This is a genomic window from Motilimonas sp. 1_MG-2023 (genome assembly GCF_030547455.1).
Lineage (GTDB): Bacteria > Pseudomonadota > Gammaproteobacteria > Enterobacterales > CBDFNC01 > Motilimonas.
The window spans coordinates 1-88322 of record NZ_JAUOPX010000017.1 but is presented as its reverse complement, the minus strand read 5'-3'; the positions used below and the strand labels follow the sequence as shown (position 1 = coordinate 88322).

68 protein-coding genes, 1 pseudogene and 1 other annotated feature are annotated in these 88322 nt (G+C 43.5%); of the genes and pseudogenes, 36 read left to right on the top strand and 33 right to left on the bottom strand.

Annotated elements, in window-relative coordinates:
• Positions 1–542 precede the first annotated feature (542 nt).
• On the bottom strand, positions 543–1466 hold the full coding sequence (locus Q4519_RS11210; protein ID WP_303512254.1) for a carbohydrate-binding protein: 924 nt from the start codon (positions 1464–1466) through the stop codon (positions 543–545).
• Between the two features lie 310 nt (positions 1467–1776).
• On the opposite strand from Q4519_RS11210, the gene Q4519_RS11205 reads away from it, so the two are divergent.
• From Q4519_RS11205 to Q4519_RS11155, 11 genes are all read left to right on the top strand, one after another.
• Positions 1777–2907, top strand: a complete 1131-nt coding sequence (locus tag Q4519_RS11205) for a PQQ-dependent sugar dehydrogenase (RefSeq protein WP_303512251.1) — start codon at positions 1777–1779, stop codon at positions 2905–2907.
• Between the two features lie 331 nt (positions 2908–3238).
• A complete protein-coding gene (locus tag Q4519_RS11200; RefSeq protein ID WP_303512248.1) occupies positions 3239–4477 on the top strand; it encodes an AraC family transcriptional regulator in 1239 nt (412 codons plus the stop codon).
• Positions 4478–4570: 93 nt separating this feature from the next.
• Positions 4571–5944 carry an isochorismatase family cysteine hydrolase gene (locus tag Q4519_RS11195; protein WP_303512245.1) on the top strand — a complete coding sequence of 458 codons (1374 nt, stop codon included), beginning with the start codon at positions 4571–4573 and terminating at the stop codon, positions 5942–5944.
• Between the two features lie 214 nt (positions 5945–6158).
• Positions 6159–7136, top strand: coding sequence for an alpha/beta hydrolase (locus Q4519_RS11190; protein WP_303512243.1), 978 nt, complete (start codon positions 6159–6161; stop codon positions 7134–7136).
• Positions 7133–7888 carry a chitosanase gene (locus tag Q4519_RS11185; protein ID WP_303512241.1) on the top strand — a complete coding sequence of 252 codons (756 nt, stop codon included), beginning with the start codon at positions 7133–7135 and terminating at the stop codon, positions 7886–7888. Before Q4519_RS11190 ends, Q4519_RS11185 begins: the two co-directional genes overlap by 4 nt.
• Before the next feature lie 296 nt (positions 7889–8184).
• The gene (locus tag Q4519_RS11180; protein ID WP_303512239.1) at positions 8185–9309 is read left to right on the top strand and encodes a nuclease-related domain-containing protein; all 1125 of its coding nucleotides are present in this window, start codon (positions 8185–8187) and stop codon (positions 9307–9309) included.
• A gap of 192 nt (positions 9310–9501) precedes the next feature.
• Positions 9502–12564 (top strand): type I restriction endonuclease subunit R, encoded by a 3063-nt coding sequence (locus Q4519_RS11175; RefSeq protein ID WP_303512237.1) that lies wholly within the window; start codon positions 9502–9504, stop codon positions 12562–12564.
• Positions 12557–13657, top strand: a complete 1101-nt coding sequence (locus Q4519_RS11170; RefSeq protein WP_303512236.1) for a YhcG family protein — start codon at positions 12557–12559, stop codon at positions 13655–13657. The genes Q4519_RS11175 and Q4519_RS11170 overlap by 8 nt, the downstream gene beginning before the upstream one ends.
• The gene (locus Q4519_RS11165) at positions 13650–14936 is read left to right on the top strand and encodes a restriction endonuclease subunit S (protein WP_303512235.1); all 1287 of its coding nucleotides are present in this window, start codon (positions 13650–13652) and stop codon (positions 14934–14936) included. Before Q4519_RS11170 ends, Q4519_RS11165 begins: the two co-directional genes overlap by 8 nt.
• The gene (locus tag Q4519_RS11160) at positions 14933–16132 is read left to right on the top strand and encodes an AAA family ATPase (protein ID WP_303512233.1); all 1200 of its coding nucleotides are present in this window, start codon (positions 14933–14935) and stop codon (positions 16130–16132) included. The genes Q4519_RS11165 and Q4519_RS11160 overlap by 4 nt, the downstream gene beginning before the upstream one ends.
• A 1-nt stretch (position 16133) precedes the next feature.
• Complete coding sequence (locus Q4519_RS11155) at positions 16134–17768, top strand: type I restriction-modification system subunit M (protein WP_303512231.1); 1635 nt, start codon at positions 16134–16136, stop codon at positions 17766–17768.
• A gap of 79 nt (positions 17769–17847) precedes the next feature.
• Here the strand turns inward: Q4519_RS11155 and Q4519_RS11150 are convergent, their stop codons facing one another.
• The 5 genes from Q4519_RS11150 to Q4519_RS11130 form a co-directional block, all read right to left on the bottom strand.
• Entirely contained in the window at positions 17848–19578 is a 1731-nt protein-coding gene (locus tag Q4519_RS11150) for a class I SAM-dependent methyltransferase (RefSeq protein ID WP_303512229.1), read from the bottom strand.
• 145 nt (positions 19579–19723) lie between these two features.
• A complete protein-coding gene (locus Q4519_RS11145) occupies positions 19724–20398 on the bottom strand; it encodes a hypothetical protein (protein WP_303512227.1) in 675 nt (224 codons plus the stop codon).
• 365 nt (positions 20399–20763) lie between these two features.
• A complete protein-coding gene (rtcA, locus tag Q4519_RS11140; protein ID WP_303512224.1) occupies positions 20764–21804 on the bottom strand; it encodes an RNA 3'-terminal phosphate cyclase in 1041 nt (346 codons plus the stop codon).
• A 21-nt stretch (positions 21805–21825) separates the two neighbouring features.
• Positions 21826–23049 (bottom strand): RtcB family protein, encoded by a 1224-nt coding sequence (locus tag Q4519_RS11135; protein WP_303512221.1) that lies wholly within the window; start codon positions 23047–23049, stop codon positions 21826–21828.
• A 58-nt stretch (positions 23050–23107) separates the two neighbouring features.
• Positions 23108–24271 (bottom strand): slipin family protein, encoded by a 1164-nt coding sequence (locus Q4519_RS11130; protein ID WP_303512219.1) that lies wholly within the window; start codon positions 24269–24271, stop codon positions 23108–23110.
• 545 nt (positions 24272–24816) lie between these two features.
• Here Q4519_RS11130 and rtcR point away from each other — a divergent pair.
• The 3 genes from rtcR (at position 24817) to Q4519_RS11115 (ending at position 30167) form a co-directional block, all read left to right on the top strand.
• The gene (gene rtcR / locus Q4519_RS11125; RefSeq protein WP_303512217.1) at positions 24817–26427 is read left to right on the top strand and encodes an RNA repair transcriptional activator RtcR; all 1611 of its coding nucleotides are present in this window, start codon (positions 24817–24819) and stop codon (positions 26425–26427) included.
• A gap of 152 nt (positions 26428–26579) precedes the next feature.
• Positions 26580–27278 carry a pirin family protein gene (locus tag Q4519_RS11120; protein ID WP_303512215.1) on the top strand — a complete coding sequence of 233 codons (699 nt, stop codon included), beginning with the start codon at positions 26580–26582 and terminating at the stop codon, positions 27276–27278.
• Between the two features lie 198 nt (positions 27279–27476).
• A complete protein-coding gene (locus Q4519_RS11115) occupies positions 27477–30167 on the top strand; it encodes a UvrD-helicase domain-containing protein (RefSeq protein WP_303512213.1) in 2691 nt (896 codons plus the stop codon).
• Positions 30168–30192: 25 nt separating this feature from the next.
• Here the strand turns inward: Q4519_RS11115 and Q4519_RS11110 are convergent, their stop codons facing one another.
• The 9 genes from Q4519_RS11110 to proQ all read right to left on the bottom strand — a co-directional run bounded on the left by Q4519_RS11110 (position 30193) and on the right by proQ (position 45976).
• A complete protein-coding gene (locus Q4519_RS11110) occupies positions 30193–31386 on the bottom strand; it encodes an HD-GYP domain-containing protein (protein WP_303512210.1) in 1194 nt (397 codons plus the stop codon).
• A 130-nt stretch (positions 31387–31516) separates the two neighbouring features.
• Positions 31517–32056, bottom strand: coding sequence for a cell division protein ZapC domain-containing protein (locus Q4519_RS11105; RefSeq protein WP_232799636.1), 540 nt, complete (start codon positions 32054–32056; stop codon positions 31517–31519).
• Between the two features lie 88 nt (positions 32057–32144).
• A complete protein-coding gene (gene pyrD / locus Q4519_RS11100) occupies positions 32145–33155 on the bottom strand; it encodes a quinone-dependent dihydroorotate dehydrogenase (protein ID WP_232799637.1) in 1011 nt (336 codons plus the stop codon).
• 162 nt (positions 33156–33317) lie between these two features.
• A complete protein-coding gene (locus Q4519_RS11095; RefSeq protein WP_303512202.1) occupies positions 33318–38174 on the bottom strand; it encodes an NAD-glutamate dehydrogenase in 4857 nt (1618 codons plus the stop codon).
• Between the two features lie 127 nt (positions 38175–38301).
• Positions 38302–38523: a DUF2835 domain-containing protein gene (locus Q4519_RS11090; protein ID WP_303512200.1), complete on the bottom strand. Its 222-nt coding sequence runs from the start codon at positions 38521–38523 to the stop codon at positions 38302–38304.
• Between the two features lie 53 nt (positions 38524–38576).
• Positions 38577–41189 carry an aminopeptidase N gene (pepN, locus tag Q4519_RS11085; protein WP_303512196.1) on the bottom strand — a complete coding sequence of 871 codons (2613 nt, stop codon included), beginning with the start codon at positions 41187–41189 and terminating at the stop codon, positions 38577–38579.
• A gap of 136 nt (positions 41190–41325) precedes the next feature.
• Complete coding sequence (locus Q4519_RS11080; RefSeq protein WP_303512194.1) at positions 41326–42729, bottom strand: sodium-dependent transporter; 1404 nt, start codon at positions 42727–42729, stop codon at positions 41326–41328.
• 604 nt (positions 42730–43333) lie between these two features.
• Positions 43334–45334 carry a carboxy terminal-processing peptidase gene (gene prc, locus Q4519_RS11075; protein WP_303512191.1) on the bottom strand — a complete coding sequence of 667 codons (2001 nt, stop codon included), beginning with the start codon at positions 45332–45334 and terminating at the stop codon, positions 43334–43336.
• 15 nt (positions 45335–45349) lie between these two features.
• Positions 45350–45976, bottom strand: a complete 627-nt coding sequence (proQ, locus tag Q4519_RS11070; RefSeq protein WP_303512189.1) for an RNA chaperone ProQ — start codon at positions 45974–45976, stop codon at positions 45350–45352.
• Between the two features lie 397 nt (positions 45977–46373).
• Between proQ and Q4519_RS11065 the strand changes: the two genes are divergently transcribed.
• Entirely contained in the window at positions 46374–48164 is a 1791-nt protein-coding gene (locus Q4519_RS11065; RefSeq protein WP_303512187.1) for an ABC transporter ATP-binding protein, read from the top strand.
• A gap of 10 nt (positions 48165–48174) precedes the next feature.
• Positions 48175–49179 carry an AraC family transcriptional regulator gene (locus tag Q4519_RS11060; protein ID WP_303512185.1) on the top strand — a complete coding sequence of 335 codons (1005 nt, stop codon included), beginning with the start codon at positions 48175–48177 and terminating at the stop codon, positions 49177–49179.
• On the opposite strand, the gene Q4519_RS11055 is transcribed toward Q4519_RS11060, so the two are convergent.
• The 4 genes from Q4519_RS11055 to Q4519_RS11040 form a co-directional block, all read right to left on the bottom strand.
• Positions 49176–50198 carry an alpha/beta fold hydrolase gene (locus Q4519_RS11055; protein WP_303512183.1) on the bottom strand — a complete coding sequence of 341 codons (1023 nt, stop codon included), beginning with the start codon at positions 50196–50198 and terminating at the stop codon, positions 49176–49178. The genes Q4519_RS11060 and Q4519_RS11055 overlap by 4 nt on opposite strands.
• Before the next feature lie 265 nt (positions 50199–50463).
• Positions 50464–52170, bottom strand: coding sequence for a sodium:solute symporter family protein (locus Q4519_RS11050; RefSeq protein ID WP_232799649.1), 1707 nt, complete (start codon positions 52168–52170; stop codon positions 50464–50466).
• A 10-nt stretch (positions 52171–52180) separates the two neighbouring features.
• Positions 52181–52444 (bottom strand): DUF4212 domain-containing protein, encoded by a 264-nt coding sequence (locus Q4519_RS11045; protein WP_232799650.1) that lies wholly within the window; start codon positions 52442–52444, stop codon positions 52181–52183.
• A gap of 265 nt (positions 52445–52709) precedes the next feature.
• Positions 52710–53579: a hypothetical protein gene (locus Q4519_RS11040; RefSeq protein WP_303512178.1), complete on the bottom strand. Its 870-nt coding sequence runs from the start codon at positions 53577–53579 to the stop codon at positions 52710–52712.
• Positions 53580–53961: 382 nt separating this feature from the next.
• On the opposite strand from Q4519_RS11040, the gene Q4519_RS11035 reads away from it, so the two are divergent.
• The 4 genes from Q4519_RS11035 (at position 53962) to Q4519_RS11020 (ending at position 59838) form a co-directional block, all read left to right on the top strand.
• Positions 53962–54777 carry an ion transporter gene (locus Q4519_RS11035; RefSeq protein WP_232799652.1) on the top strand — a complete coding sequence of 272 codons (816 nt, stop codon included), beginning with the start codon at positions 53962–53964 and terminating at the stop codon, positions 54775–54777.
• 314 nt (positions 54778–55091) lie between these two features.
• On the top strand, positions 55092–57014 hold the full coding sequence (locus tag Q4519_RS11030) for a PrkA family serine protein kinase (RefSeq protein WP_232799653.1): 1923 nt from the start codon (positions 55092–55094) through the stop codon (positions 57012–57014).
• A 25-nt stretch (positions 57015–57039) separates the two neighbouring features.
• The gene (locus Q4519_RS11025; RefSeq protein ID WP_232799654.1) at positions 57040–58308 is read left to right on the top strand and encodes a YeaH/YhbH family protein; all 1269 of its coding nucleotides are present in this window, start codon (positions 57040–57042) and stop codon (positions 58306–58308) included.
• A 9-nt stretch (positions 58309–58317) separates the two neighbouring features.
• Positions 58318–59838, top strand: a complete 1521-nt coding sequence (locus Q4519_RS11020) for a SpoVR family protein (protein ID WP_303512173.1) — start codon at positions 58318–58320, stop codon at positions 59836–59838.
• Positions 59839–59876: 38 nt separating this feature from the next.
• Here Q4519_RS11020 and fadR read toward each other — a convergent pair whose 3' ends face one another.
• Positions 59877–60587: a fatty acid metabolism transcriptional regulator FadR gene (gene fadR / locus Q4519_RS11015; RefSeq protein ID WP_303512171.1), complete on the bottom strand. Its 711-nt coding sequence runs from the start codon at positions 60585–60587 to the stop codon at positions 59877–59879.
• Between the two features lie 313 nt (positions 60588–60900).
• On the opposite strand from fadR, the gene nhaB reads away from it, so the two are divergent.
• Together nhaB and dsbB are read left to right on the top strand one after the other, a co-directional pair.
• Positions 60901–62484, top strand: a complete 1584-nt coding sequence (gene nhaB / locus Q4519_RS11010; RefSeq protein WP_303512169.1) for a Na(+)/H(+) antiporter NhaB — start codon at positions 60901–60903, stop codon at positions 62482–62484.
• A 110-nt stretch (positions 62485–62594) separates the two neighbouring features.
• On the top strand, positions 62595–63113 hold the full coding sequence (gene dsbB / locus Q4519_RS11005; RefSeq protein WP_232799658.1) for a disulfide bond formation protein DsbB: 519 nt from the start codon (positions 62595–62597) through the stop codon (positions 63111–63113).
• Between the two features lie 246 nt (positions 63114–63359).
• Here dsbB and Q4519_RS11000 read toward each other — a convergent pair whose 3' ends face one another.
• Genes Q4519_RS11000 through Q4519_RS10990 form a run of 3 tightly spaced genes read right to left on the bottom strand, consistent with a single transcriptional unit; the run spans position 63360 to position 65150 of the window.
• The gene (locus Q4519_RS11000; RefSeq protein ID WP_232799659.1) at positions 63360–63827 is read right to left on the bottom strand and encodes a YcgN family cysteine cluster protein; all 468 of its coding nucleotides are present in this window, start codon (positions 63825–63827) and stop codon (positions 63360–63362) included.
• A 60-nt stretch (positions 63828–63887) separates the two neighbouring features.
• Positions 63888–64853: a lytic transglycosylase domain-containing protein gene (locus Q4519_RS10995; protein WP_303512165.1), complete on the bottom strand. Its 966-nt coding sequence runs from the start codon at positions 64851–64853 to the stop codon at positions 63888–63890.
• Positions 64854–64871: 18 nt separating this feature from the next.
• On the bottom strand, positions 64872–65150 hold the full coding sequence (locus Q4519_RS10990; protein WP_232799761.1) for a YcgL domain-containing protein: 279 nt from the start codon (positions 65148–65150) through the stop codon (positions 64872–64874).
• A 111-nt stretch (positions 65151–65261) separates the two neighbouring features.
• On the opposite strand from Q4519_RS10990, the gene minC reads away from it, so the two are divergent.
• The 3 genes from minC to minE are packed head-to-tail and all read left to right on the top strand — an operon-like array spanning position 65262 to position 67078.
• A complete protein-coding gene (gene minC / locus Q4519_RS10985; RefSeq protein ID WP_303512163.1) occupies positions 65262–65987 on the top strand; it encodes a septum site-determining protein MinC in 726 nt (241 codons plus the stop codon).
• Between the two features lie 19 nt (positions 65988–66006).
• Positions 66007–66816, top strand: coding sequence for a septum site-determining protein MinD (gene minD, locus Q4519_RS10980; RefSeq protein WP_232799662.1), 810 nt, complete (start codon positions 66007–66009; stop codon positions 66814–66816).
• Position 66817: 1 nt separating this feature from the next.
• Entirely contained in the window at positions 66818–67078 is a 261-nt protein-coding gene (gene minE, locus Q4519_RS10975; protein ID WP_232799663.1) for a cell division topological specificity factor MinE, read from the top strand.
• A gap of 89 nt (positions 67079–67167) precedes the next feature.
• Here the strand turns inward: minE and rnd are convergent, their stop codons facing one another.
• From rnd to Q4519_RS10940, 7 genes are all read right to left on the bottom strand, one after another.
• Positions 67168–68277, bottom strand: a complete 1110-nt coding sequence (gene rnd, locus Q4519_RS10970) for a ribonuclease D (RefSeq protein ID WP_232799664.1) — start codon at positions 68275–68277, stop codon at positions 67168–67170.
• A gap of 11 nt (positions 68278–68288) precedes the next feature.
• A complete protein-coding gene (fadD, locus tag Q4519_RS10965) occupies positions 68289–69974 on the bottom strand; it encodes a long-chain-fatty-acid--CoA ligase FadD (protein WP_232799665.1) in 1686 nt (561 codons plus the stop codon).
• A gap of 100 nt (positions 69975–70074) precedes the next feature.
• Positions 70075–70959, bottom strand: a complete 885-nt coding sequence (locus Q4519_RS10960) for an alpha/beta fold hydrolase (protein WP_303512161.1) — start codon at positions 70957–70959, stop codon at positions 70075–70077.
• Positions 70959–71234, bottom strand: a complete 276-nt coding sequence (locus tag Q4519_RS10955) for a hypothetical protein (RefSeq protein WP_303512159.1) — start codon at positions 71232–71234, stop codon at positions 70959–70961. Before Q4519_RS10955 ends, Q4519_RS10960 begins: the two co-directional genes overlap by 1 nt.
• Before the next feature lie 91 nt (positions 71235–71325).
• Positions 71326–72039, bottom strand: a complete 714-nt coding sequence (gene tsaB / locus Q4519_RS10950) for a tRNA (adenosine(37)-N6)-threonylcarbamoyltransferase complex dimerization subunit type 1 TsaB (RefSeq protein WP_303512157.1) — start codon at positions 72037–72039, stop codon at positions 71326–71328.
• 2 nt (positions 72040–72041) lie between these two features.
• Positions 72042–73952: an ATP-dependent DNA helicase gene (locus Q4519_RS10945; RefSeq protein ID WP_303512155.1), complete on the bottom strand. Its 1911-nt coding sequence runs from the start codon at positions 73950–73952 to the stop codon at positions 72042–72044.
• Between the two features lie 331 nt (positions 73953–74283).
• Positions 74284–74505, bottom strand: a complete 222-nt coding sequence (locus Q4519_RS10940; protein ID WP_303512153.1) for a hypothetical protein — start codon at positions 74503–74505, stop codon at positions 74284–74286.
• 182 nt (positions 74506–74687) lie between these two features.
• Positions 74688–74817, top strand: a sequence feature (His leader region).
• Positions 74818–74846: 29 nt separating this feature from the next.
• Between Q4519_RS10940 and hisG the strand changes: the two genes are divergently transcribed.
• The 11 genes from hisG (at position 74847) to Q4519_RS10885 (ending at position 85522) form a co-directional block, all read left to right on the top strand.
• Positions 74847–75746: an ATP phosphoribosyltransferase gene (gene hisG, locus Q4519_RS10935; protein ID WP_232799671.1), complete on the top strand. Its 900-nt coding sequence runs from the start codon at positions 74847–74849 to the stop codon at positions 75744–75746.
• Between the two features lie 2 nt (positions 75747–75748).
• Positions 75749–77056, top strand: coding sequence for a histidinol dehydrogenase (gene hisD, locus Q4519_RS10930; RefSeq protein ID WP_232799672.1), 1308 nt, complete (start codon positions 75749–75751; stop codon positions 77054–77056).
• A complete protein-coding gene (gene hisC, locus Q4519_RS10925) occupies positions 77056–78111 on the top strand; it encodes a histidinol-phosphate transaminase (RefSeq protein ID WP_303512150.1) in 1056 nt (351 codons plus the stop codon). Before hisD ends, hisC begins: the two co-directional genes overlap by 1 nt.
• 60 nt (positions 78112–78171) lie before the next feature.
• Positions 78172–79245, top strand: coding sequence for a bifunctional histidinol-phosphatase/imidazoleglycerol-phosphate dehydratase HisB (gene hisB, locus Q4519_RS10920; protein ID WP_303512148.1), 1074 nt, complete (start codon positions 78172–78174; stop codon positions 79243–79245).
• On the top strand, positions 79245–79841 hold the full coding sequence (gene hisH, locus Q4519_RS10915) for an imidazole glycerol phosphate synthase subunit HisH (RefSeq protein WP_232799675.1): 597 nt from the start codon (positions 79245–79247) through the stop codon (positions 79839–79841). Before hisB ends, hisH begins: the two co-directional genes overlap by 1 nt.
• A complete protein-coding gene (gene hisA / locus Q4519_RS10910) occupies positions 79842–80591 on the top strand; it encodes a 1-(5-phosphoribosyl)-5-[(5-phosphoribosylamino)methylideneamino]imidazole-4-carboxamide isomerase (RefSeq protein WP_232799676.1) in 750 nt (249 codons plus the stop codon).
• A 313-nt stretch (positions 80592–80904) separates the two neighbouring features.
• The gene (locus Q4519_RS10905) at positions 80905–81684 is read left to right on the top strand and encodes a CPBP family intramembrane glutamic endopeptidase (protein ID WP_303512145.1); all 780 of its coding nucleotides are present in this window, start codon (positions 80905–80907) and stop codon (positions 81682–81684) included.
• Between the two features lie 171 nt (positions 81685–81855).
• Entirely contained in the window at positions 81856–82632 is a 777-nt protein-coding gene (locus Q4519_RS10900; RefSeq protein WP_303512144.1) for a lysozyme inhibitor LprI family protein, read from the top strand.
• Between the two features lie 485 nt (positions 82633–83117).
• Positions 83118–83891, top strand: coding sequence for an imidazole glycerol phosphate synthase subunit HisF (hisF, locus tag Q4519_RS10895; RefSeq protein ID WP_232799679.1), 774 nt, complete (start codon positions 83118–83120; stop codon positions 83889–83891).
• Positions 83888–84520, top strand: a complete 633-nt coding sequence (gene hisIE, locus Q4519_RS10890; protein ID WP_303512142.1) for a bifunctional phosphoribosyl-AMP cyclohydrolase/phosphoribosyl-ATP diphosphatase HisIE — start codon at positions 83888–83890, stop codon at positions 84518–84520. The genes hisF and hisIE overlap by 4 nt, the downstream gene beginning before the upstream one ends.
• 720 nt (positions 84521–85240) lie before the next feature.
• A complete protein-coding gene (locus Q4519_RS10885; RefSeq protein WP_303512140.1) occupies positions 85241–85522 on the top strand; it encodes a hypothetical protein in 282 nt (93 codons plus the stop codon).
• Between the two features lie 164 nt (positions 85523–85686).
• Here Q4519_RS10885 and Q4519_RS10880 read toward each other — a convergent pair.
• The 3 genes and pseudogenes from Q4519_RS10880 to Q4519_RS10870 form a co-directional block, all read right to left on the bottom strand.
• A pseudogene (locus tag Q4519_RS10880) lies at positions 85687–85848 on the bottom strand (DUF6444 domain-containing protein); the annotation flags it as partial.
• A 151-nt stretch (positions 85849–85999) separates the two neighbouring features.
• The gene (locus Q4519_RS10875; RefSeq protein WP_232804219.1) at positions 86000–86419 is read right to left on the bottom strand and encodes a hypothetical protein; all 420 of its coding nucleotides are present in this window, start codon (positions 86417–86419) and stop codon (positions 86000–86002) included.
• Positions 86420–87187: 768 nt separating this feature from the next.
• Complete coding sequence (locus Q4519_RS10870; RefSeq protein ID WP_303512139.1) at positions 87188–88180, bottom strand: transposase; 993 nt, start codon at positions 88178–88180, stop codon at positions 87188–87190.
• Between the last annotated feature and the right edge of the window lie 142 nt (positions 88181–88322).

Genomic DNA, 88322 nt, shown 5'->3' with positions numbered 1-88322 from the left:
AATACCTGTAGGACCTGAGCTTGCTCAGGGAATCGCTATCCTTCGCCGAGCAAGCTCGTCTCCTACCGAACATTACATCCGAAATACCTGTAGGACCTGAGCTTGCTCAGGGAATCGCTATCCTTCGCCGAGCAAGCTCGTCTCCTACCGAACATTACACCCGAAATACCTGTAGGACCTGAGCTTGCTCAGGGAGTCACTACCTTTCGCCGAGCAAGCTCGTCTCCTACCGAACATTACATCCGAAATACCTGTAGGACCTGAGCTTGCTCAGGGAATCACTACCTTTCGCCAAGCAAGCTCGTCTCCTACCGAACATTACATCCGAAATACCTGTAGAACCTGAGCTTGCTCAGGGAATCGCTATCCTTCGCCGAGCAAGCTCGTCTCCTACCGAACATTACATCCGAAATACCTGTAGGACCTGAGCTTGCTCAGGGAATCACTACCTTTCGCCGAGCAAGCTCGCCTCCTACCGAACATTACACCCGAAATACCTGTAGGACCTGAGCTTGCTCAGGGAACCTTCCATCGGAAACTGTTTACAGGTTAACAATAACCTGACGACAAATATCCTGATCATTACAAACCAGCACAATTTCTGGCATAGGTGTTGGCTCTAAAGTGGGTGGCATCATAGAAAGAGATTCAAACTCATCAATTGCTTCAACCTGTTCAAAATTTGGTATTGGTATTGGTGTTGGGATGGGAGTCGGCGTTGGCATCACACTGCCATAAGTTTTAGACCAAGACTTAGTGGCAATGGAATAGTAGCTTACTTGTTTCTCCTCACCATTTAGCAGCGCATTACAAGCCGCTTGGCCTTTACAGGTTTGACCATCGATCACAGCCGTGATCAGCTCAATCTTACCCGCACCATTTGGTGAAAAACGGACTGTGTCAAAAATCACTTCATCGGTCATTTCGGTCGCTAAACTAATGCTGCGAAGATAATTGCGGGTGTAGTAGTAGCTGCCATCCGGATTCATTTGTGGCGGCGCACCGCAATCGTAGCTTTCTTGAATAAAGTTAGCAGCCAGCAATTTCTTACTGGTTTGCGTTTCTAGCCATGGCCCGCCGTCACTCGGCACTTGCCCTTGGGTCCAATATTGCGCTTGATAAAGCTTACCATTATGTAACACCGTATCGCCTTGGTTATAAACCGCACTACTTCGCCACTGTGCATTCTCACGAGTTAATAACTCCCAACTCGCCCACGTTGGCCCTGGCGCTTCATTTTGCGTCCACCAGCGCGCTTGGTATAACCCATCGGTGTGTAAAACAATGTCGCCTTTTTGATATACCTCATCGGCTTGCCACGCCGGCGCAGATACATCGACTAATGGTTGGTCTACCACTAACCCTGGTAACGTTGGCGCAGGGCTCACCATTATTGGGCCACAAGTGGCTTGCGCATAACCTGCGCAAAGTAGCGCGACCATGCCGACACATAAACGTGTTTTCATTCTATCTTCCTTAATAGCTAAACGGCTAACCCCATGTCAGCCTACTTAGCAGTATAGGTAAAGAAATTATCAATGAAACAGCAAGTGCAAGAACTGCGAAAAGGGCCAAAAAAATAGCGTCTACCAGTACTGGTAAAACGCTATTTTTGATTGCTAAGCCTAAGCTCATTTGCATATTTATTACGCGGCATTCGCGGTATAAATACATCTCCTACCTGTTGTTTTATGCGGCAATATCTGTCCGGCATAAATTGCACTATTTTAACCAAATGATATGGTTACCATTAACTAACATAAAACAGGTGGATTTATGACTTTCTCCCGCGCACTCCCCTTAGCGAAATCATTGCCAGCTAGCAAAACCCTGCGCCTAATATATTTCTTAACAAGCGCCATCATACTTACTACTCTAACCACCAATAACGCACACGCTTGGCAGGCGAAAAAAGTGGCAGATGGCCTTACTCTGCCTTGGGGAGTCACCTACATAAACGAAAGCACCCTACTCATCACCGAGCGCGGCGGGGCAATTAAACAACTCAACCTCAAAACCGGCCAACATCAAACCTTATTTCAAGTGCCTAACGTGTCAGTAAAAGGCCAAGGTGGCTTACTCGATATTGCTAACTCGCCTTTTGCTGAAAATACCTTGTACTTTACCTACAGCAAAGACATCAACGGCCAAGGAGCCACTGCCCTCGCATCCGCTATATATGAAAACGGCAAACTCAACCACTGGCAAGACATACTAGTAACCCAATCACGCAGCGACACCGGACGTCACTTTGGCAGCCGAATTACCTTTGACAACAACAGCGTGTATTTTTCAATAGGCGATCGCGGCGTGCGTGACAACGGCCAAAACACCCAAACCCACGCTGGCAGCATTTTACGCTTAACACCCTCCGGCCAAGTGCCGTCAGACAACCCGTTTCTCAATAACAAGGTACGAAACGAAATTTGGAGCTACGGCCATCGCAATCCACAAGGGCTATTTTTTGATAGCCAAACCAACCAGCTCTGGTCGATTGAACACGGCCCTCGCGGCGGTGACGAAATTAACCTGATCAAAAAAGGTGCTAACTACGGCTGGCCCATCACCTCACACGGCAAAGAATACTGGGGCCCCATCAGCGTGGGAGAAGCCAAAGAGAAACAAGGCATAGAATCACCCGTTAAAGTGTATGTGCCCTCCATCGCCCCCGGCAGCTTAGTGCTATATCGCGGTGACAAATTTACTGAGCTTAATGGCAAACTACTCGCTGGCGCGCTCAAACTCATGCACATTAACGTGGTCACACTTAACCAAGCCGGTGAGGCAGTAGATGAACAACGCCTCTTGGAAGATTTAAACGAGCGTATTAGAGACATCGAAACCAGCCCTGCAGGCGACATCTATTTTGTTACCGACAGCGGTAATTTGTATCAGCTAACGCGTTAACAGCCAAGCGGGTCAGCTTTAAACATACCATGTAGGCGCAGAGCTTGCTCTGCGAATATCACGCATTCCCTGAGCAAGCTCAGGTCCTACAAAAAAAACGAATCAACAAGTTCAACATACAAGTAGCGGCGTTTAAGCCACTAAGCAGCGCGCGTAACAATCTAATGTTACTTGTGCTCATTTAAGTTGAACTTCTAACCAACCCTGTTTAATGCCAGCGTGCATTACAAGCCAATCACATCACTGAGATCACACCCTTGCCCAATTCTCATTGCAGCAAACAGCTAAGGCACAAATAATCAGCTTCCTCTGAATGTAACCTGGTTAGTTTATGGATGAATCAATCAGTGCAGGGGCGGTGGTATGCACACTCATTCTTATGGGGGCAATACAATCCGCTTTTTCTGCGTTTTCTATCTTTCGTCAACAGCAATATTACTTAGCGGCATGGCTTGGGTTTTTTAGCCTAGAAATCGCCAGCAAAGGCCTGCTCTACCTTGACGTTTTGCCCAGTTGGACACAATGGTTTGGCTATTGGTTTTCGTTCGATATTACCTATGGGCCACTATTATTGCTTTGGATCTTGAAGCTAACCTCCAACAAGCCGCTATCAAAATGGCATTTATTGCACTTTTTACCCGCTGCTGGCTACCTAGCGCTAACCTTGCCCGAAGCGCTGTCGATGCCAAGTGCAACGCGCATGGAACGAGTAAACAACTACCTCTCTGCTGGCGAATGGGTCAGTTATAACCCAGAAACCACTCAGTGGTTAAGTGGTTTATTGTGGCACCCTTATGCTTATGTTCTGCTCGCACTGGCCTACTTAATTGGGCGACGAAACCAAGTGCAACCAATAACTTATCGCTGGCTTATGTCCATGCTATTGGTTCATTTAGCTATGTGGTGCGCCGTTATATTTGGTTTGGAGTGGCTTCCTTTATCGCTGCCGCTGGTTTTTCTGGCTAGCTACTTACCAGCTGTGCTGTGGGTAAATTTTCTGGCTTGGTTAAGTCTTTCATATCTTCAACTAAAACCAACTGTAGAACAAAAACAGCCACTGCAACCAAACACATTTAACGAGTTAGAAAGGCAAACGGCGATAACCACCCCGCCACCATGCACCACATTAACTAAACCCACCGAGCAGCCCGTTGCAACGAAAGAGAAGTATCAACACACACGGCTAGATCAAGACCAACAGATATTAATTGCCACACAACTGGATAACTTAATGTCACAAGGCGCTTTTAAAAGGTCGCGCTTATCACTGGCCGAAGTGGCAGACGAAATAGGCATTGCGCCCCACTATGTTAGCCAAGTAGTAAACGACCATTACCAGAATCACTTTTCAGATTTTGTAAACAAATATCGAATTAAGGCTATCAAAGCGCAGTTGTTGGATGCCCAATTACAACAGCAAACCATTTTAGAAATTGCCCTTGCCAATGGATTTAGCAGCAAAGCAACCTTTAATGCGGTATTTAAAAAAGAAACCGGAGTCACTCCCTCTTCTTACCGTAAGCAAAAAAACCATAATAAATGTGATGTGGAGCAAATTTGTTTTAAGTAAAAGGTACAGTTTTATAAGACTGAACGCCTTAGTTGTTGTTTTTATTCATCATATTTTTGCGAAATGGATTTACTTATCGTTCAAGGAGAAAATATGAAAAACCAAACCTATACATTGATCTGCAGTGCATTACTGTCTGGAAGTGTGATTACCTCAGCCCACAGTGCTAGCACAGATCAGGTTAGCAACGCGCAAACAATCACAGACAAGCACAGCAACAGCCAGCAATTACACTACGTGAAAACAGACGTATTTGCTGACTTCAAGCGTCATAATACCGCTTTATTGGTGATTGACGCCCAACAAGGTTACATACCCAATTCGCCTGATTATTGGGTAAATATTTACTACCCCGATATGCCAAAACCCCCTGAAAACAATTACTATCAAACCGATCAGCAAATTGACAATATTGTTGCGCTCACCAAAGCCGCAGCCAGTAAAAGTTTAACCACGCAAATAACCTATGAAGGTTTCCCCGATGACCATTCCCCTTTTATTACCAAGGTAGAGCAAGAATTACCCGTAAATACCAAACGCTACTATAAAGCTTACTTTAACTCGACCACAGAGCAAGACGTTATAGCGGGCATGCAAAAGCTAAGGGAGCAAGGTATTCATCAAATCATTGTAGCTGGCGCCGAAACCGATGTGTGCGTGATGCAAACAGTACTGGGGCTACGCAAAATGGGCTTTGACGTATACCTGGCCAGTGACGCAGTGTTTTCTTCCGAGCTTTATACTCGGCCAACCTTTAAACGCTTACAGCAAGCCGGGGTAAAATTAGCCAAAACAGACCAACTTATCGCCGCCATCAATGGTGACGACAAGTTAACCTTAAGCCCACGCTACAATGTCAAGCCGCGCTACAACTTGTTTCAAGCTGATCGCCAGCAAATGGCAACGCTGCACTTTAACCAAGACGAAGTAAGCATCAGTAAAGCAGAGCATGACAATAAATCGGCTGTCGACTACCGCATGCGCCAATGGAGCGAATACACCAGCTATGTGATGGCGCCAGCCATGGGTGTAGCAACGTTTCATATATCTGGTAACAACAAACCGTATAGCGTAAACCTAGCCCAACCCGATAATTTGCAAAACGTGCAAAATATCAAACAAGCCATCACCGGCATGCAGGCAGAAGGAAAAACACAAGCCATCATTTCAGGCGTAGTGTCTAAAAGTGAATTAATTGGCGCAACCACTAAGTTAATTGAGGCGGGGATCGTACCCGTCATCATGGAAGATAACCTAATGGGTAAACAAGTAGACCCCATTAACTACCTCGATAAGGTATATAGCTTAGGCGCAATACCTGCCACCTATAAATCGTTGGGTTATGAAATTACCGAGGCCATCTACTTTCTTGACTTGTCGCCAGCTGAAACTGAGGCCCACTACTACTTGTATGGCAATATCGACCAACTACTGCCAGAGCTACTACCTAGAGTGCGCCAATTTTAACCCTATGACGGCCTTGCCAATGGCAAGGCCGTTATTCTGCTACATTCAACCTCGCCGCCCTGTGGGAGCAGCTATGCTGCGATAGCTCACTAAAAAATGCGATTTATCCCCTATTTTTCTCGGTTAAAAGTATCGCAGCGCACACTAATGACAAAAAAGTTATTAAAGTACATTTAATTGACTAGGTTTAATGATTTTAACCTTAGGCTTAACCATGCTTTTTATCACCAATATACACCCCGCTAGCCGTTCAAAAAGCGCGCGCTTACCACAACCCTTTAACTTTGATCCCCACTGTAATGCCCCCAGCTGTGAGGTATTCTATTGCCAACGTAACAGCCAAAATCAATATCAAGAATTGGGCTCTCTTGCTTTTATGGCGCAATTAAAACATAGCCCCTATCAGCAATTACTGTTTTACGTTCACGGCTTTAGCAATCAACCCGAGCCAGACGTGTTTCCCCGCGCTGCTCAGCTACAAGCTTATTTTGACAGTCAGCAAGCCAACTTAGTGCAAGTGATCCCCATCATCTGGCCTTGTGATAACGATCTAGGCATAGTGAAAGACTATTGGGACGACCAAAAATCCGCCGATACCAGTGGCACCTCGTTTGCGCGCGCACTGCAAAAACTACTGGGCTGGCAACAACAAAATGCACAAGTGGACGCCCCTTGCCTCAAACGCATCAATGTTTTAGCTCACTCAATGGGCAATCGCGTGCTGCGTGAGACCTTATTCAAATGGCAACATGATTACTTACCCAGCGGCGTTCCCTTGTTATTTCGTCATGTGTTTTTAATGGCCGCCGATCTCAACAATCAAACCTTAGAGCCCAATCAACCCGGGCGACTGATCAGCCAAGCTGCGCGCAATGTTAGTGTGTATTATGCCAGTGATGATCTCGCCCTGCGCGCCAGCAAAGTGTCTAACTTAGTCAATGGTATCGCCTCACGCCGCCTTGGCCACAGCGGCCCAGAGCATCTTGAAGCCGTTGCCAATAATGTTTACAGCATAGATTGTGACGACATCAACACACTTTATGACTTTCCCAAGGGCCACAGCTATTTTATCGACCAAAATAACGCCAGCCCCGGTGCCGTGTTCAACCATTTGTATAACACCATAGTAACAGGGCGAGTCGATGCCAATACCCAGCATCATCACCAAATCAGTGAGGTCGCAATAGCATGAGCCTACATTACAATCCCAGTAAGGCCATCACGTTGCGCCAAGCTAAGCCGACCAATAGCCCACTTAACGCAGTGTCGCTAACGTCAGCCAATAAGCAGCGCATTTGCCAAATCGTTAATGTGTTTGAAACCGGCCAAAAACAGGGCGAATATCATGCCTTAGCCGTACACGCTGACGGCAAACAAGGCAGCCAACAAATCAGCTATGGCCGCAGTCAAGTCACCGAACAAGGCCATCTGATCACCCTACTCAAACTCTATTGTGATCAGCAAGGGCGCTGGGGCAAGCAACTACAACCCTACTTACAGCAAATACAACGCCAACCACTGCATCAAGATACACACTTTAAACAGTATTTAATTAAAGCTGGAAAGCACGACCCCATAATGCGCCAATGCCAAGATCAATTGTTTGATCGCTACTACTGGCAACCTGCCTACCACTGGGCCAAACGTGAAGGCTTCAAGCTAGCGTTAAGCCAACTGGTGATTTATGACTCATACATTCACTCAGGCCATATCTTGGCTTTTTTGCGCAAACGCTTTGCTGCCACCACACCAACGCAGCAAGGTAACGAGCGGGAATGGATCAGCCAATACACCCAAACCCGACATGCTTGGCTAAGTGGGCATAGCAACCCGTTACTGCGCACCAGCAGCTATCGCACACTCTGCCTGCAACAGTTGATCACACAAAACAACTGGCACCTAGACCAACTGCCCATCACCGCCCATGGTGTCACCATCAACTAGCCCCCACTATGCGATGGCGCCAGCCATGGCCGTAGCAACTGCTCCATTTTTAATCCCATGACGGCCTTGCCAATGGCAGGGCCGCTACTTCCCGCTACATTCAACCCTTCCTCTCTGTTGGAGATGAGCTTGCTCAGCGAACATCACAAACTCCTGAGCAGCAGGCAACCGTAAAATGTGCCAAGCAAACTCCCCACAAGTCATCTAACTCACAACTAAGCACAAAACCAATTTTAAAAACCATTGCAAAACCTTAATATCGATACATCAACTTTATATCATCTGTGAGGTGCGCCTTGATTTGTAAAGACAAAGACAACCAAACCACTAATAGCATCAAATTAAAAGCGGGCATTAAACAAGAGCAAGACGTCGCCTTTTTCCTAAAACGCGCCTTCGGCGACAGCCCTAACATCATGGTTTTTAACGATCTCAAGCTACATCATCAAGGTGAAAACGCGCAAATTGATCACCTAGTGCTATATCCCTATGGCTTTGTACTGATCGAATCAAAAAGCATCACAGGCCATGTAAAAGTAAACCAACACAGCGAATGGCAGCGCAGCTACAAAGGCAACTGGTCGGGCATGCGCTCGCCCATTAAACAAGTCGAGCTACAACAACACCTGCTACGGCAACTCCTGCACCATCACAAACAAAACATCTTGCCTAAAATGCTATTTGGTAAAGTGCAACAAAGCTTTGGTGGCCGTTGCTGGGACAACATCTGTGCTATCTCAAGCAATGCCATTATCGATCGAGGCGACATGCCTGCAAAACTTGAAAAACAGGTGGTTAAATCTGAATTTGTCGTCGACAAGCTCAAGCAAATAATGGACCTGCCAAGCGGTATTTTTAAAGCGCTCAAACCCACTACCCGCCCAGAGTTCAGCGGCGAAGACATGCAAGCTATCAAAGCGTTTTTGTTAAGCCAACATCAGGGGGATACACAAAAAGGCAGTGAACAGACTCCCATTGAAACAACAGAATTGGCTATGGCTACACCAACGGAAGCCATTATTTCAGAGCAAAACGAACCCGCGGCCAATGAACAAATAGCCCCACCTAAACCAACTATAAGCAACAGAAATAAAAATGTGGCAAAAGCCGTTACCTTTCCAGCGAAAGCAGAGCCTAAACCGCGACCAGCAGTAACCAGTAATGAAATAGCCACCAAGCATGTAAAATGCAAAAAATGCGGAGCCACTGCGCAACTCACCGCCGCCTATGGCAAGTATGGCTACTACGTGATTTGTGGCGTGTGTGAAACCAACACAGCAATGAAAATGCCCTGCCCCGCGTGTAATAGCAAAAATACCAAAGTGGCGAAAAAACGCGATGATTACTCAGTGAATTGTGGTAACTGTGAAATGACTACGTTAATTTACTCACAAACTACGGCAATTACACCAACAGTCTGAATCCTAATCTATCCTGCTCCACAAGGATAATTACCCTTGTGGTTAAATCACCAACTAAGTCAAAACACTACGAGCCTAGGCTAAAAATACGATACAATACTGCCCAATATGACGAGCAGGTAGTTAGCCTCGCAAATCAAAAAACGGCGGAATTTACCCGCTACAGACAATTAACGATCTTGGTAGCCATTAATGACCAAAGAAGCACAAATTGAACAAGCGTTAATCGCCAAGCTTGAAGACCTCAAATATACCTACAGAAAAGACATTCGCGGTATATCCGCTCTTGAGCAAAATTTTCGTGAAAAATTCGAAGCCCTCAATCGTGTTAATTTAACCGATAAAGAATTCAAGCGCTTACTGCAAGAAATCATCACCAATGATGTGTTTAGTGCCGCTAAAACCTTGCGAGAGCGCGGTTATTTCCAACGTGAAGATGGCACGCCTCTGCATTACACCTTAGTGAACATAAAAGACTGGTGTAAAAACGAATTTGAAGTCATTAACCAGCTACGTATTAACCACGATGACAGCCACCATCGCTACGACGTGATCTTGTTGATCAACGGCGTGCCTGTGGTTCAAATAGAGCTAAAAAGCCACCAAATTGTTACCCGCCGTGCTATGGAGCAAATCGTTAACTATAAAAACGATGCAGGTAACGGCTATGGCAATACCTTAATGTGCTTTATGCAGCTATTTATTGTCAGCAATGAAAATCAAACCTATTATTTTGCCAACAACCGCAACGAACACTTTAGCTTTAATGCCGATGAGCGCTTTTTGCCGATTTATCAATTAGCCAACGATAACAACAGAAAAATTGCCCATCTACACGACTTTTCTGACTATTTTTTAGCTAAATGCACGCTAGGGGAAATGATCAGCCGCTACATGGTATTAGTGCAATCAGAGCAAAAACTGCTGATGATGCGCCCCTATCAAATTTATGCTGTGCAAGCGATTGTCGACTGCATACATGAAAACCGTGGCAATGGTTATATTTGGCACACCACAGGCTCAGGCAAAACCTTAACCTCATTTAAAGCCTCTACACTGCTTAAAGACAACCCTGATGTAGATAAATGCCTGTTTGTGGTTGACCGTAAAGACTTAGACCGCCAAACTCGTGAAGAATTTAACAAATTTCAAGACGGCTGCGTAGAAGAAAACACCAATACTGAAACCCTAGTACGACGCATGTTGTCAGAAGATTATGCCGACAAAGTCATCGTTACCACTATCCAAAAGCTTGGCCTCGCGCTGGATGAAAACAGCAAACGCAATCAAATCAAAATCAAAGATGGCCAACAAACTTTTAAAGAACGCCTAGAACCACTGCGCGATAAGCGTGTGGTGTTTATTTTTGACGAATGTCATCGCTCACAATTTGGCGAAAATCACAAAGCCATTAAAAACTTTTTTCCAAATTCACAGTTATTTGGTTTTACAGGCACGCCCATTTTTGACGACAACTCAAATTACACTCAAATCGACGGCACGGTAGGCTCATTTAAAACCACCAAAGATATTTTCGAAAACGAACTACACGCGTACACCATCACTAACGCCATTGATGATAAAAACGTACTGAGTTTTCACATTGATTTTTTTGGCAAAAATAACAAGAGCCCAAACGGCGATAGCAAAGTCGATGCCGTAAACCCACCGCCAGAAGCCGTGGTAAAAGAAATTTTAGCCAAGCACAACGCAGCAACCAACAACCGGTTGTTCAATGCGGTCCTCGCTACCGCCAAAATCAATGATGCCATTGAATACGTTGAGCTATTCAAAGTTCAACAAGCACAAAAACAAGCCGAAGACGAAAATTTCATTCCACTTAATATTGCCTGTGTATTTTCGCCACCTGCACAGCCACCTAAAAATAGCGATGAGACTCAAGCCTACAACGCAGAGAAAAATGCCAAAGACATCAAACAACTGCAAGAAGATTTACCGCAAGAGCAGCTCGACAACCAACAAAAGCCTGAACAAAAAAAGGCCGCGCTGATTGCCATTATCAACAGCTACAACCAGCAATTTGGCACCAACCACAGCATTAATGAATTTGATCTTTACTATCAAGATGTACAGCAGCGTATTAAAGACCAAAAATACAACAATGCCGACTACCCCCATAAAAATAAAATCGACATTGTCATTGTGGTCGATATGCTACTCACGGGGTTTGACTCCAAATACCTCAACACCCTGTATGTTGACAAAAATCTTAAATATCACGGTTTAATTCAAGCATTTTCGCGTACCAACCGCGTACTTAACGACAGTAAACCTTGGGGCAATATTCTTGATTTTCGCGGCCAAGAAAAACAAGTAAACCAAGCCATAGAGCTATTCTCTGGTGCTGCAAAAGATCGCGCTAAAGAAATATGGCTAGTCGAGCCTGCGCCAGTCGTGGTTGAAAAATACCAACAAGCCATCACTAAACTGCACACCTTTATGCAAAGCAAAGGGCTTGATTGCACGCCATCAGAAGCAGCAAACCTCAATGGTGACACCGCCAAAGCCGAATTTATTAACCACTTTAAAGAAGTGCAAAAGCTCAAAACCCAAATAGATCAATACACCGAGCTCGACCAAGCACAACAGCAAAGCATTGAAGCAGCCATGCCAATCGACAACCTCAGAAGCTTTAAAGGGGTTTATCTCGAAACGGCCAAAGGCTTAAAACGCAAGCAAGACAAAAATAACGGCGAACTCGACGAAACCATAGAGCAGCTCGAATTTGAATTTGTTTTGTTTGCCTCAGCCTTAATTGATTACGACTACATCATGGGCTTAATTGCGCAATCGACCCAAGCAACAGGGCAAGGTACTAGCAAACACAAAATGACTCGCCAAGAGTTGATTGATTTGATCAGCGCACAAGCCAACTTAATGGACGACCGCGACGACATTATTGCCTACATCGAAAACCTACCTACAGGTGTCGCGTTAAATGTAGAGCAAATTAAAATTGGCTTTCAAAAATTTAAGGCCGCTAAAGCCGCTAACGAATTAAATCAACTGGCCATAAACCACGACCTCACGCCCCAAAGCTTAAAAGACTTTGTTGATGGCATAATGCAGCACATGATTTTTGACGGTGAACAACTCAGCGACCTACTCGCCCCACTTGATTTGGGCTGGAAAGCCCGCACCCAAAAAGAGCTAGCGCTGATGGAAGACTTAATTCCCTATCTACACAAACTCGCCCAAGGGCGTGAAATATCAGGGCTTGCAGCATATGAATAAGCCAACTAACCAGCCTACAAATAAGCAAAATAAACAACCGCTAGAGCCAGTTGACACGCAAACTTTTGCTCATGTTCTGGCGCATATTCAACAAACCCGCCAGCAGGTATTTGCCCAAGTAAATACCGCGTTAATTGAGTTGTATTGGTCTGTAGGGCAAACCATTAGCGAAAAAGTCGCATCGCAAAGTTGGGGCAAAGGCGTGGTTAAGCAACTCGCCGCCTACATTGCCAAGCAAGACCCAGACATAAAAGGCTTTAGCGATAAAAACCTCTGGCGCATGAAGCAGTTTTACGAAACCTATCAACACGATACAACACTCGCACCACGGGTGAGAGCATTACCGTGGACCCACAACACCATTATATTCTCCCGCTGTAAAAGCAGCGCTGAGCGCGAATATTATTTAACCCTAGTACAAAGCGAAAAGCTCAGTAGCCGCGAGCTAGAGCGCCACATCAACGCCGCCCATTTTGAGCGCACCCTAAGCGAGCAACCAAAACTCTCAGCAGTGCTGAGACAATCACACCCCAGCGCCAATACTATCTTTAAAGACAGCTACACTTTAGAGTTTTTAGGCCTGCCCAGCAGCCACAGCGAAAGCGACCTGCAACGCGCCATTATAAAAAACCTAAAAACCTTTATTTTAGAGCTTGGTAAAGACTTTATTTTTATTGGCGAACAATACCGCTTGCAAGTAGGCAACCAAGATTTTTATATAGACTTACTGTTTTTTCACCGTGGCCTTGCCGCACTGGTCGCCTTTGAGCTAAAAATAGGTAAATTTAGCCCGCAGCATTTAGGCCAGCTCGACTTTTACCTCGAAGCCCTCGACCGCGATGTCAAAAAGCCCCACGAAAACCCCAGCATTGGCGTATTACTGTGCCGCGACAAAGACGACGAAGTGGTCGAATATGCGCTATCGCGTAACTTATCGCCCACACTGGTTGCACAATACCAATGCCAACTGCCCGACAAACAGCTGCTGCAAGCCAAACTGCATCAGCTATTACAAGACCTGCCAGCGCAAAACGACTTAGATATTGAGCACATGGCTGAGCCAGCGCCAAGGCAAGGAGAAGACAATGAATAAGCCAACGGAAAAAGGCCTAGTACCTGAGTTGAGGTTTCCTGAATTTAAAAATGATGAAGAATGGAAAATAAAGGAGCTAAGCGGTAAAGATGTTGCTATTTTTGTTAAAGATCGCGAACCATTAGATCAATTAAAACTGAATTCGTATGTTAGTACAGAGAATCTACTAGCAGATTATGCAGGCGTTGCAAAAGCATCCAAATTACCACCTTCAGGATCTTTTACGAGCTATAAACCAAATGATGTTTTGATTTCAAATATTAGGCCTTATCTAAAAAAAGTTTGGTGTGCAGATAAAGTTGGTGCGGCTTCTAATGATGTTATCGTTATACGCCCCAGCGCTAAAGTTAGTGCTGCATATATGCTTCATACTCTAAAGAATGATGAATTTATTAATTTTGTAATGAAAGGGGCTAAGGGTGTTAAAATGCCAAGGGGTGACATAGCCTCGATAAAAGCATATCCAGTTGCATTACCGAGATTACTCGAACAGCAAAAAATTGCTGATTGCCTTTCATCCCACGACGAGCTGGTGAGCGCAAATAGCCAAAAACTGGATGCCTTAAAAGCCCACAAAAAAGGCTTAATGCAACAACTCTTCCCCGCCGAAGGTGAAACAATCCCCAAGCTTAGATTTCCTGAGTTTGAAAAGGATAATGATTGGGTTGAACAAAAATTCGGAAATATTACAAATTTTGCATCAGGGGGGACACCTTCAAAGAACAGATCTGATTATTGGGATGGTGAGATCCCTTGGATTAGTGCAGCTTCTATGCATGACATACTAATTGAAAGCTCTGACCGAAACATCACTAAAATTGCTGTGGAAGATGGTGCTAAATTAGTATCTAAAGGAACATTATTACTCCTTGTTAGAGGCAGCATGTTGCACAAACGCATACCAATTGGAATTACACAGTGTGAGGTGGCTTTCAATCAAGATGTAAAGGCGCTAATGCTGAAGAAAAAAATTCATACACCATTTCTACTTTATTTACTTATTGCGTGTGAAATGAGGCTACTTAGTGCGGTAACTAAAACCGGTATAGGTGCGGGAAAATTAGACACTAACGACCTCCAAGATTTTTTAATTTGTATTCCAAGGCGCAATAAAGAGCAAAAAAAAATCGCCGATTGCTTATCTAAGCTTGATGAATTAATCACAGCCCAAAGCCAAAAAATAGACGTACTTAAAACCCATAAAAAAGGCTTAATGCAGCAATTGTTTCCATCGATTGATGAAGTCCACATGGGTACCAAAGCCGAGGTCAGTGCATGAATGAATTAACCTTTAACACGCTCGATGATGTGGCAGCCCATTTACGCCATGTGTTAAAAAACGGTATTCCACAACCTAAGAACAAAGTAAAAAATGTGAAGCAAACCTTATTATTTGCTTATAATGGCACAGGTAAGACCCGTTTATCTATGGCATTTAAAGAGCAAGGTAAAAATGAGGGCAAGCGCGATACCTTGTATTTTAATGCTTTTACTGAAGATTTATTTAGTTGGGATAACGACCTTGAAGACGATGCAACTCGAGTATTGAAACTCAATAAAACCTCCAGTTTTTTTGATGCACTAAAAGATGAAGACCTCGACTTAGAAAATCAAATTAGGCCATTGGTGCAACGCTACGGCGATTTTAATTTTTTGATTGATTATGAAAAAGGCCATGTTAATTTTATCCGCGAGGTATTAGTCGATAATAAAGCTGAAAATATCGAGCACATCAAAGTATCCCGCGGTGAAGAGAATATTTTTATTTGGTGCTTTTTCCTCGCCATCGCCCAATTAGCCGTAGATAAACAAGTGACTTACAACTGGGTAGAGTATTTATACATTGATGACCCCATTTCATCACTCGATGATAATAACGCCATTGCAGTAGCAAGCCATCTTGCTCAGCTATTGAAAAACAACACCATTAAAGCGGTAATTTCATCTCACCATACTTTATTTTTTAATGTGATGTGGAATGAACTTAATGAGAAGAAAAAGCTACAACCCTATTTTTTAAGTTACGATAAGGAAGCGCAAATTTATAAGTTGCGCTACACCAATAGCACGCCATTTTTTCACCATGTCGCGCTGTTAGAACAATTGCATAAAGCGGCTCAATCTGGTGATTTATTTACCTACCATTTTAATATTTTACGCAGTATTTTAGAAAAAACGGCTACTTTTCATGGTTTCAAAAACTTTTCAGCCTGTATTGAACAGGAAAAAGATGATCCTGAAGGCATATTGCACGCGCGTATAATTAACATTTTAAGCCATGGTAATTATTCATTATTTGAGCCAATGGAAATGACCGATGAAAATAAAGGGCATTTCCGCCGAATACTACGCAATTTCATGAACAACTACCGCTTTGACCCTACGCTGTTTCCAGCACTATTAGTGCAGCAAGAGCCTCCAGCGCCACAAGAACCAGCAGTGCAGCAAGCCGAACAACTCGAAGAGATCAATTAACATGACCCAAGAACAACTTAAAGATTTAGGCAAAACCCTGTGGGATATTGCCGACAGCCTTCGCGGTGCGATGAACGCCGATGACTTTCGTGACTATATGTTATCGTTTTTGTTTTTACGCTACTTGTCAGACAACTATGAAACAGCGGCACAAAAAGAGCTTGGTCGTGATTACCCGAGTCTAACAGAAGATGATAAAACTGCGCCATTGAGCCTGTGGTATACAGACAATAGCGATGATGTGGGCGAGTTTGAAAAACAAATGCGCCGTAAACTGCATTATGTGATTGAACCGCGCCACCTGTGGACGAGTATCGCCGAACTAGCACGCACCCAAAACAGCGAATTACTGCAAACTTTAGATGCGGGCTTTAAATACATTGAAGAGCAAAGCTTTAACAGTAACTTTAAAGGCTTGTTCTCGGAGATTAACTTAAACTCGGAAAAGTTAGGCAAAACCCCTGCCGATCGCAATAAAAAGCTTTGTAGCATTATTCAAAAAATATCTGAAGGCATTGCCGAGTTTTCGACCGACAGCGATATTTTGGGCGATGCTTATGAATACCTGATTGGTGAATTTGCCGCAGGCTCAGGTAAAAAAGCCGGTGAATTTTATACCCCGCAACCTATCTCGACGATTTTGTCGGAAATTGTCACCCTCGACAGCCAAGAGCCCAAAACCGGTAAAAAGAAAAAGCTCAACAAAGTATTAGACTTTGCCTGTGGCTCTGGCTCGTTATTGCTCAATGTGCGCAAGCATATTGTTGATGCAGGCGGCAGTGTAGGTAAAATTTACGGCCAAGAAAAAAACATCACTACCTTTAACCTTGCCCGAATGAACATGTTACTGCACGGGGTAAAAGACACCGAGTTTGACATTCACCACGGCGATACCTTATTAAACGACTGGGACATGCTCAGTGAGATGAACCCGGCGAAAAAACTCAAATGCGATGCCGTAGTAGCCAACCCGCCCTTTAGTTACCGCTGGGATCCGAGTGAAGCGCAGGGCGAAGATTTTCGCTTTAAAAGCCACGGCCTTGCGCCAAAATCCGCTGCTGACTTTGCCTTTTTACTGCACGGCTTTCACTTTTTAAGCGATGAAGGCACCATGGCAATTATTCTGCCCCACGGTGTGCTGTTTAGAGGCGGCGCAGAGCAGCGTATTCGCACTAAACTGCTCAACGATGGCCACATAGATACGGTAATTGGCTTACCTGCGAACTTGTTTTTTTCAACGGGTATTCCGGTGTGTATTATTGTGCTGAAAAAATGCAAAAAGTACGATGATGTATTGTTTATTAATGCCAGTGAGCATTATGAAAAGGGCAAGCGCCAGAACACTTTACGTGAAGGCAAAGGCGATGAGCCTAACGACATTAAAAAAATCGTTGAAACCTATCAATACCGCAGCGAAGAAGAGCGTTATTCACGACGCGTGTCGATGGCTGAGATTGAGAAAAACGACTTTAACCTAAATATTTCTCGTTACGTGAGCACCGCACAAGCAGCCGTAAAAATTGACCTTGCAAAGCAACATAGTAAATTAGTTGCGCTTGAGAGTGATATTGATAAAGCGTTAGCGCTTCATAATCGTTTTCTCGAAGAGCTCGGTTTATCCACGCTGCCTAAATAAGCCACTACCTTACGTATTTGTTCAATATAACAAGCCACATTCGTGTGGCTTCTTTTTAATCACAAAAATAGAGTTATCCCTACCACTCCCTCAACTGCTGCATTTCCCTTAGCCTTCCGCGCTGTAGCAATAGCGCTTCAAATAAATCATCTACTGAACTGTTATTGGCATTTAAGCCGGGTAAGGCGATGTTGGCTTCGGCAAAAAAGCGTTGTTGGCTGGCGCTATCGTTTTCGTCAAGCCAAGCATCGCGCCACCAATGGGTAATGCGCAATTTGGCGGCTTTCATTTTTGGCTCTGTCGGCAGGCGATCGCTTTTCTCGCCATTTGCTTTCACGTCTGTGGGCAATAGGTTCCACAAATCATTATTGGGCCAGCGCGCAAAAGGCATGCAGTGATCGATGGCGTATTGGTGTTTTAAGCTTTTGTCGGTCCATACGCAGTTATGAGCATTACCTTGGCTTTGTTTGAGGGCGTCAAAGCGGCTGCGCACCTCGCTAGTATTGCGCTTTGTTTCTAACCAATTTAGGGCGTTGTATAGAACATGTTGCTGCGCTGGCGTCTGATATGCCTGATTGCCTGCGTAGCTTGCCATGGTTTTCACCCATTCTGAAATGAGCACAGGCTCAATCCAGCAAGCGTAGCGGCTGAAAGCTAACCATAAGTGTTCCGGCAGCGAAAATTCGCCCCATTGATTGAGTGTGGTAAGGTCTAAAAACAAGCTGTCAGTGGCTCGTACGCTTTTGCTGTTAACTTCAAACACGCCTTCATCGCTGTTTGGATAAGTAATAAAACGGCAAGGCATGGTTTTAATATTGCTGGCGCTGGCAGATAAAACCTTGTGCATGGCAATGGCGGTTGCGCCTGTGAACAGGTTACCGATACGGTAGTCCGAACTCTGTAAATGAGTGAGTTGATGCCAGCCATCTTGTTTCATAAAGCCCATGTTGGAGTTGTGGCCGGGGCGCTGAAACAGTTGATGTTTGTCGATTAAGTCTTTGTATTGATGCGCCCAGTATAAGGCCACCAGCCCCATGGGTAAGATCACGCTGTTGTCTTCACGGCGGATCACTGCGCCGGGGTGACCATCGGCAATGCGTAATAGCACTCGCATTAAAGCCAATTTGTGGGTAGCTGATTTGCCGTCGTTAAGGGCCACATGACGGATAAATGGAAAAGCGCCTGTACCATCGTCAGGCAGTTGTAATACGACTGTTTGCCATGCCACGCTTTCTCGGCCAATCACGTCTTGGCCTTTATCTGTCACCAGCAGTGTGGTTAAACCAAAACGTGTGGCTAATTGCGTGAGTTGATCGCTGCACACGTCAAACATGTTGCGCGCGTCGCCACTGGGGCCATGGCGCAATGAGATCACAAGTTTGCCACCGGGTTTAAGTAAGTTGGCTAACTTGCGCAACGAGCGCTCACGTTGCGACTGCGGAATGTGCATCCACACGGCACTGAGTAAAATAAGATCAAAGCTGATTTCTTGCTTAGTGACGGCGTGAAGGTCGGGCAAGGAGTCTTGTAACCAATTAACGTTGAGGCCAAGGGTATGTTGTTTGCCTAGTTCTGCTAGGGTTAATGCTGGCTCAATGGCGGTTATTTGTACGCCATTGGCAGCACCCTGTTGGGCAAGGTATTTACTGTCACGCCCTGCCCCCGCACCAAGATCTAAAATACGCGCATTGGCTTTGTTTAATACAGGAGTTAAATGGGTCAGCCACGGCTGGTGCACCTGTTCAAATGTTTTTGAAAGATACACTTGCGCGAGTTGCTCAGCGTGTTGATTGTAGAAATCGACTGACATGATGACCTACTATGGCTGATGAATTTACGTTAATTTTATATAACCTGTTTAGCAGCAAACGTGCCATTGAAACGGTCAATTGGTGAACTCTTTTATCCTGACAATTGTTGATAACTATACTTATTTCTATATTTCTGATTCATGGTTATTCAGCTCTATATGCCCGAGTCAATACCGCACTTTCAGGAATCCTAAATGCCTCTATATGACTGTTGTTCGGCTTGAACAATGCTATTGATTGGCCTTCTTTATATATCAATAGCCCTTCATGTTTTATTTCTATCCCAGCTTCTTTATAAGTGACTTGTGTGCATAAGTCCCATTCATTTGAACTTATTGCACCACAACCGTGTTCAAGGAGGTTATTTAAGTTTAATTTAGCGATTTCTTCACCTTTATTAAATGCAGTAGCTGGAAGAGATAACAAAACATAAATGCCAATAAAAATGTAGCCAAGGATGCTGTTAATGTGCTGAAATTTATCCACATTCGATTTAGGTATGTCTTGAGTTTCACCTTTTGCCTTTACTAACTCGACCCCATACCAAACACCACCAATTAATAAGCCTAGGAAGAAGTACTGCCAGTTACTGAACATTTCAATAACCCCCTGAATGATTATTTCAGGTACTGAAGATAAGAATAAAATTAAGCCTTGAAAAACAAGCTCTTTTTCACTTGGAAGACTTGCTGTTACACCATAACCTGCATGTATCCCTCTATAAAAACTGGTCGCTATACCAAAGCACAATAGGGCTAAGCCAGTAGTGACAAAAGCCGCTATTGGTAACAATTCACCTAACTTTTTCCCTGATGTCATTTACTATTATTCCTATATCATAGCGCCCTTGTTAAGTTTCGAAAAAACCCCATCTTGGCGTGAAACCGACTGCATGTTTGATTTTGGCGTTAGATGTGGGTGCAATAGCATTAGTGGTTGCTATAAAATCAATCATAACGCTATCAGATAGTATCATTGGATTTTTATAATCCTATTCTAATCATCTGATTTTTAGAGCAATGTCTGATTTAGTTCCAAAAATATACATTGATGTCGTTATTTGCCGGCGGCGCTTACCATTCGCGGTTTAAAACCCACTGCTACGGGATGTTGAATACGGAGAAGGTTGGTTATGGCGCACAAGTTATCGCAGCATAAATCACAGATAAATGCTGCTTCTACGCTTACTGGCGGCCTAAGCTTATTTGCCATAACACTGGTGTTAACTGCTCAACCATAAACGCTTTACCAAGTAGCTGTTTAATCACTGCTATGTTGGTCAAAGTATGTAAGCTTGGCTTAGTGGTGGTAAAACAGCCACTGCCTGCTAGGGCTATCGGCAACAAAAGTTGATCTGCCAAGTATTCCTCAACCGCTGCTTGCGATTGGATAAATTTTCGTACCCGCCCTGCCGTTCGCTTTGCCACTCGTTCAGCTGATACGCCATATTCGCCCACTCTTTCAAATAGGTTTGTGTGCGTGTCAGCGCGAATGCTCAATTGTAAGCTGTTGCCCGGACCGGGTGATGAAACCTGCTTAACTCGGCTTGTTGCTTGCTGCCAATTAAGCAGTTTTTGCGCGGTCTCAACTTCGCGTTGGCCGATGCTGTCGGGTAATTGACTAAGTAACGCCCTAATGCGGCAGTTTTCCTGTGTTACTGCAAAGTCAGCCCCTGCTTGGCTTAGCTCAATATGCGCCAACTGTAAGCTTGGCTTAATGTTTAGTTGCCATTTACCGCCACCAGCGGGGTAAAAACCATAACCATGTTCAGTCACCTGACAAACCACGCCCATGCGTTGCAAAATGGGTAAGTAAGCTTGTTGCAAAAAACACAATGACGGTGATAAACCGTTGTGGGTGCCACCCGAAAACGTTACGTTTGACTCACCCGTAGCCAACGCTAAGGCAGGTAAAACCGTTTGACACACTAATACTGTGCTGCCTGCGGTGCCAATCGCAAACTGATAGTTACCCGCCTTTACATTACCCGGTGCAAACCGAATGCGCGTTGAGCCCAGCTCAACGCCATCGGTTACGGCGCCACATATTTGTTGTGACGCTAACACGCAAGTTAAATGCTGGCGTAATAAACCCGGTTTTTTACGCCCTGCGCGAATGTTAATTATCTCAATGTTTTGCTGCGTTAACATGGCTAGGGTAAGGGCACTGCGCAGCACTTGGCCGCCCCCTTCTCCTTGGGCCCCATCAATAATTAAATAGTGCATATTATTAACCTGTCTCACCTGTTAACCTTTTACGCAAACAATTTGCTTTAATGTGTATACCACTTCTACTAAGTCTTTTTGTGCTTCCATTACTTTTTCAATGTCCTTGTAGGCATGAGGAATTTCATCTATCACCGACGCATCTTTACGACACTCAACGCCTTGGGTTGCCGCAATTTGATCGTCTATGTTGTAAACCTTTTTCGCTTGGGTACGTGACATCACTCGTCCAGCGCCATGGCTACAACTGTTAAAGCTTTCAGGATTACCTAAGCCTCGCACAATAAAGGAGCGCGCGCCCATGCTACCTGGAATAATGCCTAACTCTCCTTTTTCTGCTCGTACCGCACCTTTACGCGTAACAAAGCAGTCCTTACCAAAGTGGTGCTCACGTGAGATGTAGTTATGATGGCAGTTCACCGCAAGCTCTGCCGTTGAAAAAGCCACAGGTATCTGCTTTTTAAGGGCGTTAATGGCATTGAACATCATAATTTCTCGGTTTTTCGCGGCAAAGTCTTGTGCCCATTCTACGGCTTCAACGTAATCATCAAAATAATCGCTGCCTTCTTCTAAATAAGCTAAGTCCATATCTGGTAAGTTAATTTGATGGCGCTGCATTTCTTTTTTTGCTAATTCAATAAAGTAGGTGCCAATGCGGTTACCCACACCACGACTACCGGAATGTAACATGATCCAGACGGCGTCGTGCTCGTCTAAGCACAGCTCTAAAAAGTGATTACCCGTTCCCATCGTGCCAAGATGCTTAACATTGTTTGAGTTTTTTATGGCTGGGTGTTTTTCACAAATGCGGTCAAATCGAGTTTGCAATTTCATCCATTCTTCAGCCACTAGATCTGGGATATTATGCCATGCTCCGCGATCAGCGCGACCACGCCCTGTGGTGCGACCATGAGGAACGGCAGATTCAAATCCATGACGGATAGCAGCTAAGTTATCCGGTAATTGACTGGCGGTTAACGTGGTTTTGGTTGCAACCATTCCACAGCCAATATCCACCCCAACGGCGGCGGGGATCACGGCATTAACAGACGGGATCACGCTGCCAATTGTTGCGCCTTTACCTAAATGCACATCTGGCATTACCGCTATGTGTGAATGCACTAAAGGCATACTGGCAATGTTATTTAACTGTTGTTGGGCTTGCGCTTCAAATGGCACGCCTTTGGTCCAAGCTTTAATGGTGGCGCGGTTTGGATGTTCGATCTCATTGTAATTTTTACACATATTTTTTTGTCCTTATGATGTTGATGAAAGCGTTATTCTCTGCTGTTTGTGGCTTATCCTAGCCAAGTTTCACTGTGCCTTTCATTAGTTCTTCTATGCCGCCATAAACGTTGAGGTTGTTGATTTTTTCTGCCACTTTTTCAAGCGCTTCTAATTCTTTCAAGCGCAATAATGTTGGGTTGTTTTCCATCACTTTTGCGGTGTTATGTAAGCTGCGTGTTGCCGATGTTTCTTCACGGCGTTTAATCACATTGGCTTCTGCTGCTTTTTGCGCTTCAACAACCTGATTTAATATGGCCTTCATCTCGCCGGGTAAAATAATGTCTTTCACGCCAACGCTCAGTAAACTCACACCAATTTCGTTTAACTGAGTTGTTACCAGCGCTTTAACGGTTTCATTGATGTATAACTTGTCCAATAAAATGTCATCAAGTGACTGGGTTCCAACCGCTTCGCGCAGCGCCAATTGCAACGTTTTATAAATAAAATCATTCACATTTTCGACGCTACTGGCGGCGCGCTCAACGTCGTTAATTTTGATACTGGCGCTTAAGTTAATCCGTAAGCTAACGCGGTCTTTACTTAAGATTTCTTGTCCCGAAATATCGAGTAACTGCGCTCGGCAATCATAAGTTTTAAGCTCAACATTATGATTAAACTGCCAGAAACCATAACGTCCTGCAGCTAATTGGTTCATCAACTGGCCATTGATATACAACAAGCCAATGTGGTCTTGAGCAACTTGAAACTCTGCAATGGGTTGTGTTGCCTTATTGTGTTCACTGCGGATCAAACGATTTGCTTGATTGGCACCGGCGCGATTAATTGCGCGCAGCAATGACTCATTCACCGCTATGTTTTCATCTAAACTTACCTTTTCGACGCGAAAATCTGCAGCATCTCGCCATAGGATCATTTGCTCACCAGGTGCTACTACGCCATGTAATAACCCGTTGGCATAAAATAGGCCCACTTCATTTTCGCTTAATTGCCACTGCTCTAAGTGCTGAGCCAAGATTGGATATAGCTTAAGCAAACGCTCTGCATTTGGCGCAGAGAAGATAAAATCACTTAGCTCAAAGCTGGTAAAGTCCAATTCATTTTTGATATCCCAGAATTGATATTTACCGGTTGTTAATACATCCACTAACTGCTGGTTTTTAAACATCAATACGCGTTGGTTATCAGCAACTTTGATGATTTTTTTGATCCCTTTTAACATTTCATTTCCTTTCACTTTTTCTTTTATATTGTTTTGTTAGCCAGTGTGACGACTTAGTAGATAAGGGCTACACCTTGCACAGTGTTGGGGAGCATCCAGCTTGCCAACACTGATTCTTGTTAAGCGTTTATCAACCATTGGTCGCCTCTGCTGGCTAACCTGGGTACGACTTAATTGTTTTGATTAGGCGGGACTCGAACCCGCAACAAACGAAGTAAAGTTCGTTGCTCTACCATTGAGCTACTTGGTTGTTTGGTTGGCATACACAGTCACAATGTTCAGTGCACCGGCGTGATAGATGAATCACAGCCCTTAACCAGACATTGAGATAATTGCAACGGGAGTGCCAGAAACGAAAAAAAGAGAAAATTAATTTTTAAATCACTGTTTTATAATGACAAATAATTATATGAGACATTATTACTTATTTTGATGCGCTTCATGAAAAACTAAAAAAGTATCCTTTTGGATAGGGTATTATCTATTTAGAATAGTATATTGTGAGCCTAAATGTACATTTTACGTTGGATAAGATTGAGGTGTTTGTGAATAAGCCCACCGTTATTGTCAGCTTAGTTGGCACACAGCTAGATTTTGTTGGTAAGCGCATTGACCGCTGGTCACGTTGGCGACCAAATGTAAGCTTATGTAGTCAAGAAGATTTGTTAGTCAGTGAGCTGCATTTAATTCACGATAATCACAGTAAACGCCTTGCTACTAGTGTCAGCGCAGACATCACCTTAGTCTCACCTGAAACCAAGGTGAATTTACACGCCATTAATTTTGCCAATCCGTGGGATTTTGAAGAGGTATATGCCAAGTTATTTGATTGGTGCCAACAACAAGTATTTGATACCGATAAGTTTGATTATTTGTTTCATATCACCACGGGCACCCATGTGGTGCAAATTTGCAGCTATTTGTTGACCGAAAGCCGCCATTTCCCTGGCCGTTTGATCCAAAGCTCGCCGGATCATAACAACAGCAACAAGTCGGTCGGCCGAGTACAGATCATTGATTTAGACTTATCCAAGTATGATCAATTAGCCACTCGCTTTGATGTTGAACATCAGGCTGGCAGCGCCTTTCTTAAAGGCGGCATAGCCACCAAAAATACTAGCTTTAACCATTTGATTAACCAAATCGAAAAGGTAGCAATTCGCTCACTGGATCCAATATTACTGACAGGTCCAACCGGTGCAGGTAAAAGCCAACTAGCAACGCGCATTTATCAATTAAAACGTAAGCGCGCGATGTTAAAAGGCCCGCTGGTATCGGTTAACTGCGCCACGCTAAAAGGGGATAATGCGATGGCCGCATTATTTGGTCACACCAAAGGGGCGTTTACTGGTGCACAAAAGTCCCGTGATGGTTTTTTACTTTCAGCTCATCATGGTGTTTTGTTCCTTGATGAAATTGGTGAGTTAGGGCTAGAAGAGCAAGCGATGTTATTACATGCCATTGAGAGTAAAACCTTTCACCCTGTTGGCAGTGACACTCCAATAAAAAGCGACTTTCAGTTAATCGCGGGCACTAATCGCGACCTAAAAGCTGAAATAGCAAATGGCCACTTTAGGGAAGACTTATTGGCGCGAATTAATTTATGGACCTACACCCTGCCCGCCCTGAAAGAAAGAAAGGAAGATATTCCGGCCAATATAGATTATGAATTAGAGTTGTTTAGCCAAAAAAATGGTCGCCGGGTGCAGTTTAATAAAGAAGCTAAACGCGCATTTATTGAATTCTCTATGTCACCAAAGGCTTATTGGACCGGCAATTTTCGTGATTTAAGCTCGGCGATCACCCGGTTATGCACCTTAGCTGACAGCTCGCGCATTACAGTAGCAGATGTTGAGGATGAAATTAGTCGGTTACAACAAAGCTGGGGGGAGCCCGTGCCGCTTGGCTTGCAAAGCAATGTACTTGAATGTTTAGCTGACGTTTTGTCTGCTGAGCAAATGGCTACCCTTGATCAGTTTGATTTGCACCAGCTTGGCTTTGTGCTACAGACCAGCCAGCGTCACCCTACTCTTGCTTCCGCTGGGCGCGAGTTGTTTGATAAAAGTCGGCTGTTAAAATCTCAAGCTAATGACTCAAGTCGATTGCAGAAATACTTGGCTAAATTTGGTTTAAAGTGGGCCGATCTGGGCCATTAATTTTGCCTTGCTAAGTTCTATTTATTCGAACATATCATTAGATATTTGGCGTTATTATTTCACTTAACCACACGATAAACTGGCCTTATTGAATAACGATACCCAATAACTTTGCTGTTTCGCCCCGATGTGGGCGGTTAAGGAGTTGTATTATGATCACTGTGAGAAAAGCCAGTAACCGCGGTCGTGGCGATTATGGCTGGCTTAAAACCCGTTACTCTTTTTCGTTTGCTAACTATTACGACCCGCGCCATATGGGGGTGTCGTCACTGCGAGTGATTAATGATGATGTAATTACGCCCGGTGCAGGCTTTGATACCCACGGCCATCGCGATATGGAAATAATCACTTATGTTACCTCTGGCACCATTGCCCATAAAGACAGCATGGGCAATGTGACTGAGCTGCCAGCTGGCGAGTTTCAGCTTATGTCGGCGGGCAGTGGTATTCGCCACAGTGAGTATAATGCCTCAGATACGGACGGCTTAACCTTACTGCAAATTTGGATTGAGCCGAATAAATTTGGTGGCCAGCCAAGTTATCAGCAAAAAGCGTTTGGCCGTCGCCAAGGCTTACATGCGGTGATCACGCCTGATGGCAGTAATGAAACCCTTAAGATTAAGCAGGATGCACGTTTGCTGCATTTGTTACTTGAGCCACAGTCAGCAGATAGCTTACAACTCCCACCTGATCGCGTGGTGTATGTGCAGTTATTGTCAGGCTTGCTCACGGTGAACGACGAGCCGCTAACCCCCGGCGATGGCGCGCGCCTTGATAACTTAACCAATATTCATTTTATTAGCGGGAATAAACAAGCCGTTGAGGCTTTGGTGTTTGACTTGCCCGCCTAGGACCTGTTTTAAACATAAGGCTACAAGGGGTAAGGTTAGTTACCCCTTTCAGGCTGAAAATTTTAGTCTTTTTGCCTGATTTCGCGATTCAAAACAAGACTTCTCAAGCGCTTAACAGTAACATTGTCTCAGTTGTTTCAGGTGGATAGCTTTTTCAAGGCTGACCACTTGTTTGTGTTACTACCATGGACTTGGCCCTTGAATAATTCGTCTGTATTGCTGCCCTCTTTTTCTTTTGATAGCCATTGGTATGGCGGTTTTTTCGGCAACAAAATTATCCGTTTGGTATTTTGTGATAAAGGGTTAACCGTCCAAGATAAGCTGATCCCTTGGCAGCAGATCACTGCGCCATTAAGCCTGATCCATGGCACCTTGTTTGATACTTTATGTGTCGAGCAAGGTGACGATACGTTATATATTCCTTGGTTAGCTAAGCGCACGTTTAGCCAGGTTTTTCGTCAAGGTATACAACATTGGGCCAATTATCACCGCGGCCATTTAATTAATCACGGCAAAGTCTGTGCGGCTTTATTCAAACAAGGCTATTTGCGCCGCCATGACACCCTTACTGCCGTTGCGCAGGCTCAAGCTATTTTAGCGCCTCTGACGCAGCCTGTGCGTGATGATCCCCATCAACCGGTACGCCATTTTGTGTTGCTACCTGCATTACTTGATGATGCCGGTAACCATGCCCTTAAGTTACTTCAAGTTATCGCAGGCTGGAGCGAAGATGATTTGGCTCAGCACCAGCAAACTTTTATCGATCAGCAAAAAATGTTGCATCGTCATTATTTTAATACCGTAGAAAGCAATCCCCTCACGCCACTTCAACAAGATGCGTGTGTGATCAACGAGCGCAGTAACTTAGTTTTAGCCGGCGCGGGAACCGGTAAAACCAGCACCATGGTGGGCCGCGCAGGCTACTTAGTTACCAGTGGCCAAGCGCAAAGCGAACAAATTTTACTGTTAGCATTTGGCCGCAAAGCCGCCGATGAAATGGATCAACGCTTGGCAATGTGTTTGCCTGAACAAACCATTAAGTGCAGCACGTTTCATTCACTGGGCCTGGCGATCATTGCCCAAGTAGAAGGTGAAAAACCTGCTTTGTCGGCGTTTGTGGAAGACAGCACGGCAAAACAAACTTGGCTAATCGAGCAATTTGAACACTTGTTAACGCAGCACGAATATCGTCAACAGGTATGTGATTATTTTGCCGAGCACAGTGTGCCTTGGGTAACGCCGTTTGATTTTGACCAAGCAGGTGATTACTTAAGCTTTATGCAAAAACAAGATATAAGAAGCTTAAAAGGCGAAACCATTGTTGGCCAAGGTGATTTGTTAATTGCCAATTGGTTGTTTCAACAAGGGGTGGAATACGAGTATCAAGCCAGCCCGAATACTGGCCAGCAAGCTTTGATGTCGCCTGCACGTATTTATTTACCCGAGCATCAAATTACGTTGATTAATTGGCTACTGGATGAGCATGATTCTCCGCCTGAGTATCTTGATAAACTTGAATACTTAACTGACAAACAGCGTATAAGCCAACAAACCTTTAAACTTATTTCTCACTACTGCTGCGATCTGCAAAAAGAGAACTTTTTTGATAACTTATCGCAGCAACTCACTGCTCAGGGGGTTATTTTAAAACCCTTGTCGCAGCAAGCCTTGTTTGAGCATTATACCCATGTCGGACTGGTCGATAATTTAGCTGAGCAGTTAAGTCAAATGCTGAGTATTTATAAAGCCTGCTGGCTTGAGCAGTCACAGTTAAACCTACGTTTGGCGGGCCATGATCATCAAGACCAAGTGCGCGCAGCAGTAAACCTATTGCAGCCTCTATTAATGGCCTATCAAAGTTATTTAGCCAGCCGCAACGAAATTGATTTTGATGACATGATTGGCCGTGCCATTAACTATGTGACTGAGGGTCGTTTTGTATCACCTTGGCAGCATATTTTAGTGGATGAGTTTCAAGATATTTCCGAGCCGCGAGCACGCTTATTAAAAGCGCTGCGCGATCTGCATCCACAGGGCTCGTTGTTTTGTGTCGGTGATGATTGGCAAGCCATATATCGTTTTGCTGGCGCAGACGTAAATTTAACCACGCGCTTTGCCAATTATTTTGGCGACAGCGCGATCACCTCGCTGGATAAAACTTTTCGTTTTAATAATAGTATTGCGCAAGTAAGTAGCGATTTCGTTTGCCAAAACCCTGCGCAAATTAAGAAACAACTGGTGACTCACGCCTTAGTGAATGAACCGGCCATTTCCCTGCGCAGCGCAAGCCCAAGTGCATTACATGAGGTATTTGAGCAAATTCAGCAACAAAGCCAAGGCAAAGGGAATGCCAGCGTGCTTATTTTAGCGCGCTACCATCACTTATTACCTCAAGCTGGTGCACTCGAGCAGCTTAAGCGCGATTTTTCGCCCCTTGTTATTCGTGCCATGAGTATTCATGCCAGTAAAGGGATGGCAGCTGACTATGTCATTGTGGTGGGCTTAGAGCAGGGCTCGGCAGGTTTTCCGGCCACTAAGAGCACGCCGATATTATTAGATGCGATGTTGCCAAAAGCGGAAACTTTTAATGATGCCGAAGAGCGTCGTTTGTTTTATGTGGCTCTCACTCGCGCCAAACATAAGGTGTTTTTGCTGGCAAATATGCAGCGCCCTAGCCCCTTTGTGGTTGAATTGTTAGAGCAAGATTACGACGTATGCACTGAGCACCTCAGTGCCGCGCCAGTTACGCCGCTCGCACTGCAAAGCCATCCTTGTCCTACTTGTGGTACGGGGGTGTTGCAAGCTAAACAAGGACCATTTGGTGAGTTTTTCGGCTGTAGTCACTTTCCATTTTGTAGTCACAGCCAAAAGAGTCTAGATATATCGTAAATAAACGGAAACAGGGCTAGTTTCATTAGCCCTGCCTCATTAAAAACTCCATCACTTGGTCCATGTCTAATTCAAAATCATCGGGCCGTACGCCTTTGATAATAAAGTCATCCTCTTCACTTAAATCCATTGCTTTAGATGGCTTATAATCATGCTGCTGCATGCTGAAGAAGGGCCTGACTTTCGGGCAAATAGGATCCTTTGGATTGCTGCTTTCGACAATTGCAAGTTGGTTCGAGTTTAATTCTACTAAGGTGCCAACGGGGTAAACCCCCATGCACTTTATAAAGCTATCGACTAGCTCGGCATCGAGATCTTCCTCCTGCGCCATGCGGCGCAATATATTAAATGCCTTGATATGGGCGAAACCATCCTTATAAACCCGGTTTGCCGTGAGTGCATCAAAGATGTCGCAAATAGCGATCATTCTGCCGTACTTAGATATATTTTGGCCACGCACTTTATACGGATAACCTGTACCATTTATTTTTTCATGGTGCAGCGCTGCCACTTCTAAACTGAGCTTACTAATATTTGGCGTTCGCTCAATCACATGTATTGAGTGATTAACATGGGTTTTCATGATGGTAAATTCATTATCAGTAAGCTTGCCCGGTTTATTTAAAATAGCATCGGGCACCATAATTTTACCCACGTCGTGTAAAAATGCGCCAATAGCCAGCTGGTGAATAATGTTTCGTTCTAGTTTTAAAAATTTGGCGAAAATGGCAATTAACACCGACACTGAAACCGAATGCTCAAGCAGGTATTGATCTTTTTTACGAATATTAATTACGCTGGCCAGGGCATCAGAGTTTTGAAAAATCTCATCAATAACTTTGTTGGTCGCTTCCATCACTGGCGCTAAATCTAATTCACGGCCACTTTGCGCATCGTGAAATATTTTCTTTTGTAGCCGTTTTGACTCTTTAAAAATTTCCGTGGCACGCGTCATCCGCTTAATGAAGCCAGCCTGTGATTTTTCGCCTGCGCTGTCTGGATTTTGTACTTCCGGTTCATCATCGTCTATTGCTGTAGGATAACGCGTTTTACTGGTGTCGATCATCACACTAACTACGCCTTTATTGTGCAATGTGGCAACTGTACGCGGCGTTTCTACATAGCAAGCATGGGTAATTTTATAATTTTTGGCTTGCTCAATAATATCGACTATGTAGTGACCTATTTCTAGCTCAGATAGCTTTTTTTCAACGAGCATGGCTCACTCCAAATTAAGTGCGTTTGAACGGCTGGTTTAACGATTGCTACGATTAGCTATATTATGGCGTTTTTTTAGCGGATTGTATGAGGTTATTTGCGGTTTTAACTTATTTGTTTTAATTAAATTGTTAACTAACTTGACACATTTGTACGGGCTCTTGTTGTACACGGCACACTCGGTCGTTCATTACCTTGATAACGTCAAACTGTTGCAGTGCTTTTTGGTGGCTAAATTCATGTTTAGGATCCACCAGCATACATAAACTAACTTGTGAATTGGACTCTAACACCAAGTAACGGGCACGTTGCTGTGCATTACATGCAAGCTCAATCATTTCGCCCTGCTCTGGTCGGTAACACCCTGCTTGTACTTCAAAAAACCAGCTTTTCGGCATCATAGGTTTATGGAAACGGATCGCGGTAATCGCATTTAAAATCCAATATACTTTTACCGCACTAGGTAGATCATAATCAGAAAGCTGCTCTAACAATTGGTAATATATCGCCGCATCATCAACGGTAAAAGGCATAACAGATTTAGGAAATGCCACCATTTTTTTACGGTTCAAATAAGGCTGAAAAACCAACTCATCACCCAATTCTAAACAGAGTTGGGATTGAGTTTTATCAAATTTCCATAACCAATTATCGTCAGGCTTTAAAATCATAATCTACTCTTTAGTTATTGAATGACTATAGCTATAAAATAAATATGATTATAAATCAAGTGTATTATTTAAAAATCAGTGTTAAGCACTAGTAATTTTCAACAATATTCTTAATTAAGCCTGGGCCGTGATAAATAAAGCCAGAATAAACTTGAACCAATTTAGCACCCGCTTGCATTTTTTCTTTCGCGGCAATAACTGAATCAATACCACCAACACCAATAATTGGCATTGCGCCGTTTAATTCTTTATTTAGTATGCGAATAACTTCTGTGCTTAAAGTTTGAACTGGGCGACCACTTAAACCACCCGCCTCACCCGCATGAGGCATACCTTTAACCATGCTGCGCTCTAAGGTGGTGTTGGTGGCAATGACACCATCAATTTGGTGGCGAATAAAACAATCTGAGATTTGCACGATTTCTTCAACGGTTAAATCAGGGGCAATTTTTACAGTTAGCGGAACATATTTATTATATTTTTCGGCTAGTTTTAGTTGGCGATCTTTTAGATCCTTTAATAGATCATCTAACGCTTCACCGTATTGTAGTGTTCTTAATCCTGGTGTATTTGGCGATGAAATATTAACCGCAATGTAAGATGCATGATCATAAACTTTGTCCATACAAATTAAATAATCGTCTTTGCCTTGCTCAACGGGCGTATCAAAGTTTTTACCAATATTAATACCAATAACGCCTTGGTATTTTGCCGCTTTAACATTTTGCACTAATTGATCAACGCCGTGGTTATTAAACCCCATGCGATTAATAATGCCTTCGGCTTCTTTTATTCTAAATAAACGCGGTTTTGGGTTGCCATCTTGTGCACGTGGCGTGATGGTACCTACTTCAACAAAACCAAATCCCATGGCGGCAAAGGCATCAATACATTCACCATTTTTGTCTAAACCAGCCGCAAGCCCTACCGGGTTATCAAAGGTGATCCCCATTACTTCCACTGGACGCTTTCTTAAGTGTTGGCGATAAACCATTTCAAGTGGTGTATTTTGAGTTCTTTTAAAATTGTTTATCGCAAGATCATGAGCTTTTTCAGCATCTAATTTGAAGAAAGCTTCTCTGGCAAGACGGTATAACATGTTGACCTCAATATTTTCGTTAAACAAACTTGTGCACTTAGCATGTTGTTACGCCGCACTATGGGCAATAACATTTTTTTCGCACACAATAAAAGGGGCATAAGCCCCTTTATCTTCCCTTTTTAAGTTTGCTAGGCTTTCTCTATACCTTAGTCTAAACCTTTATTCTTGTTCCGTATTGGCCAGACAGTTTAGGTTTAGCAGATTAAGCTCTCGCAGTGCAACCGAGAACTTGGCAAATTCATGAGTTGAGCTAGTTTTGAAATCCGCTAGCATGTGATACCAGCGCGCCAGTAGCCCTTCATGCCTTTGCAACCAAGCGTCGAGTATGTTACCGCAGAAATCACTTTCATGACAGGCAGATAATACCGCAGAAGCAAGGGATCTTTGTTGCCAATCAAGTTCTTCGCGAAATGATGCCCGTGCCAAAGCTTGCCAATGGTTGTCAACGACCAAGCCATTAATTTGCGCCAAGAACCAATGTAACTCCAGTTTTGCCCCTAGGCTGAAGTAAATTTCCGCACACACCATCACGGTGCGCTGATGTTGCTCGGAAATTTGTGCCAGATCCAATGCCGAGAACAACAGTTTTTGCTGACACATAAGTTGTGCTAGCTTTTCTGGCACACCTTGTTCAACCAAGCCATGACTTTGCTCTTTAAGTGTCGCCACTTCATCCTCTACGAGAATATTCAGCAAATTTTCTTGTAGCTGTTCATAAGCCGGTTTGTAAAACTCAATGTTCTCGGAGATGGTCCAATTGCGATTGCGCAAACGCAAGAACCAACGGGTAGCACGACGTATTGTGCGACGCGTTTCGCTCATCATGGCAATTTGTGTGGCGGCAGGCACTTTATTATCTAATGCTTCAATGTCACGCCATATAGGATTTAATGAGAACACTTCTCGCGCCATCACATAGCATTTAGCTATTTCAGCATCTGAAGCACCGGTTTCATCCTTTAGCCGCGCAACAAAATTTAGCCCCATGTCGTTAACAATTTGATTGGCTATTTGAGTGGCTATTATTTCACTGCGCAGTGGGTGATTACCCATTTGAGCGGCGTATTTTTGTTGTAACACTCTCGGGAATGCCGACACTAAACTGTTCGCTAAATAACCGTCATCAGTGATTTCAGGGCAATTTAAACTTTCTTTGAGTACCATTTTGCCATAGGCCAGTAGCACCGAAAGCTCAGGACGTGTTAAGCCTTGGTCATGGGCCAAACGCTCTGAAAGCTCGTCTTCGTTAGGCAAGTATTCCAATGCGCGATCAAGTTTTTTCTCTTTTTCCAGACTATGAATAAAGCGGATCTGTTCTTTTAAGCTCTCTGCGCCAAGGCTTTGGGTCACAGAAATTGACTGCGCTTGACGATAAGCATTTTGCAATACTATTTCGCTAACATTAGCGGTCATATCCACTAACAATTTATTACGCTGTTTTAAGGTTAATTCACCATCGCTGACCAGTCCGTTAAGTAGAATTTTAATGTTCACTTCATTGTCTGAACAATCTACCCCACCAACGTTGTCGATAAAGTCGGTATCAATGCGGCCACCATTGGCGGCAAATTCGATTCGGCCTAGCTGAGTACACCCTAGGTTGCCACCTTCGCCCACCACTTTGGCATTAAGCTCACAACCATTGATGCGCACGGCGTCATTGGCGCGATCTCCTACTTGGGCGTCAGACTCTTTTGCTGATTTAATGTAAGTACCTATGCCGCCATTCCACAACAGATCAACGGGCATTTTTATCAACTCGCGGATCAATTCATTAGGTGCCATGGCGCGCTGGGTAGTGCCTAACATGGCTTTAATTTCAGGGGTTAACGTAATGGACTTGGCGCTGCGCAAAAAGATGCCGCCGCCTTTGGATATCAGCTTGTTGTCATAGTCTGACCAACTTGAGCCGGCAAGCTCAAACAACCGCTTACGCTCATCCCATGAGCGAGCAGCGTCTGGCTCGGGATCGATAAAGATATGCATGTGGTTAAACGCGGCTTGTAACTTAATGTGTTTCGACAACAGCATGCCGTTACCAAACACATCCCCTGCCATGTCGCCAATACCTACACAAGTAAAGTCGGTGGTTTGGCAGTCAATATCCATTTCTTTGAAGTGACGTTTAACAGACTCCCACGCCCCTTTAGCTGTAATACCCATTTTTTTATGGTCATACCCTTGGCTGCCACCCGAAGCAAAAGCATCACCAAGCCAAAAGTTATATTCGGCGCTAATTTCGTTAGCAATATCTGAGAAGGTAGCAGTGCCTTTATCGGCAGCAACTACTAAATAAGGGTCATCTTCATCAAGTCGAACCACTGCTGGTGGCGGTACTATCTCACCATTAATGATGTTGTCGGTTATATCCAATAAGGCGCGGATAAAAATGCGGTAGCAGCGTTGCCCTTCAGCAAAAATCGCACTGCGATCACCGTCATCAGGTAGCTTTTTACAGACAAAGCCACCTTTAGCGCCAACAGGCACGATCACGGTATTTTTAACTTGTTGCGCTTTCACTAAGCCCAACACCTCGGTGCGAAAATCTTCTCGGCGATCTGACCAACGCAAGCCGCCTCGCGCAACTTTACCACCGCGAAGATGCACCCCTTCAACGTCTGGTGAATAAACAAATATTTCAAATACCGGACGCGGCCGTGGCATGTCGGTAATTTTGTTCGGTTTGATCTTCATTGATAGATAAGACTTAGCTTTGCGCTTGCCATCAGTTTGGAAATAGTTGGTGCGCACCGTGGCTTGGATCATTTCTAAGAAATGGCGGATGATCCTATCGTCATCTAAATTAACCACGTCGTCGAGTTGCGCGTTAATGGTTTCAATTAGCTTTTCTTGGTTAACGGACTTTTTCTGCTTGGGATTAAACTTAGCGTCAAATAACGCGACAATTAAACGCGACAATTCAGGGTAACGATTAAGGGCTGCTTCAATGTAATTTTGGCTGAATGTGGTGCCGGTTTGGCGCATGTATTTAGCATATGCGCGAAGTACCACGGTTTGTCTGCCGGTTAAGTCTGCCCCCAGCACTAAACGGTTAAAGCCATCATCTTCAAGCTCGCCCGACCATATTTGGGCAAATGCATTTTGAAAATCTTGCTGACGAGTGTCCATGTTCAGCGAGCCTAAGCCTGCATAGGTCATGGAGAAGTCTAAGATCCAGCCAACCGAGCCGTCGCTAATTTTAACCGCATATGGCGTTTCACCTATCACCCGTAGCCCCATATTTTCAAGCATGGGTAATACATCAGAAAGGTGAATGGGGTTATTTTTATGAAACAGTTTAAGTTTAACATTCAGTGAATCGGAGCTTTCTTCTTGGGCACGATAAAACTGCATACCAAGGGGATTATCCTCATTGAGCGCTTCCAGTGCTTGAATATCAGCAAGGGCGCTGCCAGCTAACATGTCTGCTTTGTACGCTCTTGGAAAACCTTGAATATATCGGCCCGCTAAAGTATTACCTTTGGCTTCGCCAAAATGGGTAAATAAGGCAGATTGCACTTTGTCATCCCATGAGCGCGCTGCTTCTATCAGGTTGTTTTCGATTTCTTTCACGTCTACCGGCATCTCACTATTACTCACTCGTACTAGGTATTGTGTTCGGGCTAATACCCCCTCGGTAAAATAGGTATTAAATTCGACTTCGCTATCGGTTTTAAAGTAGCGAGCAAGAATTTCTTGGGTCTTCATCCTTAACGCGGTATTAAATCTGTCTTTAGTGACAAACACCAGACAAGACATATAACGGCCAAACGCGTCTTTACGGATAAAGAGACGGGTCATGTCACGCTCTTGCATTTGCAACACGCCGGTGCCCGTGCTTAGTAGTTCTGACTCTTTGGCTTGCAGTAATTCGTCACGCGGGTAAGTTTCAAGCACATTTACCAAGGCTTTGTAGGCATGAGAGCCTTTTATTAGCCCTGATTTGGCCATAATACTTTCGACTTTATGGCGTACCATAGGAATTTGAGTGGCACTGCTGTTATATAAAGACGAGGCATAAAGGCCGATAAATCGATGCTCACCAACGACTCGGCCTTGTTTATTAAATTGCTTGATGCCGATGTGATCGATATGGGCTGGACGGTGAACGCGGCTTTTGACATTGGTTTTAGTTAAAATCAGCAGCTCTTCACTGGCCGCTTCTTCTTGCGCGGTTTTGGGTAACTGCGATAACAGATGAATTTCTTGACCTTGGCCTTTTTTCATCAAGCCTAAACTGGTATCCATTTTCGGGTTAATTTTATAGTCGCCTTTGACCGCTTCAATGGCGTATTCGCGATAGCCCATCATGGTTAGATTATGTTCAGCTAACCAAGCTAAAAATGACAATACTTGGGTTTTATGCTCTGGGTCGCCATGATAAGCAGACTCTTTTAGTTGCTTGATCACTTTATCCAACTGCTTGCACATAGGTTGCCAATCGTGCACCACAAGTGCGACATCTCCTAGCACGGCTTGTAGATCTTCAGCGAGACAAGACAGACAACTGTTATCGGATTGACGGTCTATTTCAATTAAAAAGACGGTTTCAAGTTTTAACCCTGCAGGATCGCGCAAGCTACTGCTGTCAACAATACTCTCAATGTGGTGATCTTTGCCTCGAACCAAACCCATAGGTTGATGTAACACTAAGTGTGAAGCGATGTTTTGTCGTTTCAAGGTCATTTGCACTGAGTCGACTAAGAAGGGCATATCGTCGACAATAATTTCAATAATACTGTGTGCTGATTGCCATCCGTGCTTTTCTAATGACGGGTTATATACTTTGATGTATGGCTCACTGCTCTGCCTTTGGTTAAGGGAGTTCCAAAGGCCGATGGCGGCTCCGTACATATCACTGTCGTTTCGTTCGACTAAATCATGCTCTGAAATGTGCTGGTAAAGATGTAAAACAAACTCTTGTGCTAACTTAGCTTTAGCAGCAGGCAGTTTATTTTTAACTAAATTAATGACGTTTTGCAGGATAACAGAGCTGGGAGAATCGGGTTTTACCATAATAAACCTCTAAGATATGAATACAGTCAGACACTTACTATTGAATAATAGCCAAACTAATCTTACTTCATAGGGTTTTGTGGTGAATTTATTTGAAAACGGTTAAGAATCGTTTTGATTTGTTAAGTTAAGCAGTTTTTTCTAGAGAAACAAACTTATTGTCTGCGGTTAGGGTCAATTTAAAGCGACCACGTATACCAAGCTGACTCAGCCAAGGAATGAATTTTACAGCAGGTAAGCGAATCGATTTCCCGTTATCGGCGATCACCTGTACATTGCGCACACTGCCGCGATAGAGGGGTTCAAACTCTTGGTAGGTTACGTGAATTGAAAAGTAAAATTCTTGCATCTTATGCTCACAACAAAGACGATAGCTGCGTTAACAGCTATCGTCTAAATGGTTTACTTTATTTGATCTAGACCACGGGTTACTTTCTCGTAGAGATCTTTAGCGAGTTCTGGCTCAGCTAACAGTCGTTGTAATTGCGCCACCATCAAGCCTTGGCGTGTTGCATCAAGGCGTTTGAATTGGATCAGCGGCGTGATCAAGCGAGCAGCTACTTGCGGGTTGATCTTGTTAAGCTGCAGTAATACATCGCCTAAGAATGCATAGCCAGAGCCATCTATCGCGTGGAATGTTGCAGTATTGGCCGACACAAAACTGCCCACTAATGAGCGTGTTCTATTCGGGTTTTTAATGCTAAAACTTGGGTGCGCCATTAACGCTTTTACTTGCGCTAAACAATCTGGCGCAGGGCTGGTGGCCGCTAAAGCAAACCACTTATCCATTACTAGGCCATCATGACGCCATTTGCTGTCAAAATCCGCCATCAGTTCAGCAAGACAGTCTAATTGGGCTACATTTGCCGCGCTAAGGGCGGCAAAAGTATCGGTCATGTTATCGCTTTGCTCATAATGCGCTTTTGCCAATTCACTAGCATGCGCTTGCGCGACGCGGCCATACAGGCTTAAACAGATGCCCGATAAGTTGCGTTTTTCAACGGCTTGCTGAGTCAGCTCGTATGGCGATTGGCTGCGATTTGCAAGATACAAACACAATAGCTCATCTGACAAGGCGCCAGCCAAGGTATCTAGCATGTCTTTACGCGCTTGTGCAATTGCATCTACATCAACTTGCTCAAACAGCTGCCACAGTGCGCTTTGACTTGGAAATGCCAAAATTTCTGCAATCAGAGCTAAGTCAGGCGTTTCATCGAGTAATAGACTGCGATAGGCATCAATCACAAAATCAGGCAGTTCAATTGCTTGTTGCTGCTGTACCCGAACCACGTTCGTGATGAGATATTTATTAAATAAGTTTTGCGCGGCATCCCAACGCGCAAACGCATTGGTTGCTGTTTTGATTAGAATAGCTAGCTGTTGGTCACTGTAGCTATAGTGGTATTTAACGGGTGCCGAAAAATCTCTGAATAAGGCTGGCACTGGCTTGTTGGCTATCTGCGTAAACTCAAAAGTTTGCTCAGCCTGGGTGAGATTTAATACTTGGCTAGTATTGCCGTTTACTAAAATGCTCTCGCCCGCTTCACTCACCAGTTCAATATCAACCGGAATGTGCTGCGGTTGTTTTTCATCTTGATCCGCTGTGGGGTCGGTTTTTTGGGTTAAATGCAAACGGTAAGTTTGACTGGCTTGATCGTATTCATCGGTCGCGGTGACCACTGGCGTTCCCGATTGGCTATACCAACGGCGGAATTGCCCTAAATCAACACCTGAGCCATCTTCCATTGCTTTAACAAAGTCTTCACAGGTGACTGCTTGACCATCAAAACGTGACACATAAAGCTTCATACCGGCTTGGAACTTTTCTTCGCCCAACAAGGTATGGATCATACGGATAACTTCCGAGCCTTTGTTATAAACGGTTACTGTGTAGAAGTTATTCATTTCTATCACAGACTCAGGGCGGATTGGGTGTGACATTGGGCCAGCATCTTCAGCAAATTGATGGCTACGCATGATTTTTACATTATTAATGCGATTAACCACGCGGCTACCTAAGTCACTGCTGAATTCTTGATCGCGAAAAACGGTTAAGCCCTCTTTTAGACTTAATTGGAACCAATCACGACAGGTAATACGGTTACCCGTCCAGTTATGAAAATATTCATGACCAATCACTGCTTCAACGCCATCGTAATCGGCGTCAGTCGCTGTTTTGCTATTAGCCAAAACAAATTTTGAGTTGAAAACGTTGAGGCCTTTGTTTTCCATTGCGCCCATGTTGAAGAAATCAACTGCAACAATCATATAAATGTCTAAGTCATATTCGAGGCCAAAGCGTTGCTCGTCCCATTGCATTGAGCGTTTCAATGCGCCCATGGCGTAATCTGCACGATCAAGGTTACCTTTATCGACAAAAATTTCTAGTGCAACATCGCGACCAGAGACGGTTTTGTAGCTGTCTTTTAAAACATCAAAGTCACCCGCAACCAGGGCAAATAAGTAACACGGTTTTGGGAACGGGTCGTGCCATTCCACCCAGTGCTTATCGGCGCCGACTTCACCCTGGGCCATTTTGTTACCATTTGAAAGCAAGAAAGGATAACTGGTTTTATCGGCGGTGATCTTAGTGCTGAATTTTGCTAACACGTCGGGACGGTCTAAGTAATAAGTGATACGACGAAAACCCTCCGCTTCACATTGCGTACAAAGGGCATCGCCTGATTTGTACAAGCCTTCACCTGAAAGATTTGCCGCTGGATCAATTTGTGTTTGGATTTCTAAATCGAACTCTGCAGGTACATTAAATAAGGTGAGGCCCAATTCATTAACTTGATAGTCGCTGTAGTCTTGGCCATCAATTTTAAGATTAAGTAAGGTTAAGTGCTCACCATTTAGGAAGATTTGATCCGCTTGGCTTTGGCGCACAAAGTGCGTTTTTGCGGTAACAATGGTTGCACTGTCTTCAAGCTGAAAATCTAATGCGATCGTGGTGATGGTGTAATCAGGAGATTGATAATCTTTTAAATGCTTAGCTTGAGGTTGCTGTTCCATAACTTGACCTAACAATGAAAAATGGCCTTAAGGCTGACAAAAATTACTCACTGGGTCAATTTTATTTAAGTGTTACTAAAAAAGGGCCAATTTATGGCCCTTTTAGTGTTACCGGTTTCACATTAACCACTCAAAGTTAGAGAGAAATAATGCCAACTAGTTGTGCAAACACGATAGTGATTGCAACGGGAGCGATGAATTTCAAGCAAATGTAAAATACGTTAAACGCAGCGCTGTTAAGCTCTACTTCTTGTTCAATTATATGGCGCTTTACTTTCCATCCAACAAAGATAGCAGTGAATAGACCCGCTAATGGCAACATGATTTTAGAGGTTAAGTAATCGAGCACATCAAAGAAGTTTTCACCATGTCCAAACAGTGACATTTTGGTCCACTCTGCGCCAGTAAACGAGTAGATAGAGCCTAAGCTTAATACCCAAATACCTAAGCCAGAGACGATAGCTGCAGGCCAACGATTCATGCCTTTGCGCTCAACTAAGTATGCCGTTGCCGATTCAAGCAAAGCAATAGCCGATGTAAAGGCTGCGAAAACTATCATCACAAAGAAGACAGTACCAAACAGATCACCCATTGGCATTTTACCAAATGCGATTGGCAGAGTTTGGAACAATAAACCAGGCCCTGCATTTGGCTCCATGCCATTAGCAAAAACAATTGGATAAATTGCTAGGCCAGCCATCAATGCAACCAAGGTATCGCAAATCGCAATCCAGATAGATGTACGCGCAATAGAGACACCTTCAGGAAGGTAAGCGCCGTAAATCATCATGATGCCAGACGATAAACTCAAGGTGAAAAACGCATGGCCAAGGGCTTCCAGCACACTTTGAATGGTTAATTTGCTAAAGTCAGGCGCAAACATAAACGCAGCTGCTTCGCCAAAGTTACCTTCAATGGCCGAGTAAACCATGATAATGGCAAGGAGGATAAACAAAGCTGGCATGAGTGCCGTTACCGCTGCTTCTAAGCCCTTATTTAAGCCTTTACCCAAGACAAGCACCGTAGCAACAACCATTAAGCTAGTGCACAAGATAAGCTTGAACGGGTCACTTAGCAGACCGCCAAATAATGCGCCAACCGCATCAGCGTGGGCTGTGCCTGTATCACCTGCAGCGAGCGCCATTGCCGAGAATTGACCATCGCCAGCAAAGAACACGTAAGCAAGCGCCCAGCCTGCAATGACCACGTAGAAGCTCAAGATCAAAAAGCCCGCTAATACGCCAGATGTACCGAGTAAAGACCAATGTGTAGTATTGCCAGACTCTTGAGCAACTTTCGCCGCTGCGTTCGCTGGTGTTGATCGACCACGCTTACCTATAAATGTTTCTGCCATCATCACTGGGATACCAATGAAGAGAATGCAAAGTAAATAAACGATAACGAAAGCGCCACCGCCATTTTCACCCATGATATACGGGAACTTCCAAATGTTTCCTAAACCTACCGCTGCCCCTGTTGCTGCCAATATATAGGCAAAGCGGCTAGACCACCTTCCTGTGACACTCGTATTTGTATTCATTATTTTAATAACTCTTTTTTAATGTTGTGTTTGCAGGCGCAATATAATCATAAAGAACAAACACCTGACAACTAACAAAAAGCTACCAAATAGCAAATTTTAGCTATTTATGCTGATTTATACCGACTTTACCGAAAACCGATTCACTTTAACTGAATAAGTATTCCTTAGTGATATAACTATCATGCTGGCACACGGTGTTTTCTTGCATCATAAGCTAGATATATTATTAAAATACAGACCATTAAACTGCTTTTACCTTTAATTACAGTTTAATATTTCTGTTGAAAAATATTCAATAAGCCGTTATTTCATGCATATTTGCTGAATTAACACTTTAAACAAATATGAGATAAATTTTACATCTGAGTTTTGTTAAATATTGTTAATTTAGTTAACACAGCTTATTAATTATGTTTACTTGGGTATAAACAGTGTCTATGACTAACATAAAACTAAAATGCAAAACTATTGTTTATATCAATATTAGGCTTTATAAGCTCACTCAGCTTACACTTTGTCATTCAAGGCAACGTTCTTAAGACATAAAAAAACCCAAACACTAGTTTGGGTTTAATTAGGCACATTTGAGATAGTTGCTAAATTAAGACTTAGCTAAATCTAATGTGATTGCAGCCGCTTCATCTAGATAAGGATCGGGGAGTTCGATATCGTCTGGCACATCATCTAACTTAGTCACAGGTTTCTTACCAAGACGCGCAAGACGTTCATTTACGCGTTGCAGCTCTTGAGCCTCTTTTTCTTCGCGTATACGCACTCGCTCTGCTTCAATTAGGCTGATGGTTTTACGATCTTTCTCTTTTTTATATTCTTCAATGTCTTGGTAAATGTAAGCAAACTCAGGCGATGCTTGCATACGTGCTTTATGATCTTTATCTAGTTTAGGTATCAATGCACTAAAGCTTCCTAACTGACTGTAGTTAGCTGGCTTAATTTGGTCCCAAGGTAGTGCATTATCTTCAACACTCTCCCCTGTTTCAGCGGCATCGATTGCCGTTGGGAAAAGTATGTCTGGTACGACACCTTTATTTTGCGTGCTACCACCGTCAATACGATAAAACTTAGCGATGGTGTACTGCACGTTGCCCATCGGCTTTTCGTAAAAGTCATAAATACGTGACACTTTACGGTGCTGCTGTACGGTGCCTTTACCAAAAGTATTTTCACCTAAGATAAGCGCACGACCATAGTCTTGAAGCGCAGCGGCAAAAATCTCTGATGCTGACGCACTGTAACGATCAACTAAGACAGTTAATGGCCCATCGTAACTAATTTCGCCATCTGTATCGGCATTGACTTCAATACGGTTACGGTTATTCCGCACTTGCACTACTGGACCAGAATCAATGAATAAGCCGGTAAGCAGTGTTGCTTCCGTTAATGCTCCGCCGCCATTACTGCGCAGATCGATGACGATGCCTTTTACGTTCTCAGCTTTTAGCTTTGTGATTTCTTTGTCAACATCTTGGCTGAGGTTGACATAAAAGCTTGGGATATCGATAACACCAATTTTTTCGTTATTTAAATTGATGACTTCCGATTTGGCGGCGCGATCTTCTAAATGCACTTTTTCACGTACGATAGGAACAATTTTAGTCCCAGCATCGCTGCCTGCTTTCGCGGGTAATACTTCAAGTCTTACGGTTGTGCCTTTAGGGCCTTTAATAAGATCCACTACGTCATCAAGACGCCAGCCAATCACATCCACCATTTTCTCATCACCTTGAGCAACACCGACAATTTTGTCATCGGCGTTAAGGTTTTTCGTTTTGTCAGCTGGACCGCCAGGAACAAGGCTGCGCACAACGGTGTAATCTTCTTCACCTTGTAACACCGCACCTATCCCTTCAAGAGATAGGTTCATTTCCATGTTAAAACGATCAGCGTTACGCGGTGATAAGTAGCTAGTATGTGGCTCAATTGTGCGCGCATATGCGTTCATCACCGTTTGGAACACATCTTCACTTTGCGTTTGAGTTAAGCGTTTGATGGCATTGTCGTAACGTTTGGCTAAGATCTTTTTAATTTCAGGCCATTTCTTGCCAGTTAATTTCAGATTTAATGCATCATGCTTAACTTTTTGACGCCAAATTTCATTCAATTCTGCGGTGGTTTTAGGCCAAGGGGCTTCACTGCGGTCGAACACATATTCATCTGGCGTATCGAATTTGATTTCTTCATCAAGCAACGTCAGAGCGAATTGAAAACGCTCATAGCGACGTTGCAAGTTAAGGGCAAACATATCGTAAGTCGGCGCAAGTCTGCCTTTACTTAGATCTTCATCTAACTGCAGGCGAAACTTTTCAAATTGCTCTAAATCCGATTCAAGGAAAATATTACGATTATAATCAAGTTGCTTGATGTAACGGTCAAAGATTTCAGAAGAAAGTTCATCGTCAAGTAACATCGACTTATAGTGATTACGACTAAAAAGTTGCGTTACTCGCTTACTTACCGTGGCGTGTTGTGCCTCTTGCTCTAGCTTTGGCAATTGTTCAACTTTGATATTTGGCTGAACAGCAAAACTTAAACCAGCAACACATAAGCTTGTAGCAATCAGCGTTAAGTGAAAAACTTTCTTCATAGGGTAATCCTTGTATTAAAGAATCAGATGTTGGGCTTTCACTTTTAATGTCATACCTGACATTAACTGCACTTGCACATCGTCTTTATTGATATCAACTATGGTAGCAGGTACCGGCGCTTTACCCACAATCACCTTCACTTCTTGTGCTACTTTTAGCTGACCAATTTCTGCTGGCACATAAGTGACTTTTTCAGCAGGTTTGTCTGCTTTTGGCTTACTGCTACGGGCTGGTTTAGCGCTTTTAACCGGCGCTTTTTTAGCTGGATTTTTCGCAGCTTTCTCTTTTTCAGCAGCTTTACGCTCAGCAAACACTTTCGCCTTGCTTTCTTTTAGCGCTTTTTGAGCGTGTTCAATATGCTCAGCTTCAAGTTCATCACCTTCAACGCCGTCAAGATCAACACGTTTTGCACCCGGTTTAACACCGTGCAAATAACGCCAGCTTGATGTGTATTGGCGTAAGGCCGAACGCAATTGGGTTTTACTGACTTTGTCATCTTCGCCTAAACGTTCAGCTAAGTCTTGGAATATACCAATTTTGAGGGGCTTTGCCTCGCCTTCGGCGATAAAGCAAAGAGGGAACATTTCTACGAGATAAGCAATAATTTGCTTGTTGTTAGTCAATTTTTCAGTGTTTTCCATGTAAAACCTAAATCTCACTACGTTTCTATAATAAGCTGTTAGCCAAAACCACATTAGAGCGGCCGTATTTGTGAATGCTAACAAAAATATTCACATTCGACCATGCTTGCGCTGAAGTTCGCTAACCCTATCTCATCCCGCCTCGTAAATCGAACAATAATTAAACTTAGTGACGTGATTATCCCGAAATTGATTCAATCTTAAGCATTTTTTAGTTGCTTGAACTTTTTTTGTGCAATCGACAAGCAACCAGTCATACATTGAACGCTGTTTGAAGATGCATAATTTGTTACGTTGCGTTTCGGTATTAGGCTCACTTTTTTGCTCAGGCTTGTAATAAAGTTGCGTGATTCAGCGCACTCGCTAAAATGTCACTCTTTTTATCTTAAGCATAATCATGATCCTTAACTCTTCTCAGCAATTTAGTTGGCGCAGCATTTTTAACAGCGCAAAACAGTTTAAAAAAGAAATTGTCATTGCTCACATTATTGCCATTTTAGCCACCCTCGCCTCCGTGCCAGTCCCATTATTGATGCCGTTAATGGTCGATGAAGTGTTGCTCAATTCACCAGGCACAGCCATTCGCCTTATGGATCAACTTTTACCCCTTGAATGGCAGCAACCAGCGATATACATCGTTTGTGTATTACTGCTTACCATTTTTCTGCGCACTTTGTCGGTGGCTTTAACCGTTTTTCAATCACGTCAATTCACCATTATAGCTAAACATGTCACCTTTCTGGTACGCCGAGTGTTAGTGAAGCAGATGAATAAGATTGCTATCAGTGAATATGAAACCATTGGCTCAGGCAGTTTAAGCTCGCACTTGGTCACCGATGTAGAAACCTTAGACAAGTTTATTGGGGATACCTTAAGTCGATTTTTAGTCAGCGTACTGGCAGTGCTGGGAACCGCCGTTATTTTACTCTGGCTAAACTGGCAGTTAGGTTTATTTATTTTGCTGTTAAACCCCGTTGTTATTTACTTTTCGACTAAGCTGGGCAGCAAGGTTAAGCACCTCAAACGAAATGAAAACAGCGCATTTGAGCTGTTTCAGCAAGCTGTAGTTGAAACCTTAGACAGTATTTATGAAATTCGCGCAGCCAATAAAGAACGCCATTATATTAATCGCATTACCGATCGCGCTAAAGGTTTACGTAACAGTGCCATTGATTATTCCTGGCGCAGTGAAGCAGCTGGCAGGGCCAGTTTTTTAATTTTTCTCATTGGTTTTGAAGTCTTTCGCGCAACAGCGATGATCATGGTGCTATTTACGGATTTAACCGTTGGAGAGATTTTCGCCGTATTCGGCTACCTATGGTTTATGATGGGGCCCGTTCAAGAGCTACTTAACATGCAATATTCTTATTTTGCTGCCTCAGCCTCTTTAAAACGCCTTAATTCGGTATTAGCCCTTAATACTGAGCCTAAGTACCCGATGACAAAAGACCCCTTTACAAAGGCTTCTGAGCTTTCCCTTTCGATCCGTGACTTGCATTTCTCTTATAATGAAGAGCTAGAGGTGATCCGAGGAATTTCATTGGACATTAAGCCCGGTGAAAAAGTTGCTTTTGTGGGTGCCAGTGGCGGCGGCAAATCGACATTGGTCCATTTGTTACTTGGCCTTTATCCCGTGCAACAAGGGCAAATTTTATTTAATGACGTGGATGTGACCGAATGTGGTTTCGAGACCATTCGCGATCATACCGCTACGGTGCTGCAAAGCCCTAGTCTGTTTAATGACAATATTCGTAACAATTTAACCTTAGGGCAAGAAGTTGACGATGAACAAATTTGGCAAGCCCTAGCCGTGGCTCAGTTAGATGATTTTGTCCGTCAGTTAGACGAGCAACTTGACACTCAAGTGGGTCAACGCGGTGTAAAACTTTCCGGCGGTCAAAAACAGCGGATCGCGTTAGCGCGTATGGTGCTATCTGATCCCAAGTTAGTGATCATGGATGAGGCCACCTCGGCCTTAGATACTAAGACAGAAGCAAATTTACACGGAGCTTTGACTGATTTCCTCAAAGCTCGCACCACGATTATCGTTGCTCACCGTTTATCATCGGTAAAACAAGCCGACCGGATATTTGTATTTGAAGACGGTAAAATCAGCCAGACTGGCCAACATCATTCTTTGCTCAGTCAACCGGGCCTGTATCAAAGCCTTTACGGTAGTCACGAGTAAGAGTCTATCTATGCTAAGTATTCCACTGCCGTATATTGCTTCGCTGTTCTTCCTGTTAATTACCGGCTTAGTTTGGGTTAAACGCCCCGTGGCAGTAAATAGAATAACTGCTTTTTTATTACTGTGTAGCGCCAGCACTTTGGTTGTCGGACTTCGCTGGACCGTTGACATTCAACTGGTTAAATTCTTACAACCTGTATTGGCGTCTTTGCTTCCAGTGATGGCTTGGTATTGTTTTTTCATGGCAGAGCGAGTAACGTCATTTTCAGTTAAGCATGCGGTTGCTCCTTGCATCATTTTTCTCAGCTCACTAACCTACCCTTGGTGGACACCGCCCATTGATTTCATGTTAGTGGGTTTATTTATTTGGTATGGCGTCAGACTGCTCCTTGCTGCTCAATCGGATCCTGAGCGAGTGAGGTTTTTTGATGTGCAAACTATCACGAATCTAAAGTACACCGCAGGTATTATGTTGCTATTCTCTGCTGCTATTGATGCCACATTATCGATGGATATTGCGTTTTTCCAAGGCGAAAATGTATCTAATATTCTTACCTTTTCATATTTAGTGTTAATACCTACTTTGGCCATTGCCGTTTTGGTTGTAGGTTCACTGACATGTGGCCACGCTCCCTCTCCTGTTCCAGAGCAAGACACGAGTAACATACAACTCGATTTCGATACAGCAACAGATATAGTAGAAAAACTAAGCTGCCATATGGAACAAGAACATACCTACCTCGATCCTAACTTAACCCTTGATCGACTCGCGAGAAAATTGCGGCTGCCTAGCCGGCAAATATCATTGGCTGTTAATCTTATCTATCACCGTAATGTGTCGAGAGTGATTAACGAATACCGTATTAAACGCGCTCAAACGCTATTGAAAACGACCGAACTCAGTATCACTGAAATTTACCTTGATTCAGGCTTTAACACTAAATCAAATTTTAACCGTGAATTTAGCCGTGTAGCATCAACAACGCCGAGCGCTTACCGCCGTGCTAACGATTAAATAGGCTGTGTTAAAAAACGATAAATATCTCTGAACATGATTTGGTGTAGCTGCTCCCGTGTTGTATCGGCACCATCGCGACAAATGATACTGTCTCCCGCGTGCTCCTGCTCCAAGATCAAATTTGCTTGCGCCTTGCATAACTGAATAAAGCTAAAATGCGCCGCTTTTTCATAGACTTTGTATCGCCGCGTCGAAATTGGCATATGCTCAGCTAAGTAACCCGATTCTAATACTTGTGGCAGATCCCCAATGTCGACCCCAGCTGCGAGAATAAGTGTTGGCACCTCAATCTTATTTAAACTCGTCACGGATAAGCTCCTCGCTAAACCAAGGTCTAAAATAATGGCTTTTGTAATGCGCTTGTCCAGCAGAGCTACCTGATTGGGTTCGTCGGGTTGCGGTTCGTTTAACCCAAGCTCTTCGCCTAAGCCACAGGTTCGTGGATTGTTATATTCTCGACATTGTTCGAAAAACACACTTCGGTCAAATTGAGCACCAATTAAATGCATTGCGCTCCAGCCACCTAGAGAGTGCCCAACAACTGAAATCTCAGCTTGGTCGATTATTGCTTGCCACTTTGTATCCGCTAATAAGACATCCAGTAACCGGACTAAATCATTCGCCCTTAGCCACCATTTTGAGGCAGAAAAGGCTGACTGATCAAAGCTAGTCGTTCCCGGATGATCAACAGCAGCCACGATCATTCCTTGCTCTGCAAGTGCAGTGGCGAGCCAATTTAAGTTGCGCCAATTGCCACGATAACCATGGGATAAAAGTACGAGGGGTTGTTTCATTGTGCTCAAGGATGCATTTTTAACCACAGTCGTGCCGATAAAAGCAATATTTTCACCGATTTTTTCTTTCGGTGTCGTCTCCTGAGTGGGATACCAAATACTGGCATTCACTTGCCGCGACGCTTCACTTACCAAGGTAAACTGTTGGAACCCAACTGACGCAGCATTGGCTACATTTGCGATACCGCTCAATATCATCAATATAATGCATTTAACTTTCATTGTTTCGTTTCCGCTCTGTTACAAAATAGAAACCTAAGTTTGCAACCATACGTCTAGCCTTGAGACTCAATACGCGATTGAGCACGTCCTAAATCAAGATTTAGGACAAAAACACAGTTCATTTACTTAGACTTGGTGGAGATAGCGTTTGTTTTCCTGCAAAGCATTTAGGGGAATGACAGGCTAAAGCTTAAATGATCAAAATATTCAATAACAAAAAAACCCAGCTCGCGCTGGGTTTTAACTTATTAAGAAAGGTTAACTCTTAGTGGTCTATTGCAGCGCCCGCTCCTTTCGGATAACGAATGCTTTCAACCATGTCTTGCACATCTTGTGGTGTTTCTGCTGTCACTTTGTTCACCGCAATGGCTACTACAAAGTTCAGAATCATGCCAAGGGTACCAATACCTTCTGGCGAGATACCAAACCACCAGTTATCTGGCGTGTTCATTTCAGGGTTAATGAACTTGAAGAACACGATGTAAGCAGTAGTGAATACGATACCTGAAATCATACCCGCAATGGCACCTTCTTTATTCATCTTCTTATAGAAGATACCTAAGATGATGGCAGGGAAGAAGGACGAGGCCGCCAGACCAAACGCAAAGGCAACCACCTGTGCCACGAACCCTGGTGGATTGATCCCCATATAGCCCGCAGCAATAACAGCACCTACAGCACTTAATCGCGCGGCAAGCAGTTCTTGTTTTTCCGTCATATCAGGCTTGAGGCCTTTTTTCAGTAAGTCATGGGCCACCGAAGTTGAGATAACCAATAACAAACCTGCAGCTGTTGATAATGCCGCCGCTAAACCACCCGCAGCTAAGAGTGCAACCACCCAGTTTGGTAAGTTTGCTAGCTCTGGTGAAGCCAATACAATGATATCGCGGTTAATGTCCATTTCGTTGCGGGCATCACCTGAGTAGAACATGCGGCCATCGCCGTTTTTATCTTCCCACTTAACGAGACCTGTTTTTTCCCAGTTAGTTACCCAACCAGGAGCTTGCTCAGCAGAAACGCCTTTTAAGTCTGGTCCATTGATTGAATCAATCATGTTAACTCGAGCAAACGCTGCAACAGCTGGCGCGGTAGTGTAAAGGATGGCAATAAAGATTAATGCCCAGCCCGCAGAGATGCGCGCATCTTTTACTTTCGGTACAGTGAAGAAACGAATGATTACGTGTGGTAGACCCGCTGTACCCACCATTAGCGCCGCAGTAATAAAGAACACGTCAACCATGGATTTGGAGCCATCGGTATACTGGTTAAAGCCGAGCTCAGCAGACAGTCCATCAATTTTATCCAGTAAGTACATACCAGAGCCATCAGCCATGGTGCTACCAAAACCAAGTTGTGGCACTGGGTTACCTGTCATCATAATTGATGTGAAGATTGCAGGTACCATAAAGGCAAAGATCAACACACAATATTGCGCAACTTGAGTATAGGTAATGCCTTTCATGCCACCCATTACCGCGTAGAAAAACACGATACACATACCGATGATGATACCCATGTTGATATCAACTTCGAGGAAGCGTGAAAACACCACACCCACGCCACGCATTTGACCTGCAACGTAAGTAAAGGATACAAAAATTGCACAGAAAACAGCTACCATACGCGCAGTTTGCGAGTAATAACGGTCACCTATGAAATCTGGCACGGTAAATTTACCGAACTTACGTAAGTAAGGTGCAAGACACAAAGCGAGCAGTACATAACCGCCGGTCCAACCCATTAAGTAAACGCCGCCATCATAACCGATAAAAGAAATGATACCGGCCATTGAGATAAACGATGCTGCTGACATCCAATCAGCCGCCGTCGCCATACCGTTTGCAATGGGGTGTACACCACCACCTGCAACATAAAACTCGCCCGTTGAGGCTGCACGTGCCCAAATGGCAATACCGATATATAGAGCAAACGTAATGCCGACTAATATAAAGGTCCAGGTTTGAATATCCATATGTTAACCCCTACTCTTCTACGTTATATTTTTTATCGAGCTGGTTCATTTTTGCTACGTACACAAAAATCAGAACCACGAAGGTGTAAATTGAGCCTTGTTGTGCAAACCAAAAGCCTAACTTAAAACCGCCTAGTGAAATTTGATTGAGTGGCTCAACCAATAAAATGCCAAAGCCATAAGAGACTGCAAACCAAACAGCAAGCAGGATCCCCATGATTTTTAGGTTTTCACCCCAATAGCGTTTTGCCATGTCTTTATTTTCGAAAGCCATTGCGCTCTCCTTAAAATGTTAATAGGTTGTTGCATAAATAACATTAAATGTAAAAACTCAATAAGGAACTTAGACTTTAGTAGAAATTATGTTTTTTCAGTTGCTTATGGCCTGAATTTGTAAAAATTCGTTAGCTAGATCGCTTTAGAGCTCGATGATAAGGATGTTTTTTATTGTAAGAAGGGAGGCAAGCATCTTTTTTCAGGCATAAAAAGCAGAAAAGCCAGCAATCAGCTGGCTTTTCATCGTTTCAAGGTTGTAAAACCTAGAGTAGTTTCTGCCAATCTTTGACCTTAGTATTAAAGAAACCAGAGTCTTCATAAGCTTGTTTAACAAGTCCCTTCTCTTTCATTATTGCTATACCGCGATCTAAGGCCTCCGCAACTGCTTTGCCTTGTGGGTGACGTTTTGAGATTGCAAAATGACGTGAGCCTTGCAAACCTATTTTTAAATTTGGAATAGGGATGAGCTTGACACCTTCGGGATCAAATGACATGTCAGGCGTGGGTTGAAATGGCGCAAGCAAAAAATCTGCGCGTCCAATATTGACCATTTTAACCATCGACGACCATTTAACCGTGTTGATGAGCTTACGCATTTTCATCGCATTTAAAGTTTGCCAATCAATGATCCAAGCCTTACTTGATACCGCTATCAAACTACGAACTTCGTCCATCCCTTTTGCTTTCAGGGCTGTTTTGTTGCTTTCTATGGTGTATAAGCCTGCCTCAAACTGACCATTTTCTATAATAGGCTCTGACACATACAGTAGCTCTTCACTACTGGTCAGTAAATCTAGCCAAATTGAGTTACCGGCGAGTACTGCACGACCAGCCAATACTTGCTTAATAATACGAGCATGCGAGTCTGCGGTGATAAAACGAACTGGTGTATCAATCCCACCAAACTTAAGCGCTTGTTGTACTAAGACTACTTCGACGACATCACGTCTTGCACCATTACCAACATAGCTCGTCATTGTTAACGGATTACGCCCGGCAATATAGCTTTCGTAATCTGCTTTTACGTCTGCGGGCAACACGATGATCAGTTGGTCAGACTTTTGCGGTGCCGCCCACACTTGTAATGAAAATACACTGAAAAACAGGGAAACAAGTATCAAAAAGGTTTTCACTCAAATCACTCCATATTACCGAAGAAGAAACGCGCTAATAATCTCTAGTGTGACTGTATTTACTCGCAAGTTAAAGACAATAGGTCATTCTTTATGATGGATCTCATATATTTCCCTTAGTCACGACTAGTTAAAAGCTCTGATAAATACGTGAAATAACATTAATTTCAGTATCTAATGCTACCGTTAGATAAAAAACAGACTGGAATGAAAATATGTTGCACAATATTGAATTTCAAAGCCAAATAAACAAATATTCATCAAACTTTTAAAAAGTGTGGGTTATGCCAATTAGCAAAAAATTCAATGGCTTAATTCAACCCTTTTCAGACGATTTTAGTTCCAGTTTTACTCAACAAATTGCTAGACGAGTTATTTAAAAATGAGCAAAGAACAGATTTTTGAGATTATATTTGGCACCCACAGCGCAGCTGGTCGCCGGTTTGATATCTGCTTAATTGTGGCAATTTTTGCCAGTGTGCTAGTAGTTATTCTCGACTCTGTCCCCATGCTCTCACTACAATATCATCGCTACTTTTATTATGCAGAATGGTTTTTTACGCTGCTGTTTACCCTCGAGTACGCGGTACGTCTCTATGTCTCACCTAAGCCTAAAGTATACGCTTTTAGCTTCTATGGCATTATCGATTTGTTGTCTATCCTACCGGCATTTATTTCTTTGTTGTTCCCTGGCGCCAACTATTTGATGATCATACGTATTATGCGTGTATTGCGTATATTCCGTGTGTTAAAGCTGTTTCGCTACCTGCAAGAAGCAAATACCTTATTTCGTTCTTTGATCGCCTCAAAACGGAAAATTTTAGTTTTTCTTTTTTCGGTGGCGTTATTAATCGTCATTTTCGGTTGTTTGATGTACCTCATTGAAGGGCCAGAAAATGGCTTTACCAGCATTCCAAAAAGTATTTACTGGGCCATCGTCACCATCACGACGGTTGGCTACGGTGATATCAGCCCGAGTACTCCGCTAGGACAAACCCTAGCCTCCATTACCATGTTAGTGGGCTATGCCATCCTCGCTGTGCCAACGGGGATTATAACGGCTGAGCTTGCACAAGAAATTCACCGTGAACGCCACCTTATTCATTGTGATCATTGCGATCGTAGTGGGCATGATCTTGACGCAAAATTTTGCAACCATTGTGGCACGGAACTACCGCCTAAAGGAGTTAATAATTGACCAGCTTAGATACTTTAAGGGGACAGGAACAGCAAGTGAAATAAATAACCGTTAAGATTAGCAAACATTATTACGAAGACAAAAAAAATACTGTAAATAGAAAAAATTGCTTTAAAAACACTCCTTTAATAAGGCAATTTTCAAACTTACAGCTAGGCTTATAAACAGAGCATTCCTCTGGCTACAAACTTCGCTGGGTAAACGGAATCTTTCTTGAATCAGGGATCCATTTTCATATGGGCAGGCAAATAACAGTCTTATAAACGAACTTTAATGGTGTCATTGGAGTTTGCATAACTGAGGGAGTGTAGGTTATGAGCATTTTTGAGCATTATAAATCACGTTACGAAGAAGCAAGAGAAGAAGAGTTCAGCATTAGCGAGTATTTGGACTTATGCCGCGAAGACAGAAGTGTTTATGCCTCTGCGTCCGAACGCCTGCTCATTGCAATTGGTGAGCCAGAGACCATAGATACCGCAAAGGACCCAGTCTTAAGCCGTATTTTTTCCAATCGGTTAATTCACCGCTACCCCGCGTTTAAAGACTTTTACGGCATGGAAGAAGCCATCGAGCAGATAGTTTCTTACCTTAAACATGCTTCACAAGGCTTAGAAGAGCGTAAGCAGATACTTTATTTACTCGGCCCTGTCGGTGGCGGTAAATCATCTTTAGCTGAGAAGCTCAAGCAATTAATGCAAAAAGTACCTATTTATAAACTCAAAGGATCGCCCGTTAACGATAGCCCATTGTGTTTATTTGACCCAGCCGAAGACGGTAATTTACTTAAAAGTGAATACGGTATTCCGCCACGATATTTGCAAAATATTATGTCCCCATGGGCAGCAAAACGCTTAAAAGAATACGGTGGCGACATTAGTCAGTTTAAAGTAGTTAAAGTTTACCCTTCTATTCTCAACCAGTTAGGCATCGCAAAAACCGAACCCGGCGATGAAAATAACCAAGATATTTCATCATTAGTCGGCAAGGTAGATATTCGTCAGTTAGAGCACTACGCGCAAGACGATGCCGATGCTTATGCCTATTCCGGCGCTTTATGCCGTGCCAACCAAGGCTTAATGGAATTTGTCGAAATGTTTAAGGCGCCGATCAAGGTGTTACATCCCCTATTAACTGCGACCCAAGAAGGTAACTATAACGGCACCGAAGGCTTATCTGCCTTGCCGTTTGAAGGTATTATTCTAGCCCACTCCAATGAATCAGAGTGGACAGCATTTAGAAATAATAAAAATAACGAGGCGTTTTTAGACCGCGTATATATAGTTAAAGTCCCTTATTGTTTACGTGTTACTGAAGAAGTTAAAATTTATAAAAAACTCCTTAATAACAGTGAATTAATTGGAGAAAAATGTGCTCCCGGCACATTAGAAACCTTGGCCCAATTCTCTATTTTGTCACGGATAAAAGAGCCTGAAAACTCCAGCATTTACTCTAAGATGCGGGTGTACGATGGTGAAAGCTTAAAAGACACCGATCCTAAAGCAAAGTCTTATCAAGAATACCGAGATTTCGCGGGTATCGACGAAGGCATGACAGGTTTATCGACTCGGTTTGCGTTTAAAATTCTGTCTCGTGTATTTAACTTTGATGAAACAGAGATTGCTGCCAATCCGGTGCATTTATTCTACGTACTAGAACAACAAATAGAGCGCGAGCAGTTTTCCAATGAAGTTGCTGAACGCTACTTAGAATTTTTAAAAGGCTATTTAACGCCTAAGTACGTTGAGTTCATCGGAAAAGAAATTCAAACCGCTTACCTTGAGTCTTATTCCGAATATGGCCAAAACATCTTTGACCGTTATGTCACTTATGCCGATTTTTGGATCCAAGACCAAGAGTTCAGAGATCCTGAAACAGGTCAGTTATTTGATCGCGCCGCCCTAAACAGTGAACTGGAAAAAATTGAGAAGCCTGCGGGGATAAGTAACCCGAAAGATTTCCGTAACGAAATCGTCAATTTCGTGTTGCGTGCGCGGGCGGGTAACCAAGGCAAAAATCCCAATTGGACCAGTTATGAGAAACTGCGCACCGTGATCGAGAAGAAAATGTTCTCCAATACGGAAGACTTACTACCTGTTATTTCCTTTAACGGTAAAACTTCTGCCGATGATCAGAAAAAACACGATGATTTTGTTGCCCGTATGATGGAAAAAGGCTACACCCGCAAACAAGTTAGGTTGCTGGCTGAATGGTATTTACGCGTGCGAAAAGCGTCGTAAGCACCATTATTTTAGGGGGACGTTTATGTCACATTTTATTGATCGGCGGTTAAATTCAAAAAATAAAAGCACAGTTAATCGCCAACGCTTTATGCGACGATATAAAAAGCAAATAAAACATGCAGTATCTGAGGCGGTAACCCAAAGAAGTATTCAAGACGTCACTTCGGGTGAAAGTATCAGTATCCCGCAAAAAGATTTATCGGAACCTTTTTTTCACCAAGGTACTGGTGGTAAACGTGGCCGAGTTCACCCAGGCAATGACAGTTTTGTCACTGGCGACAAAATTAAACGCCCGCCGCCCCAAGGCGGCGCTGGCAGTGGCGAAGGCGAAGCGAGCGACCAAGGTGAAGGGAGTGATGACTTTGTTTTTCAGATTTCGAAAGATGAATATTTAGATTTATTGTTTGAAGATCTTGCTTTGCCTAATCTTGAGCAAAAGCAATTAGACAAACTGATTGAATACAAAACTTATCGCGCGGGTTTTACCTCCGATGGTGTTCCCGCCAATATAAACATTGTACGTTCATTACAAAATTCTTTGTTACGTCGAACTGCGTTAGGTGCGGGGAAAAAACGACGCATCAATGAACTAGAGCAACAGATAAACGAGCTAAGACAAGTAAAAAAGCCAAATCTGATATTAATAGCAGAATTAGAACAGGAGGTTGAAACCCTTAAAAACAGGGTCCGTCATTTACCTTTTATCGATACCTTTGACCTTAAATTTAATAACTTTGTACAACGCCCGGTGCCCAGTAGCCAAGCCGTTATGTTTTGTTTGATGGACGTATCAGGCTCGATGGATCAAGCGACAAAAGAAATGGCAAAGCGCTTCTACGTTTTACTCTATTTATTTCTCACCCGCAGTTATCAGCATATTGAAGTGGTTTTTATTCGCCATCATACCCAAGCTAAAGAAGTGGATGAGCAAGAGTTCTTTTACTCACAAGAAACGGGCGGCACTATCGTATCCAGCGCGTTAAAGTTAATGCATGAAATAGTGCAAGAGCGCTACCCCGAAAATCAATGGAACATTTATGCAGCCCAAGCATCAGATGGTGATAACTGGGCAGATGATTCGCCAACTTGCAGAGCGCTACTGGAAGATAAGTTACTTCCTTGGCTGCGCTATTACGCCTACATTGAAATTACTAATCGCCCTCATCAGTCCCTATGGCGTGAATATGAGAAATTAACTCAAACACACCCTGAATTTGCGATGCAACATATCCGCAGCATTAACGATATTTTCCCTGTATTTAGGGAGTTATTTAAGAAGCAAGCTGCTTAGGAAGGGAATATGAAAAAAACCAAACATTTACCCCATGGACCGGACTGGGATTTTGATTTGCTTGCCCTTTATGATAAAGAAATTCAACGGGTTGCTAACATTTACCGGCTAAATACCTATCCGAATCAAATCGAGGTAATTACCGCTGAACAAATGATGGATGCCTATTCAAGTGTGGGCATGCCTATTGGTTATCGTCATTGGTCATTTGGTAAGAAATTTATTCAAACCGAGCAAACCTATAAACGAGGCCAAATGGGCTTGGCTTATGAGATTGTGATTAACTCAGATCCCTGCATTGCCTACTTGATGGAAGAAAATACCTTGCCTATGCAAGCGTTAGTCATCGCGCACGCCTGTTATGGCCACAATTCATTTTTCAAAAATAATTATTTGTTCAAAACCTGGACCGATGCCAGTTCAATTATCGACTACTTATTGTTTGCTAAGCAGTATATTGAACAATGTGAAGAAAAGTATGGTATCGATGAAGTAGAAGACATTCTCGATTCATGTCATGCCTTAATGAACTACGGCGTTGACCGATACAAGCGGCCGCAAAAAATATCTCTAAGTGAGGAAAAGCGCCGCCAACAAGAGCGTACGGATTATATGCAAAGCCAAGTTAATGCTTTGTGGCGAACCATACCGATAAAACCCGAAAAAACCAATCCAACCACCGAACGCTTTCCCAACGAGCCGCAAGAAAACATTCTCTATTTTATTGAAAAACATGCACCATTACTGCAGCCGTGGCAACGTGAAATTGTGAGAATTGTACGTAAAATCAGTCAGTATTTTTACCCACAGAAACAAACTCAAGTGATGAATGAAGGTTGGGCTACTTTTTGGCACTACACTTTAATGCAACATTTGTACGATGAAGGAAAATTATCAGACAAATTTATGCTTGAGGTAATACATAATCATACTAATGTAACCTTACAACCGCCTTATAACGCCAGTTATTATTCCGGTATTAACCCTTATGCATTGGGCTTTGCAATGTTTACAGATATTAGACGCATTTGTGAGCACCCTACCGCGGAAGACAAAGAGTGGTTTCCGGATATTGCAGGTAGCAACTGGCTAGATACCCTGCACTTTGCTATGCAAAACTTTAAAGATGAAAGTTTTATTGGCCAATATTTATCCCCTAAGTTAATACGAGACTTTAAGTTTTTTGGGGTGATTGATGATGACAGTAAAAACTACATTAATGTTGAAGCGATTCACGACGAATCCGGTTACCAGAAAATTCGTCAACAGCTCGCAGAGCAGTACAATTTGAGTAATACTGAACCCAACATACAAGTTTACAGTGTGGATTTAAATGGTGATCGTTCATTGAAATTACGCTATGTGCCGCATCAAAAAATCCCACTTGGTGACAGTACTCAGGAAGTGCTTAAGCACCTTCATCGACTATGGGGGTTTGATGTGTCGCTAGAGCAAGAACAAGATGATGGTAAAGTACACATTCTAGCCAAGATTCCACCAAACCCGACGCTTTCAGATGATTTAAACTGAAACTCATCTAAAAGCTAGGTTGTTGGATGCCGATGAGGTTAGTCGTTAAAGCTCTCAGGCAGCTGGCTTTTTACTAAGCTCCAAAGCTGCGCGCTTTGTTTACCATAATCGCGCACATATTGATGCACGCTATTGTGCTTATCCGCTGCAATAAAATGCTCAAGACCAAGATAAAAGTCTAACGCCAATTGACGGGCCTGGGGCAAGTCGAAATAGAAAGCACCTAATTTTTGGTATAAACTTTTAAAGCCATTTAGGACTAAAACATAAATCATATTGTCTGAGGCCAGTGCCAGCTCATGATAGAAGTAATAATCATAATCAACAAATTGAGCACTGTTTTCATCCACGGAGGGACGTCGCTCAATAATTTCTAGCACTTTCTTTGGGTTACGCTTTAACGCACTACGAATAAAAATGGCACTAATATTTGTACGAGCGGATAACAGTTGATCAATAAGCTGTGGGAATTTGTCACCATCGAGTCGGGCCAATGTTTCCAGAATATTCAACCCTGAAGTTTGCCAAATATCATTTACTTGCGTTGGTTTACCATGTCGAATTGTCAGCCAACCGTCACGCGCGAGTCGTTGTAAAACCTCTCTTAACGTCGTTCTTGTTACGCCTATCATTTCCGACAGTTCACGCTCTGCCGGCAAAATTGAGCCCGGTGGGAAACGTTCATTCCAAATGGAATCGATCAAATATTCTTCTGCTACACCGGCAGGGCTCTGGGCTTTAAATACCATTCTATCCACTCTTGAATAACTTAATGACCTGAGTTAAAGCTGTCATCCTTAAGACCCAAAAGAAAATGGAAATCTAAAGAAAAAATGAACCATTACTTGCATCCATTACTTCGTGACGTAGATCACGTTATTTTTTGTTATCAACTACATCAAAATTGCACCAATCTGGCTACAATACGCGCGATTTAATAAGACGCATATATTGTGCCATCAAATCGGACTGGCAAAAAAAGAATTTTCCCACCAGGACTGAATTCATAACTATACATGCTAGCCGCACCTATTATATTGGACAAAGGAAGTTAATAAAACAATGTCAGACTTACTGATCGCAGGTTGCCGAAATTTCCTCGGTAACGCGCCTAAATGGTACAAATGGGCCATTGTTACATTTTTAGTAATGAACCCTATCATTTTTTCTATTGATCCCTTTTTAGCTGGCTGGCTACTAGTGGCTCAATTTATCTTTACTTTAGCCATGGCGCTAAAATGTTACCCTCTGCAACCAGGCGGCCTATTGGCGATAGAAGCTGTTGTCATTGGTATGACTTCCCCTTCGCAAGTTGAACATGAGTTGTTAGCTAACTTTGAAGTAATTTTACTATTGATCTTTATGGTTGCTGGTATTTACTTCATGAAGAACTTATTACTTTATATATTTACTAAGTTGCTGATTAAAGTTAAATCTAAACCACTTCTTTCACTTTCATTCTGTTTCGCAGCTGCTTTTCTATCTGCCTTCCTTGATGCTCTTACCGTTATAGCAGTGGTCATTAGTGTCGCGGTTGGCTTTTACAGCATCTATCACAAGGTGGCTTCAGGTAAGGACAACAGTGCCCTTGACCATGACCATACGTGTGACAATAGCTTACAAGAGCAGCGTCGTGAAGATTTAGAAAAATTCCGTGCTTTCTTACGTAGCTTGTTAATGCATGCGGGTGTGGGCTCCGCGTTAGGTGGTGTGTGTACTCAAGTGGGTGAGCCACAAAACTTAATTATTGCTGACCAAGCCTCTTGGGACTTTATTGAGTTTGCTTTACGTATGGCACCAGTGACTATCCCTGTGTTTATCTGCGGTATGGTAACTTGTTACTTTGTAGAGAAAATGGGCTGGTTTGGCTACGGTGCTAAATTACCTGCAGCAGTACGTCAAATTATGGTTGATTTTGATAATGAATCTGATGCAAAAATGACTAAGCGAGACGTGGCTAAATTGCTTATTCAAGGCTTGATTGGCGTTTGGTTGATCATCGGTTTAGCATTGCACTTGGCACCGGTTGGTCTAATTGGTCTATCCGTTATTGTGCTTGCCACCGCCTTTACTGGCATTATTGAAGAGCATGCGCTAGGTAAAGCGTTTGAAGAAGCCTTACCTTTTACAGCGCTACTCGCCGTATTTTTCACGATTGTTGCTGTTATCATTGATCAGCATCTGTTTAAGCCAGTGATTGAAGCAGTACTTGCGCAAGACGGTCACTCTCAATTGGCCCTATTCTATATTGCCAATGGCTTACTCTCTATGCTCAGTGATAACGTATTTGTCGGCACTATTTACATTAATGAAGTAAAAACAGCACTCATTAATGGCCAAATAACGCGTGATCAGTTTGACCTATTAGCGGTAGCGATCAACACCGGTACTAACCTACCGTCAGTGGCAACGCCAAATGGTCAAGCTGCATTCTTATTCCTATTAACTTCTGCCATTGCACCATTAGTACGCTTGTCTTACGGTCGTATGGTGTGGATGGCGCTACCATATACTATCGTTCTTGCTATTGTCGGTATGATTGGCATTATGTTTTTCTTGGAAGGCGCAACCGAATGGTTGTACCTACAAGAATTGATTAACCATCACACCGCTGCTGAAGCAGCAGGTGCTGCTAGCGGACACTAATGCTCATCTATCACAGCTAATGAATGTCTAGTTGTGTAAAGATCATAGTTTTAGTAAATAAAAACCCAGTATAATCACTGGGTTTTTTACTATTCAAGGAACGAAACTTTATGCAGTACCTCAATCAGTTAGCGTCAACACGTGGCCCTTGGTTACTGTTGGCCTTTTCCGCCCTTTGTCTTGAACTCACCGCCCTCTTCTTTCAACATGTAATGGAATTAGAGCCTTGTGTGATGTGTATATATGAACGTATCGCCATGATGGGCATCATCGCTACTGGATTGGTTGGCGCGATCAAGCCTGATTTTTATGCCACTCGCTGGTTAGGTTTTATATTATGGGGTACTAGCGCGTTTTGGGGCTTACAACTTGCACTTGAGCATGTTGATTACCAAATGAACCCTTCTCCTTTCTACACTTGTGACTTTATTCCAAACTTCCCTGAATGGATGCCCTTACATCAATGGGTACCTTGGCTATTTAACCCAACCGGTGATTGTGCCGATATTGTTTGGCAGTTCCTCGGTTATAGCATGCCGCAATGGTTAGTGGTGTGTTTCACCATTTACAGTGTCATTTTCTTAGTGGTGCTGGTAGGCCAATTTGGCAAAAAGAAGTGTTGTGAATAGCAAAGCTTATTGGGAAAAATACCTAATAAAACAAGTGGCAGGGTGCTGCTTGTTTTATTAGTCAGTCTTATCTAGAACAGAGCGGCAACGATAGCCAATTTAAACACTCACCTTTGGGTGTTTCTGAGTTAACACTAAAGTGATTGATGACAATGTTGGCTCTAATCAGCTATCCCTCATCTGTGTAGGCTTCATGACCTAAGCTTTTCTTTCAGAATGAGTGTAGCCTCGTCGTATATTATTATTTTACTCTGCTGGCCAAGTCGCTACGTGATCTTCTAAATCAATATCATCATATTCGGTGATCACTTTACCGCGCACCGAGTGGCCGCCAGCGTGCATAGCACTGCTACTGCCTGTGAGTAAAGGATGCCATTCAGGCAAATCTTTCCCCTCGACAATTCTTCGGTAGGCGCAACTCAGGGGCAACCATTGAAATTGATCTATATTCGCCAATGACACTTTGACGCAGTCAGGCACCAACTTAAACCGTTTCTCATATTTTTTACACTGACAACTTTTAGTGTTGAGTAACTTACAAGCAACATTGGTGTAATGCAGCTCGTCGGTTTCATCATCTATCAGCTTACTTAGGCAGCATTTACCACAGCCGTCGCACAGTGACTCCCACTCTTGTGACGTCATTTGGGCTAAGGTTTTTTCTTGCCAGAATTTAGTTTCTAATTGTTTTATATTAATTTTTTGCTCGGTCATCACATTAGCTCAATAAAAAAGGTGCGCAAATGCGCACCTTAAAAACACATTATAACGTTCTTACTTAATCGGTGGGTAGGCAATGCTGTCAGCAAGGGTGCCCACTGCCGCTACAAAATAGTTTGAGCGATTCCATTTCATTAAGGTGGCATAGTTATCATAGGCTAAGTATGCGCGGCCATGCTCATCATCGGGCAGTACCAACCATGCTGAAATATCTCGGGTAGGTAAATCTGATCCGTCAGTCTTACGCACGCCCAGCGCTTGCCATTGTGCTAAGGTTTTTTGAGATTGCTTTAAACCGGTGACACTAATATCTAAATTTTCTGGAATTTTAACTTGGCGACCCCAAGTTAAATCATTATTCCAACCTGACATTTTGAGGTAGTTAGCCGCTGAAGCAAATACATCCGACTTAGTTTGCCAAATATCTTTACGACCATCGCCACTGTAATCCACGGCATAGGTTAAAAATGACGTCGGCATAAACTGGCATTGCCCCATGGCACCGGCCCATGAACCTTGCATTTTGTCTAAACTAATGTGACCTTCATCCAAAATGGTTAATGCCGCTAATAGCTGTTCTTTAAAAAAGGCTTCGCGACGGCCATCGTAAGCTAAGGTTGCTAAAGCTGACACCACATCAAAATTACCAGTATAACCACCAAAGTTAGTTTCAATGCCCCACAAGGCCACAATAAAACGCGGTTGAACGCCGAAGTCTTTGCCGATTTTTTCTAGCTCAACACGATGTTTTTTGTATAAATCGCGCGCTTGCTTGATCTTCCACTGGGGCACTGCTTTGGGTAAATAAGTGTCTAATGTTTGCTTAAATTCTGGTTGTGATTTATCCAGTTTAACGGCACGTTCGATAAATTTAGCTTGTGATAAGGCTTGCTCGACCACTTGCTCACTTATACCTTGCTCAATGGCTTCAGCCTTAATACCGCTCAGATAAGTTTTATAGTCTGGCTTTTCAGCTGCTTGGGCAAGTACGGCGCCCGAAAAAAGTAAGCTTGTTAACATTAAAAAACGCATAGTCTATTATTTGTCCTTTTTTTGTTGAGCTTTATGTTGCTCTAAATAATTGATTGGCGGTGGCGGCAACTGTAAGTAAAAACCCTCATCGCTAAGGGACTGTTTAACCTTATCGATATCAGCGCGCACTAAATGCTGCTGCTTAGCTAAATTAATCACTAAAACCAACTGCGCCTTGCCAAACATTTTCATTAAAGCTTCTGGTACAGGAGTAAAATCATCTTTCTTGGCTAAATAAAGATAGGTTTCTTCTTTCTTTAAACTTTTATATATCGCACACAACATAAGATGCTTCTTGGTCATTTCTTGCCTAACTTGGAGACAGACTATAACATGACAGGCAATAGGCAATTAATAGATTTAGCAGAATTTTTATTGATAGGAAATCGCCACCGTATGGCCGAGAATAATATTGAGTTAAAAGGCACCAATTTTACACTTTTTGTTTTAAATATCAGCGATAGCAACTTGTCAGATATCCAACATGCATTAGAAAAAAAAGTGCAACAGGCTCCCGCCTTCTTTAGTGGCGCACCTGTCGTAATCAATATTGAAAAGTGTGAAGACGAAATTGATTTTATGGGGCTCAGCGAAGTAATCAAGGGCCAACAATTTGTCTTGGTTGGTATTACGGGAGCTCAAAATGATGCAGTCAAGCAAGCAGCCCGCCAAGCAGGGTTAGCGGTGTTAAAATCCGGCCAAGCCAGTCAGGCTGAAACACCCGCGCCTGTGGCTGAAGCAAAAGTTGAAACGCGTATCGAAACGCAAATAGAAGTTCAACATCAAGACTCGCCCGCTACCTTATTTCATCAGGGGCAACTTAGATCTGGCCAGCAATTATACGCAAAAGATAAAAATTTGGTCATTATTGGCTCCGTCAGTGCTGGAGCTGAGGTCATTGCAGATGGTAGTATTCATGTTTACGGCCATTTACGGGGCCGTGCAATTGCAGGTGCCAAAGGCGATATAAACTCACGCATATTTTGTCGAAACTTGGAAGCTGAACTAATTTCTATTTGCGGCAATTATAAATTAAGTGAAACGTTACAAGAAGAATGTTGGCAACAAGCTGCCACTGTTTCCCTTGAAAACGATCAATTGAAAATTTCAAATCTAGATTAATCATAAAGGAACATCGGGAATGGCAAGAATTATTGTCGTCACATCAGGTAAAGGCGGCGTTGGTAAAACGACCACCAGCGCAGCAATTGGTACAGGCCTAGCGCAAGCTGGTAAGAAAACAGTGATCGTAGATTTTGATATTGGATTACGTAACCTTGACTTAATAATGGGCTGTGAGCGCCGTGTTGTATATGACTTTGTGAATGTAATCAATGATGAAGCGAACTTGAACCAAGCGCTTATCAAAGACAAACGCATTGAGAATTTATACATTTTACCTGCGTCTCAAACTCGAGATAAAGATGCGTTAACCAAAGAAGGTGTTGAAAAGGTACTAAACGATTTAGCTGAGCGCTTTGATTATATTGTTTGTGATTCACCGGCTGGTATCGAAAAAGGTGCCATGATGGCCCTGTACTTTGCCGACGAGGCAATCATTACCTCTAACCCTGAAGTCTCATCGGTTCGCGATTCGGATCGTATTATTGGCATGCTTTCAAGTAAGTCTCGCCGTGCTGAACAAGGCTTAGAGCCAATTGTTGAACACTTGTTGATCACGCGTTATTCACCGAAACGTGTTAACTCTGGCGACATGCTGAGTGTTGAAGACATTAATGATATTTTAGCGGTCAAGCTACTTGGCGTTATCCCTGAATCGCAGGCTGTACTTAAAGCATCAAACTCAGGCGAACCCGTTATACTTGATAGTGAAAGTGATGCAGGTATGGCTTACCAAGACGCAGTTGATCGCCTTCTGGGTGAAAGCCGCGAATTCCGTTTTATACAAGAAGAAAAGAAAGGCCTACTGAGTCGCATATTTGGAGGATAAGATGTCGTTGCTTGATTACTTTAGATCAAATAAGAATAATACTGCACAGCTCGCAAAGGAACGCCTACAAATTATCGTTGCTCATGAGCGCGGTCAGCGCGCGGGTCCGGATTACTTACCTGAGCTACGCAATGACATTTTGCAAGTGATCCGTAAATACGTAGAAATTTCACCTGAGCAGGTTACCGTGCAACTTGAGCAAAAAGGCTCAAACTTATCGGTGCTTGAGCTCAACGTGATGTTACCTGAAGACAACAAGTAACAATTCTTCAGTTGTTAGTGTTTCGGTATAAAAAACCACACAATTGTGTGGTTTTTTCGTTTACATGGCTGGTATAGGGTTTAAAGTGATTATTCAGCTAAATGCTTTGCCATCAGTTCAAAGCGCCAGCTAGACAATAACATGGGCTTTTCAGCTGTCTCTTTTTGTGCATCTGATAGTTTCCATAACCAAGATAAATATTGGTGAATCGTCTTCTTTGACGCGATCAGCTCAACGGGCAGATCATAAGTGGTTGCGGTTAAGCTAACCGCATCTTTGATCCGTTTGAATTCTTTTTTATAAGCTGGATATTCTATAATAGGTTTGATTTTGTCTGGACAATCATCATTCGCCACAGCCAAGCCTTGTTTCACCAGCTGTAATAAAGTATTACCATGAATCCGAATTTCTTGGTCAGTCACGCCAATGGATGATAGTTGTGCTTTGGTGGTGGGGGCATGTTTGGCGATTTCCCATAAATGGGCTTCTTTAACCACAAAGTTTAACGCATAGTTGCGTGATTGCGCCGTTTGATAACGCCAACTGGCCAGTAGTTTAAAAATAGCTAAACTGCGACGCGAAAGCTTAGACGCATTTTTTAAATCAAGATAGATTTCATCAGGTTGTACTTTTTGCAGACGTTTTTGTACCAAGTTTTGGCATTCTTGCTTGAAAAAATCAGTCATGCCTTTAGTGACCAACTTTTCCGCTAGCTGGTCATAACATTGTTCAAGGTACACAACATCTTTAATCGCGTAGTCAAGCTGAGCCGGTTGCAGTGGACGCGCTAGCCAATCGGTTCTTGATTCACCTTTGTCTAATACGACACCGGTGAGCTGTGTCACCATGGCGGCGTAACCTAACGAATGCCCCATATTCAAAAAAGCACAAGCCACTTGTGTATCTAAATACTCACCCTCTAGGTTACCCTTGTGGTTGAGAACAATTTCTAAATCCTCACCGAACGAGTGCCACAGGCTGGTTTTTACTGATAGCTGCTGCCAAAATGGCGTTAAATCCCCTACCGCTAACGGATCAATTAAATAAAACTGGCCATCTTGAGCTAATTGTAACAAGCCCAAATTAGCATAAAAGGTACGGGTTCTAACAAACTCGGTATCCAATGCCATTAGGCTTGGTGTTAAGTCAGCACATAGTTGCTGTAGCTGACTTTGACTATCAATAAAATTAAATTCCAACTGCTTATCTCTTAACTATCGACCTTTGCCAATTTGGCTAATTCTTCTTCCCTTAAGACACGGCGTAATATTTTTCCGACATTGGTTTTGGGAAGCTCATCGCGAAATTCTACCAGTTTTGGCACCTTATAGGCAGTTAACTCTTTACGACAGTATTGGATTAATTCTTCTTTTGTTAAGGAGCTGTCTTTTTTAACCACAAAAACTTTTACCGCTTCACCCGAGACGGCATCAGGAATACCAATGGCAGCCACTTCCAGCACCTTGGCATTACTAGAAACCACATCTTCAAGTTCATTCGGAAACACGTTAAAGCCAGAAACCAAGATCATGTCTTTTTTTCTGTCAACAATGTAAATAAACCCTTGTTCATCAATGCGTGCGATATCACCGGTGTTAAGCCATTTATCCTCGGTAATTTCAGGCGTATGTTTTTTACCCCAATAACCAGACATCACCTGAGGACCACGCACTTGCATTTCACCGGGCTCACCTAGGGGGACTTCTTGGCCCGATTCATCAACAAAGCGCACCTCGGTTGAGGGCATGGGCAAGCCAATACTGTGATTATAGCCGTCGAGATCATAAGGGTTTACTGTCACTAACGGCGCGCACTCAGTTAAACCATACCCTTCTAGTAAACGACAACCCGTTAATTGCTGCCACTGCTCTGCGACCGCTTTTTGCACCGCCATGCCACCGCCAATAGTCAATCTCAATTTACTGAAGTCCAATTGTTTAAAATCCTCACTGTTTATCAGTGCATTAAACAAGGTATTGACGCCAGTAATGGCTGTGTAGGGTACGCTGGCTAAGTCTTTAACAAACGCAGGGATATCTCTTGGATTTGTAATAAGCAGGTTTGTTGCCCCTAACCGCATGAACAATAGACAATTTACTGTTAAAGCAAAGATATGATAAAGGGGCAATGCGGTAACAATAACCTCTTTGCCTTCCTTTAGCACTGGGCCATAAGCGCCAAGGGCCTGCAATAAATTAGCAATAATATTTTTATGGCTAAGCATCGCGCCTTTTGATAACCCTGTGGTGCCACCGGTATATTGTAAAAATGCTAAGTCTTCAGGGCACAATTTAGGCTTTACGTATTGTAAATATTCACCTTTTTTCAAGGCATGACGAAAGGTACTGGCGTTGGGTAAATGGTATTTAGGGACCATTTTTTTGATGTACTTGACGACAAAGTTAACCAACGTGCCTTTTATTGGATTTAGCTGGTCACCTAAACGGGTCAAAATAACGTGCTCAATGGGCGTGTCTTTTACCACTTTTTCTAAGGTATGGGCAAAGTTAGACACGATTACAATGGCCTTAGCACCGGAATCATTTAACTGATGCTTTAACTCACGAGGGGTGTATAACGGATTAACATTAACCACCACCATGCCTGCTCGTAATACACCAAACATCGCTATCGGATATTGTAATAAATTGGGCATCATCAGCGCGACGCGATCGCCCTTTTGCAACTTAAGCTCTTCTTGTAAATAGGCGGCAAAGTGGCGTGAAAGAACTTCTAAACGGCGATAAGTCATCGCCTGCCCCATGTTTATATAGGCCGCTTGGTCTGCATATTTATTAACGCTTTCATCGAGTAAGTCCACCAGCGAATCATATTGCTCAGCGTCAATTTCAGATGGTACATCACTCGGGTAACGCTCTAGCCAAATTTTGTCCATAACTTACCTCATCCTATATCTGGGTGCTTTAATTGTTATCGTTATGTTAATCAGTATATGAATGACTTGCTTAATAACCAAGGTTATTAGCGCTAACAAACTAACATTTAACTAAATATTCTTTTATGGTTTGGGCCACGCCCAGATGATTTTCCATGTGTACATGGTGGTTGCCTGGTAGTTCAACCTTGGTCAGTTGCGTAAATAAGTGCTGGCGTTCGAATAAATGCGTGCTTATTTCAGCATAACCATCGTTGCCGAGAATACACATTGTCGGGCATTTAATGTCTTTTATTAATTGCTGCGCTTGTGACTCAGCCAAACGAAAGGGTGACAAATATGTCAATCTGGGATCATGGCGCCAAACATAGCCTTTCGTCACAGACATTGCACCACGAGTGGCTAGTAACGTTGCATTTTTGGCACTTATCCCTAATGCGCGTTGTTTCGCTTGCACTAATGAACTTAGCAGTCTTGGTTTTGGTAACGAAGAGGCCTGGCGCGACAAAATAGCCTGACGCAAATGCGCAGTGGTGGATGTCACTGATTGAACCAACGGACCAGCCCCTTCAATCATAATCAAGTGGCTCACTTTTTCCGGAAAAGCCGCTGCCACACAGCTCGCCACTAACGCGCCAAGAGAATGCCCAATCAAAATAACGGGCCGTTCGCCTAGAACGGTGATCACTTGATAAACATCATCAACCCAATCAGCAAAGTGGTATGCACTATTTCTGTGCTGTGAGTGACCGTGGCCAGGTAAATCAATGCATACAAAACGAAACTGAGTGGTGAGTTGTTGCTGCTCAAACGCCTGCAAAAGTGGAACAAATGACGCGGCATTGTCAAGCCAACCATGCAGACATAGCACGACAGGTAACGCTGGCTCACCAATAGCAAGCGCTGCCAAGGCGCCTTCACGCAATGTAACAAATTGGGTTTCAAGCTTAGGTTGAATCGGAAATAAAACAGCAGTGTCGAGCATTACGCGTAGAGGTCAATACCAAAAGTGCTGGATATTTCTTCTCGCATTTGGGCTTTTTCGATATCTTGATAGGAGGCTAATGCCTTTTGGTTTCGCCCATCTGGTTGATCATAAGCCAGTTTGACGGTTTCTATCTCTTGCTCGCTTAATTGAGTTTGCCGAATGGGGACTGGTGACTTAGCGACTTGCTCTGGAGCAGCAGGCACAGCCGGCTGCTTGGGCTTTTGATACCCCGATGAAATACTATCAATATTGTTTGAAATTTGATTAATCATCGTCATCAATCCAACACATCAACTCAATTAATTACTGATATAAAATTTGTTTTGCGTGCTTACAATTATAGCGCGCGAATAAATAAAGTAACTATTCTCTGCCCGGAAGTTTCTTCCACGTCACTTTATCTCGTAAATATACCGGTGTGGCTTGATCCGCCATCACTGTTTGACCATTCAAAAACTGATCCAACGCCGCAGGCAACATAAATTCACTGTGTGGGAATGACACGACCACGGCTTGTTGTAGATCAAATGCCTCCGAAAGCTCAGGATAGGCTTGCCAACCAGTGCCCACTGGCGTCATTGGCAGGTCAAATTTGTCTGCGTATAAGTCAAGTACCGCTGATGGCGGTAATACTTGCTCTTCACCCACTAAGGTCATTAATTGCTGTTCATTAAGCTGATATTCACCCCAATAAACTTCACCCATACGGGCATCTATCGCAGCTAAAACACGGCTAGCACCTTGTTGCTCAAAAGCTTGTTGCGCCATTGCTTGCAAGGTTGAAACGCCAATCATCGGCAAATCAGCGCCAAATGCTAAGCCTTGAGCAATGCCGATACCAATGCGCACACCTGTAAAGCTACCAGGACCTCGGCCATATACCAAAGCGCTCACCTGATGGAGTGAAACCCTCGCTTCTTTTAGCACAGCATCGACCATAGGCAGTATGCGTTGGGTATGCTCTCTTGGGCTCAACATAAAGTTAGCATGAACTTGATCAGATCCTGATAAAGCAACCGAGCATCCCTCTGTAGAGGTGTCCATTGCGAGTAAAATTGTTGGTTTTGTGCTGGCCATAATTAATCCAAGTGTTGCAGAAATTCAGTCACTTTAGTGAGATCCCGAGTACGGGGCATGCAAGGTAAACTATTCAAAAAGATATTGCCATAGTTTCGGCTGACTAATCTTGGGTCACAGATAATGACAGCCCCTTTATCTTCCACGTCACGGATTAATCGCCCTACTCCTTGTTTTAACGTGATCACCGCTTGTGGTAACTGTACATGTTGAAACGGCTCTAGCCCTTTAAGCTGGGCATCTTCCATTCGTGCTTTCAATAAAGGATCGTCTGGTGACGCAAAAGGAATCTTGTCGATGATCACTAAAGACAAGCCCTGTCCCCTCACATCGATGCCTTCCCAAAATGCCCCTGTTGCCACTAATAATGCATTGCCTGAGTCAATAAACTCATTCAACAGCGCCTGTTTGCTGCCCTCGCCTTGTACTAAAACAGGCAAATCCAGTAACTCGCGAAAACTATTCGCTAGCTCGTTCATCATGTAATGGCTGGTGCATAAAAAGAAACAACGTCCTTTGTTTTGGGCAATGATGGGCGCTAACAATTTAGCCAGCACCGGCGCGAGGTTTTTGCCGCCAGGTTCAGGTAAAAAGCGCGGCACCGCCAGTAAGCTTTGCTGGGCATAATCAAACGGACTTTTAAGTAATAAGGTTTGTGCATCCGCCAAGCCAAGTAATTGCGCAAAATGATCGAACTTTTGATCAACCGCTAACGTCGCACTGGTGAACACCCAAGCGGCAGGTCGCTTAGCCATTTCAGAGGCAAAACGAGTAGCCACACTAAGCGGGGTGATATTAAGGCTAAATTGCATCCGGTTACAGTCAAACCAATAACTAAAGCCAGCCTTGTCAACCGACAGTAATTTCTCAAACTGACTTTTAAATAACACAAGTCGTTCAAAACAATGATCCAACACTTCACTGCGATTTAGGCCTAATTTAGCCACCTCATACACCAGTTGCATCGCTTCCATGAACCTAGCTACTGCTTGCTTCATTTGTTCGTCGCGCAGTTTATCGCGCCAACTGCCACTGCCTTTATCAACATTGAAAGCAATGCGTAACTCTTGGATCGACGATTTAAATCGATCACAAGCTTTGCCAAGTTGCGCCATATCGCGTAACTCAGCCCGATAGACATAATCCATGTCTTTACACAGTTCAAATAGCTGGCGACTGGATAATGATTCGCCAAAATATTGGCTAGCGATGTCAGGTAATTGATGGGCTTCATCAAATATATACACGTCGGCGTCTGGGATCAGCTCACCAAAACCGGTGTCTTTTACCGCTAAATCGGCAAAAAACAAATGATGGTTAACCACCAATACATCGGCTTCGAGAGCACGTTTTCGTGCTTTAATTAGATAGCAATCGTCATAACTGGGGCAATCACGGCCAAGGCAATTATCATTGGTGCTGGTAACCAGTGGAATAATGTCAGCATCTTCAGCCAATTCAGCCAGCTCACCTATATCGCCTTGCTCACTACTGGCTGACCAGGTTTTCACCTTGACCAAATCGGCTAGTAAATTGGTGTCTTGCTGATGACTTTGCAACATAAAGCGGTTCATTCGCTCTAAACACAAATAGTTATTTCGCCCTTTAAGTAATGCAACCACGCCGGTAAAGCCACTGGCATTTAGCAATAAAGGTAAATCGCGCAGATACAGTTGTTCTTGTAGATTCTTACTGCCGGTTGAGATAACCGTACGCTTACCATGCACCAAAGCTGGTGCTAAATAAGCGAAGGTTTTGCCGGTACCCGTTTCTGCTTCCACCAACAAGGCACTTGTGTCCTTAATACTCTGGCTCACGGCTTGTGCCATCTCCAGCTGCGGCTGACGCGGCTGGTAACCCTTAATTAATTCAGATAATGGCCCTGAAGCAGAAAAAAATTGAGCAACTGACATAATGTTCCAGCATCAAACAAAACAAGCATTATGCCAGAATAATTATTTGTTGCAGCTACTAGGGTCTGTTGATCTTTCGTGATTGTTTTTGCAGCGAATTGTTGGGTATTTATACAAGGCAGTGCTTTTGTGGTGTAGCTAGCTACACGAAAAGGCGATAACGCAGTAGAAATACCCAACAAACGCTGTCCTACGGATTCGGCTAAAAGCGTTTTGCCCATCGTTGAGCAGTATTTACTTAGAATGCTAAGCTACACACTGCTCGCCTTGCTCAAAACGCTTTTATCTCGAACAAAAATTAACCAGCAAAGATCAACAGACCCTAGTAAAGCTAAACAAATACATCAATATCCCCTTCGTGGGATTTTTCAGTCGTTGATTCAACTTTATCCGGATGTTTAGGCAGTTTTTGCTGCGTTTTCAAATGCTTTTTATTTTTTCTCGATGCTTTTCCTGTTTGTTGCGTTTTATGAATATCAATGGTGCTGTCTTTATCCGTTACCCGAGGTAAAGGTTTGCTGACCACATCATTGACTAAGCTTTGACCTGACATAAATCACCCCCTTATACTCACTATATCGGCAGGATATTCTATAATTTTAGCTCGTATCACAGATGATTCACTATTTAGAAAAAAACCATTTGCAATTTGAGCCTGCGTTGGTAATGTGTGCTTGTTTTGTTTTTCAATATAAGAATTTAAATGAACCGTAAGCTGACTACACAAGTTGTAATTCATCACCATCATCATCCGAAGTAATCTTCCGGAGGAATGGTTCTGGAAGGCTAATTTTGAGGTACTTCCAGCAGCGGTTTAACAAGAATTTTAAAACCCTCGGAAGGAAACTTCAGAGGGTTTTTTCGTTTTAGCGGGTAAAGGAAAGAGTAATTAATATGTTAGATAAAAATAGACTACGTATCGCGATACAAAAATCAGGTCGTTTAAGCAAAGACTCACAGCAGATGCTTAAAGCTTGTGGCTTAAAAATAAACATGCGCGAGCAACGCCTCATTGCACATTGTGAAAACATGCCTGTTGATCTACTGCGCGTGCGCGATGACGATATTCCAGGTCTAGTCATGGATGGCGTGGTTGATTTAGGTATTATCGGTGAAAACGTATTAGAAGAAGAAAGCTTACTGCGCGCTCAAACCGAAGATCCTGCACAATTTGAATTATTAAAGCGCCTTGATTTTGGTGGTTGTCGCTTGTCACTGGCCGTGCCAGAAGACTTTGACTACCAAGGCCCTGAATCATTACGTGACTTACGCATTGCCACTTCTTACCCTGGCATCTTAAAAGCATTTATGGATAAAGCTGGCGTACCTTTTAGCTCTTGCATGCTAAACGGCTCTGTAGAAGTGGCGCCGCGTGCTGGCTTAGCTGATGCGATTTGTGATTTAGTATCAACCGGTGCGACTCTAGAAGCGAACGGCTTAAAAGAAACCGAAGTTATCTACAAATCTAAGGCCGTATTGATCAAAGCAGCGGGTAAATTTGATGATGAAAAACAAGCCCTAATCAACAAAATTCTCACCCGTGTACAAGGTGTACAACAAGCACGTGAAAGTAAGTACATCATGCTGCATGCGCCTAAATCGCAGCTTGATAAAGTCATTGATTTAATGCCAGGCTCAGAACAGCCAACCGTATTGCCACTGGCGGGAACAACCGATACCGTTGCCATTCATGTTGTAAGCACAGAAAACCTATTCTGGGAAACCATGGAAGAGCTAAAAGAGCTGGGCGCAAGCTCAATTCTTGTATTACCTATTGAAAAAATGTTGGAGTAGTCATGCTTACGGTCAACTGGCAAACGTTAAGTGATAAACAGCAAACTCAGCTGTTATCACGCCCAGCTATAAATTCATCGGCCGATATCACGGCGATTGTCACTGACATTATCGCCAATATTCGCAGCCGTGGTGATGAAGCTTTGTTTGAATACACTAAAAAATTCGACAAAGTAGATTCGAATCAGATTCGTGTTTCTGCAGTGCAAATTGATGCCGCAGAGCAGCGTTTAGGCAGTGATATAAAACAAGCCATTGATGTGGCTTATCAGCAAATTCGTCGCTTTCACCAAGCACAAGTGCAAGACGTTATTCGCGTTGAGACAATGCCGGGTGTGGTGTGCGAAATGCACACCCAAGCGATTGAAGCAGTTGGCCTGTATATTCCAGGTGGCAGCGCACCATTACCGTCAACGGTGTTAATGGTCGGTGCCCCAGCACAATTGGCAGGTTGTAATCGTTTAGTATTATGTTCACCACCACCACTGGCTGACGAAATTTTGTATGCCGCTAAAATTTGTGGTGTTGATGAAATATACACCGTTGGCGGGGCACAAGCTGTTGCTGCGATGGCTTATGGCACGCAAAGCATTGCTAAGGTAAACAAAATATTTGGCCCTGGTAATGCCTTTGTCACGGAAGCAAAACGTCAGGTCAGCATGGATTTCGCTGGCGCCGCCATTGATATGCCAGCTGGCCCATCGGAGGTATTAGTGATTGCTGATGACAGCGCTGACGCACAATTTATTGCATCCGATCTGTTATCACAAGCCGAGCACGGACACGACTCACAATCGGTTCTTGTGACCACCTGTCCAATTGTCGCAGAAAAAACTGCGCAGGCGGTATTAGAGCAATTAGAACTACTCAGTCGCAAAGATATCGCAGCACAAGCTCTTGGCCATAGCATGATTATTATTGCTAAAGATCTTGAGCAAGCCATAGAAATCTCAAACACTTATGCGCCGGAGCACTTAATTGTGCAAACCCGTGATGCGCGCAGCCTAGTTGGCCAATTAAAAAATGCTGGCTCTATCTTTTTAGGCCCTTGGACACCGGAGTCTGTAGGCGATTATGCCAGTGGCACTAACCACGTACTGCCCACATACGGTTACACCAAAACCTATTCAAGTTTAGGCATGGCCGACTTTGTGAAGCGTTATACCGTGCAAGAGCTTAGCCAAGATGGCTTACGTAATCTAGCACCAACGGTTACCCGCTTGGCGGACGCCGAAGGCTTAACGGCGCACAAACGTGCGGTTACCATTCGCATGGACCAACTCGCTAAATGCGATCAGGCTGGTGAATAATGAGTATTGAAAAATTAGCAAGACAAACAGTGCAAGAGCTGGTGCCCTATGAAAGCGCCCGTCGCATTGGTGGTAAAGGTGAAGTTTGGATCAACGCTAACGAAGCACCTGATTGCAGTGAATATCAGTTGAACTGCGACCGGATGAATCGTTATCCGGAGTTTCAGCCACCAGAAGTGATCAACGCCTACGCCTCATACACAGGCTTAAATACTGATCAAGTATTAGCAACGCGTGGCGCAGATGAGAGTATTGAACTGCTTATTCGCACCTTTTGTGAGCCAGGTAAAGACAGCATTTTAATCTGTCCTCCTACTTATGGCATGTACAGCGTAAGTGCGAATACTTGTGGTGTGGACATTAAAACCGTGCCACTGCAAGCCAACTTTGATGTGGATTACCAAGCCGTCGCTGACAAGCTAGATAGCGTTAAAGTGGTGTTTTTATGCGCCCCTAACAACCCAACCGGTAACATGCTTGATACTAAGCAACTGAAGCAACTATTGGAAAGCGCTAAAGATCGTGCATTGATAGTGGTGGATGAAGCATACATTGAGTTTTGTATCGACCAGAGTCAGGTTGAGTTAATTGAACACTACGAAAACCTAGTGGTGACTCGCACGCTGTCTAAAGCTTTTGCACTGGCTTCTATACGCTGTGGTTTTACCTTAGCGCAGCCTAGCGTGATTGAAATGATGAAAAAAGTCATTCCGCCTTATCCGGTACCCGGCCCAGTGGCACAAATTGCCAGCCAAGCGTTATCAACCGGCGGTCTGCACATTATGGAGCAGCGCGTCACTACCCTAAACGCTTTGCGTCGCGAAGCATTGGCGCAATTAGACAGTTTGGAATGTGTGACTGAATTGTTCCCTGCCACAGGTAACTTTATCTTGGCTCGTTTTGTCGATTCTAAGTTGGCGTTTGCAACCTTGGCCAAGGCTGGCATTATCGCCCGTGACTTTGCCAACAAGCCGCGTCTAGAAAACTGCATCCGTATTACCATAGGTAATAAAGCGGAAATGAGAGCTACCATCAAGGCACTCGCAGCATTATAAAAATTATTGGCCGCCTCTGTGCGGCCTTTTTGCTCTGCCATGCAGAGGGAGAAGTAGTAAATGAGCAAACAAAAATTCCTGTTTATTGATCGTGACGGCACGCTAATTGACGAACCAATCACCGATAAACAGGTTGATACCTTAGAAAAATTAAAGTTAGAGCCAATGGTGATCCCTAACTTATTAAAGCTACAGGATGCAGGCTATGTGCTGGTTATCGTTAGTAACCAAGACGGCCTAGGTACTGACAGCTACCCACAACAAGACTTTGATATTCCACAAAATGCCATGATGGAAATGTTTGCCAGCCAAGGTGTGAAATTTGAGTCGGTTTTACTTTGCCCACATTTCCCTCATGAAAACTGCAGCTGTCGTAAACCACACTTAGGCATGGTGAAAGAATGCCTAGCTTCAGGCCGCATTGATTTCTCTGACTCTTACGTCATCGGCGATCGTATTACCGATGTACAACTAGCAGAAAACATGGGCCTTGAAGGCATTCTATACAACAAAGAGACCCTTGGCTGGAATGACATAGCTGCAAAGTTACTGAACAAAGGCAACCGTGTTGGCAGTGTAACCCGAGTAACCAAAGAAACATCGATAGAAGTTGCGGTTGACTTAGACCAAAGCGGCGGTAATGAAATCAGCACAGGCATCGACTTTTTTGATCACATGCTTGATCAAATCGCGACTCATGGTGGCATCCAGCTAAAAATGAAGGTAAAAGGCGATTTACACATTGACGATCACCACAGCGTAGAAGACACCGCCCTCGCCCTTGGCCAAGCACTACGTGATGCCATTGGTGATAAACGTGGTATTGGCCGTTTTGGTTTCGTTCTGCCAATGGACGAAAGTGAAGCCAGCTGTTCAATGGACTTATCGGGTCGCCCATACCTTACCTTTAAAGCACAGTTTCCGCGCGACATGGTTGGCGCGATGGCCACTGAGATGGTTGAACATTTCTTCTATTCACTGAGCCAAACCTTAGGTGCAACGTTGAACCTTAAAGTAGAAGGTGAGAATACCCACCACATGGTTGAAGGCCTATTTAAAGCGTTCGGTCGTACTCTGCGCCAATGTGTGAAAAAAGAAGGTAATGAATTACCGTCGAGTAAAGGGGTACTTTAATGTCGGATCTTAACGTCGTTATTATTGACACTGGCTGCGCCAACTTATCCTCGGTGCGCTTTGCTATTGAACGCTTAGGTTACCAAGTCACCGTGTCAAAAGACCCAGCTGTATTACAACGCGCTGACAAGCTGTTTTTACCCGGCGTTGGCACTGCTAAAGAAGCCATGAACAACTTTGTTGAGCGCGACCTTGTTGAGCAAGTGCGCGGCCTCAAGCAACCTGTATTAGGTATTTGCTTAGGCATGCAGCTAATGGCTGAATATTCCCAAGAGGGCGATTTAGCCACCTTAGGCTTGGTCCCTGGCAATGTTGATAAGATGCAAGTAGGCAACTTACGTTTGCCACACATGGGCTGGAACCAAATCACCCCAGTTGATGGCCATCCGCTGTTTAAAGACATTCCTGCGGGCAGCTATTTTTACTTTGTTCATTCTTACGCACTTGCGGTGAATGCTTACACCATTGCCAGTTGTGAATACGGTAATCCATTTACCGCAGCAGTAGGTAAAGACAATTTTTACGGGGTGCAATTTCACCCTGAGCGCAGCGGTAAAGCTGGCGCGCAACTGATTAAAAACTTTTTGGAGCTATAAATGATCATCCCTGCATTAGATTTAATCGATGGCAATATTGTTCGGTTGTACCAAGGTGATTACGCCCAAAAAACCATTTATGGCGACGATCCACAAAGCCAATTTAACGACTACAACAGCCAAGGAGCCGACTGGTTACATTTAGTTGACTTAGACGGCGCAAAAGACGTGACTAAGCGTCAACTAGACGTGATTGCGTCATTAATCAAAAACACCCCAGCCAAAATTCAAATTGGCGGTGGCGTGCGCAGCGAGCAAGACGTTATCGACTTACTTAAAGCGGGCGCAGAGCGTGTAGTTATTGGCTCAACCGCCGTTAAACAACCGCAAGTGGTGGTTGAATGGATGAAAAAATACGGCGCTGAGCATATCGTATTAGCACTGGACATCAACATCGACGCTGATGGCAATAAAATTGTTGCCATCGCGGGCTGGCAAGAAGCCAGTGGTCAAACCATTGAAAGCCTCATCGATATCTACTCCCCTGCTGGTTTAAAACATGTGTTATGTACCGATATTTCTCGTGACGGTACCTTAGCGGGCTCAAACGTGGAATTGTACGCTGAGCTGAAACAGCAGTTTCCAAACATTCTGTGGCAAGCTTCAGGTGGCATTGGCGGATTAGATGATATAGCAGCAGTCGCGCGCTCTGGTGCTGATGGTGTGATTGTTGGCCGCGCCCTGTTAGAAGGTAAATTTAACGTTGCGCAAGCCATCGCTTGTTGGAACGAGAATGTAGCCACTAAGTAGCCCATAGCTAATTTATTTGATAACAATCGTTTATCTAAACGATTGTTATCAATTTCACGAATATTATCCCCTTCCTTTAAACAGCCTTCCTGGTTACCTACTCTGCTTATAATTGTTGCTAGGATCTCGGTAACGGCTCAACAAGTGAGCTCCACCTACAACCACTTAATGCTGTTGACATTTTTGTAGACGATGACGGTGAGCCGTGATAGTTTTTGATGACAACATTATTCAACTAATTTCTCTCGACATTAACAACTCAGTCCACGTATTCAAAGTATGGCAATAAATAACTGGCCCTAAGGATTCAGTAATGATGCACAATACTAATGACCAGCCCTTAAACCCATTGAAGGCTCAGCCTAAACGCGCGGATGATTTTCCATACTATGTAGGTAATCCTGTGGCATTTAATGGCTTCCAGTGGCTGCTAATCATCCTTAGTCTCGCTCTTGCCTCTTATTGTCTTATGATGCCTTGGCCATGGGCTCAAAATGGCATTGGCGTCTTTGTTTCCGCGTTTTTATTTGCAGGTATCCCTCTATTCGCCTTGGTGATGCTCAATGGACAACCTTGGCGTGCACCATCACGCCCCCTAAGATGGCGTGATGGTGCATGGATGATTGGCACGGCTATTGTCAATCTAATCGTTACCATTCTTATCGGCATGCTTTTAAGCCACCTTACTTCCGTCAGTAGCAACCCCGCGATGGAGCAGATACAAAATCAATCAACGCAACAACTCGAAGTGTTTTTTCTGCGTACCATTATTCAACTTTTTGGTGAAGAGTTAATATCTATTATGCCGTTTCTGGGCTTGATGACATTATTTAGCTACTGGGGGCTTAAGCGTTCACAATCTTTGGCATTAGCAATATTAGGCACGGCCGTATGGTTTGCTGTGTTACACCTCCCAACCTATGAATGGCGCATATTTCAATGCCTATTGGTGATTGGCAGTGCTCGGATCATTTTGTTGATCCCCTACTTAGTCACTAAGAACATTTTAGTTTGTGCAGGCGCCCATATTATTAATGATTGGCTACTGTTTACGATTTTTCTCATTGGTACAAAATACGCCGCTGTAGGCTAGCAAGGAGAACACCGTGAAGCCCAGTTTTAGGAAAATGGTTAGTCATTTGTTTCGATACCTCACTCCTATTCGTAAATTTAAATACAAGTTTGATAAAGCCGCGAAAAGTGAATGTTTTTCGTCGTCATTTATTCACAGGGATTTCTTCCCTCAACACAATGGAAGCCGCTTATGAACCGCGAAACCAGCTATATCATCCCGTTACTTTTTAGCGCTCTTTGCCTAGGATCACTTGGCAGCGTACACGCTAGCCCTAACCAAGCTACTGTCGAAAAATCGCAAACAAAAATGCACCCCAGCTGGGACAGTGACCACGACGGCATTAATGACTGCGAGAATGACGGTAGTTGTGATCACACCATTGACTATTCTCAACCAAGAGACAATGCCAACAGTGCACATTCTTCAATAGCAGTGCAACCAACCTTCGATTGCCAGCAAGAAAAGCTCAGTAGTGCCGAAAAACTAATATGCAGTGACAGCACACTTGCCCAATATGATCAAGCAATGGCGACAACGTTTAAGGCTGCACTAGCCAAAATAGATACCACGGCCGATAGGAAACGTTTTCAAGCAACACAACGCGGGTGGATAAAAGGCCGTAACGAGTGCTGGAAAGAACCCGACCTTAAACAATGCATTGAGTACAACTATAAGCACCGCCAAGCCGAGATTGAAGCCCAATATAACCTAGTAGGCAGTAGCGTTCCTGTTCATTACACCTGTAAAGAGGGTTCGTCCAACGATTTTGTGGTGACTTATTTTGCAACCACACCGCCCACCGCTAAGGTAGAGCACGGTGAGACCACTCAGTTGCTATTTCGCCGAGAAACGCCCACAGGCCTTGTCTATGATGCTGGTGATTACATACTGAAGGAACACAACGGCAACGCCAATATTCAGTGGGGCTACAATACCGAAAGTTTAAATTGTGCCGTTAAGCAGTAAAGTACATTAAACACCCAAAGCGGCATTGTCACCTCAATGAGAACCCATATCTAAAAATTGCATCAAGGCTGCTCTCTTTAAACAGAGCAGCCGCCGTTCACGGGTGTTCAGCGTTGGGTTAAAATTTCGACGTTGCTTGAATATCGACTCAATTCACAAGAATGAATTTGCCCTCTTTATTCGCGGCGCAGCCTACACCTATGACATCAAGCGAGAGTGTCGTAATAGCGAGATAATCAGCTTTGAGTTTAATTGACTTCAATCCAACAGGGCATGAAGTCAATTTCAAGTCCCTCGGCGTGTATCCCGTCAATGTATTTTGTTATATATTACCTCGATAAAATGGACGCATAAGTATTAAAAGATGAATATTTATGCAAAATATAAGTCCAAAAATTTACCTGTATGTGAATATGAAGGTGAAGGGAAGTGAAAGAATTGAATAAAAAAGAAAAAAATCAAACACTTAGAAAAGAGGGCATGGAATGCTAGCAAAACGTATTATACCCTGCCTAGACGTTAAAGACGGCAAAGTAGTTAAAGGGGTTAAGTTTCGTAACCATGAAATTGTTGGCGACATTGTACCTTTAGCTAAGCGCTATGCTGAAGAAGGCGCAGATGAACTCGTGTTTTATGATATTACGGCCAGCTCTGACGCGCGCGTGGTAGATAAATCTTGGGTAAGTCGCGTTGCTGAAGTGATCGATATTCCGTTTTGTGTCGCTGGCGGTATTAAAACCGAAGACGATGCTAAGCGCGTACTTGAGTTTGGTGCCGATAAAGTATCGATTAACTCCCCTGCTCTTGCCGACCCAAGCTTAATAAATCGTTTAGCTGAAAAATTTGGCGTGCAATGTATCGTTGTCGGCATCGACTCTTACTATTGCGATGAAACCAAAACCTATCAAGTAAAGCAGTTCACCGGTGATGAGTCGCGCACCGTGACCACACGTTGGAACACCTTTGATTGGGTTAAAGAAGTGCAAAGCCGCGGCGCGGGTGAAATTGTATTAAACGTGATGAATCAAGACGGCGTGCGCTGTGGTTACGATTTAGAGCAATTATCTCGCGTACGTGAAATTTGTCAGGTGCCATTAATCGCCTCTGGCGGCGCAGGAGAAATGGTCCACTTTGCGGATGTATTCAACAAAGCTGATGTCGATGGCGCACTCGCTGCCAGTGTATTCCATAAAGCCATCATTAATATCGGCGAACTTAAAGCCTACCTAATATCTCAAGGTGTTGACATAAGATTATGATAAACGAAGAAAAATTAAATGCCCTAGATTGGGAAAAAGTAGATGGCTTAATGCCAGTAATAGTACAAGATGCGGTTTCAGCACAAGTGCTCATGCTAGGCTATGTCAACCAAGAAGCCCTAAGCGCCACTATCGAATCCGGTAATGTAACCTTCTTTAGCCGCACTAAATCGCGCCTTTGGTGTAAAGGTGAAACCTCTGGTCACTTTTTAAAAGTGGTGGAAATCACCCCTGATTGTGACAACGATACCCTATTGATCACAGCTAACCCGATTGGCCCAACTTGTCATTTAGGTAACGTGAGCTGTTTTGAAAATGAACAGCAGCCTGCCATGACCTTTATTGCCCACTTAGAGCAATTTTTGGCCGAGCGTAAAGCCGCTGATCCAAGCGAAAGCTACACCGCCGCCCTATTTGCTAAAGGCACTAAACGCATCAGCCAAAAAGTCGGTGAAGAAGGCGTCGAAGTCGCCCTAGCTGCCATGGCCAAAGATCGCGAAGAGCTAATTTGTGAAAGCGCCGATTTGCTATACCACCTAACGGTATTACTGCAAAACGAAGGCGTAGCGTTAGAAGAAGTGGTTAACCAACTTAAATCTCGTCACGGTAAAAAAGCTGTTCGTTTTTAATAAGTTAATAATACGAACGGGCTAATTAAAAAAACCGCCGCTGGCGGTTTTTTGTTTTTTGAAACAGGATTGCCTGACTCGGTAAATAAATAGTACAAAAAAGCCGAAGAGTTGAATGAACGCATTAATTGAACCAAACTCAACGGCGTGAACTTCTGACCTTAAGCCATCAAGATTTGATACAGCGAATGCTCGCCCACATCGCGTTGCCGAAAAAACCGCAATATCAATACATGGGCTTTTACCACAGCCGATGCGTTGAAAAATCAAACCAAGCGAGAACGAAATTAGGTAAATTGCCGTCAAGCCATTAAGTGGCAGGAATTAATGAAGAAAGGCCAGCAAGCCACTTGTTGCAAAGAATGTGTCCAGCCGTTGAGTCGGCTAGTGAAGCTCAATGTGGGGGTGATCAGACAATCAAAATACAGCAGCACTAAAACGGGATAGGAGAAAATTCGACGCTAGCAAGGAAGGCTTGATTGTGCGTAACGTTCAGATAAATATGGACATAAAGACTATCCAAATTACCTCGAACTCAGTATATTGGTCCTCAAAATTAATCAGCTAGCTGAGCGTTGCGCTAAAACGCCATAGCGAGCTATACGTCCTCACGCGGCAGACTTAACAAGGTCAATGCAACCTATATCGAGTAAGGTGGCGGTGGTTAAGTGATGCAGAAAAAACGATGAGGCTGATTGAAGCGTTAGAAAGGCAATAAAGATGGATGATCCAAATAAAGATTTAGCGAAATATATCGCGATTGTAGTTCGCAATGCTATGGAAGATTTTCATGCTGAGCACCTATCCGACGAGCAAATGAAAGAATTAAACCCTATTATCAGAAATGGTATATATACTGCACTTCACGCAATGTTAAAAGAAGATAGAACAGAGCAAGATAATCAGTTCATGGAATTTAACAATCGCTTAATTCCTGATTACTGGGAAGAGCCAGTTCTTATTGAAGAATACACTGATTTGTTTGGTAAAAAAGCTCTCTAACACTTATGAGCCTCCCGGCCGTCAATGGAAGCTGGTGACAAGAGTAACTGGATATAGTAGTAACTGGAGAGTAACTGGACACCCACCTAAATAATTAGGCCAGAAGCAGGCAGGATATCAAGTAGTGCAATAAAGTGATGGCTGTCCCGTTATCCCTTAACCTCAGGCGTATCATTTGAGGGTGAGCGGGAGGAATTGCGTGAACTGGTTGCCAGCTTGTCTTCGTACTCGCGCAACTTATCCCACAGCTCTTTGATGAGTGCGTTAGCATCGTTAATGTCCTCAACGTGAGGCGCATCTTGGGTGAACATCGATTTCTTTTTCATGGCGCAGATGTTGGCAGGCTGGAGGGATCCTTCAAGCACGATTGTTAGATCAGTCGATTTGGATCACATATAAATTTCAAGAGGGGGCTGGTGAAAGGTTACCCGTTCTAGAACAATGCAAGCCAATATTCAAAGCTATTACCATAGCCTACTATCTAATAACATGTGAAACATTGCTCTTAAAGTGCATCTTAGCTTTAGTCAGTGCTTTCACAACTCGAAGACGATAATTTTTCTTCCGTAAATAGGCAGGCAGCCTCTCAAAGGGAGATTGACCATCACCCACAGATGCCGCGGCACCTCTAGAGAAAGGAGAAATCCCACCAAATCTGGTACTTGGTAAAGATTTCCTACTAAAGAAATCGATGTAAAGTTCAAGCATTTCAATCGAAAAAAAAGCAAATTGAAACCCACAAACCTCAACATAATAAATCCAATCGTCATGAATTCTTCTGTCTACATAAGGGGCCCATTGTTCGTCGGAATAACCAATTACCGGAACATATTCATAACCATGAATCCCGCAATCCATTGCTTTTTTAATTGTATATTTCTCTTTCCAGTATTTCATTTTTACCTGCCGCAACATTTTTATGAAGAATAACAACCTCTTTGATAAACACCCCGTAGAAAAAAGGAAATATAGCTGACATAACCAGAACATAACTAACCTTGAATCGAAAGGGCATTTCGGTTTTTTTGGATTCGTCAAAAACTGTATATCCATTGATAATAAAAAGCTGGGACACCCACCTAAATAATTAGGCAAACTTATACCAAGCCACCGCAACAATTGCCAAATTTTGTTTGCTAATTTGCGACAAGCAAGTCTACTGTCGGTTCAGTTAAAACTGGAAATCGAACTGAAATGTTAATTTCTGAGAGGATTGATAGAAATTGGGCATGACTCCACCAGCTCATAGAAAATGGCTAGATAGTATGGTTATGCGACGGGCAGCTTTTTTCAGGTTAGTTTTATCCAACCCCACTCAGTCGGTTACATGCTGCTTGCCCACGAGTCCAGCAATGGCCTGCTCGAATGCTATGGCTAGTCAAGTGCTCCCAACTGCCCGCGGCACTGCCAAAATTTCGGCTAAAGTGACTGACCAGTTGCAACCGACCAGAAAACTGGGACATCCACCTAAATTAATAGGCAATTTTATACCAAACCACCACAACAATTGCCAAATCTTGTTTGCTGATTTGCGGAAAGCATGGTTCGTTTATAACTGGAAATTGAACTGAAATGCTAAATTCTGAGCAGATTGATAAAATCAGGCATGACTGCAGCAGCTCATGGAAGCTGGCTAGATAATTTTTTTTATGCGGCAGGTTAGAATTATCCAGGCCCACTCAGTCGATTACATGCCGTTTGTCCTCGCGTCCAGCAGTGGCCAGCCTTTCTACTGTGGGCAGTCAGATGCTCCCAACTGCCTGCGGCGCTGCCAAAACTTCGGCTAAAGTGACTGACTAGTTGAAGCCAGCTATCTTGTTCAATGCCCAGCTCGTGTAATAACCTGGGTTCATCGGCAGGAATATAGCCGCGTTTATCGTCTCGAATGGCACGCCCTGTCCTGTCTACCAGTTGCAGGTATTCTTCAAAATAGAATGGAATTTCATGAGGTTGGCTAATGTCGAATTGGCGCTCAAAGGGTAACAGTTCGGATTTCACAATCTGGTCATTCTGCTTCGCTTTATATTGCTGAATACGCTCATAAATCGAGGTGAATTCTTGCTCTTCAACACGCTGGCACATATTGGCGCGAATGGGATTTAAATCAACGTAAGTCATGCAGGTAAGCAGGGCCTTTTCATCCAGTAAGGCTTGGCTTTTAAAGCGCCCCTCCCAAAAATGCCCCTTGCAGCTGTCTTCTTGATTGGCCTTGCGCGCAATGTCTTCATTTAAACAGCGCATAAACCAGCTGATGTTTTTAAGGCGACTGCGCCATTCAGCAATTAATTCAGCCACTACCGCTTGCTCTGCACCTGCTTGCTCTTTTCCCATTAACCAATCATCTACCAGCATGGGCATGGCAAACAGCTGCTGCCAACGCGCTGCAACTTCACTATCAGATAGATTGCGGTTTTCAAGCAAATTAATGTGCAATATCAAATGGTAATGATTGCTCATAATGGCGTAAGCACAGATATCTATGGTAAAAATGCTGGCGAGTTGTTTGATTTTATCCAACACCCAAGGCTTGCGATGCTCGTAACTCTGCTGAGTATAGTGGTCAATACCACATAAAAAGGCACGGCGCACACAGCGACTGGTGACATGATAGTACGGTGTTGATTCAGGGCAGATCAACTGCCCGCGAGGTAAAGTCATGGCCACATCCTGCTCCATAAGCGGTTTTTAAACTATGGCTCAGGATGTGAGTTAGCGCAAAAAGTGGGTCGCCGTAAAGCCCTGATCTAAAGAGATAACTCCTAAAGATCAGGCCTCCGGCACAGATCCGTACGTGCGCTAC

Coding starts and splice junctions, on each gene's coding strand:
- Q4519_RS11090 (WP_303512200.1), bottom strand. CDS start 38,523: ATGCAAGAATTTTACTTTTCAATTCACGTAACCTACCAAGAGTTTGAA.
- minC (WP_303512163.1), top strand. CDS start 65,262: ATGGCCGAGAATAATATTGAGTTAAAAGGCACCAATTTTACACTTTTT.
- Q4519_RS11050 (WP_232799649.1), bottom strand. CDS start 52,170: ATGGATATTCAAACCTGGACCTTTATATTAGTCGGCATTACGTTTGCT.
- minE (WP_232799663.1), top strand. CDS start 66,818: ATGTCGTTGCTTGATTACTTTAGATCAAATAAGAATAATACTGCACAG.
- Q4519_RS11205 (WP_303512251.1), top strand. CDS start 1,777: ATGACTTTCTCCCGCGCACTCCCCTTAGCGAAATCATTGCCAGCTAGC.
- hisB (WP_303512148.1), top strand. CDS start 78,172: ATGAGCAAACAAAAATTCCTGTTTATTGATCGTGACGGCACGCTAATT.
- Q4519_RS10870 (WP_303512139.1), bottom strand. CDS start 88,180: ATGACTTTACCTCGCGGGCAGTTGATCTGCCCTGAATCAACACCGTAC.
- Q4519_RS11030 (WP_232799653.1), top strand. CDS start 55,092: ATGAGCATTTTTGAGCATTATAAATCACGTTACGAAGAAGCAAGAGAA.
- Q4519_RS11135 (WP_303512221.1), bottom strand. CDS start 23,049: ATGTGTAAAAATTACAATGAGATCGAACATCCAAACCGCGCCACCATT.
- Q4519_RS11025 (WP_232799654.1), top strand. CDS start 57,040: ATGTCACATTTTATTGATCGGCGGTTAAATTCAAAAAATAAAAGCACA.
- hisA (WP_232799676.1), top strand. CDS start 79,842: ATGATCATCCCTGCATTAGATTTAATCGATGGCAATATTGTTCGGTTG.
- Q4519_RS11045 (WP_232799650.1), bottom strand. CDS start 52,444: ATGGCTTTCGAAAATAAAGACATGGCAAAACGCTATTGGGGTGAAAAC.
- Q4519_RS11020 (WP_303512173.1), top strand. CDS start 58,318: ATGAAAAAAACCAAACATTTACCCCATGGACCGGACTGGGATTTTGAT.
- hisIE (WP_303512142.1), top strand. CDS start 83,888: ATGATAAACGAAGAAAAATTAAATGCCCTAGATTGGGAAAAAGTAGAT.
- Q4519_RS11185 (WP_303512241.1), top strand. CDS start 7,133: ATGAGCCTACATTACAATCCCAGTAAGGCCATCACGTTGCGCCAAGCT.
- rtcA (WP_303512224.1), bottom strand. CDS start 21,804: ATGCACTATTTAATTATTGATGGGGCCCAAGGAGAAGGGGGCGGCCAA.
- tsaB (WP_303512157.1), bottom strand. CDS start 72,039: ATGGCCAGCACAAAACCAACAATTTTACTCGCAATGGACACCTCTACA.
- Q4519_RS11130 (WP_303512219.1), bottom strand. CDS start 24,271: ATGTTAAAAGGGATCAAAAAAATCATCAAAGTTGCTGATAACCAACGC.
- Q4519_RS11175 (WP_303512237.1), top strand. CDS start 9,502: ATGACCAAAGAAGCACAAATTGAACAAGCGTTAATCGCCAAGCTTGAA.
- Q4519_RS11170 (WP_303512236.1), top strand. CDS start 12,557: ATGAATAAGCCAACTAACCAGCCTACAAATAAGCAAAATAAACAACCG.
- nhaB (WP_303512169.1), top strand. CDS start 60,901: ATGTCAGACTTACTGATCGCAGGTTGCCGAAATTTCCTCGGTAACGCG.
- prc (WP_303512191.1), bottom strand. CDS start 45,334: ATGAAGAAAGTTTTTCACTTAACGCTGATTGCTACAAGCTTATGTGTT.
- Q4519_RS10960 (WP_303512161.1), bottom strand. CDS start 70,959: ATGCTCGACACTGCTGTTTTATTTCCGATTCAACCTAAGCTTGAAACC.
- hisF (WP_232799679.1), top strand. CDS start 83,118: ATGCTAGCAAAACGTATTATACCCTGCCTAGACGTTAAAGACGGCAAA.
- Q4519_RS11065 (WP_303512187.1), top strand. CDS start 46,374: ATGATCCTTAACTCTTCTCAGCAATTTAGTTGGCGCAGCATTTTTAAC.
- hisG (WP_232799671.1), top strand. CDS start 74,847: ATGTTAGATAAAAATAGACTACGTATCGCGATACAAAAATCAGGTCGT.
- Q4519_RS11200 (WP_303512248.1), top strand. CDS start 3,239: ATGGATGAATCAATCAGTGCAGGGGCGGTGGTATGCACACTCATTCTT.
- hisD (WP_232799672.1), top strand. CDS start 75,749: ATGCTTACGGTCAACTGGCAAACGTTAAGTGATAAACAGCAAACTCAG.
- Q4519_RS11155 (WP_303512231.1), top strand. CDS start 16,134: ATGACCCAAGAACAACTTAAAGATTTAGGCAAAACCCTGTGGGATATT.
- fadD (WP_232799665.1), bottom strand. CDS start 69,974: ATGGACAAAATTTGGCTAGAGCGTTACCCGAGTGATGTACCATCTGAA.
- hisH (WP_232799675.1), top strand. CDS start 79,245: ATGTCGGATCTTAACGTCGTTATTATTGACACTGGCTGCGCCAACTTA.
- Q4519_RS10955 (WP_303512159.1), bottom strand. CDS start 71,234: ATGATTAATCAAATTTCAAACAATATTGATAGTATTTCATCGGGGTAT.
- Q4519_RS11145 (WP_303512227.1), bottom strand. CDS start 20,398: ATGACATCAGGGAAAAAGTTAGGTGAATTGTTACCAATAGCGGCTTTT.
- Q4519_RS11210 (WP_303512254.1), bottom strand. CDS start 1,466: ATGAAAACACGTTTATGTGTCGGCATGGTCGCGCTACTTTGCGCAGGT.
- Q4519_RS11095 (WP_303512202.1), bottom strand. CDS start 38,174: ATGGTAAAACCCGATTCTCCCAGCTCTGTTATCCTGCAAAACGTCATT.
- Q4519_RS11195 (WP_303512245.1), top strand. CDS start 4,571: ATGAAAAACCAAACCTATACATTGATCTGCAGTGCATTACTGTCTGGA.
- Q4519_RS11190 (WP_303512243.1), top strand. CDS start 6,159: ATGCTTTTTATCACCAATATACACCCCGCTAGCCGTTCAAAAAGCGCG.
- dsbB (WP_232799658.1), top strand. CDS start 62,595: ATGCAGTACCTCAATCAGTTAGCGTCAACACGTGGCCCTTGGTTACTG.
- Q4519_RS11160 (WP_303512233.1), top strand. CDS start 14,933: ATGAATGAATTAACCTTTAACACGCTCGATGATGTGGCAGCCCATTTA.
- Q4519_RS11105 (WP_232799636.1), bottom strand. CDS start 32,056: ATGATTTTAAAGCCTGACGATAATTGGTTATGGAAATTTGATAAAACT.
- Q4519_RS11055 (WP_303512183.1), bottom strand. CDS start 50,198: ATGAAAGTTAAATGCATTATATTGATGATATTGAGCGGTATCGCAAAT.
- Q4519_RS11150 (WP_303512229.1), bottom strand. CDS start 19,578: ATGTCAGTCGATTTCTACAATCAACACGCTGAGCAACTCGCGCAAGTG.
- Q4519_RS10875 (WP_232804219.1), bottom strand. CDS start 86,419: ATGAAATACTGGAAAGAGAAATATACAATTAAAAAAGCAATGGATTGC.
- Q4519_RS10900 (WP_303512144.1), top strand. CDS start 81,856: ATGAACCGCGAAACCAGCTATATCATCCCGTTACTTTTTAGCGCTCTT.
- hisC (WP_303512150.1), top strand. CDS start 77,056: ATGAGTATTGAAAAATTAGCAAGACAAACAGTGCAAGAGCTGGTGCCC.
- Q4519_RS10940 (WP_303512153.1), bottom strand. CDS start 74,505: ATGTCAGGTCAAAGCTTAGTCAATGATGTGGTCAGCAAACCTTTACCT.
- fadR (WP_303512171.1), bottom strand. CDS start 60,587: ATGGTATTTAAAGCCCAGAGCCCTGCCGGTGTAGCAGAAGAATATTTG.
- Q4519_RS11110 (WP_303512210.1), bottom strand. CDS start 31,386: ATGCTCGTTGAAAAAAAGCTATCTGAGCTAGAAATAGGTCACTACATA.
- pyrD (WP_232799637.1), bottom strand. CDS start 33,155: ATGTTATACCGTCTTGCCAGAGAAGCTTTCTTCAAATTAGATGCTGAA.
- Q4519_RS11035 (WP_232799652.1), top strand. CDS start 53,962: ATGAGCAAAGAACAGATTTTTGAGATTATATTTGGCACCCACAGCGCA.
- Q4519_RS11165 (WP_303512235.1), top strand. CDS start 13,650: ATGAATAAGCCAACGGAAAAAGGCCTAGTACCTGAGTTGAGGTTTCCT.
- Q4519_RS11120 (WP_303512215.1), top strand. CDS start 26,580: ATGATCACTGTGAGAAAAGCCAGTAACCGCGGTCGTGGCGATTATGGC.
- Q4519_RS11060 (WP_303512185.1), top strand. CDS start 48,175: ATGCTAAGTATTCCACTGCCGTATATTGCTTCGCTGTTCTTCCTGTTA.
- Q4519_RS10990 (WP_232799761.1), bottom strand. CDS start 65,150: ATGTTGTGTGCGATATATAAAAGTTTAAAGAAAGAAGAAACCTATCTT.
- Q4519_RS11080 (WP_303512194.1), bottom strand. CDS start 42,729: ATGAATACAAATACGAGTGTCACAGGAAGGTGGTCTAGCCGCTTTGCC.
- pepN (WP_303512196.1), bottom strand. CDS start 41,189: ATGGAACAGCAACCTCAAGCTAAGCATTTAAAAGATTATCAATCTCCT.
- Q4519_RS10995 (WP_303512165.1), bottom strand. CDS start 64,853: ATGTTAACAAGCTTACTTTTTTCGGGCGCCGTACTTGCCCAAGCAGCT.
- Q4519_RS10885 (WP_303512140.1), top strand. CDS start 85,241: ATGGATGATCCAAATAAAGATTTAGCGAAATATATCGCGATTGTAGTT.
- proQ (WP_303512189.1), bottom strand. CDS start 45,976: ATGGAAAACACTGAAAAATTGACTAACAACAAGCAAATTATTGCTTAT.
- Q4519_RS11000 (WP_232799659.1), bottom strand. CDS start 63,827: ATGACCGAGCAAAAAATTAATATAAAACAATTAGAAACTAAATTCTGG.
- Q4519_RS10905 (WP_303512145.1), top strand. CDS start 80,905: ATGATGCACAATACTAATGACCAGCCCTTAAACCCATTGAAGGCTCAG.
- Q4519_RS10945 (WP_303512155.1), bottom strand. CDS start 73,952: ATGTCAGTTGCTCAATTTTTTTCTGCTTCAGGGCCATTATCTGAATTA.
- minD (WP_232799662.1), top strand. CDS start 66,007: ATGGCAAGAATTATTGTCGTCACATCAGGTAAAGGCGGCGTTGGTAAA.